Annotated in this window: 96 protein-coding genes and 4 tRNA genes (1 of these 100 only partly in view); 62 read left to right on the forward strand and 38 right to left on the reverse strand. The window is 41.2% G+C overall.

What is annotated here, in order from left to right; all coding sequences use genetic code 11:
• The 5 genes from ACYVIL_RS11815 to ACYVIL_RS11835 form a co-directional block, all read right to left on the reverse strand.
• Positions 1-390: transposase (locus tag ACYVIL_RS11815; RefSeq protein ID WP_460312562.1), on the reverse strand; the 390-nt coding region annotated here is incomplete at its 3' end.
• 94 nt (positions 391-484) lie between these two features.
• Entirely contained in the window at positions 485-1,504 is a 1,020-nt protein-coding gene (locus ACYVIL_RS11820) for an endonuclease/exonuclease/phosphatase family protein (RefSeq protein ID WP_303477230.1), read from the reverse strand.
• Between the two features lie 357 nt (positions 1,505-1,861).
• Positions 1,862-2,410, reverse strand: coding sequence for a PEP-CTERM sorting domain-containing protein (locus tag ACYVIL_RS11825; RefSeq protein WP_303477224.1), 549 nt, complete (start codon positions 2,408-2,410; stop codon positions 1,862-1,864).
• Positions 2,411-2,734: 324 nt separating this feature from the next.
• Complete coding sequence (locus ACYVIL_RS11830) at positions 2,735-3,388, reverse strand: GntR family transcriptional regulator (RefSeq protein WP_460312563.1); 654 nt, start codon at positions 3,386-3,388, stop codon at positions 2,735-2,737.
• A 5-nt stretch (positions 3,389-3,393) separates the two neighbouring features.
• Positions 3,394-4,563: a benzoate/H(+) symporter BenE family transporter gene (locus ACYVIL_RS11835; protein ID WP_460312564.1), complete on the reverse strand. Its 1,170-nt coding sequence runs from the start codon at positions 4,561-4,563 to the stop codon at positions 3,394-3,396.
• Between the two features lie 228 nt (positions 4,564-4,791).
• Between ACYVIL_RS11835 and ACYVIL_RS11840 the strand changes: the two genes are divergently transcribed.
• Both ACYVIL_RS11840 and ACYVIL_RS11845 read left to right on the forward strand, forming a co-directional pair.
• Entirely contained in the window at positions 4,792-5,529 is a 738-nt protein-coding gene (locus ACYVIL_RS11840) for a dienelactone hydrolase family protein (protein ID WP_303477216.1), read from the forward strand.
• A gap of 147 nt (positions 5,530-5,676) precedes the next feature.
• Positions 5,677-6,678 carry a prenyltransferase gene (locus ACYVIL_RS11845; RefSeq protein ID WP_460312565.1) on the forward strand — a complete coding sequence of 334 codons (1,002 nt, stop codon included), beginning with the start codon at positions 5,677-5,679 and terminating at the stop codon, positions 6,676-6,678.
• An 8-nt stretch (positions 6,679-6,686) separates the two neighbouring features.
• Here the strand turns inward: ACYVIL_RS11845 and frdD are convergent, their stop codons facing one another.
• From frdD to frdA, 4 genes are read right to left on the reverse strand one after another with little or no spacing between them, the layout of a single operon-like run.
• Positions 6,687-7,079 (reverse strand): fumarate reductase subunit FrdD, encoded by a 393-nt coding sequence (gene frdD / locus ACYVIL_RS11850; protein WP_460312566.1) that lies wholly within the window; start codon positions 7,077-7,079, stop codon positions 6,687-6,689.
• Positions 7,076-7,459: a fumarate reductase subunit C gene (locus ACYVIL_RS11855; RefSeq protein ID WP_460312567.1), complete on the reverse strand. Its 384-nt coding sequence runs from the start codon at positions 7,457-7,459 to the stop codon at positions 7,076-7,078. Before ACYVIL_RS11855 ends, frdD begins: the two co-directional genes overlap by 4 nt.
• Entirely contained in the window at positions 7,456-8,175 is a 720-nt protein-coding gene (locus ACYVIL_RS11860; RefSeq protein ID WP_303477208.1) for a succinate dehydrogenase/fumarate reductase iron-sulfur subunit, read from the reverse strand. Before ACYVIL_RS11860 ends, ACYVIL_RS11855 begins: the two co-directional genes overlap by 4 nt.
• Positions 8,172-9,956 carry a fumarate reductase (quinol) flavoprotein subunit gene (gene frdA / locus ACYVIL_RS11865; RefSeq protein WP_460312568.1) on the reverse strand — a complete coding sequence of 595 codons (1,785 nt, stop codon included), beginning with the start codon at positions 9,954-9,956 and terminating at the stop codon, positions 8,172-8,174. The genes ACYVIL_RS11860 and frdA overlap by 4 nt, the downstream gene beginning before the upstream one ends.
• A 243-nt stretch (positions 9,957-10,199) precedes the next feature.
• Here frdA and ACYVIL_RS11870 point away from each other — a divergent pair, with 243 nt between their 5' ends.
• The gene (locus tag ACYVIL_RS11870; RefSeq protein ID WP_303477203.1) at positions 10,200-10,919 is read left to right on the forward strand and encodes a cytochrome b/b6 domain-containing protein; all 720 of its coding nucleotides are present in this window, start codon (positions 10,200-10,202) and stop codon (positions 10,917-10,919) included.
• Positions 10,920-11,011: 92 nt separating this feature from the next.
• Here the strand turns inward: ACYVIL_RS11870 and ACYVIL_RS11875 are convergent, their stop codons facing one another.
• From ACYVIL_RS11875 to ACYVIL_RS11885, 3 genes are read right to left on the reverse strand one after another with little or no spacing between them, the layout of a single operon-like run.
• Entirely contained in the window at positions 11,012-11,761 is a 750-nt protein-coding gene (locus ACYVIL_RS11875; protein ID WP_460312569.1) for an SDR family oxidoreductase, read from the reverse strand.
• A gap of 36 nt (positions 11,762-11,797) precedes the next feature.
• Positions 11,798-12,499, reverse strand: a complete 702-nt coding sequence (locus ACYVIL_RS11880) for a histidine phosphatase family protein (protein ID WP_460312570.1) — start codon at positions 12,497-12,499, stop codon at positions 11,798-11,800.
• A gap of 41 nt (positions 12,500-12,540) precedes the next feature.
• Positions 12,541-13,767 (reverse strand): acyl-CoA dehydrogenase family protein, encoded by a 1,227-nt coding sequence (locus ACYVIL_RS11885; RefSeq protein WP_460312571.1) that lies wholly within the window; start codon positions 13,765-13,767, stop codon positions 12,541-12,543.
• Positions 13,768-13,872: 105 nt separating this feature from the next.
• On the opposite strand from ACYVIL_RS11885, the gene ACYVIL_RS11890 reads away from it, so the two are divergent.
• Positions 13,873-14,820: a LysR family transcriptional regulator gene (locus ACYVIL_RS11890; RefSeq protein ID WP_460312572.1), complete on the forward strand. Its 948-nt coding sequence runs from the start codon at positions 13,873-13,875 to the stop codon at positions 14,818-14,820.
• Positions 14,821-14,898: 78 nt separating this feature from the next.
• Here the strand turns inward: ACYVIL_RS11890 and ACYVIL_RS11895 are convergent, their stop codons facing one another.
• Together ACYVIL_RS11895 and ACYVIL_RS11900 are read right to left on the reverse strand one after the other, a co-directional pair.
• Positions 14,899-15,210, reverse strand: coding sequence for a DUF3301 domain-containing protein (locus ACYVIL_RS11895; RefSeq protein WP_303477190.1), 312 nt, complete (start codon positions 15,208-15,210; stop codon positions 14,899-14,901).
• Positions 15,211-15,219: 9 nt separating this feature from the next.
• Positions 15,220-16,257: a DUF3549 family protein gene (locus ACYVIL_RS11900; protein WP_460312573.1), complete on the reverse strand. Its 1,038-nt coding sequence runs from the start codon at positions 16,255-16,257 to the stop codon at positions 15,220-15,222.
• A gap of 139 nt (positions 16,258-16,396) precedes the next feature.
• Here ACYVIL_RS11900 and ACYVIL_RS11905 point away from each other — a divergent pair, with 139 nt between their 5' ends.
• The 4 genes from ACYVIL_RS11905 (at position 16,397) to ACYVIL_RS11920 (ending at position 18,722) form a co-directional block, all read left to right on the forward strand.
• Entirely contained in the window at positions 16,397-16,723 is a 327-nt protein-coding gene (locus ACYVIL_RS11905; RefSeq protein ID WP_460312574.1) for a YqcC family protein, read from the forward strand.
• 2 nt (positions 16,724-16,725) lie between these two features.
• Positions 16,726-17,481 carry a tRNA pseudouridine(65) synthase TruC gene (gene truC, locus ACYVIL_RS11910; protein WP_303477184.1) on the forward strand — a complete coding sequence of 252 codons (756 nt, stop codon included), beginning with the start codon at positions 16,726-16,728 and terminating at the stop codon, positions 17,479-17,481.
• Positions 17,482-17,503: 22 nt separating this feature from the next.
• Complete coding sequence (locus ACYVIL_RS11915) at positions 17,504-17,953, forward strand: flavodoxin domain-containing protein (RefSeq protein ID WP_303477180.1); 450 nt, start codon at positions 17,504-17,506, stop codon at positions 17,951-17,953.
• 265 nt (positions 17,954-18,218) lie between these two features.
• Positions 18,219-18,722 (forward strand): HD domain-containing protein, encoded by a 504-nt coding sequence (locus ACYVIL_RS11920; RefSeq protein ID WP_460312575.1) that lies wholly within the window; start codon positions 18,219-18,221, stop codon positions 18,720-18,722.
• Between the two features lie 689 nt (positions 18,723-19,411).
• Here the strand turns inward: ACYVIL_RS11920 and dapD are convergent.
• The 3 genes from dapD to map form a co-directional block, all read right to left on the reverse strand.
• Positions 19,412-20,236, reverse strand: coding sequence for a 2,3,4,5-tetrahydropyridine-2,6-dicarboxylate N-succinyltransferase (gene dapD / locus ACYVIL_RS11925; RefSeq protein ID WP_303474462.1), 825 nt, complete (start codon positions 20,234-20,236; stop codon positions 19,412-19,414).
• Positions 20,224-22,869 (reverse strand): [protein-PII] uridylyltransferase, encoded by a 2,646-nt coding sequence (gene glnD / locus ACYVIL_RS11930; protein ID WP_460312576.1) that lies wholly within the window; start codon positions 22,867-22,869, stop codon positions 20,224-20,226. Before glnD ends, dapD begins: the two co-directional genes overlap by 13 nt.
• A 163-nt stretch (positions 22,870-23,032) precedes the next feature.
• Positions 23,033-23,824, reverse strand: coding sequence for a type I methionyl aminopeptidase (gene map, locus ACYVIL_RS11935; protein ID WP_303474460.1), 792 nt, complete (start codon positions 23,822-23,824; stop codon positions 23,033-23,035).
• A gap of 337 nt (positions 23,825-24,161) precedes the next feature.
• Between map and rpsB the strand changes: the two genes are divergently transcribed.
• The 19 genes from rpsB (at position 24,162) to ACYVIL_RS12030 (ending at position 45,855) form a co-directional block, all read left to right on the forward strand.
• Positions 24,162-24,893 carry a 30S ribosomal protein S2 gene (gene rpsB / locus ACYVIL_RS11940; RefSeq protein WP_303474459.1) on the forward strand — a complete coding sequence of 244 codons (732 nt, stop codon included), beginning with the start codon at positions 24,162-24,164 and terminating at the stop codon, positions 24,891-24,893.
• A gap of 149 nt (positions 24,894-25,042) precedes the next feature.
• Positions 25,043-25,915 carry a translation elongation factor Ts gene (tsf, locus tag ACYVIL_RS11945; protein WP_460312577.1) on the forward strand — a complete coding sequence of 291 codons (873 nt, stop codon included), beginning with the start codon at positions 25,043-25,045 and terminating at the stop codon, positions 25,913-25,915.
• Between the two features lie 144 nt (positions 25,916-26,059).
• Positions 26,060-26,803 carry a UMP kinase gene (pyrH, locus tag ACYVIL_RS11950; RefSeq protein ID WP_303474457.1) on the forward strand — a complete coding sequence of 248 codons (744 nt, stop codon included), beginning with the start codon at positions 26,060-26,062 and terminating at the stop codon, positions 26,801-26,803.
• Between the two features lie 83 nt (positions 26,804-26,886).
• Positions 26,887-27,408, forward strand: a complete 522-nt coding sequence (gene frr / locus ACYVIL_RS11955; protein ID WP_460312621.1) for a ribosome recycling factor — start codon at positions 26,887-26,889, stop codon at positions 27,406-27,408.
• Positions 27,409-27,434: 26 nt separating this feature from the next.
• Positions 27,435-28,163: a polyprenyl diphosphate synthase gene (gene uppS, locus ACYVIL_RS11960; RefSeq protein ID WP_303474455.1), complete on the forward strand. Its 729-nt coding sequence runs from the start codon at positions 27,435-27,437 to the stop codon at positions 28,161-28,163.
• A 31-nt stretch (positions 28,164-28,194) separates the two neighbouring features.
• On the forward strand, positions 28,195-29,058 hold the full coding sequence (locus tag ACYVIL_RS11965) for a phosphatidate cytidylyltransferase (protein WP_303474454.1): 864 nt from the start codon (positions 28,195-28,197) through the stop codon (positions 29,056-29,058).
• Positions 29,058-30,239 carry a 1-deoxy-D-xylulose-5-phosphate reductoisomerase gene (gene ispC / locus ACYVIL_RS11970; RefSeq protein ID WP_460312578.1) on the forward strand — a complete coding sequence of 394 codons (1,182 nt, stop codon included), beginning with the start codon at positions 29,058-29,060 and terminating at the stop codon, positions 30,237-30,239. The genes ACYVIL_RS11965 and ispC overlap by 1 nt, the downstream gene beginning before the upstream one ends.
• Positions 30,239-31,585 (forward strand): sigma E protease regulator RseP, encoded by a 1,347-nt coding sequence (rseP, locus tag ACYVIL_RS11975; RefSeq protein ID WP_460312622.1) that lies wholly within the window; start codon positions 30,239-30,241, stop codon positions 31,583-31,585. Before ispC ends, rseP begins: the two co-directional genes overlap by 1 nt.
• A 62-nt stretch (positions 31,586-31,647) precedes the next feature.
• On the forward strand, positions 31,648-34,113 hold the full coding sequence (bamA, locus tag ACYVIL_RS11980; protein ID WP_460312579.1) for an outer membrane protein assembly factor BamA: 2,466 nt from the start codon (positions 31,648-31,650) through the stop codon (positions 34,111-34,113).
• A gap of 79 nt (positions 34,114-34,192) precedes the next feature.
• Positions 34,193-34,708 (forward strand): OmpH/Skp family outer membrane protein, encoded by a 516-nt coding sequence (locus tag ACYVIL_RS11985; protein WP_303474451.1) that lies wholly within the window; start codon positions 34,193-34,195, stop codon positions 34,706-34,708.
• 14 nt (positions 34,709-34,722) lie between these two features.
• On the forward strand, positions 34,723-35,757 hold the full coding sequence (lpxD, locus tag ACYVIL_RS11990) for a UDP-3-O-(3-hydroxymyristoyl)glucosamine N-acyltransferase (RefSeq protein ID WP_460312580.1): 1,035 nt from the start codon (positions 34,723-34,725) through the stop codon (positions 35,755-35,757).
• Between the two features lie 38 nt (positions 35,758-35,795).
• Complete coding sequence (gene fabZ / locus ACYVIL_RS11995; protein WP_303474449.1) at positions 35,796-36,242, forward strand: 3-hydroxyacyl-ACP dehydratase FabZ; 447 nt, start codon at positions 35,796-35,798, stop codon at positions 36,240-36,242.
• 3 nt (positions 36,243-36,245) lie between these two features.
• Positions 36,246-37,016, forward strand: coding sequence for an acyl-ACP--UDP-N-acetylglucosamine O-acyltransferase (lpxA, locus tag ACYVIL_RS12000; RefSeq protein ID WP_303474448.1), 771 nt, complete (start codon positions 36,246-36,248; stop codon positions 37,014-37,016).
• A 43-nt stretch (positions 37,017-37,059) separates the two neighbouring features.
• On the forward strand, positions 37,060-38,238 hold the full coding sequence (lpxB, locus tag ACYVIL_RS12005) for a lipid-A-disaccharide synthase (protein WP_460312581.1): 1,179 nt from the start codon (positions 37,060-37,062) through the stop codon (positions 38,236-38,238).
• Positions 38,231-38,830, forward strand: a complete 600-nt coding sequence (gene rnhB / locus ACYVIL_RS12010) for a ribonuclease HII (protein WP_460312582.1) — start codon at positions 38,231-38,233, stop codon at positions 38,828-38,830. The genes lpxB and rnhB overlap by 8 nt, the downstream gene beginning before the upstream one ends.
• 55 nt (positions 38,831-38,885) lie before the next feature.
• The gene (gene dnaE / locus ACYVIL_RS12015) at positions 38,886-42,305 is read left to right on the forward strand and encodes a DNA polymerase III subunit alpha (RefSeq protein WP_460312623.1); all 3,420 of its coding nucleotides are present in this window, start codon (positions 38,886-38,888) and stop codon (positions 42,303-42,305) included.
• Positions 42,306-42,343: 38 nt separating this feature from the next.
• Positions 42,344-43,300 carry an acetyl-CoA carboxylase carboxyl transferase subunit alpha gene (accA, locus tag ACYVIL_RS12020; protein WP_303474444.1) on the forward strand — a complete coding sequence of 319 codons (957 nt, stop codon included), beginning with the start codon at positions 42,344-42,346 and terminating at the stop codon, positions 43,298-43,300.
• A gap of 57 nt (positions 43,301-43,357) precedes the next feature.
• Positions 43,358-44,665, forward strand: a complete 1,308-nt coding sequence (gene tilS, locus ACYVIL_RS12025) for a tRNA lysidine(34) synthetase TilS (protein WP_460312583.1) — start codon at positions 43,358-43,360, stop codon at positions 44,663-44,665.
• 194 nt (positions 44,666-44,859) lie between these two features.
• Positions 44,860-45,855 carry a branched-chain amino acid aminotransferase gene (locus ACYVIL_RS12030; protein ID WP_460312584.1) on the forward strand — a complete coding sequence of 332 codons (996 nt, stop codon included), beginning with the start codon at positions 44,860-44,862 and terminating at the stop codon, positions 45,853-45,855.
• Positions 45,856-45,872: 17 nt separating this feature from the next.
• Here the strand turns inward: ACYVIL_RS12030 and ACYVIL_RS12035 are convergent, their stop codons facing one another.
• On the reverse strand, positions 45,873-46,025 hold the full coding sequence (locus ACYVIL_RS12035) for a hypothetical protein (RefSeq protein WP_460312585.1): 153 nt from the start codon (positions 46,023-46,025) through the stop codon (positions 45,873-45,875).
• 670 nt (positions 46,026-46,695) lie between these two features.
• Between ACYVIL_RS12035 and ACYVIL_RS12040 the strand changes: the two genes are divergently transcribed.
• Together ACYVIL_RS12040 and ACYVIL_RS12045 are read left to right on the forward strand one after the other, a co-directional pair.
• Positions 46,696-47,580 (forward strand): GGDEF domain-containing protein, encoded by an 885-nt coding sequence (locus ACYVIL_RS12040; RefSeq protein ID WP_460312624.1) that lies wholly within the window; start codon positions 46,696-46,698, stop codon positions 47,578-47,580.
• Between the two features lie 215 nt (positions 47,581-47,795).
• Positions 47,796-48,827 (forward strand): GGDEF domain-containing protein, encoded by a 1,032-nt coding sequence (locus ACYVIL_RS12045; protein WP_460312586.1) that lies wholly within the window; start codon positions 47,796-47,798, stop codon positions 48,825-48,827.
• Between the two features lie 46 nt (positions 48,828-48,873).
• Here ACYVIL_RS12045 and ACYVIL_RS12050 read toward each other — a convergent pair whose 3' ends face one another.
• From ACYVIL_RS12050 to tsaA, 3 genes are all read right to left on the reverse strand, one after another.
• The gene (locus tag ACYVIL_RS12050; RefSeq protein ID WP_460312587.1) at positions 48,874-49,713 is read right to left on the reverse strand and encodes an MBL fold metallo-hydrolase; all 840 of its coding nucleotides are present in this window, start codon (positions 49,711-49,713) and stop codon (positions 48,874-48,876) included.
• Between the two features lie 180 nt (positions 49,714-49,893).
• A complete protein-coding gene (locus ACYVIL_RS12055; RefSeq protein WP_460312588.1) occupies positions 49,894-51,609 on the reverse strand; it encodes a proline--tRNA ligase in 1,716 nt (571 codons plus the stop codon).
• A gap of 157 nt (positions 51,610-51,766) precedes the next feature.
• Positions 51,767-52,492, reverse strand: coding sequence for a tRNA (N6-threonylcarbamoyladenosine(37)-N6)-methyltransferase TrmO (tsaA, locus tag ACYVIL_RS12060; protein ID WP_460312589.1), 726 nt, complete (start codon positions 52,490-52,492; stop codon positions 51,767-51,769).
• 381 nt (positions 52,493-52,873) lie between these two features.
• On the opposite strand from tsaA, the gene ACYVIL_RS12065 reads away from it, so the two are divergent.
• From ACYVIL_RS12065 to ACYVIL_RS12080, 4 genes are read left to right on the forward strand one after another with little or no spacing between them, the layout of a single operon-like run.
• Entirely contained in the window at positions 52,874-53,797 is a 924-nt protein-coding gene (locus tag ACYVIL_RS12065) for an ABC transporter ATP-binding protein (protein WP_460312590.1), read from the forward strand.
• Complete coding sequence (locus ACYVIL_RS12070) at positions 53,797-54,531, forward strand: ABC transporter permease subunit (RefSeq protein ID WP_460312591.1); 735 nt, start codon at positions 53,797-53,799, stop codon at positions 54,529-54,531. Before ACYVIL_RS12065 ends, ACYVIL_RS12070 begins: the two co-directional genes overlap by 1 nt.
• Positions 54,532-54,535: 4 nt before the next feature.
• Positions 54,536-56,401, forward strand: coding sequence for a GldG family protein (locus ACYVIL_RS12075; RefSeq protein ID WP_460312592.1), 1,866 nt, complete (start codon positions 54,536-54,538; stop codon positions 56,399-56,401).
• The gene (locus ACYVIL_RS12080) at positions 56,394-57,410 is read left to right on the forward strand and encodes a DUF4340 domain-containing protein (RefSeq protein WP_460312593.1); all 1,017 of its coding nucleotides are present in this window, start codon (positions 56,394-56,396) and stop codon (positions 57,408-57,410) included. Before ACYVIL_RS12075 ends, ACYVIL_RS12080 begins: the two co-directional genes overlap by 8 nt.
• 100 nt (positions 57,411-57,510) lie before the next feature.
• Here ACYVIL_RS12080 and ACYVIL_RS12085 read toward each other — a convergent pair whose 3' ends face one another.
• Together ACYVIL_RS12085 and folD are read right to left on the reverse strand one after the other, a co-directional pair.
• The gene (locus ACYVIL_RS12085; protein ID WP_303474432.1) at positions 57,511-58,074 is read right to left on the reverse strand and encodes a DUF1415 domain-containing protein; all 564 of its coding nucleotides are present in this window, start codon (positions 58,072-58,074) and stop codon (positions 57,511-57,513) included.
• Positions 58,074-58,928: a bifunctional methylenetetrahydrofolate dehydrogenase/methenyltetrahydrofolate cyclohydrolase FolD gene (gene folD, locus ACYVIL_RS12090; protein WP_303474431.1), complete on the reverse strand. Its 855-nt coding sequence runs from the start codon at positions 58,926-58,928 to the stop codon at positions 58,074-58,076. The genes ACYVIL_RS12085 and folD overlap by 1 nt, the downstream gene beginning before the upstream one ends.
• A 208-nt stretch (positions 58,929-59,136) precedes the next feature.
• Between folD and ACYVIL_RS12095 the strand changes: the two genes are divergently transcribed.
• The 6 genes from ACYVIL_RS12095 (at position 59,137) to ACYVIL_RS12120 (ending at position 60,757) form a co-directional block, all read left to right on the forward strand.
• Entirely contained in the window at positions 59,137-59,763 is a 627-nt protein-coding gene (locus ACYVIL_RS12095) for a hypothetical protein (protein ID WP_303474430.1), read from the forward strand.
• 67 nt (positions 59,764-59,830) lie between these two features.
• Positions 59,831-60,091 carry a DUF5062 family protein gene (locus ACYVIL_RS12100; protein ID WP_303474429.1) on the forward strand — a complete coding sequence of 87 codons (261 nt, stop codon included), beginning with the start codon at positions 59,831-59,833 and terminating at the stop codon, positions 60,089-60,091.
• 186 nt (positions 60,092-60,277) lie between these two features.
• Positions 60,278-60,354, forward strand: a tRNA-Pro gene (locus ACYVIL_RS12105).
• Positions 60,355-60,379: 25 nt separating this feature from the next.
• Positions 60,380-60,456: transfer RNA gene (locus tag ACYVIL_RS12110), tRNA-Arg, on the forward strand.
• Positions 60,457-60,593: 137 nt separating this feature from the next.
• Positions 60,594-60,669, forward strand: a tRNA-His gene (locus tag ACYVIL_RS12115).
• A gap of 3 nt (positions 60,670-60,672) precedes the next feature.
• Positions 60,673-60,757, forward strand: a tRNA-Leu gene (locus tag ACYVIL_RS12120).
• Between the two features lie 249 nt (positions 60,758-61,006).
• Here the strand turns inward: ACYVIL_RS12120 and gspC are convergent.
• A complete protein-coding gene (gspC, locus tag ACYVIL_RS12125; protein ID WP_303474428.1) occupies positions 61,007-61,825 on the reverse strand; it encodes a type II secretion system protein GspC in 819 nt (272 codons plus the stop codon).
• 484 nt (positions 61,826-62,309) lie between these two features.
• Here gspC and ACYVIL_RS12130 point away from each other — a divergent pair, with 484 nt between their 5' ends.
• Both ACYVIL_RS12130 and ACYVIL_RS12135 read left to right on the forward strand, forming a co-directional pair.
• Positions 62,310-64,391 carry a S8 family peptidase gene (locus ACYVIL_RS12130; RefSeq protein WP_460312594.1) on the forward strand — a complete coding sequence of 694 codons (2,082 nt, stop codon included), beginning with the start codon at positions 62,310-62,312 and terminating at the stop codon, positions 64,389-64,391.
• A 171-nt stretch (positions 64,392-64,562) separates the two neighbouring features.
• A complete protein-coding gene (locus tag ACYVIL_RS12135) occupies positions 64,563-67,832 on the forward strand; it encodes a ligand-binding sensor domain-containing diguanylate cyclase (protein WP_460312595.1) in 3,270 nt (1,089 codons plus the stop codon).
• Positions 67,833-67,954: 122 nt separating this feature from the next.
• On the opposite strand, the gene ACYVIL_RS12140 is transcribed toward ACYVIL_RS12135, so the two are convergent.
• Positions 67,955-70,948, reverse strand: coding sequence for a sigma 54-interacting transcriptional regulator (locus ACYVIL_RS12140; protein WP_460312596.1), 2,994 nt, complete (start codon positions 70,946-70,948; stop codon positions 67,955-67,957).
• 394 nt (positions 70,949-71,342) lie between these two features.
• Between ACYVIL_RS12140 and tig the strand changes: the two genes are divergently transcribed.
• The 6 genes from tig (at position 71,343) to ACYVIL_RS12170 (ending at position 80,093) form a co-directional block, all read left to right on the forward strand.
• A complete protein-coding gene (tig, locus tag ACYVIL_RS12145) occupies positions 71,343-72,653 on the forward strand; it encodes a trigger factor (protein WP_460312597.1) in 1,311 nt (436 codons plus the stop codon).
• A 90-nt stretch (positions 72,654-72,743) separates the two neighbouring features.
• Positions 72,744-73,373: an ATP-dependent Clp endopeptidase proteolytic subunit ClpP gene (clpP, locus tag ACYVIL_RS12150; protein WP_303474423.1), complete on the forward strand. Its 630-nt coding sequence runs from the start codon at positions 72,744-72,746 to the stop codon at positions 73,371-73,373.
• A gap of 95 nt (positions 73,374-73,468) precedes the next feature.
• Positions 73,469-74,746 (forward strand): ATP-dependent protease ATP-binding subunit ClpX, encoded by a 1,278-nt coding sequence (clpX, locus tag ACYVIL_RS12155; protein WP_460312598.1) that lies wholly within the window; start codon positions 73,469-73,471, stop codon positions 74,744-74,746.
• A 288-nt stretch (positions 74,747-75,034) separates the two neighbouring features.
• On the forward strand, positions 75,035-77,401 hold the full coding sequence (gene lon / locus ACYVIL_RS12160) for an endopeptidase La (protein WP_303474421.1): 2,367 nt from the start codon (positions 75,035-75,037) through the stop codon (positions 77,399-77,401).
• Between the two features lie 238 nt (positions 77,402-77,639).
• Positions 77,640-77,912 carry a nucleoid-associated protein HU-beta gene (hupB, locus tag ACYVIL_RS12165; protein WP_303474420.1) on the forward strand — a complete coding sequence of 91 codons (273 nt, stop codon included), beginning with the start codon at positions 77,640-77,642 and terminating at the stop codon, positions 77,910-77,912.
• A gap of 294 nt (positions 77,913-78,206) precedes the next feature.
• Positions 78,207-80,093: a SurA N-terminal domain-containing protein gene (locus ACYVIL_RS12170; RefSeq protein ID WP_460312599.1), complete on the forward strand. Its 1,887-nt coding sequence runs from the start codon at positions 78,207-78,209 to the stop codon at positions 80,091-80,093.
• Positions 80,094-80,284: 191 nt separating this feature from the next.
• Here the strand turns inward: ACYVIL_RS12170 and ACYVIL_RS12175 are convergent, their stop codons facing one another.
• The 4 genes from ACYVIL_RS12175 to ACYVIL_RS12190 form a co-directional block, all read right to left on the reverse strand.
• A complete protein-coding gene (locus ACYVIL_RS12175; RefSeq protein ID WP_460312600.1) occupies positions 80,285-82,333 on the reverse strand; it encodes a type IV pilus modification PilV family protein in 2,049 nt (682 codons plus the stop codon).
• A complete protein-coding gene (locus tag ACYVIL_RS12180; RefSeq protein WP_460312601.1) occupies positions 82,333-83,343 on the reverse strand; it encodes a hypothetical protein in 1,011 nt (336 codons plus the stop codon). Before ACYVIL_RS12180 ends, ACYVIL_RS12175 begins: the two co-directional genes overlap by 1 nt.
• Before the next feature lie 100 nt (positions 83,344-83,443).
• Positions 83,444-84,106, reverse strand: a complete 663-nt coding sequence (locus ACYVIL_RS12185) for a prepilin-type N-terminal cleavage/methylation domain-containing protein (protein ID WP_460312602.1) — start codon at positions 84,104-84,106, stop codon at positions 83,444-83,446.
• On the reverse strand, positions 84,064-84,609 hold the full coding sequence (locus tag ACYVIL_RS12190) for a GspH/FimT family pseudopilin (RefSeq protein WP_460312603.1): 546 nt from the start codon (positions 84,607-84,609) through the stop codon (positions 84,064-84,066). The genes ACYVIL_RS12185 and ACYVIL_RS12190 overlap by 43 nt, the downstream gene beginning before the upstream one ends.
• 80 nt (positions 84,610-84,689) lie before the next feature.
• On the opposite strand from ACYVIL_RS12190, the gene ACYVIL_RS12195 reads away from it, so the two are divergent.
• Entirely contained in the window at positions 84,690-85,052 is a 363-nt protein-coding gene (locus tag ACYVIL_RS12195; RefSeq protein WP_303474414.1) for a type IV pilin protein, read from the forward strand.
• Between the two features lie 421 nt (positions 85,053-85,473).
• Here the strand turns inward: ACYVIL_RS12195 and olsF are convergent, their stop codons facing one another.
• The 3 genes from olsF to rpsT all read right to left on the reverse strand — a co-directional run bounded on the left by olsF (position 85,474) and on the right by rpsT (position 88,648).
• Positions 85,474-87,192, reverse strand: coding sequence for a bifunctional ornithine lipid synthase OlsF (olsF, locus tag ACYVIL_RS12200; RefSeq protein ID WP_303474413.1), 1,719 nt, complete (start codon positions 87,190-87,192; stop codon positions 85,474-85,476).
• 108 nt (positions 87,193-87,300) lie between these two features.
• On the reverse strand, positions 87,301-88,101 hold the full coding sequence (locus ACYVIL_RS12205) for a UDP-2,3-diacylglucosamine diphosphatase (RefSeq protein WP_460312604.1): 801 nt from the start codon (positions 88,099-88,101) through the stop codon (positions 87,301-87,303).
• A 286-nt stretch (positions 88,102-88,387) separates the two neighbouring features.
• Positions 88,388-88,648 (reverse strand): 30S ribosomal protein S20, encoded by a 261-nt coding sequence (rpsT, locus tag ACYVIL_RS12210; protein WP_303474411.1) that lies wholly within the window; start codon positions 88,646-88,648, stop codon positions 88,388-88,390.
• Between the two features lie 233 nt (positions 88,649-88,881).
• Between rpsT and murJ the strand changes: the two genes are divergently transcribed.
• The 11 genes from murJ to ACYVIL_RS12265 all read left to right on the forward strand — a co-directional run bounded on the left by murJ (position 88,882) and on the right by ACYVIL_RS12265 (position 103,323).
• Positions 88,882-90,450, forward strand: coding sequence for a murein biosynthesis integral membrane protein MurJ (gene murJ / locus ACYVIL_RS12215; RefSeq protein WP_303474410.1), 1,569 nt, complete (start codon positions 88,882-88,884; stop codon positions 90,448-90,450).
• Between the two features lie 184 nt (positions 90,451-90,634).
• Positions 90,635-91,561 carry a bifunctional riboflavin kinase/FAD synthetase gene (ribF, locus tag ACYVIL_RS12220; protein WP_303474409.1) on the forward strand — a complete coding sequence of 309 codons (927 nt, stop codon included), beginning with the start codon at positions 90,635-90,637 and terminating at the stop codon, positions 91,559-91,561.
• A 30-nt stretch (positions 91,562-91,591) separates the two neighbouring features.
• On the forward strand, positions 91,592-94,417 hold the full coding sequence (gene ileS, locus ACYVIL_RS12225; protein WP_460312605.1) for an isoleucine--tRNA ligase: 2,826 nt from the start codon (positions 91,592-91,594) through the stop codon (positions 94,415-94,417).
• Complete coding sequence (gene lspA / locus ACYVIL_RS12230) at positions 94,410-94,922, forward strand: signal peptidase II (protein WP_303474407.1); 513 nt, start codon at positions 94,410-94,412, stop codon at positions 94,920-94,922. The genes ileS and lspA overlap by 8 nt, the downstream gene beginning before the upstream one ends.
• Positions 94,909-95,340, forward strand: a complete 432-nt coding sequence (gene fkpB / locus ACYVIL_RS12235; RefSeq protein ID WP_216049974.1) for an FKBP-type peptidyl-prolyl cis-trans isomerase — start codon at positions 94,909-94,911, stop codon at positions 95,338-95,340. The genes lspA and fkpB overlap by 14 nt, the downstream gene beginning before the upstream one ends.
• Positions 95,341-95,351: 11 nt before the next feature.
• Entirely contained in the window at positions 95,352-96,293 is a 942-nt protein-coding gene (gene ispH / locus ACYVIL_RS12240; protein ID WP_303474406.1) for a 4-hydroxy-3-methylbut-2-enyl diphosphate reductase, read from the forward strand.
• A 378-nt stretch (positions 96,294-96,671) separates the two neighbouring features.
• Positions 96,672-97,313 (forward strand): type IV pilus modification protein PilV, encoded by a 642-nt coding sequence (gene pilV, locus ACYVIL_RS12245; RefSeq protein ID WP_460312606.1) that lies wholly within the window; start codon positions 96,672-96,674, stop codon positions 97,311-97,313.
• Positions 97,310-98,179, forward strand: coding sequence for a PilW family protein (locus ACYVIL_RS12250; RefSeq protein WP_460312608.1), 870 nt, complete (start codon positions 97,310-97,312; stop codon positions 98,177-98,179). The genes pilV and ACYVIL_RS12250 overlap by 4 nt, the downstream gene beginning before the upstream one ends.
• The gene (locus ACYVIL_RS12255; RefSeq protein ID WP_303474403.1) at positions 98,176-98,742 is read left to right on the forward strand and encodes a pilus assembly PilX family protein; all 567 of its coding nucleotides are present in this window, start codon (positions 98,176-98,178) and stop codon (positions 98,740-98,742) included. The genes ACYVIL_RS12250 and ACYVIL_RS12255 overlap by 4 nt, the downstream gene beginning before the upstream one ends.
• 13 nt (positions 98,743-98,755) lie before the next feature.
• Positions 98,756-102,841, forward strand: coding sequence for a pilus assembly protein (locus ACYVIL_RS12260; protein WP_460312609.1), 4,086 nt, complete (start codon positions 98,756-98,758; stop codon positions 102,839-102,841).
• A gap of 11 nt (positions 102,842-102,852) precedes the next feature.
• Positions 102,853-103,323, forward strand: a complete 471-nt coding sequence (locus tag ACYVIL_RS12265) for a type IV pilin protein (protein WP_460312610.1) — start codon at positions 102,853-102,855, stop codon at positions 103,321-103,323.
• 76 nt (positions 103,324-103,399) lie between these two features.
• Here the strand turns inward: ACYVIL_RS12265 and ACYVIL_RS12270 are convergent, their stop codons facing one another.
• Positions 103,400-104,149 (reverse strand): hypothetical protein, encoded by a 750-nt coding sequence (locus ACYVIL_RS12270; protein ID WP_460312611.1) that lies wholly within the window; start codon positions 104,147-104,149, stop codon positions 103,400-103,402.
• Between the two features lie 260 nt (positions 104,150-104,409).
• Positions 104,410-106,653, reverse strand: coding sequence for an acyl-CoA dehydrogenase (locus tag ACYVIL_RS12275; RefSeq protein ID WP_460312612.1), 2,244 nt, complete (start codon positions 106,651-106,653; stop codon positions 104,410-104,412).
• Between the two features lie 359 nt (positions 106,654-107,012).
• Here ACYVIL_RS12275 and ACYVIL_RS12280 point away from each other — a divergent pair, with 359 nt between their 5' ends.
• The 3 genes from ACYVIL_RS12280 to ACYVIL_RS12290 are packed head-to-tail and all read left to right on the forward strand — an operon-like array spanning position 107,013 to position 111,307.
• Entirely contained in the window at positions 107,013-109,319 is a 2,307-nt protein-coding gene (locus tag ACYVIL_RS12280; RefSeq protein WP_460312613.1) for an efflux RND transporter permease subunit, read from the forward strand.
• Positions 109,309-110,118 (forward strand): outer membrane lipoprotein-sorting protein, encoded by an 810-nt coding sequence (locus ACYVIL_RS12285; protein ID WP_303474397.1) that lies wholly within the window; start codon positions 109,309-109,311, stop codon positions 110,116-110,118. The genes ACYVIL_RS12280 and ACYVIL_RS12285 overlap by 11 nt, the downstream gene beginning before the upstream one ends.
• Positions 110,081-111,307 carry a hypothetical protein gene (locus ACYVIL_RS12290; RefSeq protein ID WP_460312614.1) on the forward strand — a complete coding sequence of 409 codons (1,227 nt, stop codon included), beginning with the start codon at positions 110,081-110,083 and terminating at the stop codon, positions 111,305-111,307. Before ACYVIL_RS12285 ends, ACYVIL_RS12290 begins: the two co-directional genes overlap by 38 nt.
• 23 nt (positions 111,308-111,330) lie before the next feature.
• Here ACYVIL_RS12290 and ACYVIL_RS12295 read toward each other — a convergent pair whose 3' ends face one another.
• The 4 genes in view from ACYVIL_RS12295 to ACYVIL_RS12310 are tightly spaced (at most 24 nt apart) and all read right to left on the reverse strand, a layout consistent with a single transcriptional unit that may run on beyond the window.
• Complete coding sequence (locus ACYVIL_RS12295) at positions 111,331-112,776, reverse strand: polysaccharide lyase (RefSeq protein ID WP_460312615.1); 1,446 nt, start codon at positions 112,774-112,776, stop codon at positions 111,331-111,333.
• 24 nt (positions 112,777-112,800) lie between these two features.
• The gene (locus ACYVIL_RS12300) at positions 112,801-114,093 is read right to left on the reverse strand and encodes a chondroitinase-B domain-containing protein (protein WP_460312616.1); all 1,293 of its coding nucleotides are present in this window, start codon (positions 114,091-114,093) and stop codon (positions 112,801-112,803) included.
• A 6-nt stretch (positions 114,094-114,099) separates the two neighbouring features.
• Entirely contained in the window at positions 114,100-115,335 is a 1,236-nt protein-coding gene (locus ACYVIL_RS12305; protein WP_460312617.1) for a pyridoxal-dependent decarboxylase, exosortase A system-associated, read from the reverse strand.
• Positions 115,328-115,343, reverse strand: the end of a protein-coding gene (locus tag ACYVIL_RS12310) for an acyl-CoA ligase (AMP-forming), exosortase A system-associated (protein WP_460312618.1). 1,562 nt of this gene lie beyond the right edge of the window; 16 of the gene's 1,578 nt are visible here — the last part of the coding sequence; the start codon falls outside the window, past its right edge; its stop codon occupies positions 115,328-115,330. The genes ACYVIL_RS12305 and ACYVIL_RS12310 overlap by 8 nt, the downstream gene beginning before the upstream one ends.

A 115,343-nucleotide genomic window follows, 5' to 3' on the forward strand; every position in this document is an offset into this window, starting at 1 on the left:
AACGGATAAAGTCGATTGGAGTGTCATGTATTCAGCCTCACTAAGCTCAGTAGCTTGCTTAGATGTGAACTTCTGTGAAAGCAGCGTGCCCTTGTGAAGCTTATGCCAGTGCTGAGCAACCTCTCTATCCGTCCAATGTTTTGCTTTGTCAGAATTAACATGCAGTACCACATGGGTATGATTACTCATCACCGCATAAGCACACACCTCAATGGCAAAGACTGTGGTCAAAAACAACAACCTGTCTTCTACCCACTGGCGACGATGCTCATAGCTTTTTCCAGTCAGTTTATCTTCGCCACACAAAAAGGCCCGTCTAACACAGCGGGATACACAATGATAATAAGGGGTATCAGATAAGCTAATTTGGCGCTTCCGTGGCAATGGCATAATTCATTCCTTGAATTAAGAATACTTAAGCATAGTTGATGTGGTTAACCTTGTAGTCTAGTTTGTGGCTGTCCAACACTAGTTCTATCCAACACTAGTTAACCCAACTAAATTTAGTAATTATCGGTAAATGTTCTGATACTTTGGAAAAGCCTTTTACTGGGATCCCCAAATTCTTCCGCTCTTGGGGTGAGATGTCTTCTGGATCAAAAATATATCCTTTATCCAACTTTAACGCTTTTGGACTATAAATGACGAAATCCATTACTCTTGATGGGAATTGCGTTCCGCGTCCGTCCCAAGTCCATGTTTGCTTACCATCAATATGCATGAGGTCTGCCGCAATAAGACCGAAGTGTGGCTTTTCATAGGGGCCCGACACGATAATTAGCGGCTTAACCGTACTAACCAAGTTAAAATCACCCGCTATAATAATGGCATCAATTTGAATTCGCGCAATCACGCTTCTTATGATATTTCTTATTTCCTTGGCTTCAATTCTGCGCTTATCTTCTTCCCAGCTACTCGGATCGCTACCACAGCATTCTAGGTCAAGAGAAACAACCAATAATCGTTTATCTCCATCACTAACAATAGCCCCATTTACTGGGATGCCAGAATCTAACTGACTTGAATACTTTATCTCACCAGCTTTTATGATCCGCTTTTTCAACCGTAATTTTTCAGATTCTGGGTAAGGCACTATCCTAGAAAATTCAGGCAAAACTTCGATAGGTAAGCGGCTTGCTATAACGTTTCTTTGCCTTCCGCCACTTAACCCAATACTAATGAACCAATTATTTTCAGTAGTAATATTGGAATTTGGTAATACCTTTTGTAGTTGAGACTTAGTGGTTTGATTAGAAACTTCATCTAGCAACAATAAATTTGCTTTTGATTTTTCTACCAAAGCCTTAAATAGATAGGGTTCCTTAAAAAATGCATCTCCCGATACATTCCAAGAAAACACATTGATATCATCTGTCACAATATGCTGATTTAAGTCTTCAAATAGTGTGATATCCAAAGTAGTTGTATTTGTATGCGCAGTCATTTGGGCGGCGCTCAAAGTTACCTGCATGCCAAAAATCAACGTCATCAAAGTTTTCAACATAGGGATTCTTTATTTGAAATGGTTTCTATAAATATAACACAACAAATTTATTTCACAGCCGACGTTGATGGTTATGAGGACGGCTAAAGTGAGCCTAGTAAAACTGAATAATATGACTTACATGTGACTTAAATGGACAGGCATCATTTTAGGTAGTTGTTTTTCGTAAGGTCAGGTCTGTGGCTGTCCATGCCAATTGATTATTAGTGCCTGTCCATGCTAATTGATTCCTAATTGTGTGGCTGTCCATGCTAATTAGTGTGGCTGTCCATGCTAATTATGCATGCTAATTAAGTAATGATATACCACAAAAAAGCCCGCGAAATGCGGGCTATCAATTAGCGTGATGATATTTATTTAACGTCGACGTCTTGTGATAATCAATCCAAACAAACTAAGTGCCATCAGAGCAATTGTTGAAGGCTCCGGTACAGTAACCTGCGCAGTATCACGAACATAAAAGGTTTCCCAAACACCATCGAGTGAACCAATATCTAATCCATTAGTAATACGGCCTGCTGCTGCATCATTGAGATCAACATGACTAAAGTTACTCCAGTATTCAGATGCAAACCGGTAAGTAGAATGATCGCTGTAGCTAGCGACGGGAGTAACAGCAGCACTGCCTATAACAAAGTCTGTCCAATCTGGACGGATTGACCAATCTACCTGAGTGGCAAAACGCCATCCTTCACTAGCCCGATAACTAGGAGCATAGATGCTACCTGGACCGAATTCTTCTGGTGCTACTGGGCCTGCATAAACCCAATCCAAACCAGTTGAATTGAAGTTAACGAGTATTACTTCATCAGGAATAACTGTATTAAAATCAATTAACACTGCATTGGCAGCCGTACTAGATAGTATTAATCCAGCAAAAAGGACATTTTTAATATATTTAAGCATTTTAGTTCCTAATTATTATTTTTGATTTACAAATATCTAATTCGAGTAAGCAAGAACCGAACCATTTAGGTAGGTGTTTGTTTTTAATGATGAAAAAATATTACCCTTGAAATTTTTGTAAAAAACACCGACAAATATTTAAAGGCGTTGATTAGCCGTCAACGGCGCATTGTGTGTGAAATTCAAAAACTGAAAGTGATGCAGACGGTGCGTATCTTGCTATTGTCTTGCTTTTGTAAGGTAAGCAACTAGGCTACGTTCGTTTATGAAATAGTCTATTGACACCTGTATCACCAATATTCATTGGTAATCAAACTTATGTATTTAATTTTCATTTTTTGATTCCGCCAACAAAAATCTCACTAGAGTTTTGCCTGCATCGCTTATGTGGGTTTCTAAAAGGTTTTTAGCATGCTCGGTGTTTTTGTTCTCTATTGCTTTGAGTATGTTGTAGTGGTCTTGTTGACTGGTTTTCAAGTAATTCAGCTGTTGGTTATGATAACCAATATACCTGCCACACAATTGATGCAAACTAGCGATTGTACTAAACAGAGTAGGTCGGTTTGCTTGCTCATAAAGACAGGAATGGAATTGCCAATTCAGCTCTCCGTGTTCTTCGATACTCAGTTCTTCTTGCGAGTCAATTATGTGTAAATAGTCCGTCGCCTTACCAATTTCTTGTTGGTTAATGTTGGGGATAGCATATTCCAAAATCAGCGGTTCGAGATATTTGCGCATTAAATATAAATCTTCTGCTTCGGTGGCGTTAAGCATGGGGATCATCACCCCTCGCTTGCCACAGGTGGTTAGCCAACCTTCATTTTTTAATCTTTGTAGCACATCTCTTATGGGAATACGGCTGATATTATAGCGCTGTGAAAGCATTTCTTGTTTGAGTGCCTGTCCAATGGGCAACTTGTTTTCCTGTATATCCAATTTAATTTGATTGTAGAGTATCTGTGCTTGTTGTTTTGACATCTTAATTACACTCTTTTACTTAAATGCAAAGCTAACATTCCCACCACAATGCCCCAAAACGCAGAAGCTATACCGAAAAAGCTTAAACCTGAAGCAGTCATTAAAAAGGTAAGAACGGCAGCTTCTCTCTCTCGATCATAATCCAAGGCTGTTTTTAGACTAGCGGCTATGGCTGCTAGCAGTGCTATCCCTGCCAAACCGGCAATTAGTGCCTGTGGAAAAGCTGCAAATAAGCCCACAACCGCAGTCCCAAAAACTCCCGCTAATATGTTGAAGGCACCCGCAGAAATACCTGCGATGTAACGTTTATCTGGAGAAGGGTGAGACTCCTCATTGGTACAAATAGCGGCGGTGATGGCGGCGATACTAAAAGTGAAACCACCAAAAGGAGCAAATAGAAGCGTGGTGATTCCCGTCGTGGTAAGGAGCGGCGAAATTGGTTGTTGCTCATATCCGCTGCTCTTCAATATGGCCACCCCAGGTAAGTTTTGAGAGGTCATGGTCACAATAAATAATGGTAAGCCAACGCCGATTATTGAAGCCAATGAAAAAGTAGGAGATACCCATTCAGGTGTTGCAAATTCAAATGAAAGGTTCTGGGTTTGAATGGTTTGATTGAAAATGCAAAACGTTAATCCGGTTAGTAACACTAAAGGGATCGCATACCTCGGAATAAATCGTTTAGCCAGCAAGTAGACCACTAACATGGTGATAATTAATGCCGGTTGTTGCTCTATAGCGCCAAACAATCCAAGACCAAACTGCACTAAAATACCCGCTAGCATGGCGGATGCTATTGATATTGGAATGAGTCTAACCAGTTTACTGAAAATACCGGTTACGCCGACTAAGGTAATCAAGACACCCACCGTTAGAAACGTTCCGGTAGCGGTGGCTATATCATTATTCATAACGGCAGTTGCAAGTAATGCGGCACCAGGGGTAGACCAAGCAATAATCAATGGGCGTTTGTACCAAAGAGATAGTCCTAGTGTACTGAACCCCATGCCTACCCCTAAAGCCCACACCCAGGATTCCAGTTGTTGATTGTTTGCCCCTGATGCAATGGCAGCTTGAAAGACGATTGCCATGGCGCTGGCAAACCCAACTAATACAGCAATAAAGCCAGCGATGACGGCAGATAATGAACTGTCGTTGATGATTTTTTTCAACATAAATGTATACAATTTTAAAAATGTATACATTTTATACGTGAGTTTTGATCATAATGGAAGTCGAATTTAGTACTTCTATAAAAAATAACGTTATGATTGCAGTCATTTAGATAGACTATTCTGATTATCGTCCGTCATAGCGAATAAGTCGCGTAAGTGGGCCACATAAAAGCCGCCCTGAAAACACACTCAACATAACCGAGTTAAAAAATAAGGTTGTCATTGATCATGCAAATACAAAAAGAAACCGTCGATTTACACACCGCAACGGGCACAATGCGGTGTTATCTTTATCGTCCATGTGACGAGGGCGTGTATCCGTCCATTATTTTCTATTCAGAGATTTTTCAGCAAACGGCACCCATCAGCCGATCTGCAGCCATAATGGCGTGTCACGGTTTTGTCGTTATCGTTCCTGAGATTTTTCATGAGTTGAATCCCCTTGGAACCGTTTTAGAGTACGACGATCTTGGTAAAGATAAAGGTAATCAAGATAAGAGCCAAAAATCTTTACTTGACCACGATACGGATACAGAGGCTATGATTGATTTTATTAGGACAGCCACCTATTGTTCCAACGAAATAGGCGCTATGGGTGTATGTATCGGTGGGCATCTAGCGTATCGCGCTGCACTCAACCCCGCCATAAAAGCCGCATTTTGTTTGTATGCTACGGATATCCATAACAATGCATTGGCTGCGGAGCCGGAACAACAAAGCCTGGCTAGAATGGCAGACATTAAAGGCGAAATTCACTTTATTTGGGGCAAGCAAGATCCCCATGTACCTAAAGAAGGCAGATTAACCATATACAAGCAATGCTTAGCCACTGGGATTAATTATCAATGGAGTGAAGTCAACGGTGTGCACGCGTTTATGCGAGACGAAGGTGATCGTTACGACGGTGCATTAGCACTACAAATGTATCAGCAGGCGGTTGGGTTATTTCAGCGAACACTAAATTGATAGCTATTCTGGGGTTGTTTTTCTGCTATAAAATTTAGATACTCAAAGGGTACTTTTTTCCGTTTTGTACTTTTGTAACGAGCAGTTTCGATTTGCCTCTCTGCGCTGCTTAATTTTATCAAACTCACAACACAAAAAGAGATGACAATGTCGCAAGCTATATGGATCCAAGCTCTCAAAACCGTGCCTCAGATTGATAAAACGTGTTGGGATGGGTTAAACCTATTAACTAAATGGCTGGTGGCGAGTCGTTTCTCTGTCACTATCATGAGTTTTACCTCGGCCATTATCGGCATTTTGTTGGCATTGAGTACTGCTACAGTAGATTTGGGTTTAGCTGTGTTATGTATTTTAGGTTTAGTGTTAGCCCATGCCACCAATAACTTGCTAAATGACTATACTGACTCTGCAAGAGGGGTAGATAAAGGAAATTACTTCCGCACTCAATATGGTACTCATGTGCTTGAAAGTGGACTTTTAACTAAAAAGCAGTTGCTGCACTACATCATAGCTACTGGTGCGTTAGCCCTTCTATGCGGGGCCCTTATCATTTATATAAGAGGTGTTGATGTATTGTGGATAATGCTAGCAGGCGCATTTTTTGTGCTGTTTTATACCTGGCCATTGAAGAAACTTGCCTTAGGTGAACTGTCGGTATTGGTTGTGTGGGGGCCGCTAATGGTAGGTGGTTCTTATTATGTTAGCAGTGGGCAGTGGAGCCTAGCTGCCATGTTCATTGGTACTTTATATGCCTTGGCACCTACGGCTGTTATTTTTGGCAAACATATCGATAAAATCCATATGGATAAAAGCAAGGGGATCTATTCATTACCAGTATTGCTAGGTGCTAGTCACGCTAGAAAAGCCGTGCAAGTGATGTTGTTATCTCAGTATTTGTTAGCCACCTATATTTATTTTGAAGGGTATATTGGTCTCAGTATTGTCGTTTTACTTTTAACTTTACCCACTCTCATCCAAACACTTAAGGTTTTTAATCATGAGAGGCCAGCAGAGATGCCCGCCGGCTTTCGAAAAGAAGTCTGGCCCTTGTGGTTTGCGCCTAACGCATTTCAATATACACGCAGGTTTAGTTTGTTGTTCTTGGTGATGTTAATACTGGAAAATATTATCGCAGCTGTGAATCCATAAGCGGTGCATCAGCTAATTATACCGGTAAACCAAATGCCTAAAGTTAGCAGGCTAATCAATCCAGCGAGCCCATAACAAATCACTTTAATGAGTCCATGTCGTTGTACTTTCAAATCGTGTAACCCATGGCGAATACGGTGGGCAGCATGAAACCCAGGTAAAATAATAAAGGCACCGCTAAACATCAGTCCCCAAAAACCAAAAAACCAATTATGAGCTTGCGAATAGCTAAAGTCGATCAGTCCTAGGGGTTGTAGAAAACCAAAAAACAGTATTGCTGTGGGGATAAATACAGCAAAACAAACCCCTCCAGCGCTAAACAAGGCCCACCAAACAGGTTCACTGCTGCGGTGGTTTTTTTTAGGTTTGATAGTCATGTTTTCGGTTGTTCGATAATTCATAGGTTCCCCCAAAATAACCAAGAAAATAACACCATTACCGATAGCACGGCTGCCCACTGTCCCGCTATCAACACATTGGCTGGCACGCTTATGTGACCCATACGTATTGGCATGACTCTGGGAAATAACTGAAAGAAAGTCCATGCGTGAAATAAGCTAGCAAAGAAGGCTAAAAGGTTTAGTGCTAATACCAAAGGTTGCCCCATTGCGGTTTGCCAGTGGTTCCATTGACTTTCACCTTGCCACAAACAATAAACCCCCGAGACTAAACACAAAATAAAAAATGTCAGGGGTAAAACAGTCGCCTCGCGTAACATATACGCTTTAAACGCATTGTGTTTTAACCACCAGGTTCGAGAAAGCGTAGTGCGGTAAGTCATAAATTCCCCTTAAATAATTGGATAATCATATCTTTAGCTGATTCAACTTTGGATTGATTGACTGCCGCGGCAGGATCCACTTTTTTCGGACAGACCTCAGAACAAAAACCCACAAACGTGCAGCTCCATGCGCCTTCTTCAGTATTTAATAAAGGCATTCGCTGGGCTTTTCCGTGATCCCGGCTATCTAAGTTATAACGATGTGCCAATGTGATGGCTGCGGGACCTAAAAATTCAGGGTTTAGGCCAAATTGTGGGCAGGCGGAATAACACAATCCACAATTGATACAGTCAGAAAATTGTTGGTATTTGGCCATTTGCGTAGGCGTCTGTTTATTCGGTTCAGTAGATAGACTATCGTCACTAATAAGATAGGGCTTTACTGCTTCAAGATGGGTTAAAAACACATCCATATCCACAATTAGATCCCGCTCTACAGGTAAATGAGCTAGAGGCTGGAGGGTTATATTCTCTTGGTAGTCACGTAAAAAGGTCTTACAGCCCAGTTTTGGCTTTCCATTAACCATAAGCCCACATGATCCACAGATAGCCATCCTACAAGACCACCGAAAACTTAATGAAGGATCTAACTCTTCCTTAATATAATTGAGTGCATCGAGTACCGATGTGCTGTCATCTGCAGGGATGTCAAATTGTTGAACGAAGGGGATCTCTGAGGATTCAGGCAGATAGCGAGTGATGTGAATTGTTTTCATGATGAAACTCCTTTGCCTGCATCGCCGTATGCCCTGGTCGCCGGCGGTAACAAGGATATATCAACGGGCTGCCAACTGAGATGTGCATCACCATTGGCTTGATGGTAAACCAAACTATGTTGTAGAAATTGTTCATCGTCGCGGGTTGTACACCCTTCATCAAGGCGCTGGTGGGCACCTCTGGATTCCCGGCGCTGCAATGCCGCTAAGCAGGTTGCTTCCGCCACATCTAGACCAAATCCCACCTCAATACATTGTAAAAGCTCGGTGTTATATCCTAAGCTTTTATCCTTTAAGCTAATCTGTTGATAGCGAGTTTTAAGCTCACGTATGGTATTCAACGTACTTTGCATTCCAGCTTGTTCACGATAGATTCCGCAACCCTCCTCCATGGATTTAATTAACTGCCGTTTAATAGCGACCCAATTTTCTCGACCTTGTTGATTGCGCAATGTGTTTATACGTTGTTGTTGAGCTTGAAACTGCTCTTCTAGATCAGCTTTTGGCGTGAGTTCTTGCTGTTGACTGAATATAACGGCTTGTTCGCCTGCTAAACGGCCAAACACCAATAGTTCACTGAGGGAATTGGAACCTAAACGGTTTGCTCCGTGGAGGCCAACAGAAGCACATTCCCCAGCGGCAAACAGTCCTTTTATCGATGTTTCGCACCGAGCGTTAGTGGTGATTCCGCCCATGGTGTAATGCACAGCCGGACGCACAGGTATGGGTTCTTTGACGGGATCTACATTGACATAGGATTTTGCCAGCTCACAAATAAACGGAAGACGTTCGTGTATATAAGCTTTTCCTAAGTGTCGCAAATCTAAATAGACCACATCGCTGTCACCGAAACGACCAGTCCGTCCAGCCTGCTGTTCTTGCCAAAACGCCTGTGACAGTTTGTCTCTGGGTCCCAGCTCCATATATTTATTTTTAGGTTCACCCACGGGTGTTTCGGGTCCCAAACCGTAATCTTGTAAGTACCGATAGCCCTGTTTGTTGAGCATTAAGCCACCTTCACCCCGGGAGGCTTCGGTTATTAATATTCCTGAACCTGGCAGTCCGGTGGGATGATATTGTACAAATTCCATATCGCGCAGTGCCACACCTTGACGGAAGGCTAGTGCCATACCATCGCCAGTGACAATGCCACCGTTAGTATTGAAACGAAATAGTCTGCCGGCTCCACCGGTGGCTAAAATAACGGATTTGGCACGAATAAGGTGTAACTCACCCGTGGCTATTTCTAACGCTACAATGCCAGAGATTTGTCCATTATTGACTAACAAGTCGAGCACAAAAAACTCATCAAGACGCTGAATCGCATCATAACGCAACGACGTTTGAAATAATGTATGTAACATGTGGAAACCGGTTTTATCGGCGGCGAACCAAGTGCGCTCTATTTTCATGCCGCCAAAACGACGAACTTGCACAGAACCATCGTTTTTGCGGCTCCAAGGACAGCCCCACTGTTCCATTTGCACGAGTTCTTGATGGGCATGCCTTACAAAGTAATCAACAACTGATTGCTCAGCTAACCAATCTCCCCCTGCGACTGTGTCTTCAATATGTGCAGCAAAACTATCATCGTCACGGGTGACTGCTGCAGCCCCTCCCTCCGCTGCAACGGTATGGGAACGCATAGGATACACTTTGGATACTAAACCAATACTAAGATCACAGCCTGTTTGCTGTGCCTGTTGAGCTGCGGCAATACTTGCTCGCAAACCAGCCCCGCCACCTCCAACAATAAGAACGTCATAATCTTTATATTTCATTTGGTCCCATTCCTTTGTGTATTTATCATTCAAGCCAAAACACACTTTCGCTTAGAAATGATAAGTGTGAGTAGATAATATAACCATAAAGATGCTAAGGTTAATACTGTTAAACGACCAATTAATGACCTTGATCAATGAAATCTGCTTTGTGCTGCCTAGTTTTGATTGGAGGAATATTTTTCAACTGCGTTATCCTTTATTCTAATAAGTAGCTTATTTGACAAATACTTTGGGGAAAACATGAACAACCAATACCAACAAGTGTATGTATGGAGTCGGTATTTAAGACTCTTTCATTGGATAAATGTTTTAGCAATTACAATACTGCTGGGGTTAGGCTTAATAATTTTTAATGCGAAAACGTTGGGCGTAAGTGTTGATGGTAAAATTCTACTTAAAACCCTGCATGTCATTACCGGGTATGTGTTTGCGATCAATTTGTTATTAAGGCTAGTGATGGGCTTTTTCGGCAAAGGTTACGAGCGCTGGAAAAAAACCTTACCCTTTACTAAAGGTTTTAGCCAAGAGTTGGCTGAATTCAAACAGCAACCCCATAAAAAATACAAGGGGCACAACCCTCTCGGAAAGTTGATGGTGGGGGCATTATTATTGTCAATGTGCATTCAAATGATCAGCGGTTTAATAATCGCCGGTACGGATATTTATTATCCACCGTTCGGCCAATATTTTGCGAAAAGTATTGCCATTGATAGCAGTAAACTTGATCTCATTGAGCCTTATTCTAAAGAAAATGTTGATGATCAGGCCTACTTAGAGATGCGCGATATTCGAAAACCATTTATCACTGCACATGTTTATGCTTTTTATACCTTGTTATTCTTGATCCCGTTGCATATCGTTGGGGTGATAGTTGCCGAGCGTAGAGAGAAAACGGCGTTGGTTTCCGCTATGATAAATGGTTATAAGTACATTCCGAAAAAAGACAATAGAGATGATTAACTAATACCTGTATACCCAAATTAAAAATATACACCACAGCCAGTATAGGTTGAGTTTAGCTAGTGTAAAAGGGGAGGGCTTTAGCTAAAGCCTCAACTCATTTTCTTTAACCAGTTCAGTGGAGCTATGCTCAGAATTGGCCGGATGACTGCCCAAGGCCAGCTTGGCACATAGCTGTTTGCCCCTTCTTTTTCGATAGCTTTTACCATTGCCTTGCAGCCTGTTTCGGTATCTACAATAAAGGGGACTTTTTTCACTTTTTCGTTAATTTCACTGCGAATAAAACCCGGGTGTACAGTAGAGACCTTAATAGGGGTATCCATGACATCAATTCTCATTCCTTCGCTAAGCGACGTTAGTCCGGCCTTTGTGGCGGCATAAACGTTCATAGCTCTTCTTGCCCCGCGAAGGGCACTTATGGATGATATTGTGACTAAATGACCTGCATTTTGTTGCCTAAATATTGTCATTGCCGCTTCACACTGGGCGATAGCGGATACAAAATTAGTGATGGCTGTCTGCTTATTGGCGTAGAAATACCCTGTACCAATTGGAGCACCTTTTCCCATGCCCGCATTTACGATAACCCGGTCTATCTGGCCAAACTCTTGATGGAATTCGTTAAATACGTTGAATACTTGCTCATGGTCATCTACATCTAAAGATTTAATGGATACTTTAATCTCAGGGTTGATGCTGAGCAATTCTAGTTTCAACTCATCCAAACGCTCAATGCGCCGAGCACATAGGGCTAAGTTTCTGTTCATTTTAGCAAATTCAATGGCCATGCCTTTACCCAAGCCTGAGCTGGCTCCGGTAATTAATATGTTTTTTCTGCTCATCATTGGGCTACGCTTTTAAGTTTCATGTTTGAAAAGTTATTTATAGGTAATCAAAGATTTATGTTCACCTTCGAAATGACTGTGATCGTTTAAGGTAGATAGAAACACTCTAGATTGGGTATGAATTAATTTAGTTATACCACAATTGACTAAGGTCCAATTTACTTGCATTACATTGTCAGCGGGAACCCCTAACAAATATTGACTAATCACTGAAATAGGGCCGCCAGAGGTGAAAATAGCTACTTTTTTGGCACCTTTTGCTTTGTCTAACACATTTTCTAGCGCCCCTTTTACACGATTCAGGTATTGCTGCCATGACTCAACATATTCGTTACAATGTTGACCTGACATCCAGCGGTTCATGGCATCATTGAATAATTGCTCAAAGGCTACTTTGGGATTTTCCTGGGCTAATATCCAGTTTTTAACGGAAGGTGCATCAGCAAATTCTGGCCCCATTTGGGCAATGATGTCGTTATGATCGTATTCGTTCCAATTGGCATCGATATTCCAGTTTGATTCATCAACAACGGAAGACATCGCGGATAAGCAATTTTGCAAGGTTTGTTTATGGCGCAACATGCTGCCTAAAAAAACGTTATCAAATTTGCCAATCCGAGTCTGCAGTGAATGACCTAACAGCTTAGCTTGCTGATGTCCGATATCCGAAAGCTTATCGTAATTTTGCTGGCCAAAAGAAGCTTGGCCATGTCTAATTAAATAAATGGCTGTCAAATTTTATCCTACTAAATCGTTGTTCACAGTTTCAGGTAAGCTTACTTGTTTACATACTTTTTCAGCTCTATGCGAGTCACCATACCCTGATGGACTTCGTCTGGGCCATCTGCAAGCCTCAGTGAACGCGCGCCTGCGGCGAATCGGGCGAGAGGGAAGTCACTGCACATACCCGCGCCACCATGGAACTGGATAGCCATATCAACCACATTTTGCAGCATTCTAGGCACAACTACTTTTATCGCCGAGATTTCTGTCATGGCATTCTTTACTCCTACTGCATCTATTTTCCACGCTGCGTTTAACGTTAGCAGGCGAGCTTGATCTATTGCCATGCGTGCTTCTGCAATGCGTTCTTGATTACCGCCTAACTTTATCAGAGGTTTGCCAAAGGCTTGACGTGCCTGTCCACGTAATATTGCTAGTTCAAGGGCTTTTTCGGCCATACCGATTGCACGCATGCAGTGATGTATGCGGCCAGGACCAAGTCTACCTTGGGCAATGGCAAAGCCTTTACCCAAGCCCATAATGATATTTTCTTTAGGTACGCGAACATTGGTAAAGTGCATTTCACCGTGACCATAAGGTGCATCGTAGTCGCCATAGGCGGTTAACATACGTTTAATTTCGATGCCTTTACTGTCAAGGGGCACTAACACCATGCTGTGCTGGGCATGTCGTTCATTTTCAGGATTAGATAACCCCATAAAGATAGTCACTTTAGCATTAGGGTGACCTAATCCCGTGCTCCACCACTTTTTGCCATTAATCACAACTTCATCGCCGTCCAGCTCTATGGTTGCAGCCATATTGGTTGCATCCGAAGATGCAACTTCAGGCTCAGTCATACCAAAAACAGAGCGGATTTCACCAGCTAATAAAGGCGTTAACCATTGTTGTTTTTGGACTTCAGAACCAAAATGATAAAGTACTTCCATATTGCCAGTGTCTGGGGCATTACAGTTAAAAATTTCAGGGGAGAACGGAACGCGCCCCATTTCTTCCGCTAAAGGGGCGTATTCTATGCAGCTTAGTCCTTTGCCTAACTTTTCGTCGGGTAAGAACAGGTTCCATAATCCTTGCTCACGAGCTTTGATCTTTAATTTTTCGACTTCGGGGTGAAGCTTCCAGTTCTTCCAATCGCCAGCGGGATTCATTTCTTCCATTTCAGCGTAGATTTTGCTCTCTATGGGATAAACATGCTCTTGCATAAAGGCTTTCACCTGAGAAAGATAATCTTGTGCCTTTTGACTGTGTTCGAAATGCATAATGGTCTCCGAATAATTAACTTAACATCTAGCATAACCATAGTTGTTATCTGAATGAAATGAAATATACTTAACGGCTTGTATGAATAATATTCATGGTGTTTTGTGGCGGAAATAAAACAAATTCAACGACTAGATTTAAACTTACTGAAAGTATTTGAGAGTTTATATCTGGAACAAAATATGACTAAAACCGCAGAGAGGATGAATATCACTCCTTCTGCGGTGAGCCATGCGGTAAAGCGACTAAGGGATTGTCTGCAAGACCCCTTATTCGAGCGCAGTCAAAATAAAATGGTACCCACTCCTGCTTGTAAACGCATGGCACCGTTAATCATTGATAATCTAAGCCGCCTACGACAAATTTTGCAACAGTGGGGAGAATTTGATCCCTTAACGAGCAAACATCATTTCCGTGTTGCTATGCACGATGCCCTTGAACCAACCATCTTACCAAGTATCGCCAAAGTGCTGTTTGAGAAAGCGCCGAATATCACATTTGCGAGTGTTAAAGTAGAACGAAATCAGCTGGCTAAGGGATTAACTTCGGGGCAGTTTGATTTAGCTTTTGATATTGCCTTGCCGCTGAAACCGCCAATCCGCCATGAAAATGTTCGCAACGATAAATTTATTGTTTTAATGGACAGATCTCACTTTTTACTGAAAAATGCGGGCTGTGCAAAACTGCCCATTACACATGAGCAGTATTTTAAGGCGCAACATATTAGCGTTTCCCATCGTCCCACGGGGGCGGTGTTAGAAGATTTTATGCTACATCAGCAAGGGTTTACCCGCACCGTATCGGTTCGTTGTCAAAACTACTATGCGGCAAAAGAAATTTTAAAAGGTTCGCCGTTTTTACTTACCTTACCTAGCTCTTTCGGAGCTCAATTGGTGGATGACGATTTAGTGACTGTGACGCTTCCTTTCGATATGCCACCTATATCTACTCATATGTATTGGCATCAAAACACGGAACAAGATTCAGCGCTAAGTTGGTTTCGACAAGCACTACACAAGATAATGGTAGATAATCATCAACAACAAACTTAAATGCCGAGCTAAGAATAACTTGAAGGTATCTCTACAAAACCTTCCAATTATAAATGAATGAAGAATAAGGCAGATGACTTAACTTATTCTATAAGCAGGTAGTTCGACTCCATCTATGTTGATACCGCGCATTTTCAGTAAACCTAAATATCGTTCTTCACCCGTGCTGGAAAATTCAAACGAAAACTCGGTGTACCAATCGAGCTTGGCTTTGTGAAATATTACTTTGGTTTTACTGCGGGCAATGCTAATTAATTGCAGGCCATTCGTTTCGCAGTACTTATCTAAATACGCTTTAGCTTGCTCTGATATTCCACGTATTCGCCAAAACTGAAATACAATTGCAGCAATAATAAAAAGGACCAATATATCGGTGAGATTAAAATTCATTCATTAGTCCTAGCTTTTATGGGCTTTAAATAAATGGCCAACGGCGGCAGATAATGTGTCAGATTTACTTGGGTTGCGTAACATGGCTAATACCTGTTCTCGTAAATCTGGTAGTTGCACTAAATCTTGAAAAATTCCCAAGAATAAGTCGAAATTGGCATCCGCTTCAGCTACTTTTTCAAAAAACTTAAGTAACAGTTCCGGTGTTTTCAGGTAGTGCCACAGGCGGCCTGAAATAATCACCAATATATTGTGTCTATTCGACAGGTTACTTTCCAAGGTCTGGGTAAGTAGTGCCAACACCTTGTCTGAATCAGCCGTCTGAGATAGAGAACGCAGACCATGTTGCCATTTAACTTCATCTTCTGAATGTTGGTTCATCCACGATAAAATGGTGTGCACACAAGTGTCAGGTAAGGGGTAATTTTCCATACTGATGAGTAACTGATACTGCACTTGTTCAGGGAACTGAGGAAAATGGCGACCAATACTGTTTTGTATTTCTGGTGAGTCTAAGTCTGACACCACGTCGCTTAAACCTTGCAGTGCGATACTCTGCCAATCAATTACCATAGGTGAGTTTACATAGGCTTTTGCAGCGTCAAAATACTGGGATTTGCCTAAGGATAAAACCCTTCTACTTTTGCTATTGAAATCAGCGATTTGATTTTGATTAGGAATAAATGAGTAAGGGTTATCTGGTAGCTGACCATTTTTTTTATCGGCGTTTTCTAATTCAGCACCTAATGCATCAACAATTATCTGTAAAAAGTGATTGCGGCAGGCTGAAACAATTAACCCATTTTCATCGGTGGGGAGCTTTACAAACCAAATATATTGTTGTTCGGAGCGAGTTTTATCCCAAAATACGATGCCAAACCAAGCGTGCTGCGCCCGTGTGAAAGGCGGTTTAATTTGGCCGTTTTCTTGTTCTAAAAACCGCTGGCTTGGAACTTCTCGAATGGTTCTTCCCATATCGAACACGCGATAATCAGTACCTGCGTGAAGTAAAAATTCACTAATAGAAGAAATTTCGTGCTTGCTCATAATCAGTTTAAGGTAATATGTTGAAAGTGCTAAATGTGAAGTGGCAGAGTATATCTTTTTGTATGGCTATTAAAAAGAAATCACGCATAAATAAGGGTCTCATAAGAATCTCGTTTAAGGTAATATTAAATACTAGCTAATGACAATCTCCCATAATGAATTATTAAACCGACTAATCGATTTGGAAGTCGTAATGCGCAGTGAGCAATTGTGGTCGGCTAGGCAACCTTCTCCAGATGCATTGAAAAGTGAGTTACCTTTCGCCATTGACACACTTAGAATCGAACAGTGGCTGCAGTTTGTGTTTATTCCCAAAATGAAAGAATTAATTAATAGGGGGCAGATGTTGCCAAACGCATTGGCCATTTCTCCCGTGGTACAAAATACGCTGAAACAAGAAGATTATCCTTTGGTAGTTAACGCGATAAATAAAATAGATTTATTATTCAATGTAGGTCAGCTGTAATTATGACACTAACCATTTTATATCAAGATGAATATCTAGTGGCTATCGATAAACCTGCGGGTCTACTCGTTCATCGGAGTATGATTGACCGTCACGAAACACAGTTTGCTATGCAAATTCTGCGCGATCAGCTAGGGCAACATGTTTTTCCCGTTCACCGTCTTGATAAACCCACTTCAGGCGTGTTGCTGTTTGCTTTATCTTCTGAGGTTGCCCGATCACTAACTGAGCAATTCAGCAACAAGCACATTGCTAAAACTTACTTTGCAATTGTGCGTGGCTATTGTCCTGATCGCGGCAGCATTGATTATCCGCTAAAAGAAAAATTGGACAAAATAGCTGACAAAAAAGCACGCCAAGATAAACCAGCACAAGATGCCGTGACGGAGTATGAATGTATCCAGCAGTTTGAATTACCCTTCGCTGTAGGGCGTTATCAAACTGCTCGCTATTCCCTTGTTAAATTGCATCCTTTGACGGGACGTAAACACCAGTTACGAAGACATATGGCTCATATACGGCATCCTATTGTGGGCGACACTTCCCATGGCGACGGTAAACAAAATGCGTTTATACGGCAGCAATATGCTTTTGTTGGTTTGGGTTTGACCTGCAGTGAAATGACCTTTACTCATCCAATTACACAAAATTCGCTGAAAATTTGCTGTCAATTTGATATAAGAATGGCAGGGTTAATTGAACAATGGGGCCTAGACCTCAATCAACTACAACAACTAACTGGTCTAAGCGCCAGTTAATCAATCTGAGGAACGTTTTACGATGGTAGATGTGGGAATTTTTGTGGGTTCTGTATACGGTAACGCTCAGCACGTTGCAGAGCAAGTGGAGGAAATGATTGCCGAAAAGGGACACAGCGTAGAACTTTTTATTGATGGTACCTTAGATAATTTTAAAGAAACCAAGTCGGTTCTTTTTATCAGTTCTACAACCGGCCAAGGCGATTTACCGCCAAATTTAGAATTTTTAATCATGGATTTGAAAGATACTATGCCATTGATGGAGCAAAAACCCTTTGCGGTAGTAGGGCTTGGAGATAGCAGTTACAGTGATAGTTTTTGTGGGGCAGGCAAACAAATATTTGAAGTGCTTGTTGAACTGCAAGGGCAAGCGGTTGCGGATTTGTTGATTGTTGATGTGATGGAGACTTTAGAGCCGGAAGCGGAAGTTGTGCCATGGGTAGAAAGTCTTTTGCCTAAACTAACGGCTTAAAACTCGTCGTTCCAAGTGTCATTTGGCAATAAATACATATAGGTAACGAAGCAACTTATTTTAACTTGTGAGACTGCTTCTTTACCTTTTCATCTGTTAAACAAATTCGCCCTTACAAAAATTTTACTTCTCAATATGGCTATATTTCTAAAGTGAAATAGCTTTATACTAAATTTCAACACTATTTAACTGAATAAACAATAATATATCGAAATCGCTAAAGCGGCGCAGTTTGCATATCTAACTTTAACTGGAGAATTTATTAATGACCTACGAACAAGTTAAAGCTAGGGAATTTGCTGTGAAATCCCATGGTAATCAACGGTATGGAAAGCATCCCTATTCTTATCATTTAGATGATGTCGCTGCCAAAGCAAAAGCATTTGGAGAGGACGCTGAAATCATCGCTTATCTTCACGATGTGGTGGAAGATACGTCTGTCACTATTGAAGATATTGAAGCGCAGTTTGGAAAATTAATTGCAGATTGTGTAGCCGTTGTTACAGACGAAAAAGGCGAAACACGTCGGGAGCGAAAAAAGAAAACCTACCAAAAAATGGCAAATGTGACTGGCGTAACGGAACTGGCGTTAATCGTAAAAGTGTGTGACCGCCTATCAAATGTAAAAAACAGCATTAAAGATCAGAACACCAAAATGTTTATCATGTACTGTCGAGAGCACGATGTATTTCGCGCATCAGCTTACCGTCAAGGGCTGTGTGATGAATTGTGGCAAGAACTAGACAAACTGATAACAACGCCTAACTAAAGCGAATACCTCAGATATTCAATTACCTCTTCCCAGCTAATGATCACTATTTATCTAGCCAAATGTGGCTGTCTATTAAAATCCGTCCCAAATCGCCGCCTCTCAAAGGACACTTAGTTAGATACAAATGGACCAGAATTCAATTGACCTACTGGCTCAGTTTTATATTGAGGTTAATACCAACAAATAAACATGGGTGTCCATGTAATTGTTCGATGTAATTGGAGGTTGATACCAACAGCTAAACGTGGGTGTCCATGTAATTGTCACTATTTATCTAGCCAAATGTGGCTGTCTATTAAAATCCGTCCCAAATCGCCGCCTCTCAAAGGACACTTAGTTTGATACAAATGGACCAGAATTCAATTGACCTACTGGCTCAGTTTTATATTGAGGTTAATACCAACAAATAAACATGGGTGTCCATGTAATTGATTGTCCATGTAATTGTTCCATTTTCCATGTAATTATGGGTGTCCATGTAATTGTTCCGTTAATAGCAACAGCTAAACATGGGTGTCCATGTAATTTGATACCAACAGCTAAACATGGGTGTCCATGTAATTGTTTAAACATGGCTGTCCATGTTGAAGAAATATGATGTGTGAATAAAAACAACCCTGTAAAATGGATTATTTTACAGGGTTGTTATGTGCTTTTTTAATTAGCAATGAATGGTATAGGAAAGACTATTCTGCAGCGCGTAGAAGTGCGTTGATACCTACTTTAGAGCGTGTTTGCGCATCAACTTTTTTCACGATAACCGCAGCATAGAGGCTATATTTACCATCTTTGCTAGGCAGGCTGCCAGAAACAACTACTGAGCCTGCAGGAACACGACCATAGTGCACTTCGCCCGTTTCGCGGTCATAGATTCTTGTACTTTGACCGATGTATACACCCATTGAAATAACACTGCCTTCTTCAACAACTACACCTTCTACAATTTCAGACCGTGCGCCGATAAAGCAATTGTCTTCAATAATGGTCGGATTCGCTTGCAATGGTTCTAGAACACCACCGATTCCAACACCGCCAGATAAATGCACATTTTTACCAATTTGTGCACAAGAGCCTACAGTTGCCCATGTGTCTACCATAGTGCCTTCATCAACAAAAGCGCCTATGTTAACGTAAGAAGGCATGACCACTACATTTTTGCCCACAAATGAGCCGGTTCTCACCGCTGCGGGGGGCACGATACGCACACCTTCAGCTTCAAATTGTGCTTTTGTGTAGTCTGTGTATTTCAATGGTACTTTATCAAAAAAGCGGCTTTCTGCGCCTTCCATAACGTCGTTATCATTGATGCGAAAATACAACAGCACTGCTTTTTTAAGCCACTGGTGAACAACCCATTCTCCGGCTATTTTTTCTGCTACTCTGGCTTCACCAGAGTTCAATAAATCTATGGCGCTAATGACCGCTTGCTTAGTTGCGTCATCTACTGACGCGGCTGTAATTGATGCTCTATTTTCAAAAGCTGCTTCTATTTGGTTTTTTAACTCTGACATGCTTCACCGCTAGTTGGGGGTTGATCTAATAATTGGGTTAATCGTTTTTTAAGTTGAACTTGTTGCTCAGTGGTGAGGGCGTTATCTTGTTCATTAGCAATAATAAACAAATCTTCTGCACGCTCACCAATGGTCGAAATTTTTGCCATATGTAAGGTTAGGTTTAACTCGACAAATAAATGGCCTACTTTGGCAAGTAAACCAGGGGCATCTAATGCTTCGAGCTCTACCATAGTGACATCACTGTTACTCTGATAGAAACGAACTTTAGTGGCTACGTCTAATTGTTTCATTCGACGTGACATTTTGCGCCTGTTGTTATGATCTCTACCCGGTTTAGCAAGTTGGTCTTCTATTGCTTCAACCAAGCTTTTTAAACGACTTGGGGAGGATATGCGAGAGCCATCTTGTTCTAATAAAATAAAACTATCGAAAACATAACCATCTTCGGTAATTGTTATCTGCGCATCGTGAATGGAACAGTTTCGACTATCTAAAACCGACGCTATTTGTGCAAATAATGCAGGGCGATTTTTACCGTAAACTAATAACTCTGTGCCAGCTTTAGCGGTTGTATCGTTTAACGCAATGGTGATGGTATTTTCATCTTTGCTTTCTGCTTTCGCCACTTCTTTTGTGTGCCATGCCAATTGCTTAGGACTGAATCTAGCAAAGTAATCATTATTTAACCGATGCCAAAATTGGTCTATTTGTGCAGCAGTAATGCCTTGCTCATTCAGCATCTCTCTGGCTTCTATTTGATGCTTATTCACTCTTTCTAGCAAGGTAATGCCGCACTGAAGGCCATTATCTAATGCCTTTTGGGTCAATAAATACAATTCTCTGATTAAGGACGCTTTCCAATCATTCCAGAGGTTATTATTGGTGGCTCGAATATCCGCTAAAGTTAAGGCATATAGATGTTTTAAATGATTTTGACTTTTCACTGCGCGAGCGAATTCACCAATAATTTCGGGATCATAGATGTCTCTGCGTTGAGCAACCACAGACATGAGAAGATGGTTCTCTACCAACCAACGAATTAATTCCGCATCATCACCATCGATGCCATGGGACTGGCAAAACGTAACGACATCTGCTGCACCCAATACTGAATGATCGCCGTTTCTACCTTTTCCAATATCATGGAAAATAGCGGCCAAATATAATAATTCCGGCTTATCCGTTTCTCTTACAATCTTTTTGCAGCGGGGGAAATCTCTATTTTCTTCACTGTGATAACTATATACATGTTTTACTAGTCTGTGAGTATGCTCATCCACCGTATAAGCATGAAATAGGTCAAATTGCATCATACCTACAATGTTGTCCCATTGCGGTAAATACGCTTGAAGAATTCCGTGCTTATGCATTAAATCCCATCCTAATCCAAAGAAATTAGGATGACGCATAAGCTGCATAAACAACTTACGACACTCGGGGATTTCACAATAATACTGGCCATTGAGTTTTCGGCGTGCATTGCGAAGTTGACGCAAACAGCTGGAATGCAATCCGGTGCAATCTGGTGTGTTGGCTATGAGTAGCAAAAATGAAAGTATATCTTTTGGCGTGGTAAAAACGTCGTCTTGAAGAGGGCTGATTAAGCCATCTAACAATTCAAATTTGTCATCAATTATCTGATGGTTTTTAACTTTTAACTCGAGAATATCCTGTTTGAAATATTGCAGCAACATGCCATTAAGCTCAGACACTCGGCGAACGGTTCGAAAAAATGACTTCATCATTCTTTCAACTGCTTGCTTTCCTTCACCATAGCCTAGTCGTTCAGCAACATCAGTTTGGTAATCAAACAATAATCGATTTTCACTACGTCCAGATATTAAATGCAGGGCAAATCGTATTTGCCAAAGGTGAGAGCGAGATTCAATCAATTCTGCCCATTCTCGTTCTGTAAAATAACCGTGTTCAACTAATTCGTGGCCATTCCAAACATTAAAGTGTTGCTTTGCAACCCAACCAATAGATTGAATATCCCGCAAACAGCCAGGGTTTTCCTTTACATTTGGTTCGAGATTATAGGAGGTATCGTTGAATTTTTTATGGCGTTCTTTTTGCTCTTCATACTTGGCGGTGAAAAAATCTTTACTGGACCAATAGCCTTTACCTTTTATTTTTTTCTGCAGGGTGTCAAAGCTAGATTCACTGCCTATCAATAACCTTGATTCAACTAAGTTAGTGGCGATAGTTGTGTCGCCTTTGGCTAAATTAAAGGTTTCTTTAATCGTGCGTACTGACTGACCCACATCTAACTTAATATCCCACAGGAACGTAATAAAAGTGCTAATTTTTTCCTGCAACTTAGCATTGATAGTTTTATCGCTGAGAATCAACAGATCCACGTCAGAGTGAGGCTGAAGTTGACCTCTACCGTAACCGCCCACAGCAACTAAAGCCAAGCCTTTTTGATTGTCTAAATCAACTAATTTCCAAGCGCGTAAAAGCAAAGCATCGATGAAAACAGCTCTTTCGTGAACTAATTGGTCAACCGGAACTTTAGTGAACTCCTGAGTTAACCATTCTACGCTATCACTTACGCACTTTTTAAAACTGCTAATGTCATTTATATCAGTTATTTTCTGAATATTTTCAATGAGCTGATCTAATGACAATGTTAGTACCTCTAAAAGCTAGAATAAGACGACCGTACGCCAAATATAAACAGACTAAAAATCTCACTCTGTAATGCAAAGTGTCCGTTAACCGAAGTTGTATAGCAAATAACTAATTTACGTTAGTCATAATCATTCATAATAAGTAAAAAAATACTCTGAATTAATGACTTATCACTCTATCAATGGTTTCATCGTCTCGCAGAGTGAGAATTTCGACGCCGTTTTTCGTCACTAATAAGGTATGTTCCCATTGTGCACTTAAACTGCGATCTTTGGTGACCACTGTCCATTGATCAGGAAGGATTTTTGAATAACGTTTACCGGCATTAACCATAGGTTCAATGGTTAAACACATTCCTTCTAGCAACTCAACGCCGGTATTAGGCCGACCATAATGAACTACTTGGGGTTCTTCATGAAAATTCGCACCGATGCCATGGCCACAATACTCGCGAACGATCGAGTAATTATGGCTTTCTGCATGTTGCTGAATCACATGTCCAATATCTCCAAGGCGGGCACCGGGTTTGACGAGTTCAATGCCTTTATACAAGCATTCTTGGGTGACTCTAATTAATCGCTCAGCCAAAATACTTGGTTTACCTACGACAAACATTTTTGAGGTGTCACCGTGATAACCATCTTTAATAACAGTGACATCAATATTAATGGTATCACCATCTTTTAGCTTTTTATCAGAAGGAATACCATGACAAATCACATGGTTAACTGAGGTACAAATAGATTTAGGGAAAGGAGGATGCCCGTAATTTAACGGTGCGGGGATACACTGTTGCTCATTGACAATATAATCATGACAGATTTGATTGAGTTCATCGGTGGTCACGCCCTTTTTAACGTGAGGGCCAATCATTTGTAATACGTCTGCGGCTAGTCTGCCTGCGACACGCATCTTTTCAATTTCATCTGGTGTTTTAATCGTGATTGTCAATTTTGCGTCCTAAAAAATAACTGATTGCAATAATGGGCTGAATTGTATCTTTTCAGCTCAAAAATGTATAGACGAGTGAAAGAAATGGGTATTTAGTTTATTTGAGGTGATTTGCATGGGCTAATTAACGCTTTTTACTTGCGTGGATGAGGGGAGCATGGTATAAAGCGCACCGCAAATTCAATAGCATTATTTTAGTGCTCTGGATGAATGCGAAATTAACTAATAACACACATACATCGACACATTTGTCGGGGTGTCCGCTTCGGGTTTGCCGCCTGAACGGATCGATAGATGGGATGTATGGAGGCCTAACCCCAATTTGAGGAAATTAATAATGGCAAACGTATCAATGCGTGACATGCTCCAAGCGGGCGTGCACTTCGGTCACCAGACTCGTTACTGGAACCCAAAAATGAAACCTTTCATCTTTGGCGCTCGTAACAAAGTTCATATCATTAACCTAGAAAAAACAGTACCTTTGTTCAATGAAGCATTGAACTACATAAGCGGTGTTTCTGCTAAAAAAGGTAAAGTTCTTTTCGTCGGTACTAAGCGCGCAGCTAGCGATGCAGTTAAAGAAGCAGCACAGAAATGTGACCAATTCTACGTTAACAAGCGTTGGTTAGGTGGAATGTTGACTAACTGGAAAACAGTTCGTCAATCAATCAAGCGTTTGAAAGAGCTAGAGCAACAGTCTCAAGACGGCACTTTCGAAAAGTTGACCAAAAAAGAAGTACTTATGCTTCAACGTGAAATGACTAAGCTAGAAAGTAGCTTAGGTGGTATCAAAGACATGGGCGGTCTTCCAGACTGTTTATTCGTTGTTGATGCAGATCACGAGCACATTGCAATTACTGAAGCACGTAACTTGGGTATCCCAGTTATTTCAGTAGTTGATACCAACTCTAACCCAGATGGTGTTGATTACATCATTCCTGGTAACGACGATGCAATTCGTGCTGTTCAATTGTACTTGAATGCAGCAGCTGATGCTGTAAGCCAAGGCCGTGAACAAAACCTTGAAGTACAAGCTGAGCAAGACGATTTCGTTGAAGCAGCTGAGTAATTAAAAAGGCACGGCTTAGTTGTCGTGACCCTGTCATCTTTCTGTGACGTAAGTACATTAAAATGACGAACATCTCATCAGGGGCGGTAATTATTTACGGCCCCTGTTTCTTAAGTTAAGAACCATTTATATATGCTGAGGAAACCAAAATGGCAGTGACAGCAGCCCTAGTAAAAGAACTTCGCGAGCGCACCGGCGCAGGCATGTTGGATTGTAAAAAAGCATTGGTAGAAACCGACGGTGATGTCGAGCTAGCAATTGAAAATATGCGTAAATCTGGTCAAGCAAAAGCCGCTAAAAAAGCTGGCCGTATTGCAGCAGAAGGCGTGATTATGACTAAAGTTGCTAATGGTGTAGCAACTATGATGGAAATTAACAGTGAAACTGACTTCGTTGCTCGCGATGATGGTTTCTTAGCCTTTGCTAACAAATTGGTTGATGTTGCTTCTGCAAATAAAATCAACGACATGGATACGCTTAACAATAGCAAAATCGATGGCGTGACTGTTTCTGATGCCCGTGACACACTAGTTGCAAAAATCGGTGAAAACATCTCTCCTCGTCGCGTTATCTCTGTTGAAGGTGACAACCTTGGTGCATACGTGCACGGCGGTCGTATTGGTGTAATCGCTATTTTGAATGGCGGTGACGAAAATTTGGCAAAAGACATTGCGATGCATATTGCCGCGGCTAGTCCTCAGTTTGTTAAGCCTGAAGATGTACCTGCAGAAGTTGTAGCGAAAGAGAAAGAAATTCAACTTGAAATCGCTATGCAATCAGGCAAGCCTGCTGAAATCGCTGAAAAAATGGTTATCGGTCGCATGAAGAAATTCACTGGCGAAGTTAGCTTGACTGGTCAGCCTTTCGTTAAAGATCCTTCAAACACTGTTGGTCAACTTTTGAAAGCTAAAGGAGCTGACGTTATCAATTTCGTTCGTTTCGAAGTTGGTGAAGGTATCGAGAAGAAAGAAGAAGATTTTGCAGCTGAAGTAGCAGCGCAAATGGAAGCCGCAAAGAAATAATTGAGCCTTTCGCTTTTGCGAAAAGCCAATGTCATATAAACTATCGGCACCTCAATACGAGGTGCCTTTTTATATGTACTATTTACGCGGATAAATTTAGCGGGTTTGAGCCCCTTATCCAATTAACTAAGGAATAGCCAATAAATGAGTATTGCACCAAAATCTGCATATCGAAGAATTCTGCTAAAGTTAAGTGGTGAAGCCCTGATGGGTGACGAAGGATTCGGTATCGACGCCAAAGTTCTAGATAGAATGGCCCAAGAAATCAAAGAATTAGTTGAAATGGGCGTGCAAGTAGGATTAGTCATTGGTGGCGGAAATTTATTTCGCGGTGAAGGGTTAGCGAAAGCTGGAATGAATCGAGTTGTGGGAGACCACATGGGCATGTTGGCCACTGTAATGAACGGTTTAGCCATGCGAGATGCGCTACATCGCGCATTTGTGAATGCACGTTTGATGTCAGCGATTCCCCTCAACGGTGTGTGTGATGCATACAATTGGACTGAGGCAATTAGCCTTTTGAAATCTGGACGGGTAGTGATTTTTTCTGCGGGCACAGGTAACCCATTTTTTACCACAGACTCAGCAGCCTGCTTACGCGGTATTGAAATAGAAGCTGATGCAGTACTTAAAGGTACTAAAGTGGATGGCGTATACAATGATGACCCGGTCACCAATCCAGAAGCGGTATTACTTAAAAACGTAAGTTACCAAGAAGTTCTCGAAAAAGAACTTAAAGTTATGGACTTAGCAGCCTTTACTTTGGCGCGGGATCATAGCTTGCCAATTCGTGTTTACAATATGAACAAACCTGGCGTATTACGCCGTGTTGTTTTAGGCGAAGATGAAGGGACAACAATTTCCCATCAAGGCACAGACAATCAATAACAACGATTTTAAAAACGATTAGTATAATAAGAATTAGGGAGATTGCAGTGATAAATGACATTCATGATGATGCAAAACAACGCATGGAAAAAAGCATCAGTGCACTGAAGAGCCAATTAAGTAAAATTAGAACTGGTCGCGCTCATCCAGCGCTTTTAGATAGTATTATGGTGCCATATTATGGCGCTGATACACCCCTTAAGCAGTTAGCCAATATCTTTGCTGAAGATGCAAGAACACTAGCGTTAACGGTATTTGATAAAAGTGCCGCGGCGGCAGTTGAAAAAGCGATTATGCAATCTGACCTTGGTTTAAATCCAATGAGTTCAGGTGCTGCTATTCGCATTCCATTACCGCCACTAACAGAAGAACGTCGTAAAGACCTAATTAAAGTGGTTAGAAACGAAGCTGAACAAGCACGTATTGCCGTGCGTAATATTCGCCGCGATGCCAACGCTGATCTAAAAGAGTTGGTAAAAGAAAAAGAGCTGAGCGAAGATGAAGGCCGTAAAGGCGAAGAGTTAATTCAAAAATTAACCGACGAATTTGTAAAAACTATCGATAGCGCTTTGCAAGATAAAGAAAAAGAGTTGATGGAAATTTAACCTTTACGGTTGATTCCTATTACCTTATGAGTAATCTAAATATCCCCAAACATGTTGCCATTATTATGGATGGCAACGGCCGTTGGGCAAAAAAGAAGGGTAAGATCCGCACCTTCGGGCACAAAGCTGGTGTTGAGTCTGTGCGGTCTGCTGTTCGCTTTGCTCGTCAAAATGGCATTGAGTCACTTACCTTATTTGCATTTAGCAGTGAAAATTGGAACCGTCCCGCAGAAGAAGTGGGGGTTTTAATGGATTTGTTCAATTTTGTACTAAATAGCGAAGCCAAGAAGTTGAATAAAAATGATGTTCGCTTAAAGGTCATTGGTGACAGATCTCGCTTCGATAGTAAACTTGTTGAAAAAATTAAAAAAGCCGAAAAACTGACGGAAAACAATCGCGCATTAACCCTTAATGTTGCTGCCAATTACGGTGGGCGTTGGGACATTCTGAATGCCGCTAAATCATTTGCTAAACAAGCCGTAGAAAAAGGTTTGAGTATCGACAGCGCTAATGAAGCCGATTTTAATCAGTTTATGGCTTTAGCCGACCAAGCGGAACTTGATTTGCTCATTCGCACTGGTGGAGAACATAGGATCAGTAATTTTTTGATGTGGCAATGTGCATACGCTGAACTTTATTTTACTGATACCCTTTGGCCAGATTTTGATGAGCAAGCATTTCAGCTTGCAGTTAATGATTATTCTGAGCGTCAAAGACGATTTGGTATGACAGGAGAGCAGGTGGAAACTAAATGACAATGTATTCACCTAAGCTCAAAGGCTAATTATGTTAAAACAGCGAATAATCACAGCAGTTATTTTAGCTCCTCTGGCGATAATTTGTATTTTATTTCTACCCCTACTTGGTTTTGAGTTATTTATTGCTCTGGTAGTAGGGTTAGGTGGTTATGAATGGGCTAATATGTCGAGTATTAAGCCTAGGCTTCAAAAAGCAATTTATGCGTTTTTTATCCTCTTTTGCTGCCTTTTCTTAGTTTACTGGGTACCCACTGATTTTATTTGGTACCAAGGGGCGTTAAACAGTCTGTACGTCTATATTTTAGGTGTGGCTGCAATATGGTGGTTTGTTTCACTTCTTATGATTATTGCTTATCCACGCTTTTCAGCGATATGGCGAACGAGTAAAGCGATACGTTGTTTATTTGGTGTGTTTACACTTATCCCTACTTTTGTGTCTGTTGTCTCCCTCCGTTCTCATATGTACGATATCGACCCCTTTTACGGTGTGTCGCTAATCTTTTATGTGCTAGGTATTGTTTGGGCGGCAGATATCGGTGCTTTTTTTGTTGGTGTAAAATTCGGACGTCACAAATTGCGACCTAATGTGTCTCCAGGAAAAACCCTCGAAGGTTTGGCTGGAGGTATCGCTGCTTCTACTGCAATTATTGCCTTTGCTGCTCTGCACTATCAGGTAGATCCAGGTAGAATCTGGATGCATGTTTTGATTGGCGGTTTAACTGTCGGGGTTTCTGCATTGGGCGATTTAAACGAAAGTATGTTTAAACGCTGTGCGGGTATTAAGGACAGCGGCAAGATACTGCCTGGTCATGGTGGTATTCTAGATAGAATTGATAGTCTCACTGCTGCATTTCCAGTATTTGCTTATTGTTACGTGATGTGGATGGCTTAATGCAAAATATTGCGATTTTAGGTGCCACAGGATCCATAGGACAAAGCACGTTAGATGTTATTCAACTGCATCCAGAACAGTTCAACGTGGTTGCGTTAACTGCTCACTCCAATGTTAACAAGCTTATTTCTCAAGCCACTAGATTTGAGCCTGACTATTTAGTCATTTCAGATTTAGCCTCTTACGCTTCGGCTCAACAGGCCGTTAAACATGCAAATCTAAACTGTGAATTGTTGCTAGGCGAAGAAGGTTTGTGTCAAGTCGCATCGGATCCTAAGGTTGACAGTGTTATGGCTGCAATCGTAGGTGCTGCCGGGTTATTACCTACTTTATCGGCAGTGAAGTCGGGTAAAAAGGTGATGTTGGCGAATAAAGAAGCACTGGTTATGTGTGGTGATATCTTCATCCAGGAAGTAAATAAAACCGGCGCGCAACTTTTACCCATCGACAGTGAGCACAATGCTATTTTTCAATGTCTACCACAAGACTTTCAATATGGTGATTTGGCTGCTTCAGGGATTGCCAAAATATTGTTAACCGGTTCTGGTGGACCATTTCTAAATCGTCCTTTAGACAGCTTTAAGGATATTACTCCAGACCAGGCATGTGCTCATCCTAATTGGGATATGGGACGCAAAATTTCCGTTGATTCAGCCACCATGATGAACAAAGGTTTAGAATTCATCGAAGCGAAATGGTTGTTTGGCTTAAACGGGGCAGATATTCAAATTGTATTGCATCCCCAGAGTATTATTCATTCTATGGTGCAATATGCCGATGGCTCGGTACTGGCGCAGATGGGGAATCCGGACATGAAAACCCCCATTGCCCATTGTTTAGCCTTTCCGGAGCGTATTAATGCAGGCGTGAAACCGTTAGATTTTTCTGCTTTAGCGGATTTTAGTTTTCAGGTGCCAGACTTTCAGCGTTATCCAAATTTGAAGCTAGCCATTGATGCGTGCGACGCGGGACAACATGCTACAACAGCACTCAATGCTGCCAATGAGGTGGCTGTGGACGCCTTTTTATCAGAGCAAATTGGCTTTTCTCAAATTGCCCAGGTTAACGAAGAAATGTTGCAGCGCATCGAAAGCCAGCCGCTACACGATATCGAAGGAATTTTAGCTGTAGATAAAGAAGTTAGGATCCTTGCAAAACAGTTTATAGGAAGTTTAGTGTGATTTTCGAGTTTGTTCGTAACCTGTCCGCATTTGTGGTTGCCCTAGGAATACTCGTTGCTGTCCATGAATGGGGACATTTTTGGGTTGCACGTCGTTGTGGGGTGAAAGTTGAACGCTTCTCCATAGGTTTTGGTAAAGCGTTGTGGAAACGCACTGATAAACTCGGTACTGAGTACGTTATTGCGGCTATTCCTTTGGGTGGCTATGTAAAAATGCTTGATGAGCGGGTTGAGCAGGTCAGCGATGCTGATTTGCCTTACGCATTTAATCGCCAACATGTTCTCAAGCGCATTGCCATTGTAGCTGCCGGTCCTATGGTGAATTTCTTATTCGCAATTTTTGCCCTTTATTTGATGCTGTTGATAGGCGAACAAGCGGTTAAACCTATTGTTGGAAATGTAGAGGCCAACTCAATTGCTGCCCAAGCTGGTTTTGAGGAACGGGATCAGATTACCCACATATCTGGCCATGAAACTAAAGATTGGCAAGCCGTTAACTATGAAGTTATGCGTCTAATTGGTGATTCTCATACGCAAGTCCAAGTAACAACTAAAGACGGTTACAACAAAGCACTGGATCTTGATTTAACGGGGTGGCAATTTGACCCTGAAACCACGTCACCCATGGCAAGCTTAGGCTTTGCTCCATTTCGAACTAACCCAACCAAACAGCTTGCGCTAGTGAGTGAATCTTCACCGGCAGCACAGGCTGGTTTGCAGGTGAATGACATTATTCTCAAGTTTAATGGAACTACTGTGGCAAATTGGGAACAAATAGTTGAGCTGATTGAGCAGCACCCGAAACAAAATGTTACTATCACTATCGATAGAAATGGCATTGAACAACAGGTAGCCGCGACTATTGGCGTGAAGCCAGACGATCCTGATACGGGTCTATTAGGTGTAGTCACCTATTTAGAACCTTATCCTGAAGAGTATTTATTTCACAAACAATACGGTCCAGTTGAAGGTTTATCTGAAGGAATAAGTGAAACCTGGCGACTTATAACCTTAAGTTTCGACATGATTGGTAAGCTTTTTACTGGCGATGTATCGGTAAAAAGTTTAAGTGGCCCAATATCGATTGCGCAGGGCGCAGGGATGACAGCGAGTGCTGGAATTGTCGCATTTTTAAGCTTTTTAGCGCTTATTAGTGTGAATTTGGGAATTATTAACCTTTTCCCTCTTCCAGTGCTTGATGGTGGGCACTTACTCTATTATTTTATAGAGCTTTTAACTGGGCGACCGGTTCCAGAATCTGTGCAAGAAGTCGGATTTAAAATTGGCGGGATCATCTTGTTACTGTTAATGACAGTAGCGTTTTATAATGACATTGCGCGTTTATAGTGTGGATGACACAAACTACATTGCCGAAGTAGGCTATGAGTGCTTAGGAAGAATATTAATAAATGAAGTTTAAACAGTTAGTTGTAGCCGGATTAATATGGTCCAGTGCTAGCTTTGCATTTGCTGCTACAGACCAAGAGTTTGTCGTATCCGACATCAAAGTAGAAGGTTTACAAAGGGTTGCTTTGGGGGCTGCACTGACCTATTTGCCGGTGCAAGTCGGCGATACCATGAACAGTTTCCGCTCGGCGCAGTTAATTCGTAGCCTGTATTCATCTACTCACTTTGAAAGCATCGAAATTCTTCGTGACGGCACCACTTTGGTTGTTAAAGTGAAAGAGCGCCCCACGATTAGTAATATTATCTTTGACGGCAACGACGATATTAAAGATGAGCAGCTACAAGAAAGCTTGGATGGTAACAACATTCGAGTTGGTGAGCCTTTAGATAAAACCGTTTTGACCGGTATCGAAAATGGTTTGAAAGACTTTTTCTACAGTATTGGTAAATATAATGCTGACGTAAGTGCCATTGTCACGCCATTGCCCCGTAACCGCGTTGATTTGAAGCTGTTGTTTGAAGAAGGTGACTCGGCAAAAATTCAACAAATTAATATTGTGGGTAATGAAGTCTTCTCTGATGCAGAGTTACTTAGACAGATGGAATTGAAGTTTGATACGCCATGGTGGGATTTCTTATCTGAAACTCGTTATCAAAAACAAACGCTATCTGGCGATATGGAAACCTTGAGAAGCTACTATTTAGACCGCGGATATTTGCGTTATCAAGTGGATTCAACTCAAGTTTCTATGACCCCAGAAAAAGATGGTATTTATGTAACAATGAATATCTCTGAAGGTGAGCAATATACCATCTCAGAAGTAGACCTAATCGGTGACTTGCTAGGCAACGAAGAATACATGCGCGCCGTTTTGCCGCTAACAGCTGGTGAGTTATACAACCAAGCAGAGGTTACTTATACTGAAGAATTCTTCAGTAAGTACCTAGGTCGTTTTGGATATGCTTATCCTACAGTCACCACCATTCCAGAAATTAATGATGTAGACAAAACTGTTAAATTAACCTTATCGGTGGATCCTGGTAAGCGGATTTACGTGAACCGCATTACCTTTGAAGGAAACACTGTGACAGCCGATGAAGTGCTGCGTCAATCTGTGAGTCAGATGGAAGGGACTTGGTTGTCTAATAGTTCATTGGAGTCATCTAAGAACAACTTATCACGCTTGACCTATATGGAAGAAGTGGACTTCGAAACCGTCCGTTTACCAGGTGAAGATGATAAAGTCGACGTCGTCTATAAAGTTAAAGAGCAACCGTCAGGTTCGTTTAACGCGGGTGTAGGGTACGGTGATAGAACAAAACTGAGCTTACAAGCGGGTATTCAACAGGATAACTTCCTAGGTACGGGTAAACGAATAGCATTTAATGTGAGTACGGTATCCTATCAAAAGAGTATTCAGCTATCCTATACTGACCCTTATTTCACCATTGATGGAATCAGTTTAGGTGGCAGTATTTCATACAGTGAGTTTGATGCGGGTAGTGCAAACCTCGTTCAATACAACAGTAAACAATACAGTATTGGTGTAAATGCAGGTTACCCAATCAACGAATTTAACCGAATTAACTTTGGTCTAAGCTTTAGTGATGTCGAGCTGTCTCGACGCAGTAACTATGAACAGACTGATCGTTTCTACAATCAATTCGTAAATGAAGATGATCCAGATGCTCCTATTGATTACTCAAGCTTTTTAGCATCAGTATCTTGGACACGTAGTACCTTAAACCGAGGGATATTCCCAACGGCAGGTTCGTCACAAAGTGCATCTTTTAGTATTACTACCCCTAATTCTGACGTCAATTATTTCAAATCGATATTTGATACTAAGTTCTATTTCCCTCTTAGTCGTGACCAACGTTGGTCTGTACTGACTCGACTGCGTGCGGGCTACGGTAACGGCTATGGTGAAACAAATGGGATTGAACAAATACTACCATTTACTCAGAACTTCACCGCCGGTGGTAGCGATACATTACGTGGCTTCGAAAATAACACCGTAGGACCACGTGGCGTGCAATTATCTCCAACCAGTATTGTCGGTCCCGACGGAGAAACTATCTTGTTAGGTCCTGAATCCGACCAAGTTGCTGTTTCTTCTCGCTCCTTAGGTGGTAATGCTATGTTACTCGGTGGCGTAGAGTTAATTGTACCTACTCCCTTTGTGGGCGAAGAGTTCGATAATTCAGTACGCTCAAGTCTATTCATTGATGCCGGTAATGTGTGGGATACTGAGTTCGACTATAGCTTGTATCGCGATTTAGACCAGATTAGTGAAGACCCTGTAGCCGATTACAGTGATTGGACTCGCTATAGAGCTTCTTATGGAGTTTCTGTACAATGGCTTTCACCGATGGGACCAATGGTGTTTAGCTTCTCAAGAGCTCTACAAGAACGTGTTGGAGATGACGTTAAATTCTTCTCTTTCAATATTGGACAAACATTTTAAACACGACTTTAATCAAAGATTATTAATCATATACTTAGCTTGAGCTAAGAACATAATTTAAACCAGGAAGGAGTTTCCCTTGAAACAAATATTTAAAACCTTAGTTGTTACTGCACTTTTCAGTAGTGCTTTATTAAGTTCAGTTGCTTACGCAGAACAGAAAATTGCAGTTGTGAGTCGTGAAGCGGTTATTCAGCAAATGCCGCAAGCAATTGCTAGTCAGCAAGCATTACAAATTGAATTTAAAGACGAAGGTTCAAAGGTCGATGCTATGCGTCAGAAAATAGCGACTGACCTAGAAACACTTAAGAAAAACGCACCTACAATGAGCGAAGCGCAAATTAAAGCGGAGCAGGAGCGTTTACAAGCTGCTAATACTGAATTTGAAGCATTAGCAAAACCATTGCAGGAAAAATTACAAAAACGTAGACAAGAAGAAAACACTAAAATCGTGACTATTCTTCAGCAAGCTATTCAAGCGGTTGTCACTGAAGAGAAAATTGATATGGTTTTAGACAGACAAGCGGTTGTTTTTGCTACTCCTCAATACGATATCTCAGAAAAAGTATTGAAAAAAGTTAGTCAAATGAAATAACCACCGGAGCCTGTATGCAGTCACTCAGTTTAAAACAATTGGCAGATTTTATTGGCGCTACCATCCATTTATCTGGCAATGATACTGAAGATACCCAGATTAATAGTTTGAGTACCTTGGCGAATGCAGGCATTGGTCAGATTTCCTTTTTATCGAATAGCAAGTATCGTAGTCATCTAGCTGACACTAGAGCACAGGCGGTTATTTTACATCCAGATGAGTTATCCCATTGTCCTTGTACAGCGCTGGTTCATGCAAATCCATATGTAGGATTCGCGTTAGTTGCACAGGCCCTTGATACGACTCCTGATGCCGCATCAGGTATTCATCCATCAGCTGTAATAGCAGATGATGTGATTATGGGTGAAAATGTAAGCGTGGGAGCACAAGCCGTCATTGAGTCTGGGGTTGTGCTGGGTGACGATGTTCAAGTAGGAGCGGGTACCTTTATTGGCAAAAACTGCCAATTAGGAAACAAAACCAAGCTTTGGGCAAATGTTACTATCTACCACAACACTGTCATGGGGGAGCACTGCTTAATCCAATCTGCTACCGTTATTGGCAGTGATGGGTTTGGCTATGCTAATGATAAAGGTAAATGGATTAAAATTCCGCAATTGGGACGTGTTGTCATAGGTAACCGTGTTGAGATTGGTGCTAGTACCACCATCGATCGTGGTGCCCTAGAGGATACGATTATTTCCGATGGCGTGATCATTGATAATCAAATACAAATTGCCCATAACGTTGAGATTGGCGAAAATACAGCTATGGCAGGATGCTCAGTGATAGCTGGCAGTACTAAATTGGGTAAAAATTGCAGCGTTGCAGGGCTGTGTGGCTTTAACGGACATATTGATGTCTGCGATAACTCGCATTTTACTGGAATGAGCATGGTAACCAAGAGTGTAACCGCACCTGGTTTATATTCTTCTGGTATGCCGGCGGTACCAAATTTAGAGTGGCGTAAAAATGCGGTTCAACTCAAGAAAATTTCGTCTATTGCTAAACGTGTCAAAGTTTTAGAAAAACAACAAACTACAAAGTAATTGGGGCGACACCATTACTTCATAAAGGAGATCAGCCTTTGGCCGACAATTTGAACACTATCGAAATCGAAGAAATTATGGCGCTTTTACCCCATAGGTATCCTTTTCTACTGATTGATAGAGTGACTGAATACGTACTAGGTGAAACCATCAAAGCCTATAAAAATGTAACCTTTAATGAGCCGTGTTTCACTGGCCATTTCCCTGGCAAGCCTATATTTCCTGGTGTTTTAATTCTTGAAGCCATGGCCCAAGCGGCTGGTATCCTAGGGTTTAAAACGGCAGGCAATAGCGATGAATTATACCTGTATGCAGGAATAGACAACGCGCGTTTTAAACGTCCAGTGGTTCCTGGTGACAGATTAGATTTTGATGTGTGTGTGGTTAAAGAAAAACGCGGTATTTGGAAATTTAAGGGCGTCGCCAGTGTCGACGGCCAAGAAGCCTGTGTTGCTGAATTTATGTGTGCAATGAGGAAGATGTAACCTGTGATCCATGATACTGCTATTGTGCATCCGTCTGCTAAATTAGCAAAAGACGTTCAAATAGGACCATATTCCGTTATTGGTGAAGATGTTGAGATTGACAGTGGAACTGTTATCGAGTCACATGTGGTTATAAAAGGGCCATGTACGATTGGTAAAAACAATCGTTTTTTCCAATTTGGCTCCATAGGTGAAGAATGCCAGGATAAAAAATATGCTGGCGAGAAAACTCGCCTTGAAATCGGTGATAATAACGTTTTTCGGGAATCAGTAACTATCCACCGTGGTACTGTTCAAGACAAATCCCTTACTAAAATAGGCTCTAATAATCTGTTTATGGCTTATGCCCATGTGGCCCATGATTGTGTGATTGGCGATGATAATATCTTTGCAAACAATGCAACCTTGGCTGGTCATGTGCATGTTGGCAGTTCTGTTATATTAGGTGGTAATACCGCTGTGCATCAGTTCTGTAAAATTGGTTCTAATAGCTTTACCGGTGGCGGTGGGATTATATTACGCGATATTCCTCCCTATGTAATGATCAACGGAATCGATAATACGCCTGCCGGAATTAACTCTGAAGGTTTACGTCGCAGAGGCTTTGATAAAGAGGTGATAATGAGTATTAAACGTGCTTATAAAGTACTTTATCGAAATGGTAATCGAGCCGAAGAAGCTGTGCAAGAGTTACGCAAGATGGCAGAAACCACAAAAGAAGTGGGGTTAATGGCCGAATTTGTTGCGAACTCTAATCGAGGAATTATCCGCTAAACTTAGTGTTTAGTTTTTATCGCAAACTGCGAGCCAACCTGATATGTCTGAGCGTCCATTAAAAATTGCTATCGTTGCCGGAGAAGCCTCTGGTGACGTTTTAGCTGCGGGTATGATAAAACAAATCCTTGCCATTCATCCTGATGCGCAGTTTACAGGGATTGCTGGGCCAAATATGCTTGAACAAGGTTGCAAGACCCTGTTTGATATGGAAGAGCTTTCGGTAATGGGAATAGTCGAAGTACTGTCTCGCATTCGACGACTGTTATTCATTCGAAAATCCGTTTTGCAACATTTTACGGAAGATCCCCCAGATGTGTTCATAGGCGTGGATGCTCCAGATTTTAACCTTCCCTTAGAAAAGAAACTCAAAAAACTAGGCATTAAAACCGTTCATTACGTCAGCCCAACCGTTTGGGCTTGGCGTGAAAATCGTATATTTGGTATCGCTGAGGCTACCAATTTGGTACTCAGTATTTTCCCATTCGAAAAAGCGGTTTACGACAAACATGGCTTCCCGTGTCAATTTGTTGGTCACACTATGGCGGATGACATCGCCCTTTACCCCGATCAGGCACTGGCTCGTCAACAATTAGATGGCGTGGAACTAAGTGAAAACGCAAAAGTATTGGCGTTATTACCTGGCAGTCGCGGGGGGGAAGTGAGTATGCTGCTTGAGATATTCTTGCTAAGTGCAAGTAAAGTCTGTGCCACAGTTGATGATTTGCATGTGATTATTCCAGCGGTAAACGAGTCGCGAAAAAATCAAATTGAAGCAATAGTAGCGACATTTAAAGATTCACCAAAATATCCTAAAAACATGCATATATCTGTAGTCATGAGGCAGTCTCGTAACGTTATGATAGCGGCGGATGGAATTTTACTTGCTTCGGGTACGGCTTCTTTAGAAGCCATGTTATGCAAACGTCCAATGGTGGTTGCCTATCGGTTGAAATGGCTGACACACCAAATCATGAAAGTAATGTATAAGCCTAATTATTTCTCATTACCAAATGTGTTGGCAGATAAGCCCATAGTCCCTGAATTGTTGCAAGAAGAGGTTAATCCAGAGACTATCTCCAAGTACCTGATCCCCATGTTTAGCGGAGACAACTTAAAGGTCCCGGAGGAATTCGTGGGGTTGCATAAAATGTTGAAACAAGATGCAGATAAACAAGCCGCTGCAGCAGTCTTAAAATTAATTGGTGCCCAATATGAATGATGCTTTGCGGATTGCCGGAGTGGATGAAGTAGGTCGTGGTCCTTTAGTGGGCGATGTGGTCACTGCTGCGGTTATACTTGATCCCAATAAGCCTATTTTAGGATTGAATGATTCTAAAAAGCTAAGTGAAAAAAAGCGCAATCTCCTTTTCGATGAAATTATTGAAAACGCATTATCCTGGTCGGTGGGGCGAGCAAGCCCCAAAGAAACTGATCACCTTAATATTTTACATGCCACCATGTTAGCCATGAAACGAGCGGTAGAAAGCTTATCAATACAACCTGATTTAGTTAAAGTCGATGGAAACCGATGTCCTGATTGGCAATACACTAGTGAAGCTATTGTAAAAGGAGATGGCAGCGTTGCTGAGATTTCTGCTGCATCTATTATTGCTAAAGTTACCCGTGATAGGGAAATGGCGGAATTACATTTACAATATCCAGAATATGGTTTTAATCAACATAAAGGCTACCCCACCAAAGCCCACTTGCAACGTTTGGCTGAACTGGGTCCAACACAAGAATACCGTATGAGTTTTAAACCAGTGCAACAGGTTTTGATACAACAAAATGGAGTTATCCGTGCAGTCTGAAGTCAGTCAAGACCCAGTAAATTTTATACATTTGCGCGTCCATTCCGATTATTCGATGATGGATGGTCTGAATAAGATCAAGCCTATTCTTGGAAAAGTAAAAGAAATGGGCATGCCCGCAGTGGCAATTACCGATCAGATGAATATGTGTGGCTTAGTGAAATATTACGATGCCGCCCATGCTAACGGGATTAAACCCATCATCGGCGCTGATTTTTGGGTCCAAAGCGAAGAATTAGGAGAGGAGTTATTTAGACTCACTTTGCTGGCAAGCAACAACCAAGGCTATAAAAATATTACCTTGCTCATTTCTAAAGCTTATCAGCGAGGTCATGTGCAAAACCGAGCCGTCATTGATAAACAATGGCTGGTTGAACATAAAGAAGGGGTGATTATACTTTCGGGTGGCTTGTCGGGTGATCTGGGGCAAGTACTAACCAAAGGTAATATGCCTTTAGCTGCACAAATTTCCCAATTCTATGAGAGTCACTTTCAGGATTGTTACTATTTAGAGCTTAATCGCACTGGTCGCCCGGGAGAGCAAGAATATATTCAACGCGCTACCGATTGGGCGTTGGAACATGATCTGCCTGTGGTTGCCACCAATGAAGTTTGTTTTATCGCCAAAGAGGGGTTTGCCGCCCATGAAATTAGAGTGTGTATCCATGATGGTTATACACTCGATGATAAACGACGACCTAAACTCTATAGTGAGCAGCAATACCTGCGCAGCCCGGAAGAAATGTGTGAGCTGTTTTCCGATATTCCAGAAGCGTTGCAGAATACCGTTGAAATAGCCAAACGCTGCAACGTAACCGTGACCTTGGGCGAATACTTTTTGCCTAAATTCCCCACTGGCGGCATGTCTGATGCTGATTATCTCGTTAAAGTTTCCTGGGAAGGATTAGAAAGACGCTTAAAGTTCTTGTTTCCCGACGAACAAGAACGAGCAGAAAAAAGACCCGAATACGATGAGCGTTTAGAAATTGAATTAACCGTTATTAACCAAATGGGGTTCCCCGGTTACTTCTTGATCGTAATGGAATTTATCCAATGGAGTAAAGATCATGGTATTCCTGTAGGGCCAGGACGAGGGTCAGGTGCAGGTTCTCTTGTGGCCTACGCCCTTGATATTACCGATTTGGATCCCCTAGAATTTGATTTATTATTCGAAAGATTCCTCAACCCTGAACGGGTATCCATGCCTGATTTCGACGTTGATTTTTGTATGGACCGACGTGATGAGGTGATTGATCACGTGGCCGATATGTACGGTCGTCAAGCCGTATCGCAAATAATCACATTCGGTACCATGGCCGCTAAAGCGGTAGTTCGAGATGTAGGCCGAGTATTAGGCCATCCCTATGGTTTTGTCGATAGGATTTCGAAGTTAATCCCCTCTGATCCAGGTATGACCTTAGAAAAAGCGTTTGCCGTTGAGCCAAGGTTGCCAGAGCTTTATCAAGAAGATGAAGAAGTAAAAGATCTAATTGATATGGCTAGGATCTTAGAAGGCGTCACTCGTAATGCCGGTAAACATGCCGGAGGGGTGGTCATCTCCCCAACTGAAATTACCGATTTTGCGCCACTATATTGCGATGATGAAGGTAAAAATCCGGTTACTCAATTCGATAAAAATGACGTTGAAACAGCCGGGCTGGTGAAGTTCGATTTCTTAGGATTACGTACACTTACCATTATTCAGTGGGCCATCGACATGATTGCCGAAGGTCGCGGCAAGCAAATCGATATTACTGCGATTCCACTAGAGGACCCTAAAAGCTTTAAAACCCTGTTGAATTCCGAAACAACCGCAGTATTCCAATTAGAATCACGGGGGATGAAGGATTTAATTAAACGTCTTAAGCCTGATTGCTTCGAAGATATTATCGCATTAGTAGCACTATTTAGACCTGGTCCTTTGCAATCAGGGATGGTAGATAACTTCATAGATAGAAAGCACGGTAGAGAAGAAATTTCCTATCCAGATGCAGAATATCAACATGATTGTTTAAAAGAAATATTGGAACCGACCTACGGCATCATTCTGTACCAAGAACAAGTTATGCAAATTGCCCAAGCCATGGCGGGCTACAGTCTTGGTGGTGCCGATATGTTGCGCCGAGCAATGGGTAAGAAGAAACCTGAAGAGATGGCGAAACAACGTAGTGTGTTTGCCGAAGGCTCTAAAGGCAATAATATCGATCCCGATCTTGCTATGAAAATATTCGATCTGGTGGAAAAATTCGCTGGATATGGTTTTAACAAATCCCACTCCGCGGCTTATGCCCTAGTGTCGTACCAAACTTTGTGGCTGAAAGCCCATTATCCTGCCGAGTTTATGGCCGCGGTAATGTCAGCTGATATGGATAATACGGACAAGATTGTTACTTTGGTGGATGAATGTAACCGGATGGGATTGACCATTCTGCCACCTGATTTGAATGCCGGACAATATAAATTTACGGTAGATGAACAAGGCCGTATCGTTTATGGCATTGGTGCAATTAAAGGGGTAGGGGAAGGTCCTATCGAAGCGATTATTGCTGCTCGTAAAGAGCATACTCAGTTTTCTGACTTATTTGACTTTTGTGCTAAGGTTGATTTGAAGAAAATAAACAAACGAGTCCTTGAAAAGTTAGTGATGGCTGGCGCTATGGATAATTTAGGGCCTCATCGTGCCTGTATCATGGCGACCTTGCCAGAAGCGATTGCAGCGGCAGATCAACATGCCAAAGCTGAATCTCATGGTCAATCTGATATGTTCGGTTTATTGACCACAGAGCCGGATCAGGTAGAACAGGCGTTTGCAAATGTACCTGAATGGCCAGAAAAAATTTGGTTAGACGGAGAAAAAGAAACTCTTGGCCTATACTTAACAGGTCATCCAATAAATCAGTATGAAAAAGAGCTCAAACATTATAGTTCAGCTCGTTTGGTGGACTTAAAACCCACCAACAAGGATACTACCTCTGTCGCCGTTGGCTTAGTTATTGGCGTTCGAGTGATGACTAACAAAAAAGGGCGACGTTGGGCAATTGTTACTTTGGATGATAAAAGTGCTCGAATGGATGCGCGCTTTTTTCCAGACATGTTTGAGAAATACGAAGAACTGCTTCAACCTGACCGAATTCTGCTGATTTCCGGACAGGTCAGCTTTGATGATTTCTCAGGTGGCAATACAATATCCGGTCGTGACGCTATGGATATCGTGCAGGCTCGAGAGAAAAATGTAAAATGCCTAGGGTTAGAAGTAGAATCTGACTGGTGTAACGATGAAAGAGTGGCTAAACTGCAAGCAGTTCTGCAAAATTATCAAGGTGGAAGTTGTCCGGTTAAAATGCGGGTTGTTCATCCCGATGCAGAAATGGTTTTAGCATTTGGTGCGCAGTGGTACGTGACACCAGAAGACCAATTAATTTATGAATTGCAGCAAATGCTACCTAAACAAGCGGTAGAGCTGCAATTTAGTTAACACCAATAGTGTGTTTGTAAACAAATATAAGGTTTGGAATGAGTTTGAATTATCTTGATTTCGAAAAACCTATCGCTGATTTAGAAGCAAAAATTGAAGAACTACGGTTAGTCAATCAAGGCGGTGAGTTTGATGTCGGCATTGAAGAGTCCATCACTAAGTTGCGGGAAAAGAGTGCAGAACTGACTGCTAAAATTTTTTCCGATTTGGGAGCTTGGCAGGTTTCACAAATTGCAAGGCACCCAATGCGACCTTATACACTGGATTATATTCCGCGCCTTTTTGAAGAGTTTGATGAGTTAGCTGGTGATCGTGCTTTTGCAGATGATAAAGCTATCGTTGGTGGGTTAGCAGACTTTGATGGTCAACCCGTTATGGTGATTGGTCATCAAAAGGGCCGTGATACCCATGAAAAAATCCGCCGCAACTTCGGTATGCCTAAACCTGAAGGGTATCGCAAAGCCCTGCGTTTAATGCATATGGCGGAGCGATTTAATTTGCCTATTATTACCTTCATCGACACCCCTGGAGCCTATCCCGGAGTTGGTGCTGAGGAACGTGGACAAAGTGAAGCCATTGCCCGTAACCTTAAAGAAATGGCCGACTTGAATGTGCCTATTATCTGTACGGTGATTGGTGAAGGTGGCTCAGGTGGAGCACTTGCCATTGGTGTTGGTGACAGAGTAAACATGCTGCAATACAGTACTTACTCGGTTATATCTCCTGAAGGATGCGCGTCCATACTATGGAAAAGTGCCGAAAAAGCGCCGTTGGCAGCTGAAGCTATGGGGGTCAGTGCAGGTCAGATAAAAGACCTCGGATTGATTAACAATATCGTAGAGGAGCCCTTAGGCGGAGCCCATCGTAATCATGACGCCATGGCTGCAAACCTCAAAGCAACCCTCAAGCAACAATTATCACAATTGATGAGCTTATCTAAAGATGAACTGCTCGAACAACGTTATGAGCGAATCATGTCTTTTGGTTATTGTTAAGCTAACCATTAATCGCGTTTCTAAACCGTCTTGTTTTTACAAGGCGGTTTTTGCCTTATGAAACTACAAAATCGTATCACAGAACGTGTTTCTCAATTTCTTGAAGGATCTGGCAGGCAAGTTGTTGTTGCTTACAGTGGTGGGGTGGATTCTCATTTGTTGCTGGTAACGGTGGCAGAACTGATGGGCCAATATCCCGTACACAATTATTTGGCAATACACGTTAATCATGGCTTAAGCCCCAATGCGGATCAGTGGCAACGGCATTGTCAGCAAGTGTGCGCAGATCTAGATGTTTCGTTTAAAGTTCAGCAGGTGAAGGTGGACGCTAGGGCAAATGGCGGTCTGGAAGCTGCTGCTCGAAAAGTTCGTTATCAAGCCTTAGAGGCCATGACGGAACATGATGGTTTGATCTTGTTAGGTCAACATGTTCAAGATCAACTGGAAACAATTTTGTTGCAATTAAAACGTGGTGCAGGCCCTAAAGGGCTCTCAGCCATGGCCCAATCAGCAGTAAGTGAAAATAGCATTACACTGGCTCGACCGTTTCTTGAATTGGAAAAACGTGAAATATTGCAATTGGCGCAACAAAAAGGCTTGCAATGGATCGAAGATGAGTCAAATCAAAATACTCGATTCGACCGCAACTTTTTGCGCTCGGAAGTCATTCCAACGATGTTAGAACGCTGGCCAAATCTAGCCTCTGCTGCCAGCCGCTCAGCCCAATTATGTGCACAACAGCAGCAACTTCTTGATGAAGTTAATGCTAAACATTTGCAATCAATGATAAATTCACGGTTTGCCATTGATATTAATAAGTTACTCGATCTTTCAACCCCTTGGCAGAATCAAATAGTACGATATTGGCTTTCTGAACAGAAAGTCGAGATGCCCTCTCACACCGCCTTAGGCGAATTACCAAAACTCTTATGTGCCAAACAAGATGGCAACCCGATGATTGATATCGGCCTTTATCAGCTGCGACGCTTTAGAGAACACTTATATTGTGTAAAGAAGCAAGTGTTAGCATCTGAAGTGGATCTTGTTTTAACTACAGCGAGCACAGATTTACCCAATGATTTAGGGCATTTACGCATTGCAGAGAAGTACGTCGGGCAATTGATGATTAAATCTCGTGCTAATAGCCTGAAATTCAAACCACTTGGTTCGAGCCATTCAAAATTGTTGAAACAATGGTTTAAACAGTGGGATGTGCCAGTATGGGAAAGAGAGCGTAGTTTGCTTCTATACTGGCAAGATAGAGTGATTGCAGTGATATGTGAACAACAAATTATTTTTGCCAATGACGTGCCTGTTGAGCTCACTTCAAGTATTCATTTTCGGGTCAATCCACCACAACTTTGATGTATCTCTGTGCATTTTTAGTTCAAAATGTGAGCGGATATGGATTGCTAAGCATTAAAATATATTTTTATCCTTACAATGCTAGTGTTTGCCCCTGCTTCTAGCGTAAAATCGAATATATAATCCTTGATGGGATTACTTTTAATTCTATCGGTAAATTGATCTTATTAATATTTTGGAGATTTGAGACTGTTATGGCTGCATTTGGAACTGTTTTTATGCCTGAAATGGCACTTACTACCTTTGAAAATGATCACTGGAGTAAGGCTGAGTTTGTCAGCGCTGAAAGTATTCAGATGCATCCTGGGGCCCATGTTTTACATTATTCCAGTACATGTTTCGAGGGACTAAAAGCATTTAGACATAAAGATGGCAGCGTGAATATTTTTCGTATGGAAGAAAATATTAAACGAATGGTACAAAGTTCCAAATTATTGTTTTTACCGGAAGTTGATGAAAATCAATTGTCGCAAATGATTGTTGAAATGGTAACGAAATACGCTGACGAAGTGCCGCAGCCTCCTGGTTCTATGTATATTCGTCCAACCCATATCGGTACAGAACCTTCTATTGGTAAAGCAGCAGCACCGTCAGCGACTTCAATGTTGTATGTTCTGTTATCACCAGTGGGTGATTACTTTGCGGGAGGAGCTCGTCCATTAAGACTGCTATTGGCAGAGGATGGTATGCGTTGTGCGCCTCATATGGGTATGATCAAAAGTGGTGGCAATTATGCTAGTGCTCTAGGACCCATACTCGAAGGCAAAGAAAAATTTGATGCTGACCAAATTCTATTTTGCCCGGATGGTGATGTACAAGAAACCGGCGCTGCAAACTTTATTTTGATCGATGGTAATGAAATCATCACCAAAGCTTTGGATAGCTCATTTTTACATGGAATTACACGTAGTACGCTACTGACTCTTGCCGCCGACTTAGGTATGAAAGTGAGTGAACGTAACCTTTCTGTAGACGAACTCTTAGAACGTGTGGCAAAGCCAGGCACTGAAGCTGCACTTTCTGGTACGGCTGCGGTTTTGACTCCGGTGGGCACCTTAATCCATAAAGGCCAAGATGTTAAAGTCGGTACTGGAGAAGCGGGTCCTAAAGCCATTCAATTGCGTCAAGCGCTAAATCAAATCCAATGGGGTGAAGCTCCGGATACCCATGGTTGGTTAACAAAAATTTAATTGTCGGGGAATTCAGGTTAACTTACCTGAGCTTGATAAGCGTTCATTCTATGTAGCTGTAACCAGGCTGCATTTTCATTTAAGGCTTCTATGCTTATGGTTTTAATGACGCGTTGATAAGCAGCTAAGCTATCAATTTCAAGCGCGCAAGCTTCATCTAATAATGCCATATTATTCATTGCTTGTTGAAAATAGCCCGTTCGCAGGAAGCGTTGACTAAGTTCTGCAAACCCCTCTATTCCACATATTTTCCTTCTTTTGACTCCGTGCCAACGAAAAAAGCCAATATATGAAAATCGTCACAGCAACTAAAACCCATGGATTAAAAATCGCCCAATTGATAAGGCTAACAGCGTTTTTTAATGCCCCGCTAATCAAAAATGTTTAATGTGGTCCAGCGGACGAGGTTTTCCTTATGAGCTCAATAACATCGTTAGGCTTTAGGGGGCTGTCTCCACAGACTCGACGATTTCTTGGTTGTTACGACACAGCCAGTGGATCTGATGCTACGCTACAAGCTAAGTAAGCAAGAATAGGCGGCAAATTCATCCGTCTGAATCACCACACAGTCAAAATGGCAGCAGTCATTTATATTACTGGGTTTGCGAAACCCGCATGCATAAATCTGAGCTCTTAACTTTGCTAATTGTGGTGCTATACAGGCAGGCTTAACGGGATTTTTGTGACTTAATATCTCGCCAATCAGTTATTTTAATATTAGCAGTAATCTGTGGCACAGTGATTGCTAATTAACCAGTAATAAGACTTTTCTAATTAACTAAATGGGTATTAAGCCCTTTATTCGCCAAAAAATTGGCAGGAGCACTGGTTTTGGAACACATGACACCGGTTTTTGACGCTGGGTTGAAAGATAATAATCTGTTCAGCTCAGGTATGCATAATAGTGGCTTAAGTCATACTGAGTCGCACCAAATCATGTTGCAACTATCAACCAGTATTGATTTAGAAGAAATCGCACAACTGTTTTATCGTCAATTGAAGGCAAAAATAAATCTACAGGGCTTATCGATTAAATTTCCTGATGGTTTATTGACCTTTGGTAATACTGAAAAATCTAAAAATAACAAAACATTAGATCAAGTTAGTCAGCATAAAATCTTTGCTACCCTAATCTACTCATTTTCGAATGTATTGAGTTTACGAGAAACGGCAATACTCACTGATTTACATCGATTATTTAAATTTCCTTTAAAAAATGCACTGGAATTTCATAGTGTTAAACAACTAGCGCTCAAAGATCACCTGACATCACTGGGCAATAGAGTACACTATCAAGAGTCTTTATTAAGACTGCTTAGTCATGCTAAACGTGCCAGTGAAAGCTTTGGTTTACTGGTGATTGATTTGGATAAATTCAAATTAGTAAATGATACTTTTGGCCACCAAGAAGGTGATCAGGTATTGATTGCAGTTGCGAATGTATTAAATCAATCCTTACGCAATAGCGATTATGCTTTTCGCTTTGGTGGTGATGAATTCTGTTGTTTGTTGCCAGGTAGCGATGAACTGACAAATAGTAAAATAGCTAAACGTATTCAAGGGTTTATGAACCGAAATACAGTTTTAGCTAAATACAATATTTCCTGTAGCATCGGCAGTACCATGTATCAATTTGGTGATACTGACGAAACCTTGTTTAATCGGGCAGACAAAGCCTTGTATGCAGCGAAACAGAATGGGAAAAACTGTTATAAAGCGGCGTAACTTAGTCATTTAGCGGCAAAAAACTGCAGGCTTATTCCTTATATTGGCAACTTTCTTACATATTCGGCATAGTTTACATACCTTTTTAATGTTAAACACATTAGACTAATGTTTACTCCAAAATTATTTTTTCTCTTTTGAAGTAAGTGACCCATGGATTGGCGGTTCGAATTCAAGTAAATCCGTAGGCTTATTTTTGTTGTACGAGACTGTTTATGCTTAGCGATTTTGATCATAATACCGAATACCGCCGCAAGGTTTTACTAGTATTGTTGCTGATAACCTTTGTGGGCGGCTTTGTTTTTGGTTTGATTAATATTTATCGCGGGGTTTACGCCTTAGCTTTTCTTGAAATTGTGTACGGAGTTTTTTCGTTTTTCGTGTGGCGACGTGTTGTCCGCACTGAACATTTTCAAATATGGGTAATGGCTTATCTTTTACCATTCTTTTCGATAATGATGTACGCCTTATCAGTGCCTAATTCTTCCCAATCTATTTACGTATGGATTTTGACGATCCCTGTGATCTCCTATTTGCTAATGGGACGAAAAATTGGTTTCTACTTTTCGATTTTTTTTATGACCTTAGGGATTACGATATTCCATTTAAAATTTCTAACAGATGATATTCCATTGAATATTACGGTGTCTTTAAATGTGATATTGAGTGGCGTGCTTATGATTGCCTTAGCTCATGTTTATGAGCGTAATAGGGAGACTAACGAAGAGCGACTAATGCAATTGGCCGGCACTGATAAATTGACTGGGCTAGCAAATAGAATGAAATTGTTTGATTCTTTTGCATCCACCAGTGACTATGCAAAAAGGCATAAAGTTGATATGTCTGTGGTGCTTTTTGATTTGGATTATTTTAAAAATGTAAATGACTTATACGGCCATCATGGTGGGGATGCAGCTTTACGTTTTGTGGCTGAATTTCTGAAAAAATATACCCGAAAAAGCGATTTACTAGCGCGCTTTGGTGGTGAAGAATTTGCATTAGTAATGCAAGCGTCTAAATCAAAAGATAGTTTTCAACAAATTGATTCATTACGCAAAAAGTTAATGGAAACGCCTTTTATTTATAATAAACAAAAAATCAATATTACCTTCAGTGCTGGAATATCCCATTACGGTACTGATGGCACCGATTTGGATGAATTGCTAGTTAAAGCCGACGAACGTTTATACTTTGCTAAAGAAAAAGGACGAAACTGCGTTGTCGACCAAAGCATACCGCAAAATTAGACTGTAAACCTGTTGGTTTCGACAAAGTAAGAACATTACTTTACCTCTAGAAAACTATGGTCATTCCTTCTGCAGCAGCAAATACTTGTAGATCATCCTCTGCAATGGCTATGACTTCCTGACAATGGGATTCAATGGCAGCAATATCATCGTCCGTTCTAATATGATCATGACTGTAAAGTGCTAATCGTTTAGCCCTGCAAGCTAGCGCCAACTTGACTGCTTCTTCTGCTACCGAGTGCCCCCAACCGGATTTTCCAGGCATATCCGATAACATATACTGAGCGTCATGGATAATAATATCCGCACTCATTGCAAACTCAACCCATTGTAAAAAATCAGTTTCTTTGACGTAGGGGGGATAAAGTTCATTATCCGTTATGTAGGCCACTTTAGCGCCATCGGCTTCTATTAAGTATGAGCTTCCACTACCAGGGTGATTCATAGGGTGACGAGAAATTTTAGCGCTGCCAATTTTCCAACTATTGATGCCCTCTGGTATTGATTTTAATTCGATATTGGATTGCAATGTGTTGTGATGAACCGGAAAATAACTACCAGACATCTGTTCTAAAATGGCATTACTTTCATCTAATGTTGTCATACCTGGGGTGATGAATATGTTTCTATCCGGCTGATATATAGGTGCAAAGAACGGAAACCCTTGAATATGATCCCAATGATTGTGGGTTAGCAATAAATGTACATCCGATTGCTTGGATATTAATTTTTGACCAAGGTTTTTGATGCCCGTTCCGGCATCTAGAATAATGTCCGTGCCATCATCCAACGCAATGTGCACACAGGCTGTATTGCCACCATATTTTACATATTCTGGACCCGGCGCTGGAATTGAACCTCTAACACCGTAAAACGTTAATTGCATATGCCATCTCTTTTTTGCCGTTTGTGCACACGAACCTGTTATGCGTAAATATTAGCATAGACTATCACTGAGAAATTCAAAAAATAAGATGTAAACTTATTCAAAGTTATTGAAAAGTATATGGAAATAGAACTTAGTCAAAAGAGTACCAAGCATGATCTTGGTACTCTTATTTATTGACTACTGTTTTTGCAATAGGGATAAAACATCTTTGATACTAACTATCTGCTTTTCACCAGTACGTCTATGTTTATACTCAACGTTGTCTTCGTCTAGGTTGCGTTCACCTATAACAATAGTGTGAGGAATACCGATTAATTCCATATCATTGAACATCACGCCTGGGCGTTCTTTACGATCATCAAAAAGTACATCTATTCCTGCGGCGACGAGTTCTTCATAAAGTGATTCCGCTACTTGCTGAATACGGTGGGATTTGTGCATGTTCATTGGGATCAATGCAACTTTGAAAGGCGCTATAGCTTCAGGCCAAATTATGCCGTATTTATCATGATTCTGTTCTATGGCGGCGGCAACAATTCTCGATACACCTATGCCATAACATCCCATAGCTAATACTTGGTGTTTGCCTTGCTCGTTTAACACCCCACAGCCCATGGCTTCGGAATACTTATCACCTAATTGGAAGATGTGACCAACTTCAATACCACGTTTGATTTCTAGTGAGCCCTGTCCGTCGGGAGAAGGATCACCAGCTTCAACATTGCGCAAATCGGCAACTTGATAGTCAACAATGTCTCTATCCCAGTTCGCGCCTGTGAAATGGAACCCTGTTTTGTTCGCCCCACATACAAAATCCGTTAAGTGGGCTGCACTTTTATCTACAATGACAGGGATTGATAGTTCAAGGGGCCCAATAGAACCGGTTTCACAATTTAAGTCTTGGAATATTTGTTGGTCGTTTGCCATTGTTAAAGGCGCATAGACAGAATCAAGTTTTTCGGCTTTGATGTCATTTAACGTGTGATCACCGCGAAGCACCAGTGCTACTAATCCTTGCTGACCTTTATCATCTTGCTCACCAAGTACGATTAGCGTTTTAACCGTTTTGTCTGGGCTGATGTCAAATTGCTCGCAGACTTGCTCAATGGTTTTCACATTAGGCGTAGCAACTTGTGTTTTAACCGCCATAGCGGGAGCTTTTTCTGTTACGGGTGAAATTGCTTCGGCCATTTCAATATTGGCCGCATAGTCAGACCCATTACTGAATGCGATGGCGTCTTCGCCTGATTCTGCTAAAACATGAAATTCATGGGAAACTGCACCACCAATGGAGCCAGAATCAGCAATTACAGGGCGATATTCCAGACCGAGTCGTTCGAAAATATTACAGTAGGCCTGAAACATTTTATCGTAAGTCTGTTGCAATGATTCTTCAGATGTATGAAATGAGTAGGCATCTTTCATGGTGAATTCGCGACCACGCATTATGCCAAATCGAGGACGTACTTCATCACGAAATTTAGTTTGTATTTGATAAAGGTTAATGGGCAATTGTTTGTAACTGCTAATTTCGTTTTTGACTAACGAGGTGATAACTTCTTCATGAGTTGGACCCAAAACAAAATCGCGGTTATGGCGATCTTTGATGCGCAGGAGTTCAGGACCGTATTCATCCCATCGGCCACTTTCTTGCCATAGATCAGCAGGTTGAACAACAGGCATTAACATTTCAATTGCCCCAGCTTTGTTCATTTCTTGGCGAACAATATCAGCCACTTTATTAAGCACACGTAATCCACTTGGCAGCCATGTATATAAGCCAGAAGCAAGCTTACGAACCATACCCGCTCGTAACATCAATTTGTGACTAATGACTTCCGCATCGGCAGGAGTTTCTTTTTGGGTAGATAACAGATATTGGCTGGTACGCATCAGCTTAGTAGATCCTTATTTTGCTGTTAAATCGAAAACGGACGACATTCTACCAGCACCCTCTAAAAGGCAAAAGAGATATTATCCCCGTTGTGAAAAAAGGCGTTGATTAAGCGATGAGTATTTAGGGGATTGAGTAATTAAAAATGAGAACGGCTCAAGGTGCTAGCCCTTCGTTTTGTATTTTGTTGATATGCTCTACTACGCACGTTTTGCCGTCAACACGCCATTGGATGTTTAAATTATACAGTGTGACTCCGTATAGACGTTCACTGGGTTTATTTTTGTGATACGCAGGACGAGGATCCTGTCCTAAAATTTGTTCAATCAAGACAGTTAGTTGTGGATATTGCGGTTGGTGGATAATCAACTGCTCATTGGCAGCTTGGGAAAATTTAACGACTAATGAGTCTTGAGGTCTAGTTTGTCCATAACCCGCTTCAGCTAAAGGGATACTGTCTGAGTAGGGAATATAGGGTTTAATATCGATAATTGGGGTGTTATCCAACAGATCCATTCCTGAAATCAGTAAACTCTGTTGCCCATCTTCGCTGATTATCTTTTCTAGTTTTACTGCGCTCATTCCTAGATTGTTGGGACGGTGTGTACTGCGGGAGGCGAAAACGCCAACTTTTGCATTTCCACCAAGTCTCGGTGGCCGCACCAATGGCGAGGTGGATTTATTGGCAGTTTGATGAAATTGAAATATTAACCATAAGTGGCTGAATTGTTCGATACCTCGAATAAAGTCAGCAGAATTAAATGCTTGGTAAAAATGTATCTGCCCCCTGGCCGCAGTTACCAGGCCTGGCTGCCTGGGAATAGCAAACTTCTCTTTGTATGGGGTGTTAATATAGCCAATGGGGCTTATTTCAATAGACATGTAGACCTTTGTATTTCATGGGGTTTATTTTTGGTGGGGGAAGGGGGAAACACATTTTGCAACACAATGACATTAAATTGAAACCTCAATAACAAAGGATTTCTGTTATGCTTTAGTTGTTCACTTCCCGAACCAACCTTAGACTTAAACTTGGATTAAATTAACATTTTACCGAGTTTAGGTCTTTTTTTTTGGTACTCTAAAATATATTGGCATCAGATTGCATTTTTAATACACTTTTTGGCAATGAAGTGTGAGATTCTGACGTCTTACTTATAATAAAAAATTTTCTTAATTGTTCGCGTAAATTCTTGATTTCTTTTTTCTGAGTACCATATTCAATAGCAATGTGGATAACTCACTGATCATAATGGGAATAGCATGATCTATGTAAAAAATTTAACGAAGATTTTTGGCGATTTTGTCGCTGTTAATCACCTTAGTTTTGATATCCAGCCAGGCGATGTAGTTGGATTTTTGGGTCCCAACGGTGCGGGCAAATCTACCACTATGAAAATGCTTACGGGATTTATCACACCTGATGATGGCGACATCTTAATTGATGATTTATCAATTTACGAAGACGCCAAAAAAATAAAACAAAAAATCGGTTATTTGCCAGAAGGTGCGCCAGCATATGGGGATATGACACCCTTGCAGTTTTTAAATTTTATTGCCGCAATTCGCGGTTTAAAAGGTGACTTAAAACGGCAACGCATTAGCCATGTAATTAATAAAATAGATTTACAATCGGTGTTAGATAAACCCATTGAAAATTTGTCTAAAGGATTTAAGCGACGAGTGGGGTTAGCCCAAGCGCTGTTGCATGATCCACAGATATTGATTTTAGATGAACCTACAGACGGACTGGATCCCAACCAGAAACATCAGGTACGTGAGCTCATACAAAATCTTGCCAAAGATAAAATCGTGATTATTTCCACTCATATACTTGAAGAGGTTTCGGCCTTGTGTAACCGAGTGATGATCATTGCGGCCGGGCAGATGAAATTTAATGGTACACCAAAAGAACTCATCCAAAAATCCAAATATCATAATGCCATTACCTTACATTTGAGCTATCCATCTGATACTTCTGGTTTTCTAGATGTACCAGGCATAGTTGATATTTTATCAGATCGCGCGTCTGGAAAAGTGACCTTATTGACTGAACCGGGCAAAGATATTTTGCACGATGTAAATAAGCATATTCATGAACGGCGTTTGCCAGTAGATACCTTGTATGTTGAGCCGGGCCGTCTTGATCAAGTGTTTCGAGAGTTGACACAGGGAGGGAATGATTAATGGGCATGATCTCGACGCTATTTAAACGGGAAATTGCAAGCTTTTTTGCTACGCCTGTTGCTTACGTTTTTATTACAATATTTCTGATTTTATCAGCAGTTTTTGCATTTTTTATAGGGAGTTTGTACGAACGCGAACAAGCAGACTTACTCCCATTTTTTAACTTCCATCCTTGGTTATATTTATTTCTAGTACCAGCAATTGCCATGCGTACTTGGTCTGAAGAGCGCAAAAGTGGAAGTATTGAACTGTTGATGACTTTACCTGTGAGTAGTTTGCAAGCAGTTATAGCAAAGTTCTTAGCCTCATGGGCTGTCCTGGGCTTATCACTGCTGCTTACCTTCCCATTGTGGCTAACTATTAATTATCTCGGCGAACCTGATAATGGGGTGGTAGTTGCGGCTTATATTGGCAGTTGGTTAATGTCAGGTGCGTTCCTAGCCATTGGAATGTGTATGTCAGCGATGACTAAAAATCAGGTAGTGGCCTTTATATTGGCAGTGGTTGTGTGTTTTTTGTTTGTCGTTAGCGGTAGCAATATTGTGTTGGATGCATTTAAAAATTGGGCGCCATCTATGTTGATTGATACGGTGGCCTCGTTTAGTTTTTTAACGCACTATGAGTCACTTGCCAAAGGGGTAATTGCCCTCAATGATGTAGGCTATTTCTGCATTTCAATTGTAATTTGGTTGTACGCCAGTTTATTGATAATCGAACGTAAAAAGGCGGATTAATAGTATGAGTAAATTTTCCACCTCTATAATTCTAATTTTATTGGCCGTTTTATTTTTTGCTTTAACGGTACTTAATAATCAGTTGTTGAGTCCATTTCGCCTCGATTTGACTGAAAACCAGGTTTATTCTTTATCTGATGGCAGTAAGGAAATTGTTTCTCACATTGATGAACCCATTAATTTGTATTTCTTCTTCTCAGATAAGTCATCTAAGAGCATGACGGCTTTACGCAATTATGCGAATCGCGTGGAAACCATGTTGCGAGAATATGAAAAAGCGGCGGATGGTAAAATCAAGTTACACATTGTTGATCCAGAACCTTTTTCAGAAGCAGAAGATCAAGCCAATGAATTTGGGCTTACTGCTGCAACTTTGGGTAATTTGGGAGATGCTGTTTATTTAGGGTTAGCCGCAACCAATGCTTTAGATGATCAAGAAACTATTGGTTTCTTTGATCCACAAAAAGAAAAATTTCTCGAGTATGAAATCAGTAAATTAATTCACAAGTTGTCTCAACCTGAGACGGTTAAAATAACCTTAGTGACGGATTTACCTCTTGCTGGTGGACAAAATCCCATGACAGGACAATTCGACCCGGCTTGGACGTTTTACAGCCAGTTACAACAATTGTATCAAGTGGAACAAATCTCAAATAGTGATGAAACCTTTCCCGAAGATACCGATGTGCTGATGTTAGTTCATCCTCAATCGTTAAATGAGAAACTATTGTATGCCATTGATCAATTCGTCATGCACGGCGGAAAATTGCTTGCTTTTGTTGATCCAAAAAATGAATCTGATCCCATGGCAATGATGGCCGGTATGGGAGCATCGGCTGAAAATAGCTCGAATTTGGCGACCTTGTTTGATGCCTGGGGACTGCAGTTCGATGATAGTCAGGTTTTACTTGATGCCGAGCTAGGGTTAGATATTCGTACAGCTGATGGTGGGGTTGCCAGGCACTTTGGTTTTGTTGGGGTTCAATCTCAACAACTTGACCGCGACGATGTTACCACTGCAAATCTGGAGATTATTAATGGAGCTTCATTTGGCACGTTCAGTAAATCTAATGGTAGCTCTCTTTCGTGGACCCCCTTAATGCGTTCTTCAGCAAATTCTGGTTTTATGGACGTGTTTACGTATTCGTCGTTGCAAGATCCCAATGCGTTGGCAAGGGAGTTTAAAAACCAAAATCGAAACCACGTATTGGCTGCAAGATTACAAGGCAGAGCGTCTTCGGCATACAAGCAAGCGCCAGATGACGTCACACTTGATAGCACACACATGTCTTCTACTCATCAAATAAATGTCATTGTGGTGGGAGATACAGACTTGTTGGCTGACCGATTCTGGGTACAGCAGGCCAATTTCTTTGGGGAAACGGTTTATACACCTTTTGCCAATAATGGCGATTTTGTTACCAATGCGGTAGAGAATTTGAGTGGCAGTGATGCGCTTATCAGTATTCGCAGCCGAGGCACTTTCGCGCGTCCGTTTAACACTGTAGATGCATTAAAAGTAGAAGCAGAGCGCAAGTTCCGAGAGCAAGAGCAGCTTTTGCAGCAACAATTGGATGAGACGGAACAACAACTCGCGCAATTGCAAAATCAACAAGTTGAAGGCGCTGGTCTGGTGATGACGCCAGAACAGCAACAAGCATTAGATGAATTTGTTGAAAAGCGTACCGAAATCCGAAAAGCGTTGCGCGAAGTCCGCCACCAATTGGACAAAGACATAGAGGAGCTTGGCAATTGGTTGAAGTTCATTAACATTGCGGTAGCTCCCATAGTGTTAATGCTTGTTCTGATGTTGCTTGCAAGGCTAATGAGGACGCGTTCTAAAGGTGATGAGGGTTTACCCTATGAATAAACAATTGATGTCGTTAGTGGTTATTATTGCTGCTTTAGTGGCGGCTATCTACTTTTTAGCAATGGGGGAAAATCAAGCTTCTGGAGAAAAAGTGAAGTTGTTTCCTGAGCTGGCTAAACAAGCACAAAAGATTCAAAAAATTCATCTTGCCAATGCAAATGGAATCTTAGTTGATGCTCGTCAGGATGCCGATGGGTGGGTAACGATACTGCCAGTCCGTGAACGTGAGTACCCACTACAACAAGAGGCTTTATCTGAACTGGTGGATGGTTTATCAAAAGCGGTACTATTTGAAGCCAAAACCGCCAAGAGTCAAAACTTTGCACGCTTGGGGTTGCAAGATATAAACGCAGTAGACAGTCAAGCCACACTGGTAAAAATAGCTGTAGGCTCGCAAACTTATCAGGTCCTAATTGGCTCGCGGGCGAGTTTAGGGCAGGGCTCCTACGTCCGATTAGTGGGGGAAAAGCAAACATGGTTATTGGATCGCGTCATAAGCTTACCAACAGATCAAAATTCTTGGCTCAAGCAGCCTATTTTGGATATCTCCTCTACGCAAATAAGTTATGTCCGCCGTGAAGGGAACTTAGGTTTTGAAATTGTCAAAGATTTCCAGCAAGAAGATGAGTTCCAATTAAGCGAGATAGGTGAAAAAGAGCAACTTAAATATGACAGTATTTTAAGTGCTTATGTAGACAACCTGGTTAATCTGAAATTTGAGAAAATAGCAGAAGAGGTTGTATTTGATCCTCAGTCGGTGACAGCTACGTTTGAAGTTGGTTTAGAAGATGGCAGGATAATTAATATCTGGCTGTGGGAAGTCGAGGGGGCCACTTTCGTTCGCTTTGAGGGGGATGCGGGCAAGTACTGGTATGACGTGAATTATCAATTGTCTAGCTTTTCTGCAGGGCAAATACAAAAAGAGTACAACGATTTCATCGAAGACAAAAATACTCAAATTCAACAGCCACAAGAATTTCCAATTGATGAAGGTGAGTCGCCTCAATAGCGCATTTTGCAAGGGGGACGAACAAAACTCAGAATGAAATCGTAACCCTAAAAGTCGAGGCTTCGTAATTTTGGTGTATTTTAATGGGTCATCTAAAGACTTAGGGTTTCATACAGGATAACAGCAATGCCTTCAGTGCGGTTTCACCCATATTGTGCGCTTTATTGATGTTGTTTTGTGGTATTTGTTCAGGGTTTTTATAAGAGCGAATTGCTTTGTCTAAGCCTTCTTCTCGAAGCAGGTGCAACATGGGGTAGGGTGAACGATTAGTGTAATTTGCCGGGGAGTTTTCAGGCTCCCCTTCAAAAACATAATCAGGATGAAAGCTGGCAATTTGATAGACACCTGAATAGCCGTTTTCATCTAACCAGGTCTGGGTTAAATCTACTATGTCTAGATAACTAAAAAATTGCTTAAAGCCGCCAGTAAGTATCATTAACGTGGTTTCAATTTGCGCATTTTTGTCTAAACAAAGCACTTCTTGAGCAAAAGAGCTGAGCACCTCTTTAGATTTTTTAGTATCGCAATCGGTGAAGCGAATCGAATTACGTAGCACTTCGCGCTTGGCAAACGGGCAAAAATTAAGGCCGATAACCACTTGATTTAACCAGGCTTTGGTTTCTTCAATCCCTTGGTTAGCAAACTCTTCACCTAGGTCCGTCACTAGCTACGGTACTTCACATATGCTTCTAAGGTATTTTCAATTAAACTCGCCACAGTCATTGGGCCCACACCGCCAGGAACCGGGGTAATCCATCCGGCATGCTCTTTAGCGACGTCGAATTCCACATCGCCCACTAAGGTGCCGTCCGCTTGTCGATTGATACCCACATCGATGACAATCGCACCAGGTTTAATCCAATCACCAGGAATAAATTCTGCTTTACCTACTGCGACTACTAGAATATCAGCACGCTTTACATGGCTTTTTAAATCTTGGGTGAATTTATGACAAGTGGTAACTGTACAACCCGCCAACAGTAGCTCAAGAGACATAGGACGCCCGACGATATTTGATGCCCCTACTATGACCGCATCTAATCCTTTTGCTGGACGTTTAGTTGATTCAATTAGGGTCATTATACCTTTTGGTGTGCAGGGCCTCAGGGCTGGCATACGTTGCACTAAACGACCGATATTGTAAGGGTGGAATCCATCTACATCTTTATCAGGACGAATACGTTCTAATACCTCTTCGGCATTTAAACCCGCTGGCAGAGGCAACTGCACCAGAATTCCATCGACTTGAGGATCCAGGTTGAGTGAGTCAACTAGCTCTAACAGTTGTTGCTGGGTAATATTAGCTGGTAAATCATGGGCCTTATCAACAAAACCCACTTCATCACAGGCTTTACGTTTATTGGCAACGTATACACCAGAAGCTGGATCATGACCGACTTTAATGACTGCAAGGCCGGGAGGTCTCTTTCCTGCCGCTGTTATAGCTTCTACTTGGGAAGCAACATTTTCTCTTACCTGTTTGGCAATTGATTTTCCATTTATCAGTTGTGCTGGCATGTGTTTGGCTTTTATAACTTCGATTGTGCATATTGTCCCATAACCTTGCTAAGCCAAGCAATCGTGAGTTGATATTAATTATGCTTAGTTGTTAGGTGGGCGGCAATTATTGTTTAGATAAGCAGGAATTGCCGTTGAACTCACGTATAATCAAACTATGTTTAATTGAAATGGTTTTAAAACCGACTACAAGAATAGGATATTACCCTTGCAACTCACTGGCGTAGAAATTTTTGGCTACTGTGCATCTGCTTTAATTGCGTTTTCACTTACTCGAGATTCCATTGTAAGGCTGCGTTGGTACAATTTATTTGGCGCATCTTCCTTTTGCATCTATGGAATAATCATAGGGGCATCTCCTGTGGCATTCTTAAATGGTTTTATTGCGATCACCAATATTGTCTATTTGCGTAAAATGCTAATGCAAGCCGAGCAACATTTCTCTGTATTAGAAGTGAGCATGCCCTCCAATTATGTGGATTTTTTCCTTGAATACCATCGTCAAGATATTGAATTCCACTTTCCGCGTTTTTTCAAAAAAATGCAGCAAACCCAACGTCGTTATTATTTTATGATGGAAAATACGGAAGTGGCGGGTTTACTTTCAGGCTATGCTGATGAAAATAATAATTTTATTGTTGATTTTGATTTTGTTATACCCGCCTATCGAGATTGTCGAATTGGTCATTTTGTTTTGGGACAGGGACAACGTTTAAAGACTCAGTTTGGCTATGGGGCGGTTTTTGCAAAGGCAGACAGCCTAAAACATGAAAACTATTTGCAGCAATTGGGTTTTTCCCCGAAGAAGAATGGGATATGGTTTTACCCTGATTGAATCAAGAGCTCAGAATAAGCCATCTTAACAATCTGAATATCTGAGCTTTGGCGTTAAGGAATTATTTTTGAAAAAAATAAAAAATGAACAGCAGTTGCTTAAAATGGCCATTAGCGTAGGAGAAACCTATGCTAAGAACCGGGGCTTTGACGGTTTTAGCGAAACCATGGGCCAAAAAGAGAAAGTTGAAATTATTTACCGGCTACTCGTGAATGATAAATTAATTGCTTCCTTGGGAGAGGATTCAGAAGATTTACTCAGTATGAAGCATAGGTTGGCCATCTGGATAAAAAACAAATTACCCGCAGATCACGCGTTATTAAAATAGTTTTTTCGATTCTACAATGAATTGCTTTTTATTTTTAAACTGGACAGTTAAAAAGCATATTTTATAAACTAATTGTTTCATAATTAGCCAGTTAGAAAAAATCTCTAAAAAAGTATTTGACGAGGTTGGGGCAAGTGGGTAATATGCGCCCCCTCGAAGCGATGAGGTTTTATCGCAACGATTGTTCGGTGAGTAGCGCAGCTTGGTAGCGCACTTGGTTTGGGTCCAAGGGGTCGCAGGTTCGAATCCTGTCTCACCGACCATTTTTTACTTGTTCAGATTCGTAGAGCGTCCGTAGCTCAGCTGGATAGAGCACCCGCCTTCTAAGCGGGTGGTCGCAGGTTCGAATCCTGCCGGACGCGCCAGCGGAACGGTTGGATATGGATTTGATATCTGGGAATACTTTTTAATAATGTGTATTTGAGAAAAGTAGAAAAGAGTAAGCAGATAGTTATTTATCTGGCAAGTAAAAATAATTTAGTGTAAAAAGAGTAACACAGTGGTGGACGTAGCTCAGTTGGTAGAGCCCCGGATTGTGATTCCGGTGGTCGTGGGTTCAAACCCCATCGTCCACCCCACTTGCGGAAGTGGTGGAATTGGTAGACACGCTGGATTTAGGTTCCAGTGCTTCACGGCGTGAGAGTTCAAGTCTCTCCTTCCGCACCATTGTTAGTTATCTATCTCCCAGTATTATTCAAATAGTAGGCTCTATCCCATTAACGGGGGATCAGCTTTCATCTCGTTCTATTGAGGCTCTATCTTCAAAGTTAAATTCCTAAGTAACCAAATTCAAAACATCCATGGTCTGTAGGCGGTGGCTTTAGCCCTGCATTTATTGATATCAAATTCACGGCCTAAAGACCGTGCTACAGGTGTGGGCTCTATCCCATTAACGGGGGGGATCAGCCTTAACTTCTAATTTCTTTGTATATTTAAGTTTTCTGAGGGAATATCTAAATACAAACTAATCACCTGACCACCCCGCAATACACTAAACATGAGTGTTTGAGCTGTGGGTAATAAGGTTTGAACGGCCTCCAGCCCCTCATCAGTGGTAATATCGTTACCGTTAATCTTTTGTAGTACGTCGCCTTCTTTAAATTTTGCGTTTCGATATAGTTTAGGATTCAAACCTGGGAGCACATTAAAACCAGCAGATGGGTCATTGCGATCAAAAGGTGAAATAGTGATGATATGCTCCAGTAGTTTAGGTCGGTTACCAATGGATTTGGCAACGTCCTGAGGGTGAGTATTTTGATCATATCCTTCAGTCAGATTCTTGCTTGTGTTTGCTGCTAGATTATTTTCTTCAGATACCGTGCCCCTGAGTAATAATACTTCTCGCTGCCCTTCATTTAACAATATAACCCTATCGTTTCTAATTTCTTGTATTACTGCGTTAGTGTATGCGATTTGATCATTAACAAAATAAGTACGAACTTGTAAACGAGATTGGATGGTTGCTGAGGCCTCCATTTCCTCATCACTTGCCACAACTCCTATTAAAGAAATATTCAGAGGACTGGCTGGTAAGCCTTGCAAATCGACTTCGGGTGTTGCTGTCTCAGCATTGGGTAACTGCTCCATATCGGAGTTGTCAGATGTATTTAACAACTCACCTTTGACTTCCTCTGAAAGTTCAACTGGTTCGTGATCAGATGGACCAAACATGACATAGCACAACACGGCTATTGCAATGCAAAGGAAAGAGAGGATTAATTTACTATTACTCATGGGGTCAGCTCGTGAGTTTGATATTGTGTCATATCAGCAGGATACCCATCACTAGCCCTGTTCTCAATGCTTAATTTAATCCTCGTTTTAATCCACTAACGTTCATTTCTGCTCTTTTCTTAAAACCACTCAACCTAGCAGGTTTTGCTGATATTTAGCTAAGTCATGGATAGTTTCAGTCTGGTTTGACCGCACTACCTAGGTTTACGCAAAACAACATAGATTACTTTGGGTTTCTAAAATGAAAAGGTAATTTAATTAGACTAATATATGTGACTTAAATTATGACCATTGGTTTTTATTTTAATTCATATTTTAAGTTTGTTATTCATATTTTAAGTTTGTTATTCATATTTTAAGTCGTCTTTGGTCGATGATTGTAAAAATCATTTAAATACAACAAGTTAATTTGAAATTGAGAGTTGGCATACATTGTGCATTTAGGTGTGGAGAGATTAAAATTTATCCGAAGTGGAGTGATAAAATGAGTTTTTTTACAGATAAGAAAACAATGTTAGTTGGAGCCCTTTCCTTCATCAGCAGTGTTTCAGCAGTGATGCTGACAACTCAAGCCAATAGTAGCAGTGTGCCTTTCTTTACTGAATCAGGCAGTACACCACAAATGGTAGTAAGCCAAAACGTAGCAAAAGAACAAGCCTACATATTACAAGGGTTGGGCCGTGATGCTTTGGTATCCGCAGTTGAGCGCGTCGGCGGTGCAGTTTCGCGAGAATTTCCAATTATCAATGCTATTAGTGCCTACTTATCTGTTAAGCAGGCCGATGAACTAGCCAGTATTTCTGGTATACAGGTTACTGCAGATAGAAACGTGATGACTATGGGGAATGGCAATTCAGCCAATGCTGCAGGTCAATTAAAAAAATTCGCTATCGACAATAATATTGCCACTCAAACACAGGCAGATTTATTACATGAAAAGGGAATTACTGGAAAGGGCGTAACAGTTGCTGTTTTAGACAGTGGCACGTTAATGGGCGGCAGCCAAGGTAAATACCTATTACAGAATCAATATGAACGTTCACGCGCGTTTTATAAGTATGATGCAATTAAAAGTAAAAAGACACGGGCTTTAAACGATGATCAAAATGGTCACGGAAGCCATGTTACGGGTATTATTGCCAGTAGTCTCAAAACGGATGAAGGTAAATTTAACGGTATTGCTCCGGATGTGTATTTGTTGTCAGTTAAAGCCTTTGATGCTTCAGGTAATGGTAGCTATACCGATGTGTTAGATGGATTAAACTATATTTATCAGAACCGTAATCGCTATCGTATCCGTGTATTGAATTTATCTATGGGGGCAAGTGTACAATCAAACTATTGGAGTGACCCGATTAACCAAGCAGTAATGCGCTTATGGGACGCAGGTATTGTTGTTGTAACTTCAGTAGGTAATACAGGCTCGGATTATGCGACTGTGACCGTACCTGGAAATAATCCTTACATTATTACTGTTGGCGCACTGACAGATAGTTATACACCTGACGATTATAGCGATGATCGTATGACTACCTTCTCATCAAAAGGCCCCTCAGTAGAAGGCTTTGTTAAACCTGAAATTGTTGCTTTTGGTGGGCATATCGCTTCTAAAATGAACAAAAGCTTGTTGAAAAACAAAAATTTTGTAGAGTCTGAAACAGGTGAGGATTACCACCTGGTGTCTGGTACTTCACAAGCCGCAGCTGTGGTAACGGGTACGATTGCACTTATGCTGCAGTACAACTCTCGTTTGTCCCCTGATGATGTGAAATGTCGCTTAATTGATTCCGCTACAGCGGTAAAAGACCCTGCTACGGGTGAAAATTACGGACCTTTCACTCAAGGTGCTGGCTTAATTAATGCCTATGCAGCGGTGACCAGTGACGCTTTTGGTTGCGCCAACGTTGGTTTAGATCTTGAAGCTGATCTCAATGGAGTGGCACACTTCAAAGGCCCAGCTCGTGTGACTGAGCAAGGTCAGTTGTTATTAGCCCTTAACAATGGTGAATTTGTAGCAGAAGGGTCTATTTGGGACGGTAGCAGTACAATAGAAGGTTCAATTTGGGACTCTACTAGTAGAATTGAAGGTTCAATTTGGGACGGATTAAGTTCAATTGAAGGATCACTCTGGGATGGAAAAACAGCTCTTCAGGGTTCGATTTGGGATGGTTCTACTTCAATTCAAGGTTCAATTTGGGACGGAACTACAGCTATTGAAGGTTCAATCTGGGATGGTTCGACAATTCTCGAAGGGTCCATCTGGGACGGATTCTCAGTGTTAGAAGGTTCGATTTGGGATGGAACAACCTCACTTGAGGGATCGATTTGGGATGGCTTATCCAGTCTTGAAGGGTCCATATGGGATGGTACTACAGCGATTGAAGGTTCACTTTGGGATGGTTTATCATCGATTGAAGGTTCCATTTGGGATGCATTAACTTCCATTGAAGGTTCAATTTGGGATGGCAACATGTCTATTGAGTCTGTAGATCAAGCGTTGTTAGATGAATCAGTGGTAAACGATGATGAAGAGACCAACAAGCTTCTAGAAGTTGAGCTGGATTAATCTAATCTGTCCCTAAATCTATAATTAACAACCAAAGCTAAGCTGCATTCTTTGAATGCAGCTTAGCTGTTTTAGACAAAGAGTGTTAAATTTAGTTGCTCAAGTAAATTTGGACATCTAAAATGCTTCAGCCTTAATCAATTAGGATAATATGAGTTCATGAAGTCATTGATGCTAGTTAAACTTTTAACATTGCAAACAATGCTCGCTTTAATTGCTCTAGTCAGCACGTTTAATGCGGTAGCAGACAATGAAAACATTAAATTTCAGCGCATTACTCTAGATCAGGGGCTATCCCAAGAAAATATCCTAACCGCGTTTCAAGATTCCGAAGGTTATATGTGGTTTGGTACTCAAGAAGGACTAAATCGATATGACGGTTACCAATTTAAAGTATTCACTTATAGTCCAAGAAGTAAAGAGTCGTTAAGTTCTGATTGGATCTACTCGATAATTGAACCCCAGGAAAATATGCTGTGGATAGGGACGCGCAATGGCGTTAACGTTTTTAATAAGGGTACGCAATCCTTCAGCCACTATCGATATCGAGCAGGTGATAACAGCAGTATAAACTCTGATACAGTAAGAGTACTGTTTCACTCATCAAAAAATCAAATATGGCTGGGCAGTGACAAAGGGTTAAATATATACAATCCCGCAACCGATGATTTTACAAATGTGCCAATTACCCCTGAACAATCAAAGCAGGTTGTAATCCAAAGTATTGCCGAAGATCAGCAAGGTTATTTGTGGATTGCAGCCTCGGGTTTAGGCGTCGTAAAACTTGATCCCAATAGCTACCAAGTTTTAATTGATGCCACGGAAATGAACAATATTACTGGTATTCAATCTTCGCAGATAAAAACTCTCACCGTGGATCATCAACAAAGAATTTGGCTTGGCGGTGATAACGGCGTGACGGCGATCACGTTTTCGCAATTAGAGGGTGAAGCACCTGAGGTGTGGCGACCTGAAGCCTTATCGGATCAAAAAGTCAGCCATATATACCAAGATCGCAATGATCGAATTTGGTATGCAACCTCAGATGGGCTATTTAGGCTGGAAAATGACAAACGAACGTTTTTACATATCAAACCAGAAAAGCAAAATCCTTACAGTCTTTCTGATGGCAAGTTGACGTATTTATTTCAAGACCGCGGCAAGGTGTTTTGGGTTGGTAGTATTAAAGGCTTAAATAAGTGGAATACGGCGACGTCTAATTTTGATCATATTCGTGAAGGAGCGGATAAGTCGAAAAGCCTAAGTGGAAGTTATATCAATTCGTTCGTTGATGGTAAAGACAATGAGATATGGATAGGGTCAATTGGGGGCCTAGATAGGTTAAATGTGGAGACTGGGGATATTCAACATTTTGTTGCCAATGAAGAAGATGACAACACTTTGCGTAGCAATACCGTTATGTCACTTTACTCGGAAAATGGTAATGAGCTTTACATTGGCTATCAAGACCAAGGTATGAGCAAACTTGATACTTCCACAATGACGTTTACCCATTACCCAGCAGATAAAGCAAACCCCAATGCCCTTTCAGCGCAGGGTGTTACAGCGATTAAATCGGCAGGCAATAATAAACTTTGGATCACTACTTTCACTGGTGGCTTAAATTTATTCGACATTAAAGACCAAACTTTTACTCGCTATTTGTCAGATGATACAGACCTACAAACGTTAAGCAGTAATAGTTTGATGAGCGTTCACAAAGCGAATAATGGTTTGTTATGGATTGGTACCTGGGGAGCAGGTTTAAATATATTTAACCCTACAACTGGCACCGCTATGCGGATACCAAACGATGTTGATGATCCCGCATCCTTAGGCAGCCAAGAAGTGTGGACGATTTTTGAAGATTCTCAGGAAAACATGTGGATTGGAACAAGGGGCGCTGGTGTCGCAAAACTTTCTGCAGAGAATCGTAAATTAGGAAAATTTGAGTTTGAACGGATCTCTCGATACGAAGGTCTTCCAAGTAGCAGTGTCTTTGGCATTCTTGAAGACGAATCTGGATTCCTATGGTTAAGTACCAATCGAGGTATTAGTAAGCTAAATCCAGAAACATTTGAATTATTAAATTATGATAGTTCCCACGGACTTCAAGGTAATGAATTCAATAATGGTGCCTATTATCGTTCGAAAAGTGGCAAGCTTTATTTCGGCGGAACTAACGGGGCAACTTCATTTTATCCGTCACAAATCGCGCCTAATCAACATGTTCCTCCCGTTGTATTAACCAAGTTCCAGAAGTTAAATGAGGTCTTTTCACTAGACTCTTCTGGACAAAAAAGTAACCACATACAAATTTCTCACAAAGACTATTTGATTGCTTTTGAGTTTGCTGGGCTGGATTTCGCCTCTCCAACGAATAATCGTTATTTGTATAAATTGGAAGGCTTCGATAATAACTGGATAGAAGCGGGGGATATTCGCAAAGCGACATATACCAACCTACCGGCTGGCAGTTATATATTTCGAGTCAAAGCATCCAATAATGACGGTATTTGGAATGAGCAAGGTGCTAATGTGGCACTAACTGTGTTACCCGCGCCATGGTATTCATGGTGGGCTTATACCATTTATGGTTTGTTGGTTTTGGGAAGTTTATACCTTGTCTATCGTTGGTACATCAATAAGTTAGCCAAAGAAGCAAACTACCGTCACGAACTTGAATTAGAGGTAAAAAGTAGAACTGCTGAGTTACGCGAAGTTAATGAACAGTTGCTCAGTGCGAGCGTCACCGACCAATTAACTGGGCTGCATAACAGACGTTATTTAAATAGTATTGTTGAACAACAATGCGCTAGTGTTTTTCGTGATTTTGAGCAAGCTCTCAGCGCTGGGAAATTCGACGCAGACAGTGGACCAAGGCTGTTTTTCCTTATGTTTGATTTAGACGGATTCAAACCTATCAATGACACCTATGGGCATGATGCTGGAGATAAAGTCATTTGTCAGGTGAGTGAATTATTAAAAGCTGTTTGTCGCAAATCTGATACTGTAATACGGTGGGGTGGAGACGAGTTTTTAGTAATGGGCAGAGTTGAAGAGATAAAGGAAATTGAGCTTTTAGCTGAGCGTTTAAGAACAAAAATTGCTGATTATGGTTTTGACATTGACCTTAAGCAGAAAATGCATTTATCTTGTTCTATAGGGTATAGCACTTATCCATTTTCACATCATTACCCCGACTCTTTAGGTTGGGAGCAGGTGCATTTACTGGCAGATAATGCTTTATATAAGTCTAAAGAATCTGGGCGCAATCAATGGACAGGAATTATACAATCTAAAGAAATGCCACCAGTTGGAATTATGAATACTCTGACCCAAAATATCGAGAATGTAATTGATGAAGGTTATGTGCGAATTGTACAAGCCAACCTTACGAAAGATTCCAAAATTTTAGATATTAAATCTCGGCGCAGATAAAACTTCCTTGCCAACTTAGTATTTGTAAGCTCTGAACTATACCAAGATTGGCTTCAAGTTAACCTTGTGAGCAGGTTAAGCCCGTTGCGACATTCAAAATGTCAGTTGAAGATTAGACATTTTTAATGACTACTGTCTAATTCCCGTTTCAGTTTATAAAAAGTGGGTTCGCTTACCCCTAGCATTTCCGCGGCTTGTGCCATGTTATAAACAGGGGTGTGCAAAATGGCTTCTAAAACAAGCAGCTTTATCTTAGCTACGCAATTGGCAATGTGAATTTCTCCTGTGGCAATGGGCATCAGCACTTCACTTAACTGCTCCCACTTTGGCGGACGTTCTAATGAGCCATTATTCATGTCCTTTAGAATTCTATCTACTTTTCTACGCGCCGTACTTTGCGATATGGATAACCTGGCTGCGGTCAGTCGCATCTTACGATCCGTTGCCAGATAGGTTTTCAATATCAATTCATCTTCAATCCAAATTCCGTAGGGCGCATTGAAAAATTGAGGATGCTGCCCTGAGGTCGTAAGCAGGTGTTTGACTATTTCTAATAATTCCGAAAGATACAGTTCGGGGGTAAGGTTTTTCGAATCGAAACTATCGCTCTGCTGCAAAGCCGAGGTTGTTTGTGTTGAAACGTAAGCCGATTGCTCAACAGCAGCTGAGGTTATGCTTGATTTGTTCGGGAAATGGGACGCAAACGAGGTTTGCTGTTCTTGGGGGGGAAGTTTAGTTTCAGGCATAACAGCATGAGTGGCAGAAACGGCATGTCCATTTTCATGGATATTCAATAGTTCCCAATCAATTGTACTGTTTTCACTAAGTAATGTTGCTTGCATCAAGCGATTTTCTAGCTCGCGAATATTGCCTGGCCAAGGGTAACGTATCATTTTTTCGAGTGTTGCAGGAGCCAGGGTGCGTTTTTCCACCTTAAATTGTTCAGCAAATTTCTTTAAAAAGTGTGATGCTAACAAGGCGATATCTTCAACTCTTTCTCGCAGTGGAGGATTATGCAAGGTCAGCACATTTAATCGATAGTACAAATCTTTTCGGAAGTGACCTAGCTCCACTTCCTGTGCCAAATCTCGATTAGTAACCGCAATAATTTTCACATCAACATTGATGACTTTATTTCCACCAACTGGAGTGAAGTGCTTTTCTTGCACAAAACGTAACAGCTTAGTTTGCATATTGAGAGGGAGTTCACCAATTTCATCTAACACCAATACCCCCCCATTGGCATCTAGAACCTTTCCTGATGTGGTATTTTGAGCACCGGTAAAGGCCCCTTTTACGTGACCAAATAACTCAGACTCAATCAAGGTTTCAGGAATTGAGCCACAATCTACTATCACTAACGCTTTATCTTTACGGTTTCCCATTTGGTGTAGCGCATTAATGAGCCGCTCTTTACCCGTACCACTTTCGCCAGTGACTAACACAGTTGTGTCCGTTGTCGCTGCGCGTTTTGCATGGCGCATCAGGTTTTCCATGGCTTGAGAGCGATAAATAATACTACTAACCTGCAGACCTTCTTTAAGTTGGGCTAATTCATTTTGAAGTTGTTCATTTTGAGTTTCGAGTTTTCGATTGAGTTCCTCTTCCAAACGGCTTCTGCGCAACGCTTTTCCAAGTTGCCGAGTTAACCCCGACAAGAGCACTTTAGTATCGTGTTTAACTTCAAATCGTTGTGCATTTCCGCATATGAAAAAACAATCTTGCGTTTCGATTTCTAGGGGTAAAACTAATAAAAGTGCGTTGCCCATATACCGCTCAGACGGTTTTCGACTTTCTATAGCGACTTTTTGCATCTGTTTGATTTCAGCTAAAAATGCACGATCCTTGTTGCTTAAGGAAATTGCGTTATCGTCAGAATTTATTGAATACTTATATTCATCTTGGTCTTGTTCTGGTGTGCTAACAATGCCGGCACACATAAAATCGAAAGTTTGCGCTAAGCGCTGAACAACGCTTTGACACAATTGGGAAAAATTGTATTTATCTGCAATTAATGAAGATATATCCCACAATAACAACATGTTACGGTAGTCGGTTACTGTGTCTGCGGTAAAAATACCGCCGAGGTAATTAAACTGCTGCTGATACAAATTGAAATCATCTTTGTGCCAGGTAATGATGGATGGTTGATTTTCTTGCTGTGCAACTTTCAGTGCTTGATCTGCTCGATTTATCAAAGTGTTGGCGTTCTCATTTTCATCGTTTTGTTGTTGTTTGTGCTCGACAATTGCAGCACCTAAATCGAAAAGTAAGTTGATTGCTCCTTCTAAATATTGTTTTTGTTGTAAAGAGTTCTGTAACTTTTTTGCCAGACTGGCAACATCTGTGTGCTCATTAACGGGAAATGCAACGCCAAATAGCGCACCACCAAAACGGCATAAGATGTCTCCTTCGCGTGTAACATCTTTAAGGTTACTGGCAATTTCCTGAATGACATTATCGCCAAATTGGTGTCCAAATTTTTTGTTGATTTGATGGAAATCGATACAGTGAACCATCACTAAACCAACTGAATAGGATTGACTCAGCTGGGCAATTTTGTTTTGTAAAACCGGCCTCGAGCATAAGCTCGTTAGGGGGTCTGATAACAAATATAAGTAATCACTCATTAATTTACTTTGCATACCCGCTGCTACAATCAGTTGCTGCAAAGCCGTAAATCTATAATTCGATTTATCAAAATGGTTATCTGTTCGGCTCAACCAGCTAGGTAATCTTTGCCGAAATTCTATTTTTATAAAATAATATTGTTCACTATTTAATGCTCGTAAAGGTGCACGACGCGAGTGTGTTGGTTTCGTTGAGTTTGTGTCAGCATCGTTGTTACTACCGAAACTACTTATATCTGAAATAACAAGGTCGGAAACTTGAATTAATAAGCTAGTTTGATCTAACTGTTTGAACTGCAGTTCGTTGTTTTTAGATGATGGCAGTGTGTCAATATCGTTAAATAAACCAACTTCAGCGTTTGAAAGAGGAGAGGTAGGTTCAATTGAATCTGCTGATATGCGATCTGATTTCCAATTAAATTGGGGGTGAAACATACTAATATGTTGTGCTTCGGTAATCGTTAATATGCATCGTAAATGATGCAATAGCATATCTTTGGGATTCAAATTCGGCTCGAAGTATAGTCACTTTCTTGAAAATAATATTCCACATATTAAGACGTTATGCAATCAAGGAGGTGTTCCCCTTGAAATAAAGCCTTTGCTGAGGAAAAAGGCCCCTTTTCTAAATAAATTCAACACATATGCCAATGAGCGCATTTAAATTAATTTTTACCCTCGACTATACAACGCACAGCCTGTATACTGTCGCGTCTTTTTTAACCGAGGTGGACCAACTAGGTCCGCAAAATGCGGCAGTATTGGTATCTAAAGTAACCTGTTATTTTTACATTAAATAAGCACATTAAATTAATAGGTTATTTATCAGTTGCTGCGAGTTCGAATTACGCGTTGTGTGACGCATAGTTGAGGAATAATAATGCAAGTGTCAGTCGAGACGACTCAAGGCCTAGAACGCCGTTTAACCATATCTGTTCCTGCTGATTCTATTGATTCAGCAGTAAAGTCACGTTTACAGCAGTTGGCTAAAACCCAACGTATTAATGGTTTCCGCCCAGGTAAAGTGCCCGTCACCGTAATTAAAAAGCGCTTCGGCCAAGCGGTTCGTCAAGAAGTAGCTGGCGAAGCCATGCAACGTAACTTCTATGAAGCAGTGGTACAAGAAAAATTGAACCCAGCGGGTATGCCTAGCTTTGAATTGAAAAAAGATGTAGACGGTGAAGATTTAGAATTTGTCGCGTCTTTTGAAGTTTATCCTGAACTAGAAGTTCAAGGTATTGATAAAATTGAAATTGAAAAGCCAGTTGTTGAAATTAACGACAAAGATCTTGAAAACATGATGGAAACGTTGCGTAAGCAACATGCTGACTGGAAAGAAGTTAAGCGTAAAGCGAAAAAAGACGATCGCGTAACAATTAACTTTGTAGGTACTATCGACGGCGAAGAATTCGATGGTGGCAAAGCTGAAGACTTTCCGTTAGAGCTTGGTAAAGATCGAATGATCCCTGGTTTTGAAAAGCCATTGGTTGGCGCGAAGAAGGGCGAAGAAGTTGTTTCTAACGTTACTTTCCCTGAAGATTACCATGCAGAAAACCTTAAAGGTAAAGACGCTGAATTTACTATCACTGTGACTAAGGTTGAAGGCTTAGAACTACCTAAAGTAGACGAAGAGTTTGCTAAGTTATTTGGTATTGAAGATGGCAGTATTGAAGCCCTTCAAGTTGAAGTTCGCAAAAATATGCAACGTGAACTTGATCAGACCCTTAAAGCTAAGTTAAAAGAAGATGTGATTTCTGGTTTGCTTGAGCAAAATAGTATTGATGTGCCTAAAGCGCTTCTTGACCAAGAAGTTGACGCTTTGCGTGAACAGGCGAAGCAGCGTTTCCAACAACAATCTGGCGGCAACAGTGCAAACATGCCTGAACTACCGGCTGATTTGTTTGAAGAAAATGCTAAACGTCGCGTTTCAATTGGTCTAATTTTAGGCGAAGTTATCAAAACCAACGAAATTAAGGTGGATGACGCTAAAGTTGAGCAGTTAATTGAAACGACTGCTTCTGCATACGAAGATCCATCAGAAGTTATTGAGTACTACAAAACAAATAACGAATTACTTCAGCAAATTCAAAACGTTGCCCTTGAAGAGCAAGCCGTTGAATTGGTTCTGAGTCAGGCTAAAGTTAAAGAAGTTGACACCGCTTTTGACGATATCATGAACAAACAGCAGTAATTTAGGCCTTTGGTAATTGACTTCAATAGTCAGCACCTGATTAAATGCTCGGTAATTACCGAGCATTTTTATTTTTGAAGAATTAATTTTATGTTGAATAATCCAATCGATCCACTCAATGCACTTGTCCCAATGGTAGTAGAACAAACTGCAAAGGGTGAGCGTTCTTACGATATATATTCTAGACTGTTAAAAGAGAATGTTATTTTCTTGGTCGGTCAAGTTGAAGATCATATGGCTAACCTAATCGTAGCGCAGATGTTGTTTTTAGAAGCTGAAAACCCAGAGAAAGATATATTTTTATATATTAACTCTCCAGGTGGTTCTGTTACGGCAGGAATGGCCATATATGATACTATGAACTTTATAAAACCTGATGTAAGCACTGTATGTGTAGGACAGGCTGCTAGTATGGGTGCATTCTTATTATCAGGTGGAGCTAAAGGTAAGCGTTATTGTTTGCCAAATTCAAGGGTGATGATTCATCAACCTTTGGGTGGTTTCCAAGGACAAGCATCTGATTTTGAAATACATGCTAAAGAAATCCTGTCTATTAAAGAGAAGTTGAATCGTTTAATGTCTGAACATACTGGTCAGGATTATGAAAAAGTATCGCAAGATACAGATCGTGACAACTTTTTGAGTGCTTCTGAAGCTAAAGAGTACGGTTTGATCGACCAAGTGTTGACAAATCGAACAGATGCGCTAAATACCAAATAGTAAATTAAGTAGTATATCGTTTAGCCTATATCGTCAATATAGGCTCGTTAGTGAAACATGAAACGATAAGACGAAATGGAAGGGGCAATTGTTAAATGAGTGATAAGCAAAACACAGACGGCGACAACAAGCTATTGTATTGCTCGTTCTGCGGTAAGAGTCAGCACGAAGTGCGTAAACTTATCGCCGGACCTTCGGTGTTCATTTGTGACGAGTGTGTCGAGCTTTGTAACGATATTATTCGTGAAGAAATTAAAGAAATTTCACCTAAGAAAAAGCAAGACGCATTACCTAAACCAAAAGAGATACATACTCATCTGGATGAATATGTAATTGGTCAGGAACATGCTAAAAAGGTGTTATCGGTTGCTGTTTATAATCACTATAAACGACTGCGAAGTGGTGATGTTCACAATGGCATCGAGTTAAGTAAGAGTAATATCTTGCTTATCGGGCCAACAGGTAGCGGAAAAACGCTGCTTGCTGAAACACTAGCAAGACTATTAGACGTGCCGTTTACTATGGCTGATGCGACTACCCTAACTGAAGCTGGTTATGTGGGCGAAGATGTTGAAAACATTATCCAAAAGTTATTGCAGAAGTGTGATTACGACGTGGAAAAAGCCCAACGTGGCATCGTTTACATTGATGAAATAGATAAAATATCTCGTAAGTCTGATAATCCTTCGATTACCCGTGATGTGTCAGGGGAAGGTGTTCAACAGGCATTGTTAAAACTAATTGAAGGTACAATTGCTTCCGTTCCGCCTCAAGGTGGACGTAAGCATCCACAACAAGAGTTTTTGCAAGTGGATACTTCAAAAATCTTATTTATCTGTGGTGGTGCTTTTGCAGGTCTAGACAAAGTGATTGAACAGCGAGCAGCAGTGGGTTCAGGCATTGGTTTTGGCGCGACAGTCAAAAATAAAGACGACAAAAAAGCAGCCAGCGAACTATTCAAAAAAGTAGAACCTGAAGATTTAGTTAAATACGGACTGATCCCGGAATTTATTGGTCGTTTACCTGTACTAACCAGTTTAGAAGAGTTAAACGAAGAAGCCTTAATTCAAATTCTTCAAGAGCCTAAAAACGCGCTAACTAAGCAATATGGTGCGTTGTTCGCAATGGAAGATACTGAACTAGAGTTTCGTGAAGATGCCTTGCATGCCATCGCTCACAAAGCAATGCAACGGAAAACAGGTGCACGTGGTTTACGCTCTATCGTTGAGGGAGTGTTGTTAGAAACCATGTATGATTTACCGTCGATGACAGGTGTTAGTAAAGTCGTTATCGATGAAACGGTGATCAAAGGCGAATCTAAACCGATTCTTATCTACGACAGTGGCGGCGATAAAAAAGCTGCATCAGAATAACGTTATTTTAATACTAAAGGCTCTTCGGAGCCTTTGTTATTATTTGTGCTATCTAAAATATTTTGGTCCAGCTGATCTTTTACTCATTCTTCAAAGTAAGTCTATTGGTAAATAAATAATTAATTTATTTCATATTATGAGTTTATTTAACATTTTGATTTTTAAAGATAAAAATTTAAATTGAATAAGATTTAATAGTATCGTAATGTTATTTAATTGAACTTTACTGTGTTAACCCCATATACATAATCATTACCTTTCTAGCAGTTAACTAAAACGAGATGTAGCATGACAGATGAGCGAGTTGATCGCATTGAAATGCCAGTATTGGCATTGCGTGATGTGGTGGTGTATCCCCACATGGTTATTCCATTATTCGTTGGCAGGGAAAAATCTATTCGTTGTTTAGAAGCAGCAATGGACAAAGATAAGCAGATTTTCTTGGTTGCCCAAAAAGACGCTGGTGTAGATGAACCAGAAACCGATGATGTGTATCAAGTAGGTACCATTGCCACTATTTTACAACTTCTAAAACTACCTGATGGCACTGTGAAAGTGTTGGTTGAAGGTAACGTTAGAGGTCAAATTCAAACCTTTTTACAAACTGATGAATTCTTTGTAGCAGAAGTTGTGCGTAAAGAAGATGAAGATGTTGCAGAAAACGAGCAGGAAGTATTGATACGCTCTGCAATTTCGCAGTTCGAAGGTTACGTTAAACTGAATAAAAAGATCCCGCCAGAGGTGCTGACCTCCTTGAGCGGCATTGAAGAAGCGGCACGCTTGGCTGATACAATGGCAGCGCACATGCCGCTGAAATTGTCTGAAAAGCAGAAAGTACTCGAAATGGAAGGCGTTAATGAACGTTTAGAGTATTTAATGGCTCTCATGGAAAATGAAATTGATTTGCTTCAGGTAGAGAAAAAAATCCGTACTCGGGTTAAGAAGCAAATGGAAAAGAGTCAACGAGAGTACTACCTAAACGAGCAAATGAAGGCAATTCAAAAAGAGTTGGGTGAGCTTGATGAGACACCTGATGAATTTGAGGCTTTAGCCAAGAAAATCGAAGATGCCAAAATGCCTCAAGAGGCAAAGGATAAGGCTACCGCAGAACTACGCAAGCTTAAAATGATGTCACCTATGTCAGCTGAAGCTACCGTGGTGAGAAGTTATATTGACTGGCTCGCGAATGTGCCTTGGCATAAACGTAGTGCAGTGAAAAAAGATTTAGCTAAAGCCGATGATATTCTTGATTCCGATCATTATGGTTTGGAAAAAGTGAAGGAAAGAATTCTTGAGTATTTAGCGGTTCAACAGCGCGTGAAAAAACTCAAAGGACCCATTTTGTGTTTGGTGGGACCGCCTGGTGTGGGGAAAACCTCGCTTGGGCAGTCAATTGCTAAAGCTACTGGCCGTAAGTACGTAAGAATGGCTCTTGGCGGTGTGCGCGATGAAGCTGAAATTCGAGGTCATAGACGCACCTATATTGGCTCAATGCCAGGCAAGCTAATTCAAAAAATGGCGAAAGTAGGGGTTAAAAACCCGCTATTTTTACTTGATGAAATTGACAAAATGTCTTCGGACATGCGAGGTGATCCGTCTTCAGCCTTACTTGAAGTACTCGATCCCGAGCAAAACGGAGCCTTCAGTGACCACTACTTGGAAGTGGATTACGATTTGTCCGATGTCATGTTCGTTGCCACTTCGAATAGTATGAACATTCCAGGTCCATTATTAGACCGTATGGAAGTGATTCGTTTATCTGGCTACACCGAAGATGAAAAGCTAAACATTGCTACCCGTCACCTTGTTGAAAAGCAAATGTCTCGAAACGGACTTAAAAAAGGTGAGTTGGTAATCGAAGACTCTGCCATCATAGGTATTATTCGTTATTACACGCGGGAAGCGGGTGTACGTAGTTTAGAGCGAGAAATTTCTAAAATTTGCCGCAAAGCGGTGAAAAATATCTTACTCGACAAATCCTTGAAACAAGTCGTTGCGAATCAAGAAAACCTAAAAGATTTCTTGGGTGTTCAACGTTTTGATTATGGTAAAGCTGAAGGAAGTAATCAGATAGGTCAAGTTACCGGTTTGGCGTGGACTTCGGTCGGCGGCGACTTGCTTACAATAGAAACGACCTCTGTTCCTGGTAAAGGCAAAACAACCTTTACTGGATCTTTAGGTGACGTAATGCTCGAATCAATTAAAACGGCAATGACTGTGGTTCGTAGTCGAGCTGAAAAATTACGCATTAACGAAGACTTTCATGAAAAACGTGATATCCATGTGCACGTTCCAGAAGGCGCTACACCAAAAGATGGCCCTAGTGCGGGTATTGCCATGTGTACGGCGTTAGTTTCTTCGCTAACGGGTAATCCGGTGAAAGCAGAAGTGGCAATGACAGGTGAAATTACACTTCGTGGAGAAGTACTCGCCATTGGTGGTTTGAAAGAAAAATTACTTGCTGCCCACCGTGGTGGAATTAAAACCGTGGTCATTCCAAAAGATAATGAACGTGACCTTGAAGAAATCCCTGATAATGTAAAACAAGACTTAGATATCCATGCAGTTCAATGGATTGATGAAGTTTTGAACTTAGCATTACAGGAAAACCCAGAGGGTTTTAGCACTGAAAAAGTGCAATCGAAGAAAAAATAGCCAATAACGGCTATTTTTTTTATATTTTTTGAATTTTAGGGCTTCACTAAGTTAAAAGATATGGTAGCCTTTAGCACAGATTCGTCAGAAGCCTTATCACAAAAGGGATTGAGACGATTCATTAAGTGTAAATAAATTGTAAATCAATGCTTGAAATTAAAAATTAAGCTTGCTATAACGTGACCGTACTAAAAAAATTTACGGAACAATAAATAAAAACAAATGAAGGGGATCTATTGTGAACAAGTCTCAACTAATCGATAGTATTGCTGCTGGTGCAGATATTTCTAAAGCAGCTGCTGGTCGTGCTCTTGATTCATTTACCGATGCAGTTACTGCAGCTCTTAAAGACGGCGATCAAGTAGCGCTAGTTGGCTTTGGTACATTCTCAGTTCGTGAGCGCGCAGCTCGAAGTGGTCGTAACCCGCAAACTGGTCAAACTATCCAGATTGCTGCAGCGAAAGTACCTTCTTTCAAAGCAGGTAAAGCTCTTAAAGATTCTTGTAACTAAGAATTTTAGTCTTTTGAAAAAGGGCGATGAGTGATCATCGCCCTTTTTGTATGTGTAATATCGCAATTCTGAAACGTGCAAAGTCGAGTATTTTAATAGAGATAGATAAGATAAATAGGCTGAAGATCCAGATTATTTACAAGGGATCATTATAAACAGCTATTGAATCTCCTTTACTTGGGTATATCACTGGTGATCAAACCAATTTTCACGTTATAATCCTGCCGCTTTATTACCGTTTTAAAAACCTTAATACGGTTGAGTTCATTAGTCCGTCGGAGATAAAAGACGCATATGTTGGAAAAAATCAGAGAAGGATCCCAAGGCACTTGGGCTGTTGTGATCCTAGGTTTAGTTATTTTAAGTTTCGTCTTTGCGGGCGTGGGTGGTTATGTATCTTCATCAAGTAATGCGGCTGCATCAGTGAATGGAAGTGAAATTTCCCAAACCACATTCGATAGAGCGTATCAAAATGAACGCGCACGAATGGAAGCGCAGTATGGAGAAAGCTTTAGCATACTTGCTGCTGATAGTGGTTATTTGAGCCAGTTTCGAAAAAACGTTCTCGATAGACTGATTGCCGATAAATTGATGGAACAAGCAGCCGAAGAGATTGGTTTGCGCGTAAGTGAAGAGCAAGTTCGTAAAAGTATCGTGAATATGCCTGAGTTTCAGGTAGGTCAATCATTCGATAATGAGCGTTTTAAAGCAACCTTGCGTCAAGTTGGTTTTCAGCCTAGTACATTTAAAGACTACTTACGTAGCGAAATGACGCGCCAACAATTCGTTAGTGCGATGCTAGGCAGTGAATTTAGTTTGCCGTCTGAAGCATCAAGAATTCTTGCCTTGCAATTGCAGACCCGTGATATTCAATATTTTACCGTGCCATCAAAGGGTTTTTCAGATTCAGTAGAAATTAACGATGAAGAAATAGAAATTTTTTATCAGCAAAATATTGCGGCATTCGATACCCAAGAAAAAGTGAGTCTAGAATATATTGAACTCAATGCAGATGACTTGATGGCGGGAATTGAAGTTACAGATGAAGAAGTAGAAGAGCTATACAATCGTTCTTCTAATGATTTTCAATCAGAAGAACAGAGAAGACTTTCTCTCATCCTTATCGAGTTTGGCGAAGATGAAGATGCAGCAAGAGCTAAAGCAGAAACTACGTTAACACGTCTACGTGGTGGTGAAGATTTTGCTAAAGTGGCAGCTGAAGTGTCTGATGATGCGTTTTCTGCGGAAAATGGCGGCGACCTTGATTATATCGCTCGCGGTGATATGGATGAAGAGTTTGAAGAGGCTGCGTTTAATTTAGCAAATGTGGGTGATATCACCGACATAGTAGAATCAGACTTCGGTTTACAAATCATTAAGCTTACTGATATCAAAGATCAGCAAGTCACTCCTTTTACTGAGGTGAAAGAGACATTGACTGAGCAAGTAAAACGCGAAAAAGCGATTGAGGAATTTTTTATACTGCAAAATACAGCAGCCGAATTAGCGTTTGAGATGCCAAATGATTTAATAGAAGTTGCAGACGCCCTAGACACTGAAGTGAAAACTACTCCACTGTTTACGCAAAGTGCGCCTCCAGCAGAAGTATCAAGTCCACTGGTTGTTAGTCAAGCGTTCTCCGATGAGCTAATAAGTGATCGAGTCAATAGTGAAGTGATTTCAATTGGTGAAAATAACGTCATGATTATTCGTGTTAAAGAGCACGAACCTGAGCGCACTAAGTCATTGGAAGAAGTTAAATCAGAAATTGTTGTTCAGCTGACTGCTCAAAAAGCACAGGAAGCGGCTAAAGCATGGGCAGAGTCAGTGTTAGCAGAGTTAGAGAATGGCTCTGACATCACGGATAAACTAACTGAAAAGAATACTGGCTGGGAATTGCAAGGTGATATTACTCGGTTTGGCAGCGAAGTACCTGGCGATATTGTAAACAAAGTATTTCAATTGTCTCCTAACCCTGAGCAAAATAGAGCGGTGGTTGTACAAGCCAATGGTGACATTAGCGTTGTTCAACTAAACCATGTTAACAGCTCACACGTATTGCCAGCTGAACAAGTATCTGCAATGCAAAGACAATTGGGACAAATGCAGTCACAAATAGAGATTACCAACCTCATTGAAGCGTTGAAAGTGGATGCCGACATTGAAGTGTATATTCAATAAATTACAGTCTCTAAAGTAAGTTTCAAGAAGGCTAGTCTCGTACTGGCCTTTTTATTAATTTAAATTCATGGTCTTCTGGCTTTTAAAGATCGAGTTGGAGCCTATTATAGATAATTGCTACTTGCTGTCTTAAGCTAGCCTCATCGCCATTATCGTAAAAAGTTGCAAGTTATCTTTACGCCAGTTTTTAATTAACTTGTAAATTCAACAATCAGCCAATACTCAGAGTTTGATGTTTTCTCTACAGGCTCAATTAAGGTTAGTTTTTTGCCTTTGCTGATCTTGTCGCTCGGATACTTGAAATAAAAAGTCGCCTCTGCCTCTAACTTTGTACTATCAATAGTGATTTTACCCAACCAGCCATTCGGTATATTCGAGCAACTGAAAAAGCTCGTATTAGGTTTCGTCAGTTCTTCAATGGTGCAGCTAAACTTGCCTTTTTCTGGGTAAATTTTTAACGTATCAAGCTTTTTGAATTGAGTATCTGAGCAGGGTTGCTCTATGTCGTCTACGGAAGAGACACAATATATATCCCCAGCTAGGCCATGAAATTTGGTTCCTAACACCTTCAACTGCAATGGCGGGCTAAAGATAATTTGCTCTTGATTAAAAACGGAAATCGCAGGTGAGTCGATTATTCCCTCATTCCCTGGGTTTAGACTATGAGATAAATGAGCATCTCCGGCTGTCAGTGCAACTAATCGGCCTCTACTATAGGAAGCGTATTGTTGCTCTATGGGAGAAAACGTAGTTTGTTTAGCTTGATTACTTATGTATGCAATGCTTGTATCACTGCTTTTCCAACTACCATGGAGGGTCAATTCAATATCTAAAAACGGTGTTAGTTTTAACCAATCTGGGGAGTCTTTTAGGATCATTTCTTGAAGCGTTTCCATGTCCTCTTCCTTTAGCCTTTCCATATAAATACTTTGTAATTGGAGTTGGCTTGCTGACGGCGCAACTATCACATCGGTATCTAGTGTAGATAAAGGTAGCTCCTTGCCTAAAATATGTGCTTTCAGTAAGTTGCTAACCTGCTTTTGATATTGCACATTGAACGTTTTTGTCATTTGCGTCTTAGGGAATGAGAGTGTTTGCAGGGCCTGTAAATCTGGCAGTAATTCAAACTCACCATTTACCCGCTGAAATCGGCATACCTCGTCATATTGATCATCCAACTTGTTTGCCTTGATGTATTTGCCGTCGTCCTTGCGTTGGAAATGGGTATGAGGAGAATCAGACTCTTTTCGATAGTAATTCTGAGCTTTCATCATTTCCTCAGTATCGTGGTGGTCTCGGCAACAGGTAGAGCACAAGGGCGACTGTTCTGGTTCAGCGGTACCAGTAAGCTTATTGATCCATTTACCTGTCAATATTGCTAGCTGATTTCCATTTAGGGTTATCTGAGCCGGTGTTTTGGCGTTGCTTTCTACTGATAATCTACAGCGACATTGTGTAAAGGCGAATTCCCTTTGTTGTTGTACAATTGCGAGTTTAGGATCTTCGTTGTAAGTTAGCTGAAAAGAACTCAGTTGGGTGACTTGGGTTTTACTATCGTATTTCATAGGAGAACTGGTTTGCAGGGTGTTCTTATTCAGTTCATGCAAAATCGGCTGGTGATGAGGGGCTAACATGAGTTGGGTGTTAGGGGTCAGCTGTATATCTGAAATCTTATTAAAAGCGTGAAAACTTCTATGGGCGGGAATGGGAGCAATAAAACTACTTAACTCGTATTTCTTTGCTTCACCTTCTGCGTTTATCCAACTAACCTGCACTTTTGCTTCTTTCCTCGGGGGCAAATCTGGCAAAGGTAAGGGTAACCCTTCAAACTCCTTAGTAACCCATTTATCAGCTTTTCCATCGTCATCTGAGTCAACGAAATATTGTTCGCTGACCTCCCAATGCAGGTTAAATGTATGGGTATTTTCAGTGTGAGTATTTTTGACTATTTCAATCTCACCGGGATCAGAAGCACCGCCTTGGTCATCGGCGATAGATTGAAAGTTTAGTTTATCTTCGGACGTTCTGTTTTGTTCGAAATGTCGTAGTTCTATCATTTTTTGTTTTGCTACTTGGACAGCGATAGCGTGGAGATCAGTAGCTTGTTTATGGCTCATTACGTGGTTTTGCATTGTGGCAAAACCGGTTACTCCCACAACCAGTATTAAAGAGGCGATCATCACTTCTATAAGTGAGAACCCATGGCTAATGGTAAGGTCTTTCTGGTGTCGGTAAGGCATCAGAAATTCCGCCAGCTATTGGGCACTCGAGCAACTCGCCAATTCCCAGGGTTTTGAAGAAAATTGTTTATGATTTCTGTATCATATTTGATTGTCAGTGGCAGTTTGTGAAATGCAACCGACTCACTAGCAATTAGGGCTCCTTCAATGGCAGCAGGCCCATTGACATTGATTTTGGCGGCTATAATAGAGTCAAATGGCATCAACATAATCACTAAACCGGTGATCTTTGAGTTCTCAGAAAAGGTCAAACTCCCTTCATCAATGACTAACATCACAGGGTTTGCTGTTGTGCCGACGGAGGTGTCTTTTGTGAGCTCGCAATTGCCTTTTACCCACACTAAGCCATGACTTATATGGTTGAGGCTTTCACAGTGGGAAATGACACTATCGGCGTCGTCTAATAGCTGCGCTCTGTTTTTCTCTGGTAGGTTGGTTAGGTAAGCAAATATGTCATTAGGGAAAGCATCGGGGTTATCAATAATGTCGGCACTTTTATTCGCTTTTCCACTCAAGGGGGATAATTCACAATAGTCATTTACGTACTCATACAATTGACAGGTCAATAGCCCTAAGGTAGTGGTGTCAACCGTGTTACCTGTCCATAGAGACAATGGTAAGCTTTCGCCTGCGCCGTTAGGGTTAGCCACCAAGGTTAATGTGTTGTCGATAGCCAAAGACTTTCTAACAATAAGGGGGGCTTTAGGTAGCGCGCGAAGTAAGGGATAGGAAATGACAAGTTGGGTTAGATTTACACTTGCTAATTTATCTTCCGATGTGCCCGTGGAATTAATTTCAATAACGCGCATGTGCCCATTAAATCGCTTGGTTTGCGTGCTTTGCGTGTCAATTGTATATTCTCCCTGGCCTTCTATGTTTATGGTTTGAGTCGTTATTTTTTCTTGAGGTTGTCTGCTAATTTGCGATAGCAATTGGAAGTTGCCTATTGCAGCCATATTTTGTGCGGTGACTTTATTTTGTGTATTCAAGCTAATTCTGTTCTTTACCATGCTGACTCTCGCTGTATAAACTAAGACCATTGAGCTGAGCAGAAGCAATAATGTTACTGTGGTTAACACTATCGCTCCTAATTGATGGTTAGGGGAGGAGTTACACATCGTATTGACTCTGGAGAAATACATCTCGAACAATCTGTTGGCTTATGCTGCTATGCTTTTTCACTGAAGCGGAGAGATGTATTCGAATAGCCATGCTTGATTGAGAGCTAAAAATAATAGTAAATTCTAAATCTTCCACCTTAGTTACACTTGTGTCGGTAAGGTCTTGCCAGCCACCTGCTGTACAATTGGCACCATCTTGTCGCATTTCTACGGCATTATTATGCAGCCTGAATCCGTAATCCTCGCTACTTCCTTCAACATTGATAACACCATTCTTGTCTTTATCGTATGCATATAAAATGCAGCTATGACTGTTTTCTTTCGGATGTTTGTCTATCACAACAGGGTAATAAAATTGACTTAGGTAAATATCTGGGTCTTCTATTGCCTTGCTAATATCGGCATTAAAGCCTGCTCGTTGTAAATCTGCTGCGATCAGATCAGCAACGGTATTAAGCTCTTCATTCAAGCGCATTAACATTAGATATTTACTGTTTATTGCGGCGCTATTACCGACAAATCCAGCTAGGCTTGCCACTGCAGATAAGCCAATAGTCATAGCAATGAGTAATTCAACTAGTGAGAAACCAAAGGATTTTGGACCTGAACTTAACATGGCTGGAATGCGCCAAGTTGCCCAGATTGCATGCAAATTCTCACCCGCCCCAAGTTGCTAATGATTAGCTTGGCAGCTTCACTACCGTTGCTAAACAAACCAGAGCCAGCATTACCAATAGCGGTGCCTCGCACGCCATCAAATGTAATGGCTTGATCTTTTCCCATGGTGACATTTGAGAATGAGATATTGGGAAAGTCTTCAGCTGATACACGATATTCAATTTCATCCACACTACACATTGATTTCGATTGGCAATCACAAGGGCCGGCATCACTGAGTGCTATGCACCAGTTATCCCCTTTTTTAAACTGAACTGTTATTTTTTTGTTTTTCGTTATCGCCGTTGATTTGGCTTGCTGCAACAAAAAGTAACTGGTTTGCAATGAACCCTTTAATTGCTGATGCCGCAGGGTTTGCATGATTGACGGGGCGCCAATTGCGCTAAGTAAGGCAATAATGGAAAGCACAACCATGACTTCCAAAATCGTGAACCCTTGAGAATAACTTGTTTGATGTCTTTGTTTGTATTTTTGCACTTTCAATACCCTTTGAAATTTTCCATGTGCTTTACTGATATTGAGTATATGAAAATTTAAAAAAGAGGGAGTACAGTTTTATGAGCAAGGGAGTTAGCTTAATTGAATTAATGGTCACCTTGGCAATGATTGCCATTCTGGTGGCGCTATCGGGTAATGTGTTTAGCGGCAATATTTTAAAGTCCCGCAGGCAACAGGCGCAGAATGAGCTAGTTGAAAACACCCTTATGCAGGGACAGTTTCGGCTAACCCACGGTCGTTATGCCAATGCTGAGGAATTGGGTTTAAAAAACTCTGAACACTACATTTTCAGTACAAAAAACAAAGGTGGGATAACCTTTACCTTAACCGCAAAGGCACAAAATAATCAGAAAAAAGACTCAGCTTGTAGCACCTTGACCATTAATCAATCCATGCAGCGTGAGCCTAAGGCATGCTGGTAAACTGCACAGGTAAGGGCAGAGTAAATACCAGCATATTATAAAAACAAGCGTTGTTAGGTAAGCCCTACTGTCATAAGAGCCACATTAACACTAGGTATGTAAGGGCAATTCCTAATGAAATGACGAGAATTTTAATAAATCCCTTTTTACCATCATCCAAGCTGTAACCATGGGTTTTTAGATAAACTATCCAGATTAGAAATAGTGCAATAGGTATTAAAAATAAGAAGCGAAGCAACGTTTTTCTCCTAGCATCAGCGTAGATTTACTCAGGATATAAGTAATATGCTTAGCAGCAACGATATAGCGATTCAGTTGCAATAGTCAATGGTGAATCGCTAATATCCGTAGCTAAGGTGCTAGATGGTTTATTAGAAGTTGCTGCTATCGGGTTTTCTGATCCTTGATTGTTAGTGCTTGCTTAGCTTGCTTTTTTGATATCTTGCTGTAAATAACGCTTTTGTTTTTTAGATTTCATTTTCGAAATGTCTCCTAATGCTAATCCATCAATGCAATCGTTGAAATCAGGGTCGATATTAAAATCTAAAAATTGTAGCCCGTTATCGTCGTAGGTCTCAGAATATTGTTTATACAGGGTTGGCACCAGCATGCCCATATTCGCCAAAAGGTGTTTTAGGGTAGTGAAATCTTGTTTGTAGTTATCACCGGTAAATGGTGAGCTGAATTGTTCGCTCATTTCAAAGGGGAGCTTCGAACTCGCTAAGTTGGCTTGTGCGGGAAAGTACAACTGATAAAACTGCACAATTACACTTTTAGCAGCACTTGGATATGAATTGCTTAAACTCACAGGGCCGAATAGATACCGGTATTGCGGATTTTTCTGAATAAAAGCGCCAATTCCATACCATAGATAATCTAAGCTACGTCTACCCCAATAGCGAGGTTGCACAAAGCTGCGACCTAATTCCAAACCTTGTTCGAAATAAGGTTGCATGCTGTCGTTATAATTAAATAGCGTACTTGAATACAGACCGTCTACACCGTATTTCTCGATAATTCTTTTTGCGTCACCTATGCGATAAGCACCAGCAATTTCTAAATCATCGCTATCCCACAAGATAAGTTGTAAGTAGTGGTTGTCAAATCTGTCAATATCTCTGCGGCGATTACTACCTTCTCCTACCGCACGAAAAGCAACTTCTCTTAGGCGTCCTATTTCACGCATTATGGGCGACGATTTTTTGTACTGATATAAATATATCAGCTTGCCATCACCCGTTTCACCCAACAATTCGCATTCTGATTTGATGGCTTTGGATAATGTTTTACGATCCTCCGGCATGGCAATGGCCGTTTGTGTTTTATACACGCCACGTTTACCCGATGCGATTTTATATAAGTGTTTTTTAAACAATTTGACATGTTGAGTGCGCGACAAAGTGTTGTGATTGTACGACTCAACGGGCACGATTTCACCGATTCTAATGGGCAGGTGTTTACGCTTTTGTTTAAACATTTCTTTTACTAGTAACGCAGTGGCCAGTGGTTTATACAACATTGATACCCCGTAGAATAGAGGCGAATTTTTAGCATCAATAAAAGTTGGAAGGATAGGTGAATTGGTAGATCGGGCAATTTTTAGAAAACCAGAATTCCAACGAGTATCCCTTACCCCTTGCGGACGCAGGCGTGATACTTCTCCCGCTGGAAAAATTAACACTGCACCTTCTTCTTTTAGGTGTTGATGTATATTTTGCAGGTGTTCTTTGGGGGTGCCGCCTTGCATATTATTAACCGGTAACAACATGTCTTGTAGGGGATCTAAAGTCATTAGCATCTGATTGGCGACGACTTTTACATCTTGCCTAATTTCACATAATAGCTTTAACAATGCTAATGCATCTAACGAACCTATGGGATGGTTGGCAATCACCACAACCCTTCCGGAACTTGGGATACGTTCTTTTTCAATATCTCTAACTGAGTAACTGATATTAAAATATTCTAAAACTTGTTCTATAAAATCTATGCCCTGGATATTTGGATAGGTTTGTCCAAATTCCAACATTTCTTTTTCATGAAGTAAGTGTCTTAAAGCGAATTGCAGGGGTTTCGAAAGCCAAGGGTTGTTTTCTGCTTGTGGGTAATGTTTTTTAATGACTTCTTCAACAGTGAACATATTCAAACCTTAATATATCTGCATTTTTGCGGATGTTACGTTGGAAATATGACAATTTAACGCCACATTTCTTGCAAATTTGTGACGTTAAATTTTCTGTGGAAGGAATTAGGCAGCTTGTGAATCTTTGGATTTATCACTAGATTTAATCGGTATTACGTTGGCGCTTTCAGCTAATTTCGTCCAATACACTAATTCTAAGTGACCCTCTTCATTTTCAGTGAGGGCAGAACAGTTTTCAATCCAATCACCATCGTTGAAATAAGTAACCTGCCGTTTTGAACATATTTCTGGGTGATGAATATGGCCGCAGATGACGCCATCTAGTCCCCGACTTTTGGCTCGGTTACAACAGGCTTGTTTATATCGATCTATGGCTAAATTTGCCCCTTTAATATGCTTCTTAATATGCCCTGCGAGAGACCAATAAGGTTTTCCACGCAGAGTTTGGATGCGATTGAACCATCGATTTATAAATAACAACAAGTCATATGCTTTGTCGCCAATCCAGGCGTGAAATGGACCAAAACATACTTCTTCATCGAACTGGTCACCATGCAATACCAGCAGTTTCTTGTCATCTTGGGTGACATGTATGGTCTCACGTAGGACTTTGATATGACCAAACTCCATACCGTTGTACTTTTGTAATGGTTGGTCATGGTTTCCAGGTAGGTATATGACATTGGTTTCTGTCCGCGACAACTGCCAAATTTTGTGTAACACCTGGTTGTGGCTGTCTGGCCATCGAAATTGCTTGCTCATCGCCCACATATCAATAATGTCTCCCACCAAATAAATAGTTTCGAATTGGTGGTTACTTAGGAAGTCGAGTAAATATTCTGCTTTGCAGTCTTTGCAACCTAAATGGATATCTGACAACCAAACTGTTTTGTATTGTTTTTTCATGGGCGCACCATAAACGTGAAGTAAAAACCAGCCAAAATAAGTTTCTTGCAGTTATTTCAACTAACAAGAAATTTAAGTTTGTTTATGGGGTTTGAAAGTTAACCCAAGGGATTGACAGAATAGTGACGTTTATTTGAATAAATGATGACAGATTGAGCAATATTGAGGTAAGTGATAGTTACAATTTGATAAGTATAGCTATATGAGTGCAGCACAATGAGTAGAAAAACAGGCATAAAAAAAGCGCCATAAGCGCTTTTTCTAATGTATTACTTAAAACGCGTAATTATAGAGCTTTGATCTGTGAAGCAAGGCGGCTCTTATGACGAGCAGCTTTGTTTTTGTGGATCAAACCTTTGGTTGCCATACGGTCAAGCAAAGGAGTAGCTGTAGTGTAAGCAGCTGTAGCAGCTTCTTTATCACCAGCAGCAATGGCAGCGATTACTTTCTTAAGGTAAGTACGAACCATTGAACGACGGCTAGCATTATGCTGGCGACGTTTCTCAGCTTGGATTGCGCGTTTCTTAGCAGACTTAATGTTAGCCAATTTGAAACTCCCGAAAAAAATCTAGTCAAAATTCAAGGGCGCAGATTGTGCCTATTTGCTAAGGCTTTGTCAAACAGTTTTGACGGAATAATCGATATTTACAACAAGTAAGCTAATTTCCCGAGGATTAAAGGCTGAGTGTAGACTCAGTTCACCTTTATCACGCATAATATCATCACCCATTTTAGATTACCCCCTGAGTTTTTACCGGATACGGTGTAAAGGAATCACTCTTGTCAAAAAAACTGCTTAAATCCGGTGTTATTGTCTCGTTCATGACCTTTTTATCTCGGATACTTGGTCTAATTCGCGATGTTGTGGTTGCCAACATGCTTGGTGCAGGCGCAGCAGCAGACGTGTTTCTTGTTGCCAATAAAATCCCTAACTTTTTACGTAGGCTGTTTGCCGAAGGGGCCTTTGCGCAAGCATTTATTCCTGTGTTGTCGGAAGTAAAGGGTGAGGGGGATGAGGCACACTTAAGACTATTTATTGCAAAAGTGTCAGGTACTTTGGGTGTAATAGTTACTATAGTGACGATTTTAGGGGTACTAGGTTCGCCCGTTGTTGCCGCGATTTTTGGCGCAGGTTGGTTTGTAGATTATATCAACGATGGTCCTCATGGGGATAAATTCGAACCCTTTGCGTTGATGTTAAAAATCACCTTTCCTTACTTATTCTTTGTTTCTTTAACGGGCTTATCCGGGGCTATTTTAAATACCCTTAATAAATTTGCCGTTGCTGCGTTTACACCGGTTTTACTCAATGTTGCCATTATCAGTTGTGCCTTATATCTATCTCCTTACTTTGACAACCCTGAGTTTGCTTTAGCATGGGGAGTGTTCATCGGTGGATTGATGCAACTTATGTTTCAAATTCCATTTTTGTATCGAGCTGGTGTATTAGTTAAACCTCAATGGGCTTGGTCGGATCCTAAAGTTCGCAAAGTAAGAATGTTGATGATTCCCGCTTTGTTTGGCGTCTCGGTTAGCCAAATTAATTTACTTATCGATACAATGATCGCCACCACTTTAATGACCGGTTCGGTGAGTTGGTTATATTACTCTGACCGATTGTTAGAGTTTCCTCTAGGACTTTTTGGTATTGCTATCGCAACCGTCATTTTGCCCACCTTGTCCAAGCAATATGTGAGTAAAGACCGACAATCGTTTAGCAATAGTATGGAGTGGGGAATCAAAGTCGTATGTCTACTGGGCGCACCGGCCGCAGCGGGCTTGTTCGTATTAGCTGAACCTATGTTGTTGACCATTTTTTACGGAGGAGCTTTTACATCCGAAGATGCAACTATGGCTTCTTACAGTCTAATGGCTTATTCAACGGGATTGTTGAGCTTTATGTTGGTAAAAGTATTGGCACCTGGTTTCTACTCTCGTCAAGATTTGAAAACGCCAGTACGCTTCGGCATCTATTGTATGGTAGCCAATATATTTTTTAATATTGCCTTGGCTATCCCCTATGGCTATGTTGGGCTAGCGATTGCAACGGCAATGTCGGCAACGATGAATGCAACCTTATTATACGTGCAGTTACACCGTTTAGGGGTGTTTCAAATTACCGCCAATACCTTAGTATTTTTGCTTAAAGTTCTAATCGGTTGCGTAGTCATGGTGTTAGTCATAAAGCATTTCAATTCTGATATCGCTGTTTGGCGAAGCATGGATACTTTATCCAAAGCACTCGAGTTAGCTAAGTTAATATTATCCGGATTCTTTTCATTTGTGGTGACGTTACTTTTGGTGGGTGTCAGAGTGAGTAGTTTTGTTGGTACTCACAAAGTTCGATAGAACCATTAAGCGACACAATTGTGAGATTTCATACCACTAAATTTGCGGATTTTTGTGAGTTTTATCGACTAATACTTACTTTTGCTAGTATATAACACCTATAGGCTTTCTTTACGTGCACAGTTCGTTATAATTCCCGCCTTTGAACGAAGTGAAAATTTAGTTTTTTGAATTGAGGAAAGCAGTGGAATTGATCCGAGGTTTACACAACATCCGCGAGAAGCACAAAGGATGCGTGTTAACAATAGGCAAATTTGATGGTGTCCATTTAGGCCACCAAGCAGTTTTGCGAAATTTGGTTCTTCAGGCCAAAACGCTTGGGCTACCATCCACTGTCATGGTATTCGAGCCTCAGCCAGAGGAAGTCTTTAGCCCTGAAGATGCGCCTGCTCGGCTTAGTAGATTGCGAGACAAGTTCGAACAACTTAGGTTGATCGGTGTGGATCGTTTGTTATGTATTAAGTTTGACCGCGAGTTTGCAAGTCAGAGCGCAAATTACTTTATTAAACATCTCCTCATTGAAAAACTAGGTATTAAGTTTCTCGTAGTGGGTGATGATTTTCGTTTTGGTCAAGGACGGCAGGGTGATTTCGAGTTGTTACAACAGAACGCCGACGAATACGGTTATAAAGTCGTCAGTACACGAAGTTTTTTACGCAAAGATTGTCGCATTAGCTCAACTGAAATACGCACTGCTTTAGTCAATGGAGATATTGCAGAAGCTGAAGCGATGTTAGGTCGACCTTTTGCTATTGCTGGAAAAGTGGTGCATGGCGCAAAACGTGGACGAACCATAGGTTTTCCCACTGCAAACGTTTTATTGAAGCGATGTCAAACACCTATCCAAGGTGTTTTTGCTGTGAAAGTAAGGTTTGCTGGTGGCTATTTTAATGGTGTCGCTAATGTCGGCACGCGTCCAACGGTCAACGGCGAGCGTTCTCAACTTGAAGTGCATATGTTTGACTTTAATAAGCAAATTTATGGACAACTGATTCAAGTGGAGTTTATTAAAAAATTAAGAGACGAAATTAAGTTCGAGTCATTCGAACTACTGAAAAAACAAATAGAGTTTGATGCACAGATAGCTCGCGAGCTTTTGTGCGCTGATTAAAATAGATTTAAGAATTGGATTTTAGCCTTAATGAGCGATTATAAACATACGTTGAATTTACCCGAAACCGAATTTCCCATGCGCGGAAACTTGGCGAACCGGGAACCGCAAATGCTGAAGCAGTGGACTCAGAAAAAACTTTATCACGCTATTCGCGATGCTAAAAAAGGTAAAACACCTTTTGTTTTGCACGATGGCCCTCCCTATGCGAATGGGGATATTCATATAGGTCATGCGGTTAATAAAATTCTTAAAGATATTATTGTTAAATCTAAAACTTTATCTGATTTTGATGCGCCATATGTACCAGGGTGGGATTGTCATGGACTGCCTATTGAACTTCAGGTAGAGAAAAAAGTTGGCAAACCTGGTAAAAAAGTTACTGCAGCGCAGTTTAGACAAAAATGCCGTGAATACGCTGAGCGTCAAATTGCTGGACAAAAAAGTGATTTTATCCGTTTAGGTGTCTTAGGTGAATGGGATAAACCTTATAAAACCATGGATTTCACCTCTGAAGCCGAGATTATTCGTGCTTTAGGCGGGATAGTTCGTTCGGGACATTTGGAAAAAGGCTTTAAACCGGTTCACTGGTGTACGGATTGTGGTTCAGCATTAGCTGAAGCTGAAGTTGAGTACCAAGATAAGCAATCACCATCTATAGATGTGCGCTTTAGTGCAAAAGATCAATCAGCTATTGCGGAAGCCTTCAAGCATCCTGAAAATCATGTGGGAGAAGGGCCAGTATCTGTGGTTATCTGGACCACAACGCCTTGGACCTTACCCGCGAACCGTGCGGTATGTGTGAGCCCACAACTTGAATATACGTTAGTGCAAGTTGAGGGGGATAACCCAGAAAGGTTAGTGATCGCCTCTGACTTGGTTAGCGCTTGCATGGATCGATTTGGTTTTGAACATTATCACGCACTTGGCTACTGCCATGGTGACGCATTAGAAAATCAACAAATTTGGCATCCTTTCTACGACTTCACCGTTCCTGTAATTTTAGGTGACCACGTCACTACCGAGTCAGGTACAGGTTGTGTCCATACTGCGCCGGGGCACGGTGTTGACGATTTTAATGTGGGTGCTAAGTACGGCCTAGAAGTCGCCAACCCGGTCGGTGCAAATGGTGTGTATTTACCGGGTACTGAGTTGTTCGAAGGTGAGCATGTTTTAAAATCCAGTTCGCACATTGTTGACGTGTTGGTTGAGCGCAAAGCCCTTGTTCATCACCATGCTTATACTCATAGTTATCCCCATTGCTGGCGTCATAAAACACCTATCATTTTCCGTGCTACTCCCCAGTGGTTTATTAGCATGGACAAAAATGGTTTACGCCAACAGTCGTTAGATGAAATTGCTAAGACCCAATGGATCCCTGAGTGGGGACAAAACAGAATAGAAAGTATGGTGGAAGGTCGTCCTGATTGGTGTATTTCTCGCCAACGTACTTGGGGCGTGCCTATTGCTTTATTTGTGCATAAAGATACCGGTGATTTACATCCAAATACCGACGAACTATTGGAAAAAGTCGCTAAATTAGTCGAACAAAGTGGTATTCAGGCGTGGTGGGATATAGACACACAAGCATTTTTGGGGGATGACGCAAGTGAATTTGTAAAAGTTCCAGATACCCTAGATGTGTGGTTTGACTCCGGGGTCACTCACCATTTTGTGGTGGATAGTCGTGATGATATTCCCGCTTCTGCCGACTTATATCTTGAAGGTTCAGATCAACACCGTGGATGGTTTATGTCATCATTGATGACCAGTGTGGCCGAAAAGGGGCATGCGCCGTATAAGCAAGTATTAACCCATGGCTTCACCGTAGACGGTGAAGGCAAAAAGATGTCAAAGTCTATTGGTAATACCGTTGCTCCTCAAGAAGTGATCAACAAATTAGGTGCCGATATTTTGCGTCTGTGGGTAGCATCTACTGATTATCGAAGTGAAATAGCCGTTTCGGACGAGATACTGAAACGCTCTGCTGATTCTTATCGCCGTATCCGTAATACCGCCAGATTCCTCTTAGCGAATCTAAACGGCTTTAATCCAGAAACCGACTTGGTGCCTTTCGAAGAGTTAGTTGAACTGGATAAATGGGCTGTAGGACGTGCTGCAGAAATTCAAAAGGACATTATTCAAGCTTACGAAAAATATGATTTATTGGTCGTTAGTCAGAAAATGATGCAGTTTTGCTCCATTGAGCTAGGTAGTTTTTATCTTGATATCATTAAAGATCGCCAGTACACAGCTAAGGCTGACGGTCACGCTAGACGTTCTTGTCAAACAGCCTTATATCGGATTGTTGAAGCCCTAGTGCGCTGGATGGCACCTATTACCAGTTTTACTGCACAAGAACTTTGGCAGCAAATGCCAGGCAAACGTGATGAGTTTGTGTTTACAGGTACTTGGTATGATGAATTACCGAAGCAATCTACCTCTGGTAAATTCGATAATGAATTTTGGTTGCAAGTACTTGCTGTTAAAGAACAAGTTAACCGAGCGTTGGAGCAACAACGTAAAGATGGAAAATTAGGTGCCTCTCTGGAAGCTCAGGTAACCCTGTATGCCAGCAAAGAGTTAGCCGATAAACTGTTACAGTTACAAGACGAATTGCGCTTTGTCTTGATAACCTCTACTGCGAAAGTTGTCGAAGTGAGCACTAAGCCGGACGACGCCATTAGTACGGACATTCCTGAACTTTGGTTAGACATTGTCAAGTCTGGGGATGCTAAATGTGTGCGCTGTTGGCATCATCGTGAAGATGTAGGCAGTGATGAGAATCATCCTGAATTGTGCCATCGCTGCATAGACAATGTCGAAGGTTCCGGTGAGTCGAGGCAATATGCTTAATTCAATCTCGCAAACCGGTTTACGCTTTTTATGGCTTGCTGTGTTGACTGTGGTGTTAGATCAGTGGAGCAAACATGCCGTGCTGGCAGGCATGGAGTTATATCAATCAATTCAAATTACATCTTTTTTTAATTTGACCCATACTCGCAACTACGGTGCCGCATTTAGTTTCTTAAATGACGCGAGTGGATGGCAACGATGGATGTTCACGGCTATTGCGCTAGCAGTTAGTGTGGTGATTTTACGATGGCTAAAAGGCGCTAAAAAACCACAAGTTATGTTGCCTGTGGCTTTTTGTCTAATTTTAGGCGGCGCAATTGGCAACGTTTATGATCGTATTGTGTATGGTTACGTCATCGACTTTTTACACCTTTATTATCAACAATATGAGTGGCCGGTATTTAATGTCGCGGATAGTGCCATCTGTTTAGGTGCGTTCTTATTGATTATTGATATGTTTAAAAATAAAGAAAAAGATGGAGAAACAGATAATGCTGGAAATTAATCAATCCAGTGAGGTGTTAATGCACTTTGATCTTAAATTATCTGACGGCTCAGCTGCAGATAGTACTAGAGTGAATAATAAACCCGCTAAATTGCAAATGGGGGATGGTAGTTTAACCGCGAATTTTGAATCTTGTCTATTGGGTTTGAAAGAAGGTGATAAGAAAGCATTTACCTTACAAGCAGACGAAGCCTTTGGTATGCCTAATCCTGATAATATTCATCATATGGATAAGTCCCGATTTTCTGCAGAGACTCCCATTGAAGTCGGCGCTATAATTGCTTTTAGTCAGCCTGATGGCAGTGAAATTCCAGGGATTATTCGAGATGTGGCTGGAGATTCTGTCACCGTCGATTTTAATCACCCCTTGGCCGGTCAAACAGTCATTTTTGATGTGGAGATCCTTAGCGTAAGCTAAGTGAGTAATTTATGCAGATTCATTTAGCCAATCCAAGAGGTTTCTGTGCCGGTGTTGACCGCGCTATTACGATTGTTGAAAGAGCGCTGGAAATGTTTGCTCCGCCAATTTATGTGCGTCATGAGGTGGTTCATAACAAATTTGTGGTTGACGGTTTAAAACAACGAGGTGCGAAATTCGTTGATGAGCTAAGTGAAGTTCCTGATGATAGTATCGTAATATTTTCTGCCCATGGTGTGTCACAAGCAGTGCGTAATGAAGCTGATAGCCGTGGCTTGAAGGTGTTTGACGCTACTTGTCCGTTAGTGACCAAGGTACACATGGAAGTAATGCGTGCGAGTAAAAAGGGAACGGAATGCATTTTAATCGGTCACCAAGGACATCCTGAAGTAGAAGGTACTATGGGGCAGTATAATAACGACGCTGGTGGCATTTATCTGGTGGAGTCAGTGGACGATGTTGCCAATGTGCCGGTAAAAAATCCGCAAAAATTATATTATTGCAGCCAAACTACACTGTCAGTTGATGATACCGCGGATGTTATCGATGCCCTACGCGAAAAGTTTCCAGCCATTGAAGGTCCCCGTAAGGATGATATTTGTTATGCCACGCAAAATCGTCAAGATGCGGTGAGAGAGCTTTCAGCTGACTGTGACGTTTTACTCGTTGTGGGAGCGCAAAATAGTTCCAACTCAAACCGTCTTCGCGAGTTAGCGGAAAAAATTGGCGCCCAAGCCCATTTAATCGACAGCGCAGAGTGTATTCAAAAAGAATGGCTCAATGGCGCAAAAAATATTGGCGTAACCGCAGGAGCATCAGCACCAGAGGTTTTGGTTAAAGAAGTTATTGATAAGCTATTGAGTTGGGGGGCAAGCAAAGCACACGAGCGTCCAGGTCGAGAAGAAAATATCGAGTTTGCTGTGCCTAAAGAGCTCAGAGTGCGTCAATTATAATAGCTGTACATATCACCCGCTGTCTCTGATTTGGCGGGTGATTTGTCTTTTTCTATTCATCATCGTTAGTCTTTAAGTATGGGAATGCATAATAAAACAAGTATCGACCTTGCTTTACTTGCTAGCACCTTTAACGCAACCCCCTGTTTTAGCAAATAATTTTATTTAAGTTACAAGTAACTTGAAAACTAACTATTACCTTTATTTTTGGGTAACCACCTTATTTTCATACCTAAGCCCTACATCAGATAACCAAAACCTGTCTTAACTAAGCTAAATTTACTACCATCAATAAAGTCTTTCCGTAGGAAGCAGGTTAACTAACGAGATTAGTTACTTAAAATAGCTCAAAACGACACGAAATATGAGAATTGAAGAATGAGTGTGATCTATAGCAAAACGTATCAACACGGATCTCTGCGTCAATATGGCGTCGGAATGATTGAAGTGTTAGTGACGCTATTTATACTGTCAATTGGCATATTAGGAGTTGCTTCCTTACAGTTTATTAGCTCGTTTTCAAACTCAGACGCATTAAATCGTTCGCAATCGGTGATGGTTGCACAACAACTAAGCGAGCGTCTTCGTGCGAGCGCACGGATGTCATTAATTGGCGATGGATTGGTCGTTGACGAAAAATACTTTGATAATGATATTTATAACTTTGATAACCTTGCATGTGCTTCTACTGCATCAGAGTACAATTGTTTTTGTTTATCGAAACCTGCTGACATTCCAGATTGTGCTGGTGGTCAATGTAGCGCTGCTGAATTTGCTGTTTATGATGGATATGAAGTTTCTTGTTCGGCAGTTTCATCCAATCCAACGGTTACCCTTAGTGTAAGTTGCGACGATAACAATGCAGTTGACGGCGAACTCTGCAGCACAGGTTCCAGGGTGAGTATTGTTTTATCCTGGCCAATAGAAAATTGGAAAAATATTGATCGTACCTTAAACGAAGAGTGTTTAAGCGACGAAGATGAGCCGCGCGATTGCGTCAAGTTGGATGTGTTGTTATGAAACCATTCAATCGTTTTCAAGGTGGCTTTAGTTTAGTTGAAATTATGATTACGTTGACCCTGGGGTTACTCATCACCGCAGGGATCATTCAAGTTTTAGTGAGCAACAGTTTAACGGAAAGGCTCAATCGCTCATTGTCATCTACCCAAGAAAGCGGTCGTTTCATTATCACGCGATTGCGCAACGAATTTTTGATGGCGGGTTTATATGATGTGTTAGATCCCGCGTTAAATACCGATCAAGATGTGGTCTTAGAAAGTGCATTCGTCACTAATCATCCGGTTATTTTACCTGGCGACTTTACTGCCTTTGCTGACGTAGGATCAGCGCAAGGAGTGGATGGTGCTAATGATACGGTAGCAATAGCACTCCAGGCGCAAACGGACTGTCGGGGTTATAAGTTAGGTTACGCTGATGGCGAGGAATTTTTCGTCGTCAATGAGTATTTTGTGGATGGAAGAACCCTTAAATGCAGAGGCTTTGATGGACGCGTGTTACGTGGTCAACGAGTTGCTGTAGGACACGATGGGCATTCGGCAACGGCTATCCTGGACGAAGTTGAAAATTTTCAAGTTCAATATGGCTACACCAATAATTTATTAACGGGAGATAACTCTGGTCGACCCGTTAGCTATGTGACAGCCGACCAATTGCCTGGAATATTAGCGAATAATGGGCAGGTCGTCGCAATTCGTATAGCGGTATTGCTTAAAGGGGACGCGGAAGTACCATTAAACTCAACCCCAAGCTTCAAATTATTGAATGAAACAGCAATTTCACCCACAGATAAACGCTTATTTAAATTATTTGAAACCACAATCACGTTACGAAATGCGAAGAATCTGATGCGAAGTAGAAAAGTATGAAACAACAAGGTTTAGTCATGGTGTTTGCACTATTGGTGCTAATGAGTTTAACCGTTCTTGGTGTGGCTTCAGTATCCAGTAGTTTAATGCAAAATAAAATGGCGGTATCAATGGAAAAGCAATCACTGGCTTTTGATGCTGCTGAATCTGCAATTGCAGGTGTTGTATTTGAATCCGAAGACGAAGTATTGCTTTCTGATCCCGACAAGCTCGATCCCTTATCCCAAGCCAGAATGGGGGATGCTGTGGACTTAGTGAATGATGATATGAGTTGTTTCAATGATGAAGACTGGACCAACCGTGCCGTTACTGCCGCTAATGGATTATCAACCAATACTGTCCACGTAGCTGAAGGGCTTTACGATGATAATCCAGCGATTAGCAGTTGGTCTAGAACCGCTTTTATTGCAGAACGCGCATGTTTAGGATCCAGTAATGTGATAGGTGGAAGTAACATTAATTGTCATGTTTTTATTATTAAAGGTTGCGGAAGAATGGAAGGATCCAAGTTTGCTGTAGCTAACACGTTAAGTGCATCGGTTTTTGCGCCGGCGTCACAATAGCGAGGTTGTATTTATGTCTATTCAAAAAACGCTGCATACCGGTTTAGCTTGTCTATTTTCCTGCATGATAGTGTTCTCAGCCTTTGCTGATGATCTAGAAATTTACCTTGGCAGCTCTGATGCCGCCGTTGAATATTATCCAAATGTTTTATTTATCATGGATACATCCGGCAGTATGGACTCTAAAGACGGTACGGGTGAAACGCGCATGTTGCGGGTACAAAATGCGTTAAAAGAAACCTTAGGTTCGGTTACTAATATCAATGCTGGTCTAATGCGCTTCTCGGATTATGGTGGCCCTGTGCTGTATCCGGTAAGTCAGATAGATTCTAGTGTATTACCTGTGTTGACTAAAACTATTGTTGGTGGGAATGATGATGCTCACGAAATTTCGGGCAGCGTAAACCTGACTAGCTCTGATGTACGACTTTCCTATGGCACCGAAGTAGTTACCAGCGGCTTTCGTTTTCAAGAGTTGAATATACCCCAAGGCGCGACTATTACTAGCGCTTATCTGCGCTTTACTTCTGCCCAGTTAAATACCTCAGCCACCTCATTCAATATACGGGCAGAATTGGTGTCCGATGCGACTGAATTCAGTGATACTAATTACGATATCTCTGACCGTACTCTTACTGCCAACGAGGTTGAGTGGAGCAGTGATAATAGTTGGCCATTAGCGGGGGAAACCATTCCCTCGCCAGATATAACCAATGTGTTACAAGAGGTGATTGATCAATCCAGTTGGTGTGGTCAAAATGACTTGAACATCATCATTGAAGGGACAAGTGTTGATAGTTCCAGTAACCGCAAAGTTGAATCTTTCGAAGATGGTTCGGGTTCAGGTGTGCAACTCGTTGTTGCCTACGATAGTTCTTCGGCAGCTGGATGTGTAAAAGGCAACAGTACGTACCAAGTTGCTTCGAATGATGATAATGCTGAAGAGCGCACCAACGGCTATGAATCTACAGGAACGGAGTTAACCTTTAATCCATCTTACAATGCCTATGTTGGCATGCGATTTAGAAGCCTAGCTTTGCCACAAAATGCTGTTATCACAAACGCTTATATTCGATTTACGGCTTATCAAAATCGCACTGGCAGCGGTGCATCTTTTGTCATCAGAGGGATTAACCAAGCTGATCCTGGAAATTTTAAATACTATTCACGATATAGACTCAGAGACGATCCGAAAACGTCCGCATCGGTGACATGGGGAAGCATTCCTAGCTGGTATAAAAACTATACTTACGAAACTCCTGATTTGTCTTCAATTGTTCAAGAGTTAGTCGACCGAGGAGATTGGGAGTCGGGTAATGATATGTCTTTTGTGGTGTCTGATATCACAGGTAATAGAGGTGCTTATGCATACAAAGGGAAGCCTTCGGCCGCTCCGATATTAGTGGTGGAGTATCAAGGATTATCAACTCCAGGAGCGACTTCAACGGTCAGGGAGCATTTAATCGGTAAAGTGGATGAATTAACAGCAAACGGTTACACACCTATTGTTGATACCCTATTAGAGGCGACGAATTATTATGGTGGGCGAGCCGTGGACTACGGTTTACAACGTGGCCCAAGTTCTGTGTCTTCCTCTGTGCGAAAAAGTACCAGAGTCAGTCATCGATTATCTTACATTGGTGATAACTCTGTGCTCCCGTATGGCTGTACTGAGGATAATTTAAGTTCTAGCTACTGTGTTAGTGAGTACATACCTTCTGGCGCGGTCTATGATACGCCTATACAAGATCAGCAATGCCAGACAAATAATCATATTGTTCTATTATCTGATGGTGAAGCTAACTATAACCACAGTGTATCGAAAATTCAGGCGTTGTTGGGTAAGAACTGTACCGGTAGTGGAGGGGAAAAATGCGGTGTTGATTTAGTGGAAAACATCGGCGATTTGGGCGACTCAGCCATTGATACGCGGATCATCACTCACACCATCGGCTTTGCAACTAGCAGCAGTGCCAGTGCTTTTTTAAATCAGCTCGCCATCAATGGAGGAGGGGGGTTTTATGAAGCTGATAATTCCGCAGATCTGGTCACCGCATTTTCATCCATTTTGAAAACCGTTAAAGATGTGAATACTACGTTCGTGTCTCCAGGGGTTGCCGTGAACCAGTTAAATCGATTAACCCACAATGATGAACTTTACTTTGCCTTATTTAAGCCCTCCGAAGGGGCAATTTGGCCAGGAAATTTAAAGCGCTATCGCATAGATGGCGATCAAGTCTTAGATCAAAATGGTTTAGAAGCGGTAGATGAAGGCACTGGATTCTTTTCTGAAAATGCCCATAGCTACTGGTCTGTATTGGCTGATGGCAATGATGTTAGAGAAGGTGGTGCCGCCAGCAGAATGAATCTGACCCGCAACATATACGCCTTCGAGGGCAGTGGCGCTATTGCCGTGGATGCAAATCAAATACATGAGAGTAATACCAGTATTACTGAAAGCGACCTGGCAATTTCAGCTTTACCCGACTCAGGGGTACTACGTAGTGATATTCTCAAATGGGTGAGAGGCGTCGATGTGAGGGATGAAGATGGTGATGGAGATTTTACGGATGTTCGCTTAGCCATGGGAGACCCGATTCATTCTCAGCCTATTATTGTTAATTACTCTGATACCGATAGTGCAATTTTAGTGGCGACTAATCACGGTTTATTGCATTCTTTTGACCCAACTTCTGGCAGTGAAAATTTTGCGATTATGCCCAAAGAATTGCTTTCTAACCAGTATGATTTATATAAGGACGGTTCCTCTTACAATCATATATACGGTTTAGACGGCGATATGGTCTTGCGTACTACCGATAATGATATCTATCTTTATGTTGGTATGCGAAGAGGCGGCAGAAATTATTATGCCTTTGATATTACGAACAAAACATCACCACTTTTAAAATTCGAAATCCGTGGTGGCAGTACAGGCTTCGAAAAATTAGGACAAAGCTGGTCAAGACCTACAGTGACAAAAATTAAAATAGGTTCAATAACAAAAGATGTACTAATTTTTGCTGGTGGTTACGATGACTCCCAAGACGATAAAGAACTACGTAGCGCTGATTCAGTCGGTAACGCTGTTTATATGGTCGATGCAGATACAGGAAGTTTATTGTGGAGTGCCAGTAATTCTGATGCAGATTTGGTGTTAACAGATATGCAGTACAGCATCCCTGCTAGAGTCTCAGTGATTGATAGAGAAGGGGATGGTATCGCTGATCACATGTATGTTGCCGATATGGGTGGCCAGCTATTTAGATTAGATATTCATAATGGTAGTGGGGTTAGTGAGCTGGTTACTGGCGCGGTAATGGCTAAATTTGGTGGTGACACAGCTGAAGATAATAGACGTTTCTTTTATGGCCCAGATGTCTCAGAGATTAACCTCGGCAATGATCACTATTATGCCGTAGCCCTTGGGTCAGGCTATCGTGCTAAACCGCTGAACAGTGTTATTCAAGATCACTTTTATATGATCAAGGATGAAGGTGTCTTTACCCTTGATGAAGATGGTAATTACACCCTACCTGCTTCGCCATATCTTATTTCTGATTTATACGATGCGACCGCACATTCGTTGACCTCAAGTGATGAAACGGCCAAGGAAATTGCCATATCGGAATTTGCGAGTAAACATGGCTGGTATTTGACCTTAGGAAGCGGTGGAGAAAAGGTGTTAGCCTCCCCTTTGATCATTGACTACAAGTTGTTTTTTACAACCTACCTACCAGCCACCGCCAGCGATAGTTCCTGTGCGCCTCCAACCGGTAATAGCCGCGCCTATCTGGTTAATTTGGTCAATGCTAATGCAGTGACTGACTTAAATTATGATGATGAGTTCTCTAATGAAGACAGGTATGCGCAATTGCAGCAAACTGGTATTGCCCCGGAAACAAAAATTCTTATTGAAGATATCACTACTCCTGTTGTGTGTTTAGGAACTGAATGTACCTCCGCGGTGATTGATGTTGACGAAGATGGCGATCCACTAGCATGTGGAACCGCATTTGAATGTTTAGCTGAAAATATTTATGGGCGTTTTGAACGCGTGCTGAAAAACAGTTGGAAAACTGAAATTGAGCGAGAGTAATAAGAGGAATGATGATGCATAGTAATTGGAACAAGGGTTTTACGCTTATTGAATTAATGATAACGGTGGCAATTGTCGGTATTATTACCAGTATTGCTTATCCAAGTTATCAAGGTTATTTGAAAACCAGCAATAGAGGAGCTGCGCAGTCTGATTTAATGGCGTTAGCTGCGGCCATGGAACGTCATAAGGCATCAAATTATAGTTACAAAGGCGCAGCAGAATCTGCAGCTGATACAGGTAAACCTGCCATTTTCCATAGTTATTCGCCATCCTCTGAACCCGCAACGAATAAAAAATATGATCTCACTATTGAAAGCGTGTCAGCATCTGGGAGCAGCTATATGATAACCGCTACCCCTGTTTCAGGCACATCGCAAGCTGGTGATGGCAACGTTTATTATTATAGTGATGGCAGAAAAGCGTGGGATAAAGACAATAGTAGCTCTTTGTCATCTAGTGAGTATTGCTGGGGCTGTTAAAATTTATTCTAATACCATAAAGGCTCAATATTCATAATATTGAGCCTTTTTTTACTGCTAGCTTGGTAATTAAAAGTTAGGGAACGGTAGGGGTAACTTCGGCTTCTCTGCGCCATTTTTCTAATTCCGCCACCCGCCGAGTTAATGCTCCATTTACCTGGTCTAGGGCAACCAATTTGGCCTGTATATCGCCGATTTCTCGTGCGCTATTGTTACTTGTTGATTTCACTTCGGCTAACAGTGTACTTAATTGGGATAACTCATTCGCCTGCTGAGATAACTGTTCTTCCAATATAGCCAAATTGGTTGTTAACGTGGAGTAGTCACCCTCCATTACCCCCAACGTCTTCTGAGTTTGACTATTTTGTTGTTTTAACTTTTCAGCAAGTTGGTTAATGTCAGTTTGATTTCTGCGCCAAGCGGACGCCCAGAGCTTATCCATTTGCTCCCACAACTCATCTGTCTTTTCCGTTAGTTCAGACACTGTGACCCTAAGGGCTCCAGCGGATTGATCCATTTCCTCGCCAGTTGCAGACAAGCGTCTTTCTAATTCCGATACACGGTCGATGGCATTAGCTAGTTCTGCATCGCTTTGAATTTTTTGCTTATAAAGCCAATAACTTGCTCCGCATGCCGCCAAGGCTATAAGCATCACTAAAAATAGCCAAGCGCCTGAAACACCACTTTTGGGCTCTTTGTCGGTGCTACTGTTCTTTTTGGTTTTGGTTTTGGTTTTCTCTTTCGCTCTTGTGCGCTGAAAAGCTTCTCTATCTTCTTTATCTAGAACGATGTTGGGAAGATCGTTTTCTAATCGTTCGTTTGCCATTACGTCTCATCCAGCCTTTTAAATCTTGGGTTTTTCCATGGGGTTAGTATTGAAATATTGCCTAAACAATATTCTTCACTGTTAATCTTGATGGTAGCGTTTTTTTATGGCTGATGCTATCAATGGCGAAATTATCCTGCATCAGATTTTCATTTTTTAGATAAACTCGGCGCAAATTAAAAAATTAAGCAAAAAAAAGCAGATATTTCTATCTGCTTTTAAAGTCATAGCCGTTGGACTACCTGTGACAACACATTTACTTATGCTGCGTCAGCTTGCTCCGATTCAGCACTGTTATGAATATCAACTAACTCTAAATCAAAGGTATATTCGTCAACTCTTACTGCGAGTTTACGCTTATCGTTGTAATCCATAACCAAGGTGACTTCATCTGAAGTTAATAAACCTCTATCAGCAAAAGTATTCACAATATGCTCGAAAGTTAAAGCAGGTACAACTGGAGTTTGACGCAATTGTTTTTGAATCTTTTTAAGAACTGGCATCGCTGCGTGTTTGGCATCAAATGCTTGTTCATTAATATAATTTCCATCACCTACATTAGACTTCACTAAATGGGTAAGCTCGCTCTTAATGCTAGATTGCTGCATAGTTGCTGCTGAAAGCTGACGAACTAAATCGTCAGAAATGCCTTTTACTGAAGTGCTATAAGTATTTGTGAGTACTCTCATCAAACCACGAGTTGCGGTATTTGGGAAGTTACTTACGAAATTAACTAATGCTTGCTCACCTTGCTGTAAACACCATTGAATTGCATATTCAAAGTACGGCAATGCTTCAGCACGATTAGACACTTTTTGTTCATAGAAACGTATCACCGCCATTGCTGCATAGGTGTAGCTCATAACGTCGCCTAGACGGGCTGATAATAGCTCGGCTTTTTTCAGGTCTCCACCTAAAACGAGTAATGACAAATCGGCTAGTGGTGCAAGCTTTGCTGACATTGCATTTAAGCGTTTTTCGTATTTTTTCACTTCCGGCATTGCACTTTTGGCTGAACGTGCAAAAGGTACATAGCTATTCAACATAGAACGGAAAGAATTAGCCACGCTGAATTTTACCGTTTTTCCTAACACTTTATTAAATTCGGCATCAGCGGTATTGTCTTCACTGTGGATCAAATCAACCATTTCTTTAAGGTAAGGATGACAACGCATTGCCCCTTGGCCAAAAATCATTAGGTTGCGAGTTAAAATGTTTGCACCCTCAACTGTAATTGCAATTGGAAGAGCAGAATAGCCATTTGCCAGGGTATTTTGAGGACCACGTTGAATCGCTTTTCCTGCCTGTACGTCCATGGCAGAGTTTAAGACATCACGACCTAATTCTGTCATATGATACTTGGCAATGGCAGTAACTACAGAAGGTTTCAGTCCTAAACCAAGTCCTTCAGTTGTTAAAACTCGCATAGCTTCTAGAACAAAAGTTTTACCAGCAATATCCGCTAACTTTTCCTGAATACCTTCGAATCGTCCAATAGGTACACCAAATTGCTCACGAACAAAGGAGTACTCTGCGGTTGATTTAAATGCAGTTTGCGCAGTAGCTACACCCATTGCAGGAAGTGAAATTCCGCGTCCGGCACCTAAACATGCCACCAACATTTGCCATCCGCGCCCAATATTTTTTTGGCCACCAATAATAAAGTCCATGGGAATAAACACGTTTTCACCGCGGGTGGTTCCATTATAAAAGCGCACACCCATAGGATCATGGCGATTGCCTAGTTCAACACCGGGATGACTTTTAGGAATTAATGCGCAGGTAATACCCAATTCAAGTGAATCACCTAACAGTTGGTCGGGATCAAACACTTTAAAAGCCAAACCTAGTACGGTAGCAATTGGGGCTAAGGTAATATAACGCTTGTCCCAACTAACGCTAAGGCCAATCACTTCTTCACCTTCCCAGGTACCTTTAGTGACGTAAGCAGCGTCAGGAATTGCACCCGCATCAGAACCGGCTTCAGGGCCTGTTAACGCAAAACAAGGGATATCTTGGCCGACACTCAGTTTGGGTAGCCAATGGTTTTGTTGTGCTTCTGTACCGTAGTGCATCAATAACTCACCAGGGCCTAATGAGTTAGGTACCATAACCGTTACTGCAATCGCACCACTGGTAGCGGCAATAGTCGCCACTATCGTTGAGTTTGCATAAGGACTGAATTCTAATCCTCCAAACTTCTTAGGAATAATCAAGGCGAAAAATTTATTTACTTTTAGAAAGGTAAGTATTTCATCTGGGATATGCTTGCTATTTTGCAATTCAAAATCGTCAATCATACCTAATAGTTCTGTAACCGGCCCATCTAAAAAGGCTTGCTCGTCTTTACTTAGCTTCGCTGCCGGAATATCTCTCAAGGCCTGCATATCTGGCTTACCTTGATAAATTGAAGATTCAATCCAAACATCTCCAGCATCTAATGCTTCTTGCTCGGTTACTGAAATTGGGGGTAACACTTTCTTTAAACTTGTTCTAATACTCATAATTAACACATCCGCTCATCTGACCAGTTGAAGTTAATACTACATGTTTTTAACAAAAGATCAAAAAAAACTGCAATAAAAATCATTGAAATAACTGTCTTTGAAAGGGAGGGGGGACGTAAAGTTTATAATAAACAATATCTTAAGTTGAGTTTTTGGCGTGACTGGAACTACCAATAAATGCCCTTTCGAGCAATTGATGCCGTTTGAGGTGGCCAAATTAGGTGTTTGATGAAGGAGTAAACTATTATCTTATACATCTACCGAATCAAGAATTTGTCGTTATATTGATGTATTGTTAGCAACCAATATTGTATGTTTGCAAAGCGACCAACTTACCCCCCTTTAGAGGATGATAAATGCGCAGTTTGTGGTTGAATATCGTTTTAAATAGACCTTGGTTAACAATTTTCTTAAGTCTTTTGTTTGTTGCTATATGTGGTACAGGAGCCCAGAAATTAGCGTTCAATGGTGATTATAAAGTTTACTTTGAGAAAGATAATCCTCAGCGAATCGCCTTCGAAGAAATGCAGGCTATTTTCAGTAAGAACGAGAATGCAAACATTTTAATTTCGCCTAAAAACGGAAGTGTTTTTAATCCGGTTACATTAAAATTAATTTCTGATTTTACCGAAGATGCCTGGCAAACGCCTTTGTCTAGCCGTGTCGACTCTATTGCTAACTTTCAGCACACTTGGGCTGAAGAAGACGACATGATCGTTGAACAACTTATACTCGACTCTAACAACATCGATGACGAATTAGTTGAACGTGTAAAACGTGTTGCTTTAGTCGAGCCTAATTTACTTAACCGTTTAGTGGATGAGCAAGGCAAAGTTGCCTTAGTGTCGGTAACTGTTAATCTGCCTGAGGGCGATAAAACCAAAGAAACCGGCGAAATTGTAGACTTTCTCACACAGTTAACCAGCAAATATCAGGCGTTATATCCAGATCACGAATTCCACCATACTGGAATCGTATTTATGAATGCTGCTTTCGAATCGGCAGCAAAAGGTGATGCATCAACCTTAGTACCATTGATGTTTGTTGTTATCTTAGTGGTTTTAGGCGTGTTATTAAGATCTTTTATCGGTACCTTGGTGACACTATTAGTCGTCGCTTTCTCAATCGCTGCAACAATGGGAGTGGGTGGTTGGGTAGGCTTTGATTTAACGACTGCTACCGTAAATGTGCCGACCCTTGTTATGACCCTTGCCGTAGCGGATTGCGTTCATGTTATTGCTTCCTTGTTATATGAGATGCGACAGGGCAAGGAAAAAGTAGAAGCAATACAAAGCAGTATGCTATTAAACGTTAAACCTATTTTCATCACCAGTGCAACAACAGCTATTGGTTTTTTGACCCTAAATTTTTCAGATGTTCCCGCATTAGCGGATTTGGGAACATTGACCGCAATGGGGGTGATGATTGCGTTTATCATGTCAATCAGTTTTCTCCCTTCAATTTTACGACTTCTGCCCCTTAAACAGACAAAACAATCAGACTCCAATAATGATAGCTTTGTAAAGATTGGTGAGTGGGTTATTCGTCATCATAAACGCATACTTCCGTTTACTATCGTCGTTGTTGTCGCGGCTGTTGGAGCGTCTTTTATGAACAAAATAAACGATACTCCCGTTGAATATTTTGATGACAGCGCAGAATTCAAAATTGCAGCAGATTATCAAGAGCAAGTTTTAAGTGGCATGACAACCATAGATTTTGCTCTATTTACCGAACAAGAGTCGGGGATAAATGAACCTACTAGTCTGAAACACATTCATGAGTTTAGTCAGTGGCTAAAAGCGCGCCCTGAGGTCGATAACGTATCGACTATCAGTGATGTGTTTTTACGACTTAACAAAAATATGCATGGTGATGATCCCGCGTATTATCGCTTACCTGAAAGCCAACCCATGGCAGCACAGTTTTTGTTGTTATATGAGATGTCGTTACCTTTTAATTTAGACCTAAACAACCAGTTAAATATTGATAAATCAGGAACCCGTATTTTTGTCACCATGCAAACCTTAGGCAGTAAAGAAATTACTGCTTTTGAACAGCAAGCTTATGGGTGGATAGAGGAAAATGCGCCAGAATTACGACTGACTGCGGGCAGTCAAAATTTAATGTTTGCTCATATTGGTGAAGCCAATATGAATAGCTTACTTAAAGGTACAGTTTTAGCGCTCGTTTTAATTAGCGTTATCTTAATGTTTGCACTGAAATCTTGGAAAATGGGAGCCATTAGCTTAATACCAAATCTGTTACCTGCGGCAATCGGTTTTGGTATTTGGGGCGTATATTCTGGTGAAATTAATATGGGCTTGTCAGTCGTATTAAGTATGGCTTTAGGTATAATAGTGGATGACACAGTTCATTTCTTGAGTAAATATCAGCACGCACGGCAACAGAACGAAAGCGCCGAAAATGCAGTAAGATATGCCTTCGGAAGTGTTGGAAAAGCACTTTGGGTTACAACTGTGGTGTTAACTTTAGGGTTTGCAGTGCTCACTTTATCTAGCTTTGCACTAAACTCTGATATGGGGCTGTTAACAGGTATTATTATTGTCGTAGCTTTAATCATCGATTTCCTGTTTTTACCCGCGTTTCTACTGATGTTTGACAAACAAAATTTGTCTGAGGAAGCTAGCAATGAAAATTAATCAAATGCACATTAGATCTCTAAGTATTTATTTAACGCTATTATTTTTGTGCACAATCGGCAAAGAAGGCTTAGCACAAACGCCACAGGAAAAAGGCTTAGAAATCGCCAAAGAGCGTAAACTCCGCGACCGTGGCTGGGAAGATTCTGTGGCTGAACTGACTATGGTTCTGCGTAATTCACAAGGTCAGGAAACTGAGAGAGCGATGCGCTTGCAAGGACTTGAAATATTAGATGGCGGCGATAAATCTTTGACTGTTTTTGATGAGCCTAAAGACGTTAAAGGAACCGCATTCCTAAATTTCACCCATGCACGAGAGCCAGACGAACAGTGGATTTATTTGCCAGCTTTGAAACGTGTGAAACGTATATCTTCACGCAATAAGTCGGGTCCTTTCATGGGGAGTGAATTTGCCTACGAGGATATGACGGCCTTTGAGGTTGAAAAATACACCTTTAAATATTTGGAGGATGACACCTATAAAAATCGGAAAATGTTTGTGGTTGAGCAAACGCCAATCGATGAATTCTCTGGTTATACAAAACAAATAGTATGGATAGATCAAGAGCGTTATATCCCATATAAAATTGAATATTATGATAAGAAAGACAGCTTATTAAAAACCCTTGAATTGGATGAGTATGAGTTATACTTGGATAAATATTGGCGCGCTATGCGTACTGAAATGTTTAATGAGCAAAATGGTAAAAGTACAGAGCTCATTACCCACGAAATCGAGTTTAAAACTGGACTAGAGGACAGTGATTTTGACAAGAATAGTCTCAAACGGGCAAGGTAGTTCTGCAGCTTTTGCGTTGCTGGCATTGTTATCCGCCGGCTCAAGCTCTGCTGCCAGTGACATTGAAATTCGTGGTTCGGCAGTGATTGAACAGCGTTATTTTTTGCAAGATGCACTCTACGATGAACAGGACCGCGCAAACTTTTCTGTTTACGGTGAGGCCGAGATTTATAAGGCATTCAATGATGGTGATGACAGCATCTCTTTTAAGCCTTTTTATCGGATTGATCAAAATGACGATGAACGTACTCATGGAGATATTCGTGAGCTAATCTGGTTACACGTGGGTGACAGTTGGGAAATGCGTACGGGCATTGGTAAAGTATTTTGGGGGCAGACTGAATCGTTACATTTGGTTGATGTTATAAATCAAACAGATTCAATTGAAGCGATTGATGGAGAAGATAAACTCGGCCAACCAATGGTTAACTTTTCGTTGATTAAAGACTGGGGAACCACCTCCATTTTTGTTCTGCCTTACTTTCGAGAACGCACTTTTGCCGGCATAGATGGGCGACCTAGGTTTGCTTTAAATGTTGATACTGATAACCCCATATTTGAATCAAGTGATGAAGAAAAAAATGTCGATTGGGCAGCTCGGTGGCAGCATTCAATTGGCATTTGGGAAATAGGCCTTTCCTATTTTGACGGTACATCTCGGGAACCTATTCTCGTCCCTGAGTTAGATAAAGAGTCGGCATTGCTTAGACCTTATTACCCGCAAATGCAGCAAGCTGGTATTGATTTGCTCGCAGTGATGGGATCTTGGTTAATTAAGTTTGAAGGGATAAGTCGCAATACAACGGCTGAAGATTACAGTGCCTTAGTCGGGGGCTTTGAATATACTACCGTGGGTGTATTTGATAGCCAATTTGATTTAGGTTGGCTGATGGAATACCAGTATGACGGTCGAGACAATACCCTGCTTACTCCTTCCCAAAACGATTTAATGTTAGGAACGCGTGTTGTTTACAATGATATTGATGGCACTGAAATTTTGTTTGGTATTATACAAGACTTAGATGAAAGCAATAGCCGTTCAGGTTTTATCGAAGCATCTAGTCGTATCAGTGACAGCTGGAAATGGCGACTTGATGCTTGGTTTTTCTCTAGTAACTCGCCTGAAGAGCCTATCTATCAATATCGACGTGACGATTTTGTGCAGCTCAGTATGGAGTTCTACTTCTAATTGCAGGCCGCCAATTTGGGCGGCTATTTTCTAATTGGACCAATGTAACTTGATGCAATTACGATGTTATCCAAGTACATCTGGAAATTATGTTTAGGCTTAGCGACTCCACCAAAATAGTAATTCATCCACACTTTTTCTATTTTAAGTTTATCGGTATCTCTATAATACATATTTTTTCGCTCATAAATGAGTATCCCATCAATCCACGCTCTAAATATACCATCTTGTTTTCCCGGCGAATTTAATTTTATATATTGTTCGATGGAATACCAGCGGCCTGGTTGCATAGTCGATAACTCATCGCCCCAAGATACTGTTTTTCCGTATTTGTTTTTGGTGTCTACTTCATAAAGGTAACTACCAATTGGCATTCGTCCGGCCCAATCAGGGTTTGAAGGCGTTACCGTCTTGAAAAATGAACCACGGGCAGACCAACCATTTTTACCATTGTTTGCGCGACCACCCCAGCCAGCCTTGTTATAGGTTCCAGCGAATCCTGGTAACTTTCCGCCGCCGCTAACTTTGGCACCTGGGGCTAACATAGAGTAATACCTAAAGTAGGCTTCTTCTGGTTCAGATCCTGATTGCGCAGCAAAGTAGTAGTCTAGGTTACCTGCTAAGTTATGGGAGGTCCTAAACGGAAGCTTGACGCTATTACCTGCTTGGCCACTAAAATGTCTGATTTTTTGATGCTCTTCAAATTGCAATTCTCCCGTGTTTTTCCACACAGCTTCAGAGATACCAATACTGTGTTTTATATTGCTTAACCAATTTTGATCATCAAAATCATCGGCGTAGTAGACTGCATTATCTTGTTTGATCCCCTTATCTAGTATGTATTTACTTGCTATCCCATCCGTATTTGGCTGCCGAGGAGGCTGAGCATAGTTTATTTGTTGAGTTTGCAAAGAAGATTTACCGTATTGACGGTTAGTCGTAGTTAGAAGGAGTTTAAGATTTTTAAGAGCTTGTAAATCGATATTTTCTTCAAATTGAAATTTTAATAATACTGTATGGCCACCACCAGCCTTAATGATTGGTTTGGAACCATCTGGCTTGCGATTTTTTTTAGCCACAAAGGTATCTATTTCAGCTAATAGTAAGCGTTTATTATTGTCTTCTATAAAGGTTAATTGAGGGGCTTTGTAACCCCCTTTTTCAACACTGTGGAAATCGGCTACCCCTTTATTTCCTTTAGCTGCTGAAATAGTAAGAATCAGAGGGTTAGTTAGTTTAACTGACGATAGGTCAATGCTAATGGTGTGCTCGCGGTCTACATCCTGGACTTCAAACTTATTTATATATTGGGCGTATTGCTTATGAAACTTCGCAAAATTACCTTCTGGCCAATAAATATGGGCTAGATTACTTGCGTAATTGTAGCTAACGCTGTTGTCGAATAATTTTGCACTAGAAGGTAGAGCAAGAAATATTAATAAAAAGCTAGGTACAAATAGATTTTTCATAGTGGCTAGATTAGCTGCGAGAGTTTAATTAACCTTAACATTGTCACGCTCACTTATAAATGCATTCTCCCGAGCTTTTATTCTGCCTTCTAATCTATTGTTATTTATTTTCACTGAAGTTTGCTTATAACGGGCATCGATACCCAAAGAGTTTAATAGGGTGTTACCTGAGATTTCTGTTTCAGTGGCTTTGTTTAAATAGATACTGACATCATTGATACAGTTGAGTACTAAATTGTTTTTTATTTTTCCCTTTGAATGCTCATAGAAACAATCAGTATTTTGGCAAAATTGTTGTTGTGTTCCACCGTCACCAAATGAAAGTCCCACTCTAACATCTATGCTTGATTGATAGGGCAAGTGCCAAGCACAATTCACTACATTGTTACTAAATACGCCGCCAGAGCCTCCGCCTTTCATAAAGCCCCCATAGGTTACGGATATGTTTCCAGTGGACTTACGTGCAAAGTCCGCAATAAAGTTATTATCAATAAGCCAATTATTTCCTCCCACTATATCGATCGGCGTTGCAGGAGTTGCGGTATTTCGTATGCTTTGATTGTAAAAGTCGTTTTGCTGAACCAAAACGTTATCGGCAAATGTTGCAGGTGAGTGTTGATAATTACCATTGGCTTTTAAAGCGGCGTTAAAGTCGATAAATTGATTGTTAATTAATTTTGTTTGGTCAGCGTTACCATACATATGAATTGCGTGTTCACAATATCGTTGTTCCCTACAGGCTCCTTTAAATACAATATTTTCGATCTGCCAATTACTTTTGTCTAAGTAAATCCCTTCTGTATTTCGAATGTTTAAAATGCTGCTACCAGGTACACGGCTTAACAAGCGTATTGGCTTATTGCTAGTACCATGGTGTCTAACCTCAAGACGTTTGGGAATGGAATATTGGCCAGGGGCCAATAGAATGACGTCTCCTTTTTGTGCCTTCAGCATTGCGGCACGCAGCTCTTCAACATTCTGCACCGGATAAAAATGAGAGGCTAAAAGCGACATTGCCTTAATACTGTGAGAATCAATCGCTTTATTGTTATCGAAACCGACCGCAGATCCTGCTTTATCATAGGGAAGAAGAGAAGGTTTTGGAATGAGATTTAGCAGCAAGTCTACACTTTGTAATATCTTTAGCCTAACCCCCCAATTTTTATGCAAATTGATCTGCACATACTGACGTCCTTTTATCGTCAATTCTTTCCCATAGTCTGTTTGCAGCAATAAAATTGCGGCTACGGTTCCAATAAATACTAATGAAATTGTAGCAATGACGTATTTTCTAACGTCTAATGTAATGATGTTCATTAGTTTTTAAAGTAATATTTCGACTACATGGGGGTGTCCAAGGAAGTCTTGAGGGCTTGCTGTTGGTCCATAAGCGCCAGATTGAAACACTACCAACCAATCGCCTATTTGTGGATCGGTTAACATCATTTTATCGGCTAAAGTGTCCAGTGGTGTACACAAAGGGCCAACGGCGGTAACGGCCTCTGTGCCCTTACCTAGGTTCATTTTGTTACCTATTGCGACTGGATAGTTTTTGCGGATTACTTGACCAAAATTACCTGAATTAGAAAGATGATGATGGAGGCCACCATTGGTCATTAGGTAGGTGTGGCCCCGTGAGACCTTTTTATCAGTGATTTTACTCACGTAAATTCCCGCTTCAGCAACAATAAAGCGGCCTAATTCTATGATCAGTTCCAGTCTTGCCAGGCTTGGGTATTTAGATAAAAGCGCAGCGAGATTATCACCTATTGACGCTAGTTCTAACCTTGTTTCCCCCGGAAAGTAGGGGATACCGAAGCCACCACCCAAATTCACCGTTTCAACATCAACGGGTGTTACATCAAGTAGGCGCTGTGCCAATTCAAACGTATTGTTGTGCGCGTCGATAATGGCATCTTGCTTGAGGTTTTGAGAGCCCCAAAATATGTGGAAGCCGCGAAATTGTATTTTGCTGTAATCTAATGTGGGCAATAATTCAAACAGACGCTCTTCGTCAATGCCGAATTGCTTCGGACCACCTCCCATTTTCATACCTGATGCTTTTAATTCAAAAGCAGGATTCACTCGGAAGGCGATAATAGGCAATATTCCAACTTGCTGACCTATCTCAATGGCTCGTGAAAGCTCTAGCTCTGATTCCACATGCAATGTAACTCCTGCACAGATAGCGGATTTAATTTCAGCTTCTTGTTTTGCTGGGCCTGCAAAGCTAATGTCTCTAACAGGCATTCCAGACTGCAGAGCAATTAGCATTTCTTTTTGTGATGCAACGTCAAACCCTTCAACCCATTCACACATGGCATTCACTAATGGCGGGTAGGGATTGGCTTTAATCGCATAATGCAATTTAATGGCATCGGGAATTGCTTGATTAAATTTGTCAATTTGTGCTTTTACAACTTTTTTATCGTAGGCGTAAAACACTGATTTATCGAGTATTGCCTCTATAGTGTCAAGATTCTTTCCACCCACTAAAATGTGCTGATCTTTAGTGTCGAATTGATCCATGGGGGCGTGTACAGGAACTGGCTTAGACATTTTCGTAC

The sequence above is a fragment of the Aliiglaciecola aliphaticivorans genome (assembly GCF_054782055.1).

Bases quoted from the DNA above. Each gene is read 5' to 3' on its own strand.
- ACYVIL_RS12305 (WP_460312617.1), bottom strand. From the start codon at position 115,335: ATGTCTAAGCCAGTTCCTGTACACGCCCCCATGGATCAATTCGACACT.
- ACYVIL_RS12255 (WP_303474403.1), top strand. From the start codon at position 98,176: ATGAAACAACAAGGTTTAGTCATGGTGTTTGCACTATTGGTGCTAATG.
- ACYVIL_RS11860 (WP_303477208.1), bottom strand. From the start codon at position 8,175: ATGAAAACAATTCACATCACTCGCTATCTGCCTGAATCCTCAGAGATC.
- frdD (WP_460312566.1), bottom strand. From the start codon at position 7,079: ATGAATTATCGAACAACCGAAAACATGACTATCAAACCTAAAAAAAAC.
- ACYVIL_RS12195 (WP_303474414.1), top strand. From the start codon at position 84,690: ATGAGCAAGGGAGTTAGCTTAATTGAATTAATGGTCACCTTGGCAATG.
- frr (WP_460312621.1), top strand. From the start codon at position 26,887: ATGGAAAAAAGCATCAGTGCACTGAAGAGCCAATTAAGTAAAATTAGA.
- rnhB (WP_460312582.1), top strand. From the start codon at position 38,231: ATGAATGATGCTTTGCGGATTGCCGGAGTGGATGAAGTAGGTCGTGGT.
- frdA (WP_460312568.1), bottom strand. From the start codon at position 9,956: ATGAAATATAAAGATTATGACGTTCTTATTGTTGGAGGTGGCGGGGCT.
- ACYVIL_RS11830 (WP_460312563.1), bottom strand. From the start codon at position 3,388: ATGTCAAAACAACAAGCACAGATACTCTACAATCAAATTAAATTGGAT.
- ACYVIL_RS12260 (WP_460312609.1), top strand. From the start codon at position 98,756: ATGTCTATTCAAAAAACGCTGCATACCGGTTTAGCTTGTCTATTTTCC.
- ACYVIL_RS11870 (WP_303477203.1), top strand. From the start codon at position 10,200: ATGAACAACCAATACCAACAAGTGTATGTATGGAGTCGGTATTTAAGA.
- ACYVIL_RS11915 (WP_303477180.1), top strand. From the start codon at position 17,504: ATGGTAGATGTGGGAATTTTTGTGGGTTCTGTATACGGTAACGCTCAG.
- truC (WP_303477184.1), top strand. From the start codon at position 16,726: ATGACACTAACCATTTTATATCAAGATGAATATCTAGTGGCTATCGAT.
- dapD (WP_303474462.1), bottom strand. From the start codon at position 20,236: ATGTCAGAGTTAAAAAACCAAATAGAAGCAGCTTTTGAAAATAGAGCA.
- ACYVIL_RS12070 (WP_460312591.1), top strand. From the start codon at position 53,797: ATGGGCATGATCTCGACGCTATTTAAACGGGAAATTGCAAGCTTTTTT.
- clpP (WP_303474423.1), top strand. From the start codon at position 72,744: ATGTTGAATAATCCAATCGATCCACTCAATGCACTTGTCCCAATGGTA.
- ACYVIL_RS12035 (WP_460312585.1), bottom strand. From the start codon at position 46,025: ATGGCATTATTAGATGAAGCTTGCGCGCTTGAAATTGATAGCTTAGCT.
- ACYVIL_RS12265 (WP_460312610.1), top strand. From the start codon at position 102,853: ATGATGCATAGTAATTGGAACAAGGGTTTTACGCTTATTGAATTAATG.
- lpxB (WP_460312581.1), top strand. From the start codon at position 37,060: ATGTCTGAGCGTCCATTAAAAATTGCTATCGTTGCCGGAGAAGCCTCT.
- dnaE (WP_460312623.1), top strand. From the start codon at position 38,886: ATGATGGATGGTCTGAATAAGATCAAGCCTATTCTTGGAAAAGTAAAA.
- ACYVIL_RS11875 (WP_460312569.1), bottom strand. From the start codon at position 11,761: ATGAGCAGAAAAAACATATTAATTACCGGAGCCAGCTCAGGCTTGGGT.
- bamA (WP_460312579.1), top strand. From the start codon at position 31,648: ATGAAGTTTAAACAGTTAGTTGTAGCCGGATTAATATGGTCCAGTGCT.
- rpsB (WP_303474459.1), top strand. From the start codon at position 24,162: ATGGCAAACGTATCAATGCGTGACATGCTCCAAGCGGGCGTGCACTTC.
- ACYVIL_RS11905 (WP_460312574.1), top strand. From the start codon at position 16,397: ATGACAATCTCCCATAATGAATTATTAAACCGACTAATCGATTTGGAA.
- ACYVIL_RS12180 (WP_460312601.1), bottom strand. From the start codon at position 83,343: ATGGTAAAGAACAGAATTAGCTTGAATACACAAAATAAAGTCACCGCA.
- ACYVIL_RS12055 (WP_460312588.1), bottom strand. From the start codon at position 51,609: ATGCGTACCAGCCAATATCTGTTATCTACCCAAAAAGAAACTCCTGCC.
- accA (WP_303474444.1), top strand. From the start codon at position 42,344: ATGAGTTTGAATTATCTTGATTTCGAAAAACCTATCGCTGATTTAGAA.
- pyrH (WP_303474457.1), top strand. From the start codon at position 26,060: ATGAGTATTGCACCAAAATCTGCATATCGAAGAATTCTGCTAAAGTTA.
- ACYVIL_RS12050 (WP_460312587.1), bottom strand. From the start codon at position 49,713: ATGCAATTAACGTTTTACGGTGTTAGAGGTTCAATTCCAGCGCCGGGT.
- ACYVIL_RS12300 (WP_460312616.1), bottom strand. From the start codon at position 114,093: ATGAACATCATTACATTAGACGTTAGAAAATACGTCATTGCTACAATT.
- ACYVIL_RS11920 (WP_460312575.1), top strand. From the start codon at position 18,219: ATGACCTACGAACAAGTTAAAGCTAGGGAATTTGCTGTGAAATCCCAT.
- gspC (WP_303474428.1), bottom strand. From the start codon at position 61,825: ATGAGTAATAGTAAATTAATCCTCTCTTTCCTTTGCATTGCAATAGCC.
- ACYVIL_RS12275 (WP_460312612.1), bottom strand. From the start codon at position 106,653: ATGAGTATTAGAACAAGTTTAAAGAAAGTGTTACCCCCAATTTCAGTA.
- ACYVIL_RS12205 (WP_460312604.1), bottom strand. From the start codon at position 88,101: ATGAAAAAACAATACAAAACAGTTTGGTTGTCAGATATCCATTTAGGT.
- ACYVIL_RS12045 (WP_460312586.1), top strand. From the start codon at position 47,796: ATGCTTAGCGATTTTGATCATAATACCGAATACCGCCGCAAGGTTTTA.
- tilS (WP_460312583.1), top strand. From the start codon at position 43,358: ATGAAACTACAAAATCGTATCACAGAACGTGTTTCTCAATTTCTTGAA.
- ACYVIL_RS12280 (WP_460312613.1), top strand. From the start codon at position 107,013: ATGCGCAGTTTGTGGTTGAATATCGTTTTAAATAGACCTTGGTTAACA.
- ACYVIL_RS11820 (WP_303477230.1), bottom strand. From the start codon at position 1,504: ATGTTGAAAACTTTGATGACGTTGATTTTTGGCATGCAGGTAACTTTG.
- lon (WP_303474421.1), top strand. From the start codon at position 75,035: ATGACAGATGAGCGAGTTGATCGCATTGAAATGCCAGTATTGGCATTG.
- ACYVIL_RS12030 (WP_460312584.1), top strand. From the start codon at position 44,860: ATGGCTGCATTTGGAACTGTTTTTATGCCTGAAATGGCACTTACTACC.
- ACYVIL_RS11885 (WP_460312571.1), bottom strand. From the start codon at position 13,767: ATGCATTTCGAACACAGTCAAAAGGCACAAGATTATCTTTCTCAGGTG.
- ACYVIL_RS11900 (WP_460312573.1), bottom strand. From the start codon at position 16,257: ATGAGCAAGCACGAAATTTCTTCTATTAGTGAATTTTTACTTCACGCA.
- uppS (WP_303474455.1), top strand. From the start codon at position 27,435: ATGAGTAATCTAAATATCCCCAAACATGTTGCCATTATTATGGATGGC.
- folD (WP_303474431.1), bottom strand. From the start codon at position 58,928: ATGCCAGCACAACTGATAAATGGAAAATCAATTGCCAAACAGGTAAGA.
- lpxD (WP_460312580.1), top strand. From the start codon at position 34,723: ATGCAGTCACTCAGTTTAAAACAATTGGCAGATTTTATTGGCGCTACC.
- lspA (WP_303474407.1), top strand. From the start codon at position 94,410: ATGCTTAATTCAATCTCGCAAACCGGTTTACGCTTTTTATGGCTTGCT.
- ACYVIL_RS12040 (WP_460312624.1), top strand. From the start codon at position 46,696: ATGACACCGGTTTTTGACGCTGGGTTGAAAGATAATAATCTGTTCAGC.
- ACYVIL_RS11840 (WP_303477216.1), top strand. From the start codon at position 4,792: ATGCAAATACAAAAAGAAACCGTCGATTTACACACCGCAACGGGCACA.
- ACYVIL_RS12175 (WP_460312600.1), bottom strand. From the start codon at position 82,333: ATGCCTTACCGACACCAGAAAGACCTTACCATTAGCCATGGGTTCTCA.
- ACYVIL_RS11965 (WP_303474454.1), top strand. From the start codon at position 28,195: ATGTTAAAACAGCGAATAATCACAGCAGTTATTTTAGCTCCTCTGGCG.
- ACYVIL_RS12170 (WP_460312599.1), top strand. From the start codon at position 78,207: ATGTTGGAAAAAATCAGAGAAGGATCCCAAGGCACTTGGGCTGTTGTG.
- ACYVIL_RS12270 (WP_460312611.1), bottom strand. From the start codon at position 104,149: ATGGCAAACGAACGATTAGAAAACGATCTTCCCAACATCGTTCTAGAT.
- tsf (WP_460312577.1), top strand. From the start codon at position 25,043: ATGGCAGTGACAGCAGCCCTAGTAAAAGAACTTCGCGAGCGCACCGGC.
- ACYVIL_RS12250 (WP_460312608.1), top strand. From the start codon at position 97,310: ATGAAACCATTCAATCGTTTTCAAGGTGGCTTTAGTTTAGTTGAAATT.
- ACYVIL_RS12075 (WP_460312592.1), top strand. From the start codon at position 54,536: ATGAGTAAATTTTCCACCTCTATAATTCTAATTTTATTGGCCGTTTTA.
- ACYVIL_RS12065 (WP_460312590.1), top strand. From the start codon at position 52,874: ATGATCTATGTAAAAAATTTAACGAAGATTTTTGGCGATTTTGTCGCT.
- ACYVIL_RS11895 (WP_303477190.1), bottom strand. From the start codon at position 15,210: ATGAATTTTAATCTCACCGATATATTGGTCCTTTTTATTATTGCTGCA.
- ispC (WP_460312578.1), top strand. From the start codon at position 29,058: ATGCAAAATATTGCGATTTTAGGTGCCACAGGATCCATAGGACAAAGC.
- ACYVIL_RS12135 (WP_460312595.1), top strand. From the start codon at position 64,563: ATGCTAGTTAAACTTTTAACATTGCAAACAATGCTCGCTTTAATTGCT.
- ispH (WP_303474406.1), top strand. From the start codon at position 95,352: ATGCAGATTCATTTAGCCAATCCAAGAGGTTTCTGTGCCGGTGTTGAC.
- ACYVIL_RS11825 (WP_303477224.1), bottom strand. From the start codon at position 2,410: ATGCTTAAATATATTAAAAATGTCCTTTTTGCTGGATTAATACTATCT.
- ACYVIL_RS12295 (WP_460312615.1), bottom strand. From the start codon at position 112,776: ATGAAAAATCTATTTGTACCTAGCTTTTTATTAATATTTCTTGCTCTA.
- ileS (WP_460312605.1), top strand. From the start codon at position 91,592: ATGAGCGATTATAAACATACGTTGAATTTACCCGAAACCGAATTTCCC.
- tig (WP_460312597.1), top strand. From the start codon at position 71,343: ATGCAAGTGTCAGTCGAGACGACTCAAGGCCTAGAACGCCGTTTAACC.
- ACYVIL_RS11855 (WP_460312567.1), bottom strand. From the start codon at position 7,459: ATGACTTACCGCACTACGCTTTCTCGAACCTGGTGGTTAAAACACAAT.
- tsaA (WP_460312589.1), bottom strand. From the start codon at position 52,492: ATGTCTATTGAAATAAGCCCCATTGGCTATATTAACACCCCATACAAA.
- ACYVIL_RS12130 (WP_460312594.1), top strand. From the start codon at position 62,310: ATGAGTTTTTTTACAGATAAGAAAACAATGTTAGTTGGAGCCCTTTCC.
- pilV (WP_460312606.1), top strand. From the start codon at position 96,672: ATGAGTGTGATCTATAGCAAAACGTATCAACACGGATCTCTGCGTCAA.
- clpX (WP_460312598.1), top strand. From the start codon at position 73,469: ATGAGTGATAAGCAAAACACAGACGGCGACAACAAGCTATTGTATTGC.
- ACYVIL_RS11835 (WP_460312564.1), bottom strand. From the start codon at position 4,563: ATGTTGAAAAAAATCATCAACGACAGTTCATTATCTGCCGTCATCGCT.
- olsF (WP_303474413.1), bottom strand. From the start codon at position 87,192: ATGTTCACTGTTGAAGAAGTCATTAAAAAACATTACCCACAAGCAGAA.
- ACYVIL_RS12080 (WP_460312593.1), top strand. From the start codon at position 56,394: ATGAATAAACAATTGATGTCGTTAGTGGTTATTATTGCTGCTTTAGTG.
- ACYVIL_RS11845 (WP_460312565.1), top strand. From the start codon at position 5,677: ATGTCGCAAGCTATATGGATCCAAGCTCTCAAAACCGTGCCTCAGATT.
- fkpB (WP_216049974.1), top strand. From the start codon at position 94,909: ATGCTGGAAATTAATCAATCCAGTGAGGTGTTAATGCACTTTGATCTT.
- ACYVIL_RS12285 (WP_303474397.1), top strand. From the start codon at position 109,309: ATGAAAATTAATCAAATGCACATTAGATCTCTAAGTATTTATTTAACG.